General features: G+C 66.4%; 91 protein-coding genes and 1 pseudogene. 44 read left to right on the top strand and 48 right to left on the bottom strand.

The features are described from left to right. Window positions 1-184: 184 nt before the first annotated feature. The 4 genes from RTW82_RS28775 (at window position 185) to RTW82_RS28760 (ending at window position 8,534) form a co-directional block, all read left to right on the top strand. A complete protein-coding gene (locus RTW82_RS28775) occupies window positions 185-1,912 on the top strand; it encodes a putative bifunctional diguanylate cyclase/phosphodiesterase (RefSeq protein WP_316927229.1) in 1,728 nt (575 codons plus the stop codon). Continuing rightward, window positions 1,909-6,807 carry a PAS domain S-box protein gene (locus RTW82_RS28770; RefSeq protein ID WP_316927228.1) on the top strand — a complete coding sequence of 1,633 codons (4,899 nt, stop codon included), beginning with the start codon at window positions 1,909-1,911 and terminating at the stop codon, window positions 6,805-6,807. The genes RTW82_RS28775 and RTW82_RS28770 overlap by 4 nt, the downstream gene beginning before the upstream one ends. Window positions 6,808-6,887: 80 nt before the next feature. After that, window positions 6,888-7,466: a periplasmic-like protein gene (locus RTW82_RS28765; protein WP_043246738.1), complete on the top strand. Its 579-nt coding sequence runs from the start codon at window positions 6,888-6,890 to the stop codon at window positions 7,464-7,466. A gap of 93 nt (window positions 7,467-7,559) precedes the next feature. Then, a complete protein-coding gene (locus RTW82_RS28760; RefSeq protein ID WP_021218088.1) occupies window positions 7,560-8,534 on the top strand; it encodes a sensor domain-containing diguanylate cyclase in 975 nt (324 codons plus the stop codon). A gap of 379 nt (window positions 8,535-8,913) precedes the next feature. On the opposite strand, the gene nirD is transcribed toward RTW82_RS28760, so the two are convergent. The 3 genes from nirD to RTW82_RS28745 all read right to left on the bottom strand — a co-directional run bounded on the left by nirD (window position 8,914) and on the right by RTW82_RS28745 (window position 12,554). Further along, window positions 8,914-9,294 carry a nitrite reductase small subunit NirD gene (nirD, locus tag RTW82_RS28755; RefSeq protein ID WP_316927227.1) on the bottom strand — a complete coding sequence of 127 codons (381 nt, stop codon included), beginning with the start codon at window positions 9,292-9,294 and terminating at the stop codon, window positions 8,914-8,916. Then, window positions 9,294-11,852, bottom strand: coding sequence for a nitrite reductase large subunit NirB (gene nirB, locus RTW82_RS28750; RefSeq protein WP_316927226.1), 2,559 nt, complete (start codon window positions 11,850-11,852; stop codon window positions 9,294-9,296). The genes nirD and nirB overlap by 1 nt, the downstream gene beginning before the upstream one ends. Before the next feature lie 414 nt (window positions 11,853-12,266). Next, window positions 12,267-12,554 carry a hypothetical protein gene (locus RTW82_RS28745; RefSeq protein ID WP_316927225.1) on the bottom strand — a complete coding sequence of 96 codons (288 nt, stop codon included), beginning with the start codon at window positions 12,552-12,554 and terminating at the stop codon, window positions 12,267-12,269. Window positions 12,555-12,794: 240 nt separating this feature from the next. Between RTW82_RS28745 and RTW82_RS28740 the strand changes: the two genes are divergently transcribed. After that, a complete protein-coding gene (locus RTW82_RS28740; RefSeq protein ID WP_410478872.1) occupies window positions 12,795-12,989 on the top strand; it encodes a DUF6021 family protein in 195 nt (64 codons plus the stop codon). A 258-nt stretch (window positions 12,990-13,247) separates the two neighbouring features. Here the strand turns inward: RTW82_RS28740 and treS are convergent, their stop codons facing one another. The 3 genes from treS to RTW82_RS28725 form a co-directional block, all read right to left on the bottom strand. Then, window positions 13,248-15,317: a maltose alpha-D-glucosyltransferase gene (gene treS / locus RTW82_RS28735; protein WP_316927223.1), complete on the bottom strand. Its 2,070-nt coding sequence runs from the start codon at window positions 15,315-15,317 to the stop codon at window positions 13,248-13,250. A 90-nt stretch (window positions 15,318-15,407) separates the two neighbouring features. After that, entirely contained in the window at window positions 15,408-16,076 is a 669-nt protein-coding gene (locus RTW82_RS28730) for an HAD family phosphatase (protein ID WP_316927222.1), read from the bottom strand. A gap of 602 nt (window positions 16,077-16,678) precedes the next feature. Next, window positions 16,679-17,461 carry a helix-turn-helix transcriptional regulator gene (locus RTW82_RS28725; RefSeq protein WP_316927221.1) on the bottom strand — a complete coding sequence of 261 codons (783 nt, stop codon included), beginning with the start codon at window positions 17,459-17,461 and terminating at the stop codon, window positions 16,679-16,681. Between the two features lie 102 nt (window positions 17,462-17,563). Here RTW82_RS28725 and RTW82_RS28720 point away from each other — a divergent pair, with 102 nt between their 5' ends. Then, on the top strand, window positions 17,564-18,751 hold the full coding sequence (locus RTW82_RS28720; RefSeq protein WP_316927220.1) for an MFS transporter: 1,188 nt from the start codon (window positions 17,564-17,566) through the stop codon (window positions 18,749-18,751). Between the two features lie 18 nt (window positions 18,752-18,769). Here RTW82_RS28720 and RTW82_RS28715 read toward each other — a convergent pair whose 3' ends face one another. The 5 genes from RTW82_RS28715 to RTW82_RS28695 all read right to left on the bottom strand — a co-directional run bounded on the left by RTW82_RS28715 (window position 18,770) and on the right by RTW82_RS28695 (window position 25,837). Further along, window positions 18,770-20,380, bottom strand: a complete 1,611-nt coding sequence (locus RTW82_RS28715) for a GMC family oxidoreductase (RefSeq protein ID WP_316927219.1) — start codon at window positions 20,378-20,380, stop codon at window positions 18,770-18,772. A gap of 54 nt (window positions 20,381-20,434) precedes the next feature. Next, window positions 20,435-21,652, bottom strand: a complete 1,218-nt coding sequence (locus tag RTW82_RS28710) for a mandelate racemase/muconate lactonizing enzyme family protein (RefSeq protein ID WP_316927218.1) — start codon at window positions 21,650-21,652, stop codon at window positions 20,435-20,437. Then, window positions 21,649-22,950 carry an MFS transporter gene (locus tag RTW82_RS28705; RefSeq protein WP_316927217.1) on the bottom strand — a complete coding sequence of 434 codons (1,302 nt, stop codon included), beginning with the start codon at window positions 22,948-22,950 and terminating at the stop codon, window positions 21,649-21,651. The genes RTW82_RS28710 and RTW82_RS28705 overlap by 4 nt, the downstream gene beginning before the upstream one ends. Window positions 22,951-23,046: 96 nt before the next feature. Then, complete coding sequence (gene aldA / locus RTW82_RS28700; RefSeq protein ID WP_316927216.1) at window positions 23,047-24,471, bottom strand: aldehyde dehydrogenase; 1,425 nt, start codon at window positions 24,469-24,471, stop codon at window positions 23,047-23,049. 55 nt (window positions 24,472-24,526) lie between these two features. Beyond that, window positions 24,527-25,837, bottom strand: coding sequence for an OprD family porin (locus tag RTW82_RS28695; RefSeq protein WP_316927251.1), 1,311 nt, complete (start codon window positions 25,835-25,837; stop codon window positions 24,527-24,529). 446 nt (window positions 25,838-26,283) lie between these two features. On the opposite strand from RTW82_RS28695, the gene fae reads away from it, so the two are divergent. The 4 genes from fae to RTW82_RS28675 all read left to right on the top strand — a co-directional run bounded on the left by fae (window position 26,284) and on the right by RTW82_RS28675 (window position 30,709). Then, complete coding sequence (gene fae / locus RTW82_RS28690; protein ID WP_316927215.1) at window positions 26,284-26,796, top strand: formaldehyde-activating enzyme; 513 nt, start codon at window positions 26,284-26,286, stop codon at window positions 26,794-26,796. Window positions 26,797-26,806: 10 nt separating this feature from the next. Beyond that, window positions 26,807-27,841, top strand: coding sequence for an aldo/keto reductase (locus RTW82_RS28685; protein WP_316927214.1), 1,035 nt, complete (start codon window positions 26,807-26,809; stop codon window positions 27,839-27,841). Beyond that, window positions 27,838-29,280 carry an NAD-dependent succinate-semialdehyde dehydrogenase gene (locus RTW82_RS28680; protein WP_316927213.1) on the top strand — a complete coding sequence of 481 codons (1,443 nt, stop codon included), beginning with the start codon at window positions 27,838-27,840 and terminating at the stop codon, window positions 29,278-29,280. Before RTW82_RS28685 ends, RTW82_RS28680 begins: the two co-directional genes overlap by 4 nt. A gap of 76 nt (window positions 29,281-29,356) precedes the next feature. Then, window positions 29,357-30,709 carry an MFS transporter gene (locus RTW82_RS28675; RefSeq protein WP_184491338.1) on the top strand — a complete coding sequence of 451 codons (1,353 nt, stop codon included), beginning with the start codon at window positions 29,357-29,359 and terminating at the stop codon, window positions 30,707-30,709. Between the two features lie 60 nt (window positions 30,710-30,769). On the opposite strand, the gene RTW82_RS28670 is transcribed toward RTW82_RS28675, so the two are convergent. Both RTW82_RS28670 and RTW82_RS28665 read right to left on the bottom strand, forming a co-directional pair. Next, a complete protein-coding gene (locus tag RTW82_RS28670; RefSeq protein ID WP_316927212.1) occupies window positions 30,770-31,645 on the bottom strand; it encodes a LysR substrate-binding domain-containing protein in 876 nt (291 codons plus the stop codon). Continuing rightward, window positions 31,638-32,585, bottom strand: coding sequence for a LysR substrate-binding domain-containing protein (locus RTW82_RS28665; RefSeq protein ID WP_271660826.1), 948 nt, complete (start codon window positions 32,583-32,585; stop codon window positions 31,638-31,640). The genes RTW82_RS28670 and RTW82_RS28665 overlap by 8 nt, the downstream gene beginning before the upstream one ends. Before the next feature lie 195 nt (window positions 32,586-32,780). On the opposite strand from RTW82_RS28665, the gene RTW82_RS28660 reads away from it, so the two are divergent. Further along, on the top strand, window positions 32,781-33,248 hold the full coding sequence (locus RTW82_RS28660) for a hypothetical protein (protein WP_316927211.1): 468 nt from the start codon (window positions 32,781-32,783) through the stop codon (window positions 33,246-33,248). A 12-nt stretch (window positions 33,249-33,260) separates the two neighbouring features. Here the strand turns inward: RTW82_RS28660 and pobA are convergent, their stop codons facing one another. After that, window positions 33,261-34,445: a 4-hydroxybenzoate 3-monooxygenase gene (gene pobA, locus RTW82_RS28655; RefSeq protein ID WP_316927210.1), complete on the bottom strand. Its 1,185-nt coding sequence runs from the start codon at window positions 34,443-34,445 to the stop codon at window positions 33,261-33,263. A gap of 135 nt (window positions 34,446-34,580) precedes the next feature. On the opposite strand from pobA, the gene RTW82_RS28650 reads away from it, so the two are divergent. Continuing rightward, a complete protein-coding gene (locus RTW82_RS28650; RefSeq protein ID WP_316927209.1) occupies window positions 34,581-35,444 on the top strand; it encodes a helix-turn-helix domain-containing protein in 864 nt (287 codons plus the stop codon). Between the two features lie 211 nt (window positions 35,445-35,655). Here RTW82_RS28650 and RTW82_RS28645 read toward each other — a convergent pair whose 3' ends face one another. From RTW82_RS28645 to RTW82_RS28600, 10 genes are all read right to left on the bottom strand, one after another. Then, window positions 35,656-36,225 (bottom strand): ATP phosphoribosyltransferase regulatory subunit, encoded by a 570-nt coding sequence (locus tag RTW82_RS28645; RefSeq protein ID WP_316927250.1) that lies wholly within the window; start codon window positions 36,223-36,225, stop codon window positions 35,656-35,658. Window positions 36,226-36,720: 495 nt separating this feature from the next. Beyond that, window positions 36,721-39,183 (bottom strand): TonB-dependent siderophore receptor, encoded by a 2,463-nt coding sequence (locus RTW82_RS28640; RefSeq protein WP_316927208.1) that lies wholly within the window; start codon window positions 39,181-39,183, stop codon window positions 36,721-36,723. Between the two features lie 501 nt (window positions 39,184-39,684). Further along, window positions 39,685-40,665 (bottom strand): FecR domain-containing protein, encoded by a 981-nt coding sequence (locus RTW82_RS28635; protein WP_316927207.1) that lies wholly within the window; start codon window positions 40,663-40,665, stop codon window positions 39,685-39,687. 5 nt (window positions 40,666-40,670) lie between these two features. Continuing rightward, the gene (locus RTW82_RS28630) at window positions 40,671-41,192 is read right to left on the bottom strand and encodes a sigma-70 family RNA polymerase sigma factor (protein WP_021220946.1); all 522 of its coding nucleotides are present in this window, start codon (window positions 41,190-41,192) and stop codon (window positions 40,671-40,673) included. Between the two features lie 184 nt (window positions 41,193-41,376). Beyond that, window positions 41,377-41,700: a hypothetical protein gene (locus RTW82_RS28625; protein ID WP_043245918.1), complete on the bottom strand. Its 324-nt coding sequence runs from the start codon at window positions 41,698-41,700 to the stop codon at window positions 41,377-41,379. Window positions 41,701-41,880: 180 nt separating this feature from the next. Beyond that, window positions 41,881-43,530 (bottom strand): hypothetical protein, encoded by a 1,650-nt coding sequence (locus RTW82_RS28620; RefSeq protein WP_316927206.1) that lies wholly within the window; start codon window positions 43,528-43,530, stop codon window positions 41,881-41,883. Between the two features lie 96 nt (window positions 43,531-43,626). Next, on the bottom strand, window positions 43,627-45,744 hold the full coding sequence (locus tag RTW82_RS28615) for an ATP-binding protein (RefSeq protein WP_316927205.1): 2,118 nt from the start codon (window positions 45,742-45,744) through the stop codon (window positions 43,627-43,629). 10 nt (window positions 45,745-45,754) lie between these two features. Next, window positions 45,755-46,396 carry a response regulator gene (locus RTW82_RS28610; protein WP_021220942.1) on the bottom strand — a complete coding sequence of 214 codons (642 nt, stop codon included), beginning with the start codon at window positions 46,394-46,396 and terminating at the stop codon, window positions 45,755-45,757. Window positions 46,397-46,595: 199 nt separating this feature from the next. After that, window positions 46,596-47,708, bottom strand: a complete 1,113-nt coding sequence (locus tag RTW82_RS28605; RefSeq protein WP_316927204.1) for a hypothetical protein — start codon at window positions 47,706-47,708, stop codon at window positions 46,596-46,598. Window positions 47,709-48,092: 384 nt separating this feature from the next. Then, a complete protein-coding gene (locus RTW82_RS28600) occupies window positions 48,093-48,731 on the bottom strand; it encodes a hypothetical protein (RefSeq protein ID WP_316927203.1) in 639 nt (212 codons plus the stop codon). 205 nt (window positions 48,732-48,936) lie between these two features. On the opposite strand from RTW82_RS28600, the gene zapE reads away from it, so the two are divergent. From zapE to RTW82_RS28570, 6 genes and pseudogenes are all read left to right on the top strand, one after another. Next, window positions 48,937-50,055 carry a cell division protein ZapE gene (gene zapE, locus RTW82_RS28595; protein ID WP_316927202.1) on the top strand — a complete coding sequence of 373 codons (1,119 nt, stop codon included), beginning with the start codon at window positions 48,937-48,939 and terminating at the stop codon, window positions 50,053-50,055. 60 nt (window positions 50,056-50,115) lie between these two features. Beyond that, a pseudogene (locus tag RTW82_RS28590) lies at window positions 50,116-54,478 on the top strand (DEAD/DEAH box helicase). Between the two features lie 711 nt (window positions 54,479-55,189). Beyond that, entirely contained in the window at window positions 55,190-56,650 is a 1,461-nt protein-coding gene (locus RTW82_RS28585; protein ID WP_271660838.1) for a DUF3369 domain-containing protein, read from the top strand. Continuing rightward, a complete protein-coding gene (locus tag RTW82_RS28580; protein WP_316927201.1) occupies window positions 56,647-58,305 on the top strand; it encodes an ATP-binding protein in 1,659 nt (552 codons plus the stop codon). Before RTW82_RS28585 ends, RTW82_RS28580 begins: the two co-directional genes overlap by 4 nt. Beyond that, a complete protein-coding gene (locus RTW82_RS28575; protein WP_316927200.1) occupies window positions 58,302-59,051 on the top strand; it encodes a substrate-binding periplasmic protein in 750 nt (249 codons plus the stop codon). The genes RTW82_RS28580 and RTW82_RS28575 overlap by 4 nt, the downstream gene beginning before the upstream one ends. Window positions 59,052-59,799: 748 nt before the next feature. Continuing rightward, window positions 59,800-60,411: a LysE family translocator gene (locus RTW82_RS28570; protein WP_184491283.1), complete on the top strand. Its 612-nt coding sequence runs from the start codon at window positions 59,800-59,802 to the stop codon at window positions 60,409-60,411. Window positions 60,412-60,414: 3 nt separating this feature from the next. On the opposite strand, the gene RTW82_RS28565 is transcribed toward RTW82_RS28570, so the two are convergent. Continuing rightward, on the bottom strand, window positions 60,415-62,502 hold the full coding sequence (locus RTW82_RS28565; protein ID WP_316927199.1) for a PAS domain-containing sensor histidine kinase: 2,088 nt from the start codon (window positions 62,500-62,502) through the stop codon (window positions 60,415-60,417). A gap of 186 nt (window positions 62,503-62,688) precedes the next feature. On the opposite strand from RTW82_RS28565, the gene RTW82_RS28560 reads away from it, so the two are divergent. Next, a complete protein-coding gene (locus RTW82_RS28560) occupies window positions 62,689-63,444 on the top strand; it encodes an NAD-dependent deacylase (RefSeq protein ID WP_316927198.1) in 756 nt (251 codons plus the stop codon). Between the two features lie 28 nt (window positions 63,445-63,472). On the opposite strand, the gene RTW82_RS28555 is transcribed toward RTW82_RS28560, so the two are convergent. Continuing rightward, entirely contained in the window at window positions 63,473-63,988 is a 516-nt protein-coding gene (locus RTW82_RS28555) for a thioredoxin family protein (protein WP_316927197.1), read from the bottom strand. A gap of 456 nt (window positions 63,989-64,444) precedes the next feature. Between RTW82_RS28555 and RTW82_RS28550 the strand changes: the two genes are divergently transcribed. The 3 genes from RTW82_RS28550 to RTW82_RS28540 all read left to right on the top strand — a co-directional run bounded on the left by RTW82_RS28550 (window position 64,445) and on the right by RTW82_RS28540 (window position 66,265). Further along, window positions 64,445-65,002 (top strand): helix-turn-helix transcriptional regulator, encoded by a 558-nt coding sequence (locus RTW82_RS28550; protein WP_316927196.1) that lies wholly within the window; start codon window positions 64,445-64,447, stop codon window positions 65,000-65,002. Window positions 65,003-65,115: 113 nt separating this feature from the next. Next, window positions 65,116-65,694 (top strand): HD domain-containing protein, encoded by a 579-nt coding sequence (locus RTW82_RS28545; RefSeq protein WP_316927195.1) that lies wholly within the window; start codon window positions 65,116-65,118, stop codon window positions 65,692-65,694. A gap of 187 nt (window positions 65,695-65,881) precedes the next feature. Further along, complete coding sequence (locus tag RTW82_RS28540) at window positions 65,882-66,265, top strand: c-type cytochrome (RefSeq protein ID WP_316927194.1); 384 nt, start codon at window positions 65,882-65,884, stop codon at window positions 66,263-66,265. A 37-nt stretch (window positions 66,266-66,302) separates the two neighbouring features. Here the strand turns inward: RTW82_RS28540 and RTW82_RS28535 are convergent, their stop codons facing one another. The 5 genes from RTW82_RS28535 to RTW82_RS28515 are packed head-to-tail and all read right to left on the bottom strand — an operon-like array spanning window position 66,303 to window position 69,413. Further along, window positions 66,303-66,443, bottom strand: a complete 141-nt coding sequence (locus RTW82_RS28535; protein WP_184491268.1) for a DUF2256 domain-containing protein — start codon at window positions 66,441-66,443, stop codon at window positions 66,303-66,305. Then, complete coding sequence (locus RTW82_RS28530) at window positions 66,440-67,984, bottom strand: cryptochrome/photolyase family protein (RefSeq protein ID WP_410478869.1); 1,545 nt, start codon at window positions 67,982-67,984, stop codon at window positions 66,440-66,442. Before RTW82_RS28530 ends, RTW82_RS28535 begins: the two co-directional genes overlap by 4 nt. After that, window positions 67,978-68,283, bottom strand: coding sequence for a DUF6482 family protein (locus RTW82_RS28525; protein WP_021220926.1), 306 nt, complete (start codon window positions 68,281-68,283; stop codon window positions 67,978-67,980). The genes RTW82_RS28530 and RTW82_RS28525 overlap by 7 nt, the downstream gene beginning before the upstream one ends. Window positions 68,284-68,313: 30 nt before the next feature. Beyond that, a complete protein-coding gene (locus tag RTW82_RS28520; protein ID WP_316927192.1) occupies window positions 68,314-68,850 on the bottom strand; it encodes a DUF3833 domain-containing protein in 537 nt (178 codons plus the stop codon). Window positions 68,851-68,861: 11 nt separating this feature from the next. Next, window positions 68,862-69,413, bottom strand: a complete 552-nt coding sequence (locus tag RTW82_RS28515) for a chalcone isomerase family protein (RefSeq protein WP_316927191.1) — start codon at window positions 69,411-69,413, stop codon at window positions 68,862-68,864. A 745-nt stretch (window positions 69,414-70,158) separates the two neighbouring features. On the opposite strand from RTW82_RS28515, the gene RTW82_RS28510 reads away from it, so the two are divergent. Next, window positions 70,159-70,821, top strand: coding sequence for a hypothetical protein (locus RTW82_RS28510; protein ID WP_316927190.1), 663 nt, complete (start codon window positions 70,159-70,161; stop codon window positions 70,819-70,821). Between the two features lie 118 nt (window positions 70,822-70,939). Here RTW82_RS28510 and RTW82_RS28505 read toward each other — a convergent pair whose 3' ends face one another. Further along, window positions 70,940-72,082: a hypothetical protein gene (locus tag RTW82_RS28505; RefSeq protein ID WP_316927189.1), complete on the bottom strand. Its 1,143-nt coding sequence runs from the start codon at window positions 72,080-72,082 to the stop codon at window positions 70,940-70,942. 365 nt (window positions 72,083-72,447) lie between these two features. On the opposite strand from RTW82_RS28505, the gene RTW82_RS28500 reads away from it, so the two are divergent. Together RTW82_RS28500 and RTW82_RS28495 are read left to right on the top strand one after the other, a co-directional pair. Next, entirely contained in the window at window positions 72,448-72,897 is a 450-nt protein-coding gene (locus RTW82_RS28500) for a hypothetical protein (protein ID WP_316927188.1), read from the top strand. Between the two features lie 420 nt (window positions 72,898-73,317). Continuing rightward, window positions 73,318-74,739: a restriction endonuclease gene (locus RTW82_RS28495; RefSeq protein ID WP_316927187.1), complete on the top strand. Its 1,422-nt coding sequence runs from the start codon at window positions 73,318-73,320 to the stop codon at window positions 74,737-74,739. A 362-nt stretch (window positions 74,740-75,101) separates the two neighbouring features. Here RTW82_RS28495 and RTW82_RS28490 read toward each other — a convergent pair whose 3' ends face one another. The 6 genes from RTW82_RS28490 to RTW82_RS28465 all read right to left on the bottom strand — a co-directional run bounded on the left by RTW82_RS28490 (window position 75,102) and on the right by RTW82_RS28465 (window position 81,842). Further along, the gene (locus RTW82_RS28490; RefSeq protein ID WP_316927186.1) at window positions 75,102-76,769 is read right to left on the bottom strand and encodes a GMC family oxidoreductase; all 1,668 of its coding nucleotides are present in this window, start codon (window positions 76,767-76,769) and stop codon (window positions 75,102-75,104) included. Window positions 76,770-76,786: 17 nt separating this feature from the next. Further along, the gene (locus RTW82_RS28485; protein ID WP_316927185.1) at window positions 76,787-78,088 is read right to left on the bottom strand and encodes a carbohydrate porin; all 1,302 of its coding nucleotides are present in this window, start codon (window positions 78,086-78,088) and stop codon (window positions 76,787-76,789) included. A 109-nt stretch (window positions 78,089-78,197) separates the two neighbouring features. Beyond that, a complete protein-coding gene (locus RTW82_RS28480) occupies window positions 78,198-78,932 on the bottom strand; it encodes an SDR family NAD(P)-dependent oxidoreductase (protein ID WP_316927184.1) in 735 nt (244 codons plus the stop codon). 2 nt (window positions 78,933-78,934) lie between these two features. Beyond that, complete coding sequence (locus tag RTW82_RS28475) at window positions 78,935-79,993, bottom strand: 2,3-butanediol dehydrogenase (protein WP_316927183.1); 1,059 nt, start codon at window positions 79,991-79,993, stop codon at window positions 78,935-78,937. Continuing rightward, complete coding sequence (locus tag RTW82_RS28470; RefSeq protein WP_316927182.1) at window positions 79,993-81,264, bottom strand: MFS transporter; 1,272 nt, start codon at window positions 81,262-81,264, stop codon at window positions 79,993-79,995. Before RTW82_RS28470 ends, RTW82_RS28475 begins: the two co-directional genes overlap by 1 nt. Window positions 81,265-81,308: 44 nt before the next feature. After that, window positions 81,309-81,842, bottom strand: coding sequence for a 2,4'-dihydroxyacetophenone dioxygenase family protein (locus RTW82_RS28465; protein ID WP_316927181.1), 534 nt, complete (start codon window positions 81,840-81,842; stop codon window positions 81,309-81,311). A gap of 262 nt (window positions 81,843-82,104) precedes the next feature. Here RTW82_RS28465 and RTW82_RS28460 point away from each other — a divergent pair, with 262 nt between their 5' ends. The 12 genes from RTW82_RS28460 (at window position 82,105) to RTW82_RS28405 (ending at window position 99,004) form a co-directional block, all read left to right on the top strand. Continuing rightward, the gene (locus RTW82_RS28460) at window positions 82,105-83,076 is read left to right on the top strand and encodes a helix-turn-helix domain-containing protein (RefSeq protein WP_316927180.1); all 972 of its coding nucleotides are present in this window, start codon (window positions 82,105-82,107) and stop codon (window positions 83,074-83,076) included. A gap of 364 nt (window positions 83,077-83,440) precedes the next feature. Further along, the gene (locus RTW82_RS28455; RefSeq protein WP_316927179.1) at window positions 83,441-84,805 is read left to right on the top strand and encodes a metallophosphoesterase; all 1,365 of its coding nucleotides are present in this window, start codon (window positions 83,441-83,443) and stop codon (window positions 84,803-84,805) included. After that, entirely contained in the window at window positions 84,805-85,833 is a 1,029-nt protein-coding gene (locus RTW82_RS28450) for a GTPase-associated system all-helical protein GASH (protein ID WP_316927178.1), read from the top strand. The genes RTW82_RS28455 and RTW82_RS28450 overlap by 1 nt, the downstream gene beginning before the upstream one ends. Before the next feature lie 44 nt (window positions 85,834-85,877). Beyond that, window positions 85,878-86,861 (top strand): TRAFAC clade GTPase domain-containing protein, encoded by a 984-nt coding sequence (locus RTW82_RS28445; RefSeq protein ID WP_316927177.1) that lies wholly within the window; start codon window positions 85,878-85,880, stop codon window positions 86,859-86,861. Beyond that, window positions 86,858-87,700, top strand: coding sequence for a hypothetical protein (locus tag RTW82_RS28440; protein ID WP_316927176.1), 843 nt, complete (start codon window positions 86,858-86,860; stop codon window positions 87,698-87,700). The genes RTW82_RS28445 and RTW82_RS28440 overlap by 4 nt, the downstream gene beginning before the upstream one ends. Continuing rightward, window positions 87,642-90,320, top strand: coding sequence for a hypothetical protein (locus RTW82_RS28435; protein ID WP_316927175.1), 2,679 nt, complete (start codon window positions 87,642-87,644; stop codon window positions 90,318-90,320). Before RTW82_RS28440 ends, RTW82_RS28435 begins: the two co-directional genes overlap by 59 nt. A gap of 1,033 nt (window positions 90,321-91,353) precedes the next feature. Next, window positions 91,354-92,202, top strand: a complete 849-nt coding sequence (locus RTW82_RS28430) for a CAP domain-containing protein (protein ID WP_316927174.1) — start codon at window positions 91,354-91,356, stop codon at window positions 92,200-92,202. 836 nt (window positions 92,203-93,038) lie between these two features. Then, window positions 93,039-94,271 (top strand): 5-aminolevulinate synthase, encoded by a 1,233-nt coding sequence (gene hemA, locus RTW82_RS28425; protein WP_316927173.1) that lies wholly within the window; start codon window positions 93,039-93,041, stop codon window positions 94,269-94,271. Window position 94,272: 1 nt separating this feature from the next. Continuing rightward, window positions 94,273-94,776, top strand: coding sequence for a GNAT family N-acetyltransferase (locus RTW82_RS28420; RefSeq protein WP_316927172.1), 504 nt, complete (start codon window positions 94,273-94,275; stop codon window positions 94,774-94,776). Then, complete coding sequence (locus RTW82_RS28415) at window positions 94,773-95,843, top strand: Gfo/Idh/MocA family oxidoreductase (RefSeq protein WP_316927171.1); 1,071 nt, start codon at window positions 94,773-94,775, stop codon at window positions 95,841-95,843. The genes RTW82_RS28420 and RTW82_RS28415 overlap by 4 nt, the downstream gene beginning before the upstream one ends. 22 nt (window positions 95,844-95,865) lie before the next feature. After that, window positions 95,866-97,719 carry an asparagine synthase (glutamine-hydrolyzing) gene (asnB, locus tag RTW82_RS28410; protein ID WP_316927170.1) on the top strand — a complete coding sequence of 618 codons (1,854 nt, stop codon included), beginning with the start codon at window positions 95,866-95,868 and terminating at the stop codon, window positions 97,717-97,719. An 85-nt stretch (window positions 97,720-97,804) separates the two neighbouring features. Then, on the top strand, window positions 97,805-99,004 hold the full coding sequence (locus tag RTW82_RS28405) for an MFS transporter (RefSeq protein WP_316927169.1): 1,200 nt from the start codon (window positions 97,805-97,807) through the stop codon (window positions 99,002-99,004). Between the two features lie 219 nt (window positions 99,005-99,223). Here RTW82_RS28405 and RTW82_RS28400 read toward each other — a convergent pair whose 3' ends face one another. Further along, window positions 99,224-99,832: a TetR/AcrR family transcriptional regulator gene (locus RTW82_RS28400; RefSeq protein ID WP_184491187.1), complete on the bottom strand. Its 609-nt coding sequence runs from the start codon at window positions 99,830-99,832 to the stop codon at window positions 99,224-99,226. Window positions 99,833-99,916: 84 nt separating this feature from the next. Between RTW82_RS28400 and RTW82_RS28395 the strand changes: the two genes are divergently transcribed. The 4 genes from RTW82_RS28395 (at window position 99,917) to RTW82_RS28380 (ending at window position 104,505) form a co-directional block, all read left to right on the top strand. Further along, window positions 99,917-100,807, top strand: coding sequence for an oxygenase MpaB family protein (locus RTW82_RS28395; protein WP_316927168.1), 891 nt, complete (start codon window positions 99,917-99,919; stop codon window positions 100,805-100,807). A gap of 384 nt (window positions 100,808-101,191) precedes the next feature. After that, on the top strand, window positions 101,192-101,818 hold the full coding sequence (locus RTW82_RS28390) for a hypothetical protein (protein ID WP_316927167.1): 627 nt from the start codon (window positions 101,192-101,194) through the stop codon (window positions 101,816-101,818). A gap of 11 nt (window positions 101,819-101,829) precedes the next feature. Further along, window positions 101,830-103,074, top strand: coding sequence for an AAA family ATPase (locus tag RTW82_RS28385; protein ID WP_316927166.1), 1,245 nt, complete (start codon window positions 101,830-101,832; stop codon window positions 103,072-103,074). Window positions 103,075-103,077: 3 nt separating this feature from the next. Next, window positions 103,078-104,505, top strand: coding sequence for a hypothetical protein (locus RTW82_RS28380; RefSeq protein ID WP_316927165.1), 1,428 nt, complete (start codon window positions 103,078-103,080; stop codon window positions 104,503-104,505). A 304-nt stretch (window positions 104,506-104,809) separates the two neighbouring features. Here RTW82_RS28380 and RTW82_RS28375 read toward each other — a convergent pair whose 3' ends face one another. Then, window positions 104,810-106,813, bottom strand: coding sequence for a U32 family peptidase (locus RTW82_RS28375; protein WP_316927164.1), 2,004 nt, complete (start codon window positions 106,811-106,813; stop codon window positions 104,810-104,812). A gap of 227 nt (window positions 106,814-107,040) precedes the next feature. Between RTW82_RS28375 and RTW82_RS28370 the strand changes: the two genes are divergently transcribed. Beyond that, on the top strand, window positions 107,041-107,859 hold the full coding sequence (locus RTW82_RS28370; RefSeq protein ID WP_316927163.1) for a hypothetical protein: 819 nt from the start codon (window positions 107,041-107,043) through the stop codon (window positions 107,857-107,859). Here the strand turns inward: RTW82_RS28370 and RTW82_RS28365 are convergent. Both RTW82_RS28365 and RTW82_RS28360 read right to left on the bottom strand, forming a co-directional pair. Then, window positions 107,816-108,292: a DUF488 domain-containing protein gene (locus tag RTW82_RS28365; RefSeq protein WP_316927162.1), complete on the bottom strand. Its 477-nt coding sequence runs from the start codon at window positions 108,290-108,292 to the stop codon at window positions 107,816-107,818. The genes RTW82_RS28370 and RTW82_RS28365 overlap by 44 nt on opposite strands. A 122-nt stretch (window positions 108,293-108,414) precedes the next feature. After that, window positions 108,415-108,696, bottom strand: coding sequence for a hypothetical protein (locus RTW82_RS28360; RefSeq protein WP_271660877.1), 282 nt, complete (start codon window positions 108,694-108,696; stop codon window positions 108,415-108,417). A 216-nt stretch (window positions 108,697-108,912) separates the two neighbouring features. Between RTW82_RS28360 and RTW82_RS28355 the strand changes: the two genes are divergently transcribed. Beyond that, a complete protein-coding gene (locus tag RTW82_RS28355; protein WP_316927161.1) occupies window positions 108,913-109,380 on the top strand; it encodes a GNAT family N-acetyltransferase in 468 nt (155 codons plus the stop codon). A gap of 99 nt (window positions 109,381-109,479) precedes the next feature. Continuing rightward, complete coding sequence (locus RTW82_RS28350; protein WP_316927160.1) at window positions 109,480-109,968, top strand: hypothetical protein; 489 nt, start codon at window positions 109,480-109,482, stop codon at window positions 109,966-109,968. Between the two features lie 40 nt (window positions 109,969-110,008). Here RTW82_RS28350 and RTW82_RS28345 read toward each other — a convergent pair whose 3' ends face one another. From RTW82_RS28345 to RTW82_RS28320, 6 genes are all read right to left on the bottom strand, one after another. Beyond that, window positions 110,009-111,622: an FMN-binding glutamate synthase family protein gene (locus RTW82_RS28345; RefSeq protein WP_236209165.1), complete on the bottom strand. Its 1,614-nt coding sequence runs from the start codon at window positions 111,620-111,622 to the stop codon at window positions 110,009-110,011. A 115-nt stretch (window positions 111,623-111,737) separates the two neighbouring features. After that, a complete protein-coding gene (locus RTW82_RS28340) occupies window positions 111,738-112,505 on the bottom strand; it encodes a substrate-binding periplasmic protein (RefSeq protein ID WP_316927159.1) in 768 nt (255 codons plus the stop codon). Between the two features lie 94 nt (window positions 112,506-112,599). Then, complete coding sequence (locus tag RTW82_RS28335) at window positions 112,600-113,037, bottom strand: periplasmic heavy metal sensor (protein ID WP_316927158.1); 438 nt, start codon at window positions 113,035-113,037, stop codon at window positions 112,600-112,602. Next, window positions 113,034-113,333: a hypothetical protein gene (locus tag RTW82_RS28330; protein ID WP_316927157.1), complete on the bottom strand. Its 300-nt coding sequence runs from the start codon at window positions 113,331-113,333 to the stop codon at window positions 113,034-113,036. The genes RTW82_RS28335 and RTW82_RS28330 overlap by 4 nt, the downstream gene beginning before the upstream one ends. Further along, a complete protein-coding gene (locus RTW82_RS28325) occupies window positions 113,323-113,895 on the bottom strand; it encodes a sigma-70 family RNA polymerase sigma factor (protein ID WP_316927156.1) in 573 nt (190 codons plus the stop codon). The genes RTW82_RS28330 and RTW82_RS28325 overlap by 11 nt, the downstream gene beginning before the upstream one ends. A 78-nt stretch (window positions 113,896-113,973) precedes the next feature. After that, window positions 113,974-114,528, bottom strand: coding sequence for a hypothetical protein (locus tag RTW82_RS28320; RefSeq protein WP_316927155.1), 555 nt, complete (start codon window positions 114,526-114,528; stop codon window positions 113,974-113,976). Window positions 114,529-114,823: the final 295 nt, after the last annotated feature.

Below are 114,823 nucleotides of genomic sequence, written 5' to 3'. Positions count from 1 at the left end.
ATCCGGCACCACTCCGTAGGGTGGGTGAACCCCGCATGTTCCAGGGTTGCTCCGGCAACCCCCGTCACAACGGCTACCCTGTTGGAGTCTTTCTCCATACGGCAAGGTGGAACCTGAGCGTCGGATAACTTCGTCTAGGCTGTCAGTTACTCAGCACCATAGTGTCAATCGGGGTAGCCAGGGAATGCACGACCTCTTCAGCCACGACCCAGTGATCCTCATCGTCGACGACCAGGCGACCCATATCCGCGTGCTCAGCGAAGCGGTGCGCGACCTGGCTGCCGTGCACATCGCCAACGGTGGGCCGGGCACCCTGGAGATCGCCCGTTCCTGCCGCCCGGACGTGGTGCTGCTGGATATCGAGATGCCGCAGATGAACGGCTTCGAGATCTGCCGTGCATTCAAGGCCGACCCCAAGCTGTGCGATGCCTCGATCATCTTCGTTACCTCCCACAGCGAGCCGGAAAACGAGCTGAGAGCCCTGGAATCCGGCGCCTTGGGCTTTATTCAGAAGCCGCTCAACCTGCCTGTGGTGCGCGCCCATGTGAAGGCTCACCTGAGCCTGCGCGAACAGGCCAAGCGGGTGGCCTACGTCGATGCGCTCACCGGCCTGCCCAACCGCTCGCTGCTCAAGGACCGTGCCGCCCAGGCGCTGCAGAAGGCGCGGCGCGGCGAAGGCAAGGTGGCGATGCTGATGCTCGACCTGGACAACTTCAAGTTCATCAACGACTCCATCGGCCACACCACCGGGGACCAGGTGCTGCGCGAGGTGGCGCTGCGCCTCTCGGGCACGGCACGCGCCGTCGACACCGTCAGCCGCCAGGGCGGCGACGAGTTCGTGGTGCTGCTGCCGGATATCCAGGGCTTCGAAGCGGTGAGCGACTTCGCCGAGCGCCTGCTGACGACCATCGCCCTGCCGCTGACCATCAACGGCGCCCGCTACGACCTCTCGGCCAGCATCGGCATCAGCGTCTACCCGGACGATTGCGACAACCTGGAATCCCTCTACCGCTACGCCGACTCGGCCATGTACCAGGCCAAGGTCGAGGGGCGGAATCGCTTCCGCTTCTTCTCCGAGAAGATCGAAGCCAGCACCCGCGCCCGCCACATGCTTGAGCGCCACATGCGCCGGGCCCTGGAGCAGCGGGTGTTCGAGGTGTTCTACCAGGCCAAGATCGACGCCGCCGACGGCCGCCCCATGGGTATCGAGGCGCTGATCCGCTGGCGCACCGCCGACGGCTCGCTGGTGTCGCCGGCCGACTTCATCCCCCTGGCCGAGGAAACCGGGCTGATCATCCCCATCGGCAAGTACGTGATGTTGCAGGCCTGCAACGACGCCAAGCGCCTGCTGGAAATGGGCTACCCGCTGTGCCTCAGCGTGAACATCTCCGCCGTGCAGTTCCGTGAGGAAAGCTTCCTCGGCATGGTCAAGGACATCCTCCAGGAATCGGGCCTGCCGCCCAGCCACCTGGAGCTGGAAATCACCGAAGGGGTGCTGGCCCACGACATCGACAAGACCCGCAAGACCCTGTTGGAACTCAAGGATGTGGGTGTGCGCATCGCCATCGACGACTTCGGCACCGGCTACTCCAGCCTCGCCTACCTCAAGCGCCTGCCCATCGACGTGCTGAAGATCGACCAGAGCTTCGTCCGCGAGATGCTCACCGACCGCAGCGACGCGGCGATCATCGAAGCGGTGATCCGCCTGGCCCAGGCCCTGGGGCTGGACCTGGTGGCCGAAGGCGTCGAGCACCGCGAGCAGGCGCGGCTGCTGCTCGGGCTGGGCTGCCGGATCATGCAGGGTTACCTGTTCGGCCGGCCGGTGCCCTTTCCCGAGGCCAGCCGCTTTCTCGCCGAGAACACCACCCACCCGCAACGCTGGCTCGACACCGACGACGGAGCCGGCCAATGAGCCGGCGCCTGTCCGGGCCGGTCTACAGCATGCTGGCCGTGGTCCTGGTCGGCGTGCTGGCCACCGCGCTGGTGGCCGGCCAGTTGCAGCAGCACAACCAGCAGCGCATCCACGAGGCGCTGGGGCGGGCCACCGACGCCATGGCCGATGCCGTGGTGCGTCGCCTGGGTCTCTACCAATACGGCCTGCGCGGCGCCCGTGGCGCCCTGGTGACCGTTGGCGAGGCAGGCATCAGCCGCGAGCTGTTCAATCGCTACGCGCGCTCCCGCGACATCGCCGTCGAATTCCCCGGGGCGCGGGGGTTCGGCCTGGTCCGCAAGGTCGCGCCAGCCGATGAAGCCGACTTCCTTCGCCGCGCCCGCGCCGATGGCAAGCCGGATTTCACCATCCGCCAGATCAGCCAGCACGAGGGCGATCGCTTCGTCATCCAGTACCTGGAGCCGGTGACCAACAATTCGGCGGCCATCGGCCTGGACATCGCCTCGGAAAGCAATCGGCGCGAGGCCGCGCTGGCCGCCATGCGCAGCGGCGAGGTGCGCCTCACCGCGCCCATCACCCTGGTGCAGGAGGTCGGCAAGCCGCTGCAGTCCTTCCTCATGCTGATGCCCATCTACCAAGGCGTGACCGTCCCCGAGAGCGTCGAGGCGCGTGAACGGTTGCTCGTTGGCTGGAGCTACGCGCCGCTGCTCACCGAGGAGGTGCTAGACGGCCTGCAGGTGGATGTCCACTCCCTGCAGCTGCGCCTGCGTGACATCACCGCGCCGGGTTCCGCAGAGGTGTTCTACGAAAGTGCCGCCGCCCCCGACGGCAGTGCCGAGGTGATGAGCCTGCGGGTCGAACGCAGCCTCTACGGGCGCCATTGGGAGGTGGAGTTGGCCGCTTACCCGGCCTTCACCGCCCAGCTCAACCTGCTCTCGCCCCGCCTGGCCTGGGGCGGCGGCCTGGCGCTGACCTGCCTGCTGGCCGCGCTGGTGGGGGCCAACGCCGTCAGCGGCTGGCGCAAGCAGCAGGTGTTCGAGCAGCGCTCGCGCCTGGCGGCCATCGTCGAAAGCTCGCCCGACGGCATCGTCGGCCAGGCCCTGGATGGCACGGTGACGGCCTGGAACCCGGGCGCCGAGACGATTTTCGGCTATGGCGCCGAGGAAGCCATCGGCCGGTTGCTCAAGGAACTGATCGTTCCCGAGCAGCGCTTCGACGAGGAGCGCGACATCCTCCGCCGGGTCGGCCAGGGCGAGCGCATCGCCCTGTTCGACACCCAGCGCCGCCGCAAGGACGGCAGCCTGGTGAACGTCTCCCTGTCCATCGCGCCCATCCATGACCGCCTGCACCAGGTGGTGGGCATCTCCAAGACGGTGCGCGACATCTCCGCGCAGAAGCACGCCGAGGCGCGCATCCTCGAGCTCAATGCCGGGCTGGAAGAGCAGGTGGCGGAGCGCACCAAGGAGCTGCTGGCCACCAACGTGCTGCTCGACAGCGTGCTCAGCTCGGCGTCGGAGGTGTCCATCATCGCCACCGACACCGACGGCCTGATCCGCGTGTTCAACCGGGGCGCCGAGCGCCTGCTGGGCTACTCGGCGGCGGAGCTGGTGGGGCGCCAGTCGCCGGCGCTGTTCCACGACACCGCCGAAGTGGTGTCCCGCAGCGAAGAGCTGAGCGAGCGCTACCACCAGCCGATCCGCGGCTTCCGCGTCTTCGTCCATGTGCCCGAGCACGAGGGCGTCGAGGCCCGCGAGTGGACCTACGTGCGCAAGGATGGCACGCGCTTCCCCGTGACCCTGGTGATCACCGCCATCCGCGACGCCGGCGGCAAGGTCACCGGCTACCTGGGCATCGCCCTGGACATCACCGAGCGCAAGGCCGCCGAGCACCAGTTGGAGGAAAGCTTCGCCACCACCCGCGCCGTGCTCGACACGGCGGTCAACCCGGTCATCACCTTCGGCACCGACGGCCGCATCCACACCTTCAACCCCGCCGGCGGCGTGGTCTTCGGCTGCGACCCCGAGACCATGCCCGGGCGTCGTCTGGAAGAGCTGGTGGACCCAGCCTCGCGCGGGGCCTTCGCCAAACTGCTGGCCAGCTACACCGACCAGGCCACCGCCGGCGGGCCCAGCGGCCAGGAACTCTGGGGCCTGCGCGGCGACGGCAGCAGCTTCCCCATGCAACTGACCCTGGCCGCCATGGGCAGCAATGGCGAGCGGCGGCTGGTGTGCGTCATCACCGACCTCACCCAGCAGCACCAGCAGCGCAAGAGCCTCCTGGCCGCCCGTGACCAGTTGCTGCTGGCCGCCGAGGTGGCCGAGCTGGGCATCTGGTCGTGGAACCTGGCGGACGACTCGTTGCAGTGGAACGAGCGCATGTACGAGATCTACGGCATGCCGCCCGAGCAGAACGAGCAGGGCCTGCTGCTCCAGCACTGGCAAGCGCGTGTTCACCCGGAAGACATCGACCGGGTGGCCAAGCAACTGCTCGCCGCCATCGACGGCAGCGCGCGCTACGAGCCGATCTTCCGCATCGTCCGTCCCAACGGCCAGGTGCTGTTCATCCAGGCGGCGGCGCAGATCGAGCGCGACGCCCAGGGCGCGCCGACCAAGGTCACCGGCATCAATCGTGACATCACCGCCCAGCGCGAACTGGAAGCACGTCTGCTGGAGGCCCGCGACAAGGCCGATGCCGCCAGCGCCGCGAAGAGCTTCTTCCTGGCCAACATGAGCCACGAGATCCGCACGCCAATGAACGCCGTGCTGGGCATGCTGCAGCTGGTCCAGGGCACCGACCTCAACAGTCGCCAGCTGGACTACGTGGTCAAGGCGCAGACCGCCGCGCGCTCGCTGCTGGGGCTGCTCAACGACATCCTCGACTACTCCAAGATCGAAGCCGGCAAGTTGCAGCTCGACCCCCACGAGTTCGAACTGGAAGCGCTCATGCGCGACCTCGCCGTGGTGCTCGCCGGCAACCAGGGCGACAAGGACGTGGAAGTGATGTTCGACCTCGACGCACGCCTGCCACGGCGCCTGGTGGGCGACAGCTTCCGCCTGCAGCAGGTGCTCATCAACCTCGCCGGCAACGCCCTCAAGTTCACCAGCGTCGGCCAGGTGGTGGTGGGCTTCCGCCTGCTGGGCCTGTTCGAGGGTTCGACCCTGCTGCGGGTCTCGGTCAGCGACACCGGCATCGGCATCAGCCCCGAGCAGCTGGAGCGCATCTTCGACGGCTTCACCCAGGCCGAAGCCTCCACCTCGCGGCGCTTCGGCGGCACCGGGCTGGGGCTGGTGATCTGCAAACGCCTGATCGAGCTGATGGGCGGCCACCTGCAAGTGGAAAGCCAGCCGGGCAAGGGCAGCCGCTTCTGGTTCGACGTGTCCATGGAGCTGGCCGAGCCCGGCGCGTTGCGCGCCGCCTGCCCCGGCGTGGACGCACCGCTGCGCCTGCTGGTGGTGGACGACAACCCGGCGGCCGGTGAAGTGCTGCTGCGCACCTTGCTGTCCCTTGGCTGGCAGGCCGAGTACGCCTCCACGGGCGAAGCTGCCGTCGGCCATGTGCGCGAAGCGGCGGGGCGCCTGGAGCCCTTCGACCTGGTGCTGATGGACTGGCGCATGCCCGGCCTCGACGGCCTCGCCACCAGCCAGGCGATCCAGGCCCTGGCCGGCGAGCTGGAGGTGCCGCGCATCCTCATGATCACCGCCCACGGCAGCGAGGTCCTGGCCGATCGGCAGCAACAGGGCGGTGCGCCATTCGCCGGCTTCCTCACCAAGCCGGTCACCCCCATGCAGCTGGCCAGTGCCGTGCAGCGCGCCCTCGGCCAGCTGGAAGCGCCGCGACCGGTGGCGCTGGAGGGGCCGAAGAAACGCCTGCAGGGGCTGCGCCTGCTGGTGGTGGAAGACAACCCGCTCAACCGCCAGGTGGCCTCCGAGCTGCTGGAGGGCGAGGGTGCCCGCGTGTGCCTGGCCGAAGGCGGCCTGGAAGGCGTGCAGGCCGTACTCGATGACGCCCAGGGTTTCGACGCGGTGCTGATGGACATCCAGATGCCTGATATCGACGGCCTGGAAGCCACCCGGCGCATCCGTGCCGACGGGCGCCACCCGACCCTGCCGATCATCGCCATGACCGCCAACGCCGCCGCCCAGGACCGCCAGAACTGCCTCGACGCCGGCATGGACGACCACGTCGGCAAACCCATCGACATCCACCAGTTGGTGGCCACCTTGCTGCGCTGGACCGAGCCCGGCGCGGTGGCACGGCCTGAGCCGGAACCTGTCGAGCGCACGGGCGATGCCACGGTGGTGGAATCCCGGGATTCGATCCTGGCGCGCTTCGGCGGCAACCTGAAGCTGTTGCTCTCGGTGCTCGCCAGCTTCGACACCGAGATGCAGAAGCAACTGGTGCGCCTGCGCGAATCCGTCGCCGCCGGTGACCTGCGCAGCGTGGTCGGCGCCTTGCACGGCCTCAAGGGCAGCTCCGGCACCATGGGCGCCAGCGCACTGTGCGCGCGCACCGGGGAGCTGGAGCAGCAGGGCATACATGTCGCCCCGGAAGGCGCCGCCGCGTTCCTCCACGAGCCGCCCTGGCTCGACGAACTGCAGGGCCTGCTCGACCGCAGCAGCGCCGCGCTGCTCGTGCACTTCCCGGAAATCGGTGCCGCGCCCGCGCCGCGCGGGGTGCCCGCCGAGCAGGCCGGCGCCCTGGCCATGGCGGACTGGCAGACCATTCTGGACAAGGTGCTGGAGCTGCTGGAAACCGGCAGCCTGGCAGCCCTGGACCACACCGAGCCACTGCTGCACAAGGCGCCGCCGCCCCTGCGCGATGCCTGCCTCACCTTCGTCCGCCTGGTGGAGGAGCTGGACTTCGACGGCGCCCGCGAATGCGGCTGGCGCCTGCAGCAGGGCGGCGGCCAGGGCTGAGTGGCGGGGGAGCTGTCCTGCGCTCTTCGCAGCAGGTATCGTGCGCACTTTCCCCAGGTGTTCGTCAGGGTTTTCGCTCCATGATCAGCTCGTCGTTTCGGCTCGCCGTCCTCGGCATCGCCACCCTCTGCTCGGCCGCCGCCTTCGCCCGGGTCGAGGTGGAGGCCGTGCAGCACAAGAGCGGCCCCATGCTGGTGGCCAAGGTTTCCGAAGACATCGCCCCCGGCGACTACGACGCACTGATGAAGGGGGTGCTCGGCCACCCCGGCAAATTCGCGCGCAAGATCGTCATCCTCGACAGCATCGGCGGCAGCGTGCCGGAGGCCATCCGCATGGGTCGCCTGCTGCGCGAAACCGGCTTCGACGCGCTGGTGCCGTCCACCGGCCTGTGCCAGGGCACCTGCGTCTACCTGCTGGCCGCCGGGCGCGGCAAGATGGTGCGCGGCTCGGTGGGCCTGCACCGCCCCTACTACGCCCACGGCGACTCCTCCCGCGACCAGGCGCTGTACAAGGGCGTGCGCTACAACTCCGCCGCCTACTTCAAGGAAATGAACATCCCGCCCAGCCTGCTGGAAGACATGCAACGCATCGACCCCCGGCAGATGCGCGTGCTCTCGGCGTCCGACCTGGCGCGCTACCGCCTCGCCGCCGGCAAATAGGCCGATCAAAACCGACCAAACGCCCTGTTGGCGGGCTTTGCACGCCTGTATAAGAGGCGATAGGCCATCACGCAGTCGCCGAGATCAACCGTCATGAGAGAAGAAGTCGAAACCACCAACGCGGTCTACAAGACGTTGCTGGAATCCACCAAGGCGATCCCTTGGAAAATCGATTGGAAGACCATGACCTTCGCCTACATCGGCCCGCAGATCGAAACCCTGCTGGGCTGGAGCCCGGCGAGCTGGGTCGGGGTCAACGACTGGGCCGAGCGCATGCACCCCGAGGACCGCGACGCGGTGGTCGCCTTCTGCGTCTCCCAATCCCAGGCCGGCACCGACCATGAAGCCGACTACCGCGCCCTGACCGCCGCCGGCGACTACGTGTGGATACGCGACGTGGTGCACGTGATGCGCGACGAGGCGGGCGAGGTGGAAGCGCTGATCGGCTTCATGTTCGACATCAGCGAGCGCAAGCACGCCGAGCAGAAGCTGGTGGAGTTGCAGAAGCAGCTGGAGGAGTACTCCTACAAGGACGGCCTCACCGGCGTCGCCAACCGGCGCATGGTCGACTCGACCCTGGACGTGGAATGGGCCAACGCCCAGCGCACCCTGCAGCCGCTGTCGCTGATCCTCCTCGATATCGACTACTTCAAGCAGTACAACGACCACTACGGCCATATCCAGGGTGACGACTGCCTGAAGAGCGTCGGCCAGGCGCTCACCGCCGCCGCCAACCGCCCCCGGGACCTGGTGGGGCGCTTCGGTGGTGAGGAATTCGTGCTCATCCTCCCGGAAACCGACGCCGACGCCGCCCGCCAGGTGGCCGAACGCTGCCGCCGCCTGCTGCGCGAGCGCTGCATCCCCCACGAGAAGTCCGGCGTCGCCTCGCTGCTCACCATCAGCCTCGGCGTCGGCACCATCATCCCCACCCGCCACGACCGCGCCCTGACCTTCGTCGAAGCCGTCGACCGCCTGCTCTACCGCGCCAAGCAGGGCGGCCGCAACCGCTTCGAAGCCGGCCAGTGGCTGGACGCCGACGCCCGGCAGGAGCAGGGCGGAACCGCCTGAACGGCTGCGCTCCCGCCCGTAGGTTGGCGCCGAGCGCAGCGAGGCCCAACGCATCGGCGCTCGCCTATTTCGCGAATGAATTCGCTCCCACGTCGAGGCAAGGAGTGGCCCCGTAGGGCGGGTGCAACCCGCGTATGGCGCGGTGCCGTGATTGCTGGGTTTTACCCGACCTACGTGCTCCGCTCCATTCCCGGGCTGAAGCCCGGGCTACATCTGGGCGAATGCGCCCCCGCCCGTAGGTTGGCGCCGAGCGCAGCGAGGCCCAACGCAGCGGCCTTCACCTTTTTCGCGAATGAATTCGCTCCCACGAAGGTGGATGGCAACGCGCCGTGGTTGCCGGGTTTCACCCGACCTACGCCCTGGGCGAATGAACTTGCCCCTACAGCGTGCCTATCGCCACTTCCACCGCATCGCCGTTGACCCGTACCGGCCAGGTGCGCAGGCGTTGTTCGGGGTATTCCAGGCAGCTGCCGTCTTCCAGGCGGAAGTGCTGCTTGTACAGCGGCGAGGCGATCACCAGGTCGCCCTTGAGCTGGCCGACGATGCCGCGGCCGATGACGTTGGCGCCGGATTTCGGGTCGCGGTTGTCGAGGGCGAAGACGCGCTCGCCGTCCGCCTGGGGCAGGTGGAAGAGGGCGACCTGCTCGCCGTCGAGCCAGGCGACCACGCCGGAGTTGGCCACCAGGTCGTGGCGGCTGCACAGCGGGCGCCATTGGGTGGTGGTGGAGGTGTCGAGTTGCAGGGCGTTGGATGGGCTCATCAGAGTGCCTCCTCGGTGACGGGGATCAGGTGGAGTTCGCGTGCGCTGATCGGCCGGCGCTGGCCGCGTTCCTGCACGAAGTGGATGTCCGGGTCGCCGCGCCGGTCGTTGACGAAGGTGCGGAAGCGCTTGAGCTTCTCGGGGGCCTTCAGGGCGTTGGCCCATTCGCATTCGTAGCGGTCCACCACCAGCTGCATCTGCGCTTCCAGCTCGGCGCCCAGGCCGAGGCTGTCGTCGAGGATCACTGCCTTGAGGTAGTCCAGCCCGCCTTCCAGGCTTTCGCGCCACACCGAGGTGCGCTGCAGCTTGTCGGCGGTGCGCACGTAGAACATCAGCACGCGGTCGATGGCGCGCACCAGGCCCTCGTCATCGAGGTCGGTGGCGAACAGCTCGGCGTGGCGCGGGCGCATGCCGCCGTTGCCGCAGATGTAGAGGTTCCAGCCTTTCTCGGTGGCGATCACGCCGATGTCCTTGCTCTGCGCCTCGGCGCATTCGCGGGTGCAGCCGGAGACGGCGAACTTGATCTTGTGCGGCGAGCGCAGGCCCTTGTAGCGGTTCTCCAGGCGCAGGGCCATGGCCACGCTGTCCTGCACGCCGTAGCGACACCAGGTGCTGCCGACGCAGGACTTCACCGTGCGCAGGGACTTGCCGTAGGCGTGGCCGGTCTCGAAGCCGGCGGCGATCAGCTCGCCCCAGATAGCCGGCAGCTCGTGCAGCTGGGCGCCGAACAGGTCGATGCGCTGGCCGCCGGTGATCTTGGTGTAGAGGTCGTACTTCTTCGCCACCTGGCCGAGGACGATGAGCTTGTCCGGGGTGATCTCGCCCCCGGCGATGCGCGGCACGATGGAGTAGGTGCCGTTCTTCTGCATGTTGGCCATGAAGGTGTCGTTGGTGTCCTGCAGCGGCACCAGCGACGGGTCGGTGATGGACTGGTTCCAGCAGGAGGCGAGGATCGAGCCCACCGCCGGCTTGCAGGTGTCGCAGCCGGTGTGGCCACGGCCGTGGCGGGCCAGCAGCTCCTCGAAGGTTTGGATGCCCTCCACCCGCACCAGTGCGTAGAGCTCCTGGCGGGTGTGGGCGAAGTGTTCGCACAGGCTCTTGTCCACGGCCACGCCCCGGGCGCTCAGCTCGTGCTCGAACACCTGCTTGAGCAGGGCGCTGCAACCGCCGCAGCCGGTGGCCGCCTTGGTCTGCGCCTTGAGTTCGCCGAGGTCGGTGCAGCCGGCGTCCACCGCGCAGCACACCGCGCCCTTGCTGACGTTGTGGCACGAGCAGATGGTGGCGCTGGCGGGCAGGGCGTCGGCGCCCAGGGTCGGCGCGGCGTCGCCGAGGGGCAGGATGAGGCCCGAGGGCTCCGCCGGCAGCTTGATGCCGTTCTGGGCGTATTGCAGCAGGGTGTCGTAGTAGCTGTTGTCCCCCACCAGCACCGCGCCCAGCACGTGCTGGCCGTCGGCGGAGACCACCAGGCGCCGGTAGCTGGCGCTGGCTTCGTCGATGAAGCGGTAGCTGCGTGCGCCGGGAGTGGCGGCATGGGCATCGCCGATGGAGCCCACGTCCACCCCCAGCAGCTTGAGCTTGGTGGACATGTCGGCGCCGGTGAAGGGCTCGTGGGGCTGGCCGGCCAGCAGCGCGGCGAGGTTGCGCGCCATGCTGTAGCCGGGGGCGACCAGGCCGAAGACGCTGCCGTTCCAGGAGGCGCACTCGCCGATGGCGAAGATCGCCGGGTCGCTGGTGCGGCAGTCGTTGTCGATCACCACGCCGCCGCGCGGCGCCACCTCCAGGCCGGCGGCGCGGCCGAGGGCATCCTGCGGGCGAATGCCGGCGGAGAAGACGATCAGGTCGGTTTCGAGGAATTCGCCGTCATTGAACTGCATGCGGTAGGCGTATTCCTCGCCGACGACGATCTCCTGGGTGGCGCGCGACAGGTGCACGCCCACGCCCAGGGCTTCGATGCGGGCGCGCAGGGCGGCGCCGCCGTCGGCATCCAGCTGCACGGGCATCAGCCGGGGGGCGAACTCCACCACGTGGGCCTCCAGGCCCAGGGATTTCAGCGCGTTGGCGGCCTCCAGGCCCAGCAGGCCACCGCCCACCACCACGCCCCGGCGGGCGCTGGCGGCGGCCTCGCGGATGCCGTCCAGGTCGTCCAGGGTGCGGTAGACCAGGCGCGAGCGGCCCTCGGCGCCGGGGATCGGCGGCACGAAGGGGTAGGAGCCGGTGGCCAGCACCAGGCGGTCGTAGGGCTGGCGGCCCGTTGCGGTGACCACCTCGCGGCGCTCGCGGTCGATCTCCAGCACCGCCTCGCCCAGGTGCAGGTGCACGCCGTGGCGGGCATAAAGGCCGGCGTCGCCCAGGGCCAGGGCTTCGGCATCCTTGCCGGCGAAGTATTCGGAGAGGTGCACGCGGTCGTAGGCGCGTTGGCGCTCCTCGCCGTAGACGTGCACCTGGTAGCGCGCCAGGGCACCGCGTTCGATCAACTGCTCCACGCAGTGGTGACCGACCATGCCGTTGCCGATGACGACCAGGATCTCGCTTTTGATCGGGGTGACGATGGCGTTCATGTGCCTTCCTCTGTCGAAGCCGCTGCCGGGGCGTGCGGAAAAAAACGCAAAAAAAAGCGCCTGGAACCGTCTAGCGGCTCCAGGCGCCTTTGCCTGGTGTTCGTGTGGTGTGCGGAAGGGCCGCGCGGGCGTCGTTGCCCTGGCCCTCCGTCCCGGTGGGTGGGTCATCGGCGACCGCCCGGGAGGCTGCTGCGGGGTTGCCCGTCAGTGCCGAGGTAGCAAAAGCAGGTTGCATGCCAGGTGCCGGGGCGGCGGGTGCGCGAGGGGGATGCAGCCCTTGCGGGGCAAGGAATGCAGCGTTGCGAGGGGCGTTGGCGATGGCGTGGATTCAGCCTGCTGCAGTGGCGCCTGGCTGAACCATAACGGGGCGGGTCGGCGCGCTCGTCCCTTTTTTGGAGCAGCGCGCCGGGGCGGTCACTTGAGCATTTCGGGGTCGAGCATGTCGCATTCGAAGCTCAGCCAGCCGCCTTCGGCATTGGCGTCGCCACCGGTGATCGGGCCGTAGTAGGACAGGCCGTTGTCCAGGGTGATGCACACATGGGTGGGCTCGTCCGGGGCGGCCAGCTGGCCGTTGAAGTGCACCTTCATCACGCCGGAGGTGACGGTCTCCAGGCCGACATCCACGGCGGCGTTGTCCACCGCCTCGTTCTCGCGGCCGTGGTGTTCGGCGCTGACGGTCAGGGTGACGGTGTCCTGGTACATGGGGGATCTCCAACAGGGGAAGGGCGCGAGGCCGGAAGGCCGCTAGGTTATGTCAGCGCCGGGTGCGCGGCCATGGATGGCGGCGAAAAAAACGCGCCCCGCACGTCAGCCAGGTCGAACCCGGTCCGGCATCGCCCCTCGAACCATCTACAGCCCTAGAGGAGAGACGTCATGACCCAACAGGCGAAAACCGAACCGCGAAACGCGCCCCGACGAGACTCGCAGGGGGACACGCGTGGCCTGCCCGGCTACCCGAACGCCACCGACAAGGCCAAGGGGCAGCCCTCGGGCGGCGATGAGCCGGGCTTCGACCCGGACTCCCCGGACCTGGCCGACCCGCAGATCGACCCACCCACGCCGCCGCGCATCCCCACCGACAGCGCCCGTCCCGCCAAGCCCCGCGCGCCCGGCAAGCAATACCCGCCCTACGATTGAGCCGCGCATGCCCGGTAGCCCGGGCTTCAGCCCGGGAGCGGTGGGGGATGAGGGCTTCGCGAGCAGAGCTCGCTCCTACGTCCGTGCCTCGGGAGGGCATTGGGTGGCGTAGGTCGGGTGCAACCCGACGATCCCGCGCGCAGCGATTCGCAGGTCGCCCCGTAGCCCGGGCTTCAGCCCGGGAATGGTGATGGTTGAGCGCTTCGCGAGCAGAGCTCGCTCCTACGTCAGAGCCCCGGGCTGTTGCCGTGCCCCGTCCTACACGCCCAGCGGCCCATGGGTCACCACGCGCAGGGCCAGCCCTTCGTAGCCATCCAGCTCCAGGCGCAGCTCGCCCTGTTCGGTGAGGTCGCCCTCCAGGCGCTCGTTGATCATGTCCACCACCGGGCCCGGCGGGACGTTGGGCAGGACGATGACCTCGCTCAGCGGCTCGGCGCCGAAGTTCAGCGCGGTGACCTGGATGCCGCGGCCGGCCGGCAGCTCGTGGACCATCACCAGCAGCGCCGGGTGCTGCGTCTCGGGGATGAGGATCTGCCGGCTCGACGCCACCCCGTAGGCGCGGCGCACCGCCAGCATGCGCCGGGCCTGGGCGGCGAAGGAGTCCGGGTCCTGCAACTGCTCCACCAGGCTGCCGTAGAGGCTGCGGGCCTTGGGCAGGCCCTCGCTGGAGCGTTCGGCGCTGGGGTCGAGGTCGGCCAGGTCGTAGGCGCCGCGGTGGATCCAGCGGGTGTCGCCGTCGGCGAGCAATGCCTCCACCTGTTCGGGCGCCAGGGGCAGGGCGCCCACCAGGTCCCAGCCGGAGAGGGCGACGATGCCCGGCTGCATGGCGTTGAACATCAGCAGCAACAGGTGCACCTGGCGGATGCGCGCGATGTCCGCCGGGCCGATGGCGTCGAGGTCGGCGATACCCAGGGCGGCGGTGATGATGCTCACCGTGGTGCAGGCCACGCCGTTGGTGACGAACTTCAGGTTGTAGGGCGCGTCCTTGCCGGCCAGGCGTTCGTACATCTCGCTGCGGATGTGCTCGCGGAGGATGGACCCCGGCAGGCTCTGGCCCTTGAACACATAGGTGTCGTTGGCGTGCAGGGTCCAGAAGTGCACCAGCTCCAGGGTCAGCTCGTCGTGGTTCTGCAGGGCGTGGATCAGCGAGGCCGGGTCGATGCCGAAGGCGTGCATCTGGTTGAGCATCAGGCGCAGGAACTCGGTGTCGCCGGTAAGCAGCGCGTGCTGGTAGGCCGGCCGGGTGATGAAGTCGTAGGAGAGGTCGGCGCCGCCCTGGGACATGGCGGCGATGTCGTCGAGGGTCAGGTTCAGCTCCTGGAAGCTGAAGCCGCCGGCCTTGCGGATCATGCCGCCGAGCAACTGGTTGCCGGTGACCGACAGCGGGTGGCTCTCCGACCAGGCGTTTCCCTGGGCACGCCGCTCGACGCCGAGGAAGCCGTTGGCGTCCAGGCGCAGCACGCGGGCGCCGAGTACGTCGATGGAGTGCAGGGCGTCGCCGATGATCAACTGCTGCGCGGCGAAGGTCGGGTCCAGCCAGTTCAGCGACGGCTGGCCCTCCTTGAAGTAGTGCAGGTACACCCAGCGCCGCAACTTGCCGTCCACGCCCTGCACCGGCAGCGTGGCGCTCCAGTCGGTCTCCTTGACCCCGGGCTCGAAGAAGATCACCCGCTGCAACTGGCCCACCAGGTAGTTGCGGTCGCGCAGGGCGTCCACCGTCTCCGGCGACAGGTTCACCGCGTCGCGCCCTTCGGGCACCTCCGGCAGCAGCGGCCAGTCGGCTTCCTGGATCTCCACCATGTGGTAGATGCCGGGGTAGTCGCCGTAGGCCATCTCCGCCAGGCGGAAGTCGGCGCCCTTGCCGGTGTGGGCGGGGATGGTGTCGTCGATGGTCACCGCGTTGTGGGCGGCGGCCACGCGGCTGAGGTGCACCTGCTGCTCGTCGGTGCCGAAGCTGGGGTCGATATCCAGGCCGATGCGGTCGAAGTTGCCGTCCACTGTGGGGGTGTAGTCACGCCCGCGCAGCCCGCCGGAGCGCTTCAGCGGCCCGGTGTGGATGCCCTGGATGCCCAGGTCGGAGAAGGCCGCCCAAAGGCGTTCGTCCCCCAGGGCCTGGAGCACCGAGCCGCCCTCGGCGGTGATGATCGAGGCGGGGTAGACGGTCACCCAGACCGAGGCCACGGCTGTGACGCTGCGCGGGCGCGTCTGCGCATAGGGGTGCTGCCACAGGCGCGGCTGACCGGCGTAGAGGCGCGCACGCTGGCGCGCGGTTTCGAGCATGGAATGTTCGACCAGCCAGGTGACCTGGTCGCTGTCGTGGGTAGGCATCGCTCGCTCCCGGGTGGGTGGCCACCGGGAACCGGCCGGCGGCACTTCCCTTGTTGAGAGCGGCGTAGCGCGGGCTTTGTTCAGGTGATCTCAGACCACGCCCTGGCGCCTGAGCAATTCCAGCACCTGCACCAGGCTCGGCAGCACGTCCAGGCACAGGGCGCGGGTCGCCTCGGGCGGCTGGCGCAGGTCCGGCACCATCAGCGTCGGCACGCCGGCGGCGTGGGCAGCGGCGACGCCGGGGATGGAGTCCTCGATGGCCAGGCAACGGCCGGGGCGGCGGTCGATATGCCGGGCGGCGAGCAGGTACAGGGCCGGGTCGGGCTTGCCCAGGGGCACGTCGTCACGGGTGGCGACGGCGTCGAAGTAGTGGGCGATGCCGCCCAGCTCCAGATGCTCCTCGGCGGTCTCGCGGCCGGAGGAGGTGGCGATGGCCATGGGCCGGCCGCTGGCGCGCATGGCCTCCAGCAGCGGCACCACACCGGCCTTGAGCGGCAGGCCGTTCTCCATGATCTTCGCCTTGTGGGCGAAGTAGGCGGCGCCGAAATCCTTGAGCGGGAAGTCATCGCCGTAATGGTCGAACAGGCGCTGGCGGTAGGCCGGCCAGTCGATGCCCACCAGCGCCTCGCACAGCTCGGCGGCGCCCACCAGGCCCAGGGCCTCGATGGCGGCCACGGTGCTCGCCAGGTTGATGCTCTCGGTATCCACCAGGGTGCCGTCCAGATCCAGCAGGAAACCTTCGATGCGTGCCGCGTCCATTGCCTCTCCCCCGATGGCTGCTGCAGGACGGGCGACAGAATCGCATTCGCGGGCGGGCTGCGCCAAGGGGGACGGGCAGGGGCGGCGCTGATCTTGACCCCCGGACCGATGCCCGGCGTCGGCCTGCTTTTCGCGAATGAATTCGCTCCTACGATCGGGGGCTGGGGCCGGGCTTGGGTGCCACGCCTGGCCTCGCTTGGTGGACCGGTGGAGCGTGGTCCACGGACGGTATGGCTTCCGGGCGCGTGCATATCCGGCGCGGGTAGGGTGGATGACGCTCTTTTCATCCACCGATCGGAGCCGATYTTGACCCCGGACCGATGCCCGGGCGCGGGGCTGCTTTTCGCGAATGAATTCGCTCCCACGATCGGGGGCTGGGGCCGGGCTTGGGTGCCACGCCTGGCCGCGCTTGGTGGACCGGTGGAACGTGGTCCACGGACGGTACGGCTTCCGGGCGCGTGCATATCCGGCGCGGGTAGGGTGGATGACGCTCTTTTCATCCACCAGGCGGGGTCGATTGAAACCCCGGGATGAAGCCCGGGCTACGGGCTATCCACCGGAACGAATCGGCTGTAGGTCGGGTGCAACCCGACAGTGGCTTTCTAGCCCTCCAGCGCGGCGAAATAGCGGGCTGGCGGCATGCCCAGGGCCTTCTTGAACATGGTGATGAAGGCGCTCACCGATTCGTAGCCCAGCTCCCCCGAGACCCATTGCACCGTGGCGCCGCCGGCCAGCAGGCGCAGGGCGATCAGCAGGTGCAGTTGCTGGCGCCAGCGGCCGAAGCTGAGGCCGGTTTCCTTCAGCACCAGGCGCGCCAGGCTGCGTTCGCTCATGGCCACCCGCGCGGCCCATTGCGCCAGGGTGCTGCGGTCGGCCGGGTCGTCGGCCAGGGCCTGGGCGATCAGGCGGATGCGCGGGTCGTCGGAAATCGGCAGCAGGTGCCGCTCGCGGGGCATGCGCGCCAGTTCGGCGAGGAGGAAGCGCACCAGGTGGTCGGTGGCGCTGCCGGGCGGGTAGTCCCAGGGCAGCTCGGCCAGGTGGCGGATGCCTTCGCGCAGCAGCGGGGTGATGCTCAGGGTGCAGCACTCGTCCGGCAGCTCGGCGCAGCCGGGTTCGACGAAGAGGAACCAGATGTGCGCGTTGGCCGTGGCGCGGTTGCTGTGGGGCGTGCCGCCGGGCAGCCAGATGGCGCATTGCGGCGGCACCATCAGCAGGGCATTGGGCACCTCGCAGGTGAGGCCGCCGCGCAGGGCGATGATCAGCTGGCCCTTGCGGTGGCTGTGCATGGGCGCTTCGCTGCGGCTTTCGGAGGTGTCCACCTTCATCGCCACGGCGGGGCTTTGGGAAAGGTCCGGGTCGATGCGCAGGGCGCGTTCCAGTGACATGGCGAATTCTGGCCGGATTTGAAAATAGATCGGCAATATATCCAGATTCAGCCGGCGGGAGTAGGCCGTAACGTAGCGGCTTTCCCACCGCTGGCCCTGTCCATGAACACCCGCACCCTCACCGCTTCGGTCGCGCGCCCTGCGCTGCTGATCCTCGGCATCCTGTTGATCGCCGCCAACCTGCGTGCCCCCGTCACCGGCGTAGCGCCGCTGCTGGGGCTGATCCAGCCGGAGTTCGGCCTGTCCAACGCCGAGGCCGGCATCCTCACCACCCTGCCGCTGCTGGCCTTCGCCCTGATCTCGCCGTTCTCCGCCATGCTGGCGCGGGAATACGGCCTGGAGCCCACCCTGTTCGGCGCACTGCTGCTCATCGCCGGCGGCATCGTGCTGCGCTCGCTGGGCTCGGTCTGGTGCCTGTACCTGGGCACCTGGGTGATCGGCTCGGGCATCGCCGTGGGCAACGTCCTGCTGCCGAGCCTGCTCAAGCGCGACTTCCCCAACAACATCGCCAGCCTCACCGGCGCCTACGCGGTGACCATGGGCGTCGCCGCGGCCCTGGCCTCCATGGTCGCGGTGCCCCTGGCCGGGGGCGCCGAGCATGGCTGGCGCCTGGCGCTGGGCGCGGTGATCGTCCTGCCGCTGCTGGCGATGGTGGCCTGGAGCCCGCAGCTCGCCCAGCACAGCGCGCCGGCCCAGGGCACGCCCGGGCCGCTGCATGGCGGGCCCATCTGGCGCTCGGCGCTGGCCTGGCAGATCACCCTGTTCATGGGCATCAACTCCTTCCTCTACTACGTGCTGGTGGGCTGGCTGCCGTCGATCATGGCCAACGCCGGCTATTCCCCGGCCGAGGCAGGCACCGCCCATGGCCTGCTGCAACTGGCCTCGGCGCTGCCGGGGCTGGTGCTGGCGCCGCTGGTCAACCGCATGAAGGACCAGCGCCTCATCGCCCTGGCCATGGCCCTGCTGGCCGCCATCGGGCTGCTCGGCCTGATGCTGGCACCGGGCTGGTCGATCCTCTGGGCCATGCTCTTCGGCGCCGGAGCGGGCGCGGTGATCATCCTCGGCCTGACCTTCATCAGCCTGCGCGCCGGCAACCCCCAGCAGGCCGCCGCGCTCTCCGGCATGGTGCAGTGCGTGGGCTACCTGCTGGCCGCCTTCGGCCCACCGCTGATGGGCCGCCTGCACGACGACGCCGGCGGCTGGGGCCTGGCGCTGGCCCTGTGCCTGGCGCTGTCCCTGGCCATGGCGGTGGCCGGGCTGCTGGCGGGCCGGGCGCGGCAGATCGGCTAGTTCCGCGCCCTCCCTCCGCTAGGCGTCGGCGAGGATCAGGTCGGCGCCTTTCTCCGCCACCATCATCACCGCAGCGTTGGTATTGCCCGAGGTGACGTTGGGGAAGATCGAGGCATCGACGATCCGCAGCCCTTCGACGCCATGCACCCGCAGCCGCGCGTCCACCACCGAGGTGCGCGGGTCGGCGCCCATCGCGCAGGAGCCGCACAGGTGGTAGATGGAGCCGGAGTTCTCGCGGAAGTACTGCAGCATGGCCTCGTCGTCGTCCACTGCAGGGCCGGGCAGCACTTCTTCCACCGTGATCGCCTTGAGCGCCGGGGCGGCCATGATCGTGCGGATCAGCCGGCTGCCCTGGATGGCTTCGTCGATGTCCTTCTGCGTGCTCAGGTAGTTGGGGCGGATCAGCGCCGCGTCGGCCGGGTCCTTCGAGGCGATCTCGATGCTGCCTCGGCTGGTGGGGCGGCATGGGTTGAAGCACAGCAGGAAGCCTGAATAGGGCTCGGGCTTGAGGCTGGCCTTGTTGTTCTTGGGGATCTGGTACGACAGCGGGTTGAAGTAGAGCTGCAGGTTCGGGTGCGCCTGCTGCGCGTCGCTGCGGAAGAAGCCGCCGGCCTGGTTCACGCTCATCGACAGCGCGCCCTTGCGCGTCAGCAGGTACTGGATGCCCAGCTTCACCTGGCCCAGCAGCGAGCTCAGCTCGTCGTTGAGGGTGGGCACGTTGGCCTTGTAGTAGTAGCTGACGCAGAGGTGGTCCTGCAGGTTGCGGCCCACGGCCGGCAGGTCGTGCACCAGGGGGATGCCGTGGCGGGCCAGCAGCTCTCGGTCGGCGATGCCGGAGAGCTGCAGCAGCTTGGGCGTGTCCACCGCGCCGGCCGCCAGGATCACCTCCTTGCCCGCGCTGAAGCTGCGCTCCACGCCGTGCTGGCTGACCACCACGCCGGTGACCCGGCCCTCGGCGTCGAACAGCAGGCGCTGGGCCAGGGCGTGGTGCTCGATGGCCAGGTTCGGCCGGCCCAACACCGGGTGCAGGTAGGCGAAGCTGCTGGAGCAGCGCTGGCCGTTGCGGGTATTGACGTCGTAGAGCCCGGCGCCTTCGAAGTCCTTGCCGTTGAAGTCCTCGCTGCGCCCGTAGCCCAGTTGCCGGCAGCCTTCGATGAAGGTGTCGCAGATGGGGTGGGTGTGGCCCTTCATGGGGCTGATGTGGATGGGGCCGTCGGCGCCGTGGTACGCGGTATCGCCCAGGGGGTGGCTTTCCAGCTTGCGGAAGTAGGGCAGCACCTCCTTGAACGACCAGCCGTCGTTGCCGCCCGCCGCCCAGTCGTCGAAGTCGTGGGGCTGGCCGCGCACGTAGATCATCGCGTTGATCGAGCCGGAGCCGCCCTGCACCTTGCCGCGCGGGGCGTAGATGCGGCGGCCGGCCAGCTGCTTCTCGGGCTCGCTGTAGTACATCCAGTTGTAGGTGGGGTTGTAGTACATCTTGGCGAAGCCCACCGGCACCTTGAACCAGGGGGAACTGTCCTTGCCGCCGGCTTCCAGCAGCAGCACCGAGTGCTCGCCGGAGGCGCTGAGGCGGTTGGCGAGGATGCAGCCGGCGGAGCCGGCGCCGACGATGATGTAGTCGTACTTCATGGATCGATTACCGCGTTGTCCGTTGGGTGCCCCGCTGGGGGCGTGAATGCGTGATCAGCCCCTGGCCGGCGCGGTGTCGCGCACGTCCACCGGGTCCGGGGCCATCTGCAGGTGCAGGCGCTGGCCGCGATAGGGCGAATGGGCGCGCACCACGTCCATGTTCAGCTCGACGCCCAGGCCGGGCTCGCGGGACGGGATGATGTAGCCGTCCTCCAGCTGCAGCGGCCGCTGCAGCACCTCGGCGTGGAAGCCGCCCCAGGTCTCGATGCTTTCCTGGATCAGGAAGTTCGGCGTGCAGGCGGCCAGCTGGAAGCTGGCGGCGGCGCCGATGGGGCCGTTGTAGAGGTGCGGGGCGATCTGCGCGTAGTAGGCCTCGGCCAGGCTGGCGATCTTCTTCGCCTCCAGCAGGCCGCCGCAGCGGCCGACGTTCATCTGCAGGATGGAGGCGCCACCGGCGGCCAGCAGCTTGTGGAACTCGTACTTGGTGGTCAGCCGCTCGCCGGCAGCAATGGGGATGGAGGTCTTCGCCGCCACCTGGGCCATGGCTGCTTCCTGGCCCGGCGGGATGGGCTCCTCGAACCACAGCGGGTCGTACTTCTCCAGGCGCTGGGCGAGGCGGATGGCCGAGGAGGGCACCATCTGCCCATGGGTGCCGAACAGCAGGTCGCAGCGGTTGCCCACCGCTTCGCGGATCGTCCGGCAGAAGGTCTCGCAGCGTTCCAGCACTTCGAGGGAGAGCTGGTGGCCGGAGAAGGCGGTGTAGGGGCCGGCGGGGTCGAACTTCACGGCGGTGAAGCCCAGCTCCATGTTCTTCACCGCGCACTCGGCGGCGAGGTCCGGGTCGTCGTAGTCGTACTCGCCCTTGGCGTTCACCGGGTAGAGGTAGGTGTAGGCGCGCAGGCGCTCGTTCACCAGGCCGCCGAGGAGTTCGTACACCGGCTTGTTGGCAGCCTTGCCGATGATGTCCCAGCAGGCCATTTCCAGGCCCGACACCACGCCCATCATGGTCAGGTCCGGGCGCTGGGTGAAGCCGCTGGAGTAGGCGCGGCGGAAGAAGCGTTCGATGTGGTGCGGGTCCTGCTCCAGCAGGTAGCGGGCGAACACATCCTCGATGACCGGCACCATGGCTTCGGGGCCGAAGGTGGCGGCGTAGATCTCGCCGACGCCCTCGATGCCGCAGTCGGTCTTGAGCTTCACGAACAGCCAGTACATGCCGCCGATATGGGGCGGGGGAACGGCGACGACGTGGGTTTCCAGGGAGATGATCTTCATGGGCGGTTGCCTGCCTTGTGGCTGATGCGTTTCTTCAGGGTGAGGGCGGCGAGTACGCCGAGGGTGCCGATGGCGGCGATGTAGCCGAAGTAGATCTGGTAGCCGAGGAAGCCGGGGAAGGCGTCGGCGATCCAGCCGTTGATCAGGGGGATGAACACGTCCGGGGAATAGCCCACCACCGAGATGATGCCGATGGCCAGGCCGGTGATGCGCAGGGGGATGTGGCAGCTGTCGAGGATGGCCCAGTAGAGGCCGCGTATGGCGTAGGTCAGCAGGCCGATGAAAATCACCAGTACCACCAGCACGGCGAGGTTGTGCAAGGCGGGCAGGAGGATCAGGCCGAGCATGCCCAGGGTGGCCAGGGCGAGGGCGACGATCAGCACCGAGATGTTGGAGAAGCGGTCGCCCAGGTAGCCGCCGCCGATGCCGCCGATGGGGCGCATCCACAGCTTGATGGTGGTGATGGTGCCGGCCATCACGGCGCTGAGGCCGAAGCCGCCTTCCTGCAGGTAGGCGGAGAAGCTGTAGGTGGCCCAGAAGATGTGGTAGCCGCAGAAGACGATGGCAGCCACCAGCCACAGCTCGGGGATGCGTGCCAGGGTGCGCAGGTCCTGCAGCAGGTTGTTGGCCTGGCGGTCAGCCGCGTCGCGGTCGGCGCGTTTCGGGTCCTTCACCCCCAGCATCAGCACGCCGAGCAGGATGCAGGTGAAGGCGTAGAGGTAGATGACGTGGGTGAAGCCGACCTTGGTCGATTGCCCCTGGGTCTCGGTGGCGTAGGCGAACAGGGCGATGGCCACCGTGGCCAGCAGCGCTTCCACCAGCCCGCGCCCGCCGTCGAGGATGCCGAAGAAGCGGCCCTGCTCGTCGGTGCGGGCGATCATCTTCACCCGCTTGAGCACCGAGGCCCAGAAGGTCAGCCCGGTGCTGATGCCCCAGCCGGCGTAGATCACCAGCAGGCTGTCGAAACCGGGGGCGGTGGAGTACCAGAGCGCCAGCAGGCCGGTGGCCACCAGGGAGAAGCTGATCAACAGGCGCGGGGCGAGGCGATCGGCGAGCCAGCCGCTGGGCAGGTAGCTGACCAGGAACAGGGTGCCGAGCATGGAGTAGAGGTAGCCCAGCTCGGTGTTGCTGATGACGAACACCTCCAACATGGTGCTCTGGTAAACCTGGCGCAGGTAGAGGACGGGGTAGATGGCGCCGGCGGCGAGCACCAGCAGGAGCAGCTGGACGTAGCGTTGGGCCTTGCCGTTCTCCCCGGTACCGGGGGCGGCGTCGATCTGGGCAGCGGTTCTGGACATCGAGGCATCCTCGGGCACGCGCCGGGCGCGCACCTCAATCATTGTTCTTGTTGGTATGCCCTGCACGGCCGCGCCGCGCAGGGGTGCAGCCGTGGATCAGTACTTCATCACCACCAGGCGGGTCTGGGTGAACTCGAGCATGCCGTGCTTGCCGTCGTCGCCGCCGAGGCCGGAACGCTTCCAGCCGGCGTGGTAGCCCTGGTAGGGGTCGGCCGGCGTGCGGTTGATGTAGAGCTCGCCGGCTTCGATGGCGTTGGCCACCTTCATGGCGCTGCGGTAGTCCTCGGTGTAGAGCACCGAGGACAGGCCGAACTGGTGGTCGTTGGCCAGTGCGATGGCGTCGTCCAGGTCCTGGTAGGCGAGCACCGGGAGGATGGGGCCGAAGCTTTCCTCGCGGACGATCTCCATGTCCTGGCGGCAGCCACTGAGCAGGGTGGCGGGGTAGAAGTGGCCAGGCCCTTGCGGCAGCACGCCGCCGGTCTCCAGCAGCGCGCCTTCGGCCTGGGCGCGCTGCACCAGGGCATGGATGTGCTCGCGGGCGGCGGCGTTGGCCAGCGGGCCCATCAACCCGGCATCGGTGGCGCGATCACCGCTGCGCACGGCGGCCATCTTCTCCTTCAGCAGGGCGAGGAAGCGGTCGTGCACGCTGGCCTGCACATAGATCCGTTCGATGGCGGTGCACAGCTGCCCGCAATGGGTGGTCTTGGAGCGCACCAGGTCGGTGGCGGCTTTCTCCAGGTCGGCGTCGGCGGCGATGATCGCCGGCGTCTTGCCGCCCAGCTCCAGGGAGGGCTTGGCGATATTGGCCTTGCAGTATTCCAGCACCATGCGCCCGGCGTTGACGCTGCCGGTGAGGGTGATCATGCCCACCGCCGGGTGGGTGCACAGGGCGCCGGCGGTGGCATGGTCCATGGTCAGCAGGTTGAACACACCGTCCGGCAGCCCGGCACGCTGGGCGGCGCGGGCAATGGCGAAGGCCGACAGCGGCGTGTTGTTGCTCGGGCGCACCACCACCGTGTTGCCGGCGATCAGCGCCGGCGCCACTTTGCGCAGCAGGGTGTAGACCGGGTAGTTGAAGGGGATCAGGCAGGCCACCACGCCGATGGGCTCGCGCTGCAGCAGCAGGGTCTCGTCCGGGGTGTCGCTGGGGATCACCTCGCCCTCGATGCGCCGCGCCCATTCGGCGTGGTAGCGGGTGATCTCGGCGGCATAGCGCGCCTCGTTGCTGGCGTCTTCCAGGCTCTTGCCGGATTCGGCCGCCAGCGCCGCGCCTATGGCTTCGGCATCGGCCACCAGGGCATCGGCGAAGCGCCGCAGGTGCTCGGCGCGCTCGATGGCGGTGAGGCGGCCCCAGCGCTTCTGCGCGGCGGCGGCCACGTCCACCGCGTGCAGCGCCTCGGCGGCGGTGGCGGCGGGCACCCGGCCGATCAACGCCTCGGTGGCGGGGTTGTGCACGGCGATGGTCGCATCGCTCCTGGGTTCGACGAACTGGCCGCCGACGAATATCTGCTCGTGTCGCATGGTTCTCTACCTTGTTGCGCGGTTGGCGCTCGGAACGGGGCCGGGCGCCGCTCTCTTAGAAAATATCCAGGGGGTACTGGGTGATGATCCGCACCTGGTCCACGTCGCCATCGGCCTGGGCGGCGTTGGCGCGGTGGATGGTCTGCTGCACGGCGACGGAGAGGTCCTTGGCCGGGCCGTTCTGCACCACGTACTTCACCTCGACGTCCCGTTCCCAGTGGCGGCCGCCGTCGCCCAGGCGCGCGTAGTAGGCATAGGCGCCGTTGGGGTCGACCTTGGAGTTGTCGATGCCGGCGCCGCGCAGGTAGCGGGTCATCAGGCTCAGGCCCGGCACGCCGAAGGCCGCCAGGTCGAGGTCGTAGCGCACCTGCCAGGAGCGCTCGTTGGGCGAGTTGAAGTCGGAATAGAGCACCGAGTTGGCCAGGTAGATGGAGTCGCCGTCGCCCAGGTAGTCGAAGGGCTGGTCACCGTCGATGCGCTGGTGGGCGAGCATGAAGCTGTGGGCGCCGATGCTCAGGCGCGCGTAGGCGCTCCAGCTGTCGGTGTCGATCTCGCCGGCGCGGGCGCTGCCCTGGTCGCGGGTGCGGTAGAGGTTGGCGCCCAGGGCCAGGGCGCTGTCGTCGTCGAGGGCGAAGCTGCGGGCCAGGCTCAGGTAGGTCTGGTTCCAGACGTCCTCGTAGCGCGCCTGGTAGAGGCTCAGCAGGGTGCCGTCGGGGGCGCTGTAGTCGCCGCCGAAGTAGCTGGCGGATTCATAGGCGGTGCCGCCGTACTCGGTGCTCATCTCGCCGTCGTGGTTGCTGCTGGCCTTGTTGCGTGCCGCGTGCAGATGGCCGCCCTGCAGGCTCAGGCCGTCGATGCTCTGGTTCTCCAGCGAGACGCCGCGGAAGCTCTGCGGCAGCAGGCGGCCGTCGCCGCGCTGGAACACCGGGGTGACGGGGAACAGGTCGCCCAGCTTCAGCTCGGTGTCGAAGGCGCGCAGCTTGAGCGCGGCGCCGGCGGCGGAGTAGTCGTCCTCGGCATGGTTGCGGCTGTCCAGCGGCAGCAGGTTGGTGCCGGCGGTGCCGCCGCCGCTGTCGAGCTTCACCCCCAGCAGGGCGTGGGCATCGAGGCCGACGCCGACCGTGCCCGCGGTGTAGCCGGAGCTGTAGAAGCCCTGGAAGCCCTGGGCCCATTCCTCGCGATAGCTCTGCTGGCGGCCGTTGAACAGGCCGTCCCCCCGGCTGCGGAAATCGCGGTTGAAGTAGAAGTTGCGGTTGATCAGCTTCAGCGAGCTGCCTTCGATGAAGCCCTCGGGAGCCTTCTCCTCGGCCGTGGCGAGCAGGGGCAGGCCGCAGAGCAGAAGGGTGAGGGTGGGGAGCCTGGGCAGTAAGCGGGCAGGGTGGGGCACGTTGACGTCCTCGATTGTTGTTGTGTGTGAGGTCGCGCCATGTTCGTCGCCGCCACTTTGTCGGACAAACGATTAAATTCGTGGCTGATCATTCGAAAAACGCATGTTAGTGGTCATGAGATTTAGTCATGGCCCCTTGAGTTTTCCTGGCTACTGGCCGCCGCCCGGGCGGTGCTAAAAATCGCCGCAGCTGGTTCGACCGGCACCGCTCCTCCAACAACAACAACGAGCACCGCACCCATGTATGCCCCTCCATCCCTGGAGTCGCTTCTGCATCGGGTCGTCACTGCCCCACGTTGGCGCTGGTGGATGACGCCCGGCCCCGTCCCCCCGACGACGTGCCCCCAACCGCCCCGGCGCAAGCCGGCCATAGCGGTGGGCCACGGCAGCTACCCGACTTTTATGCAAGCTCTGAGGATGACCCCATGAAGCAGCTCGACCTCTACATCGGCGAAGGTTTCGAAGGCCCCGGCGTCAACGCCGCCCACATCAACATCCTGATCGGCCCGCGCAACGGCCCGGCCGGCCAGGCCTTCGCCAACAGTCTGGCGTCCCCCAGCCAGGGCCATTGCCCCTTCATGGTCATCGCCCAGCCCAACTTGCCGGTCAAACCCATGACCCTCTACGTGAACAAGGCGCAGATCGGCGGCGACCTGCACGCCAACGCCACCTGGGGCGCCTCCCAGGCCGGCATCGCCAAGGCGGTGACCGAGGCGCTGCTGGACGGCACCCTGCCGGCGGAGGCCGAGGACGAGTGGGCCATCGTCACCGCCAACTGGGTCAACCCCGCCTGCGACGACCTCGATGCCGTCTACCTGAACAACTACAACGCCTGCCGCACCGCCATCCGCGCGGCGCTCGCCGGGCTGCCCTCGCGCGCCCAGCTGGCCGACGTGGCGGGCGCCATCGCCAACCCCTTCTACACCCCGAAAGCCTGAGGAGGCCGCCATGCAGTACGTACGTCTCGGCCATTCCGGCCTGCAGGTGTCCAAGCTCTGCCTCGGCACCATGAACATGGGCACGCCGCAGTGGAAGCCGTGGATCTTCGACGAGCGCAAGAGCGAGCCGATCGTCCGCCATGCCCTGGACAAGGGGGTGAACTTCATCGACCTGGCGGACTTCTATTCCGCCGGCGTGGGCGAGGAGGTGGTGGGGCGCATCCTCAAGCGCCTGGCGCGCCGCGAGGATGTTGTGGTCGCCACCAAGGTGGGCTACGGCACCCGTGAGGGCATCAACGCCAGCGGCCATTCGCGCAAGCACATCATGGACAGCATCGACGCCTCCCTGGGCCGCCTCGGCATGGACCACGTCGACCTCTACATGCTGCATTTCTTCGACGTGAACACCCCCGTGGAAGAGACGATGGAAGCCATGCACGACATCGTCAAAGCCGGCAAGGCGCGCTACATCGGCGTCTCCACCATGCTCACCGGCCAGTTGGCGAAGATCCTCATGGCCTGCGAGCGCCATGGCTGGGTCAAGCCGATCAACATGCAGCTGCAGTTGAACTGCGCCTACCGCGAGGAAGAGCGGGAAATGATCCCCTTCTGCCGCGACCAGGGCCTGGGCGTTTCGGTGTTCAGCCCGCTGGCGCGGGGCCTGCTCACCGGCGACGTGCAGTCCACCCGCAACCAGACCGACTTCTTCACCCAGCAGATGTACGCCGACGAGGCCTCCTTCGAGATCGCCCGTTCGGTGCAGCGCGTGGCGCGGCGCCGTGGCGTTTCCAACGCGCAGGTGGCCCAGGCCTGGGTGCTTGGCCACCCGGGGGTGGACTGCATGCTGGTGGGCGCGGATTCCACCGAGCAGTTCGACAGCGCCCTGGCGGCCCTGGACACCCGCCTGGAGGCGGACGAACTGCACGAGCTGGAGCGCAACTACACGCCCTGCGACCTGATCAACGACTACACCGCCGGCAAGCGCATCCTGCGTGTCGCACGCCCGGCCGGCGAAACCTTCACCCTCAAGGAGGCCATCGCATGAGCCGGTTGCTGCGCAAGGGGCACTACATCGACGGTCGCTGGCTGGAGGAGGGCGCCCGCTACACCGTGCGCAACCCGGCCGACGGCACGCTGGTCGCCGAGGTGGCGCGCGGCGGGGCCGAGCAGACCGATCTGGCCATCGCCGCCGCCCAGCGTGCGCTGCCGGCCTGGCGCGGGCTCACCGCCAAGGAACGCAGCCGGCCGCTGCGCCGCTGGGCCGAGCTGATGCTGGCCCACCAGCGCGAGCTGGCGGAGCTGCTCAGCCGCGAGCAGGGCAAGCCCCTGGCCGAAGCGATGGGCGAGGTGGTCTATGCCGCCAGCTTCCTCGAATGGTTCGCCGAGGAGGCCAAGCGCGTGTACGGCGACGTGATCCCTAGCCACAAGGGCGACGCGCGCATCGTCGTCACCAAGGAGCCCATCGGCGTGGTCGCCGCCATCACGCCCTGGAACTTCCCCCTGGCCATGGTCACCCGCAAGGTCGGCCCGGCCCTGGCGGCCGGCTGCACGATGATCCTCAAGCCCTCCGAGGAAACCCCGCTCTCGGCCTTCGCCCTGGCGGTGCTGGCGGAGGAGGCGGGCATCCCCGCCGGGGTGTTCAACATCGTCTCCGGCGACGCCCCGGCCATCGGCGGCGCCCTGCAGGCCTCCAGCGCGGTGCGCAAGCTGTCCTTCACCGGCTCCACCCGCACCGGCAAGCTGCTGATGCGCCAGGCGGCGGAGACCCTGAAGAAGGTTTCCCTGGAGCTGGGTGGCAACGCGCCCTTCATCGTCTTCGACGACGCCGACCTGGATGCGGCGGTGCGCGGGGCCATGGCCTCCAAGTTCCGCAACACCGGGCAGACCTGCGTCTGCGTCAACCGCTTCTTCATCCAGGAGGGCGTGTACGAGGCCTTCACCGCCAAGCTGGCTGATGCCGTGCGCGCCCTGCGCGTGGGCGCCGCGCTGGAGGGCGAGAGCGACCAGGGCCCGCTGATCAACGAGGCGGCCCTGGCCAAGGTCGAGCAGCACGTGGGCGACGCCCTGGAGAAGGGCGCAAGCCTGATCTGCGGCGGCCGTCGCCACCTGCTGGGCGGCACCTTCTTCGAGCCCACGCTGCTGGGCGATGCCACGGCGGACATGCTGATCGCCGGCGAGGAGACCTTCGGCCCGGTGGCGGCGTGCTTCCGCTTCAAGGACGAGGCCGAGGTGCTGGCCCGTGCCAACGACACCCCCTACGGCCTTTCCGCCTACTTCTACAGCCGCGATATCGGCCGCGTCTGGCGCATGGCCGAGGGCCTGGAAGCGGGGATGGTGGGCATCAACGAAGGGATCATCTCCACCGAGGTGGCGCCCTTCGGCGGCATCAAGGAATCCGGCCTGGGCCGCGAAGGCTCGAAGTACGGCATCGAGGACTACCTGGAGATCAAGTACCTCCTGATGGGAGGGCTCTCGATCAACTGAGCCTCGCTTGATCGAGGGCATCTTTCCGGGCCGCTGGCGGCCCCTCTCTACCAACAAAAACAAAAGGGAGCTGGACATGTCACACACCATCAAGCTGGACGACGCGCCCCTCGGGCGCTTCCACATCCGTATCGCCGGCCTCACCTTCGGCGCGCACTTCACCGATGGCTACATCCTCGGCCTGATCGGCATCGCCTTCACGCTGATCGGCCCGCAGATGCAGCTCGACCCGCTCTGGCAAGGCCTGATCGGTGCCTCGGCGCTGATCGGCCTGTTCCTCGGCAGCCTGTTCTTCGGCTGGATCTCCGACTACGTCGGGCGGCAGAAGATCTTCGTCATCAGCTTCGTGCTGATCACCCTGGCTTCGGTGCTGCAGTTCCACGCCGAGACGGCGCTGCAGCTGTTCCTCCTGCGGGTGCTGATCGGCATCGGCCTGGGCGGCGACTACAGCGTCGGCCACACCCTGCTGGCGGAGTTCGCGCCGAGGAAACATCGCGGCGTACTGCTGGGTTCCTTCAGCGTGATCTGGACCTTCGGCTACGTCGCCGCCACCTTCGTCGGCACCGCCATGCTCGGCCTGGGCGACGACGCCTGGCGCTGGATGCTGGCGTCCTCGGCGATCCCCGCGGCCATCATCCTCATCGCCCGCATCGGCACTCCCGAGTCGCCGCGCTGGCTGGTGAACCAGGGCCGGGTGGAGGAGGCGCGGGCCATCGTGCACAAGCACATCGGCGCCAACGTCGAGCTCGACGACGAGCGTCCGCAGCGCAACCGCAGTGGCTACGCCGTGCTGTTCAGCCGCGAGTACCGCAAGCGCACCGCCTTCAACTGCCTGTTCTTCATCTGCATCGTGATGCCGTACTTCGCCATCTACACCTTCCTGCCCACCATCCTGGCGAAGATGGGCCTGGCCGAGGGCATGGGCACCGAGATGATGCTCAACGCCCTGCTGGTGCTGGGGGCGCTGGCGGGCATCTGGTGCACGGTGAAGTTCTCCCGGCGCGGCTTCCTCATCGGCTCCTTCTGGATCCTCGCCGCAGCGCTGTTCCTCCTGGCGGCGCTGCCGGGCAGCATGGCCTGGGCCCTGGTGGCGCTGTTCGGCCTGTTCACCCTGGTGCTGTCGGCGGTGAGCAACCTGGTGGGCGTGTTCCCGGCGGAGAGCTTCCCCACCGAGGTGCGCGCCAGCGGCGTCGGCCTTGCCACCGCCGCCAGCCGCCTGGGCTCGGCCATCAGCACCTTCCTGCTGCCGGTGAGCGTGGCCGGCATCGGCCTCAACCCGACCATGGCGATACTGGCCGGCGTGCTGGTGTTCGGCGCCCTGGTGTCCATGGCCTGGGCGCCGGAGACCAAGGCACTGTCCCTGACGGAGGCGTGCAAGGCGAAGGAGGGCGAGGAGGGTACGCGGGCGGCGGTGGCACGCACCGCCTGACCCGGCTTCGAGGGCGTGGGGCGGCAGCGGATACCCGCTGCCGCCCTTTTTGCGTTGTGGCTATTCCCCGCTCTGGGACTCCAGCCACTGGCAGAACAGCTCCACCTTCGACAGGCCATGGCTGCCGTTGGGCACGTCCAGCCAGTAGCCGTAAGGGCCTTCCACTTCCACCGGGCTGATGGGCAGCAACTGCCCGGTGGCCAGTTCGTACTCGATCATGCGCCGGTCGATCACCGCCAGGCCGCCGCCGGCCAGGGCGGTGTGGATCACCTGGTCGAGGGTGCTGAATTCCAGGCCCTGGCTGGGGTCGATGTCGCTGCGGTCGGTGGCCTCCAGCCAGTTCTCCCACACCTGCAGGTGGCGGCCCTCATGGAGGATGTGCAGCAGCGGGTGGGCCGCCAGCACCGGCGGCCGGCCTGCTTCGAACAGCTCCGGCGCGGCCACGGCCAGGTGCCGCTCCAACAGCAGCAGGCGGCTATGCCAGCCCTGGGCCGGCGCCTTGCCGAAGCGGATGCGGCAGTCGATTTCGCTGGGGCTTTCCGGCCCGGCGTCGTTGCGCACGTTCAGGGCGATGTCCGGGTAGCGCTTGTGGAAGCCCTTGAGCCGGGGCGACAGCCAGCGCGTGGCGTAGGTAGGCGGGGCGAGGATGCGCAGGCGCTGGCGCAGATTGGGCACCCGCACCTCGCGCAGGGCCTGCTGCATGCGGTCGAAGGCATCGGTTAGGCCGGGCACCAGGGCGCTGCCGGCCGGGGTCAGCCCCAGCCCTTGGGGCGTGCGCACGAACAGCGCCACGCCGAGGTAGTCCTCCAGCTGCTTGATCTGCCGGCTCACCGCACCCTGGGTCACGTTCAGCGCCAGGGCCGCGCGGCTGAAGCTGCTGTGGCGGGCCACTTCCTCGAACACCCGCAGGGCGTTGAGCGACGGCAGTTCACGCATCCTCTTCACCCGCGGCGGTGGAGGGCGCCAGGTTGCGCGTGGACAGCCACACCTCCTGCTGCAACCAGGCCTGGAAGGTGCGCAGCGCCGCCGATTCGGCCTGCTCCGGGCGGGTCACCAGCCAGTACGACTGGTGGCCTTCGACGTGCACGTTGAGCACTTGGGTGAGCTGGCCCGCCGCGAGTTCGCGGGTGACCATGTGCCAGTCGGCGATGGTGATGCCGAGGCCGTCCAGGGCCGCGCGTATGGCCAGGTCCAGCAGGTCGAATTCGTAGCCGCCGCGGGTGTCCACGCCGCGGATCCCGGCAGCGTCCAGCCAGTGCTGCCAGGTCTGGTAGCGGCGGTCCTCGCTGGCCAGCACGTGCAGCAGCGTCATGCGCTCCAGGTCCGGCGCCTCGCCGTTGCCCTGCACGCTGGCCAGCAGCCCCGGCGAGCACACGGCGATATGGCGCTCCTGCATCAGCAGGGTGGCGTCCAGCTGTTCCCACTCGCCGTTGCCGAAGCGGATGGCGCAATCCAGGGTGCCGGTCTCGGCCAGGCTGTCCTGCAGCCGGGTGGTGATGCTCAGCTCCAGCTCCGGGTGTTGTTCGCGCAGGCGTCCCAGGCGCGGCAGCAGCCAGCGGCTGGTGAAGGTCGGCGGTGCGTTGACGCGCAGGCGGTTGAGGTGGCTCTTCTGCTGGATGGCGCGCACCGCCAGCTCGATGCGGTCGAAGGACTGGTTCAGCGCGTCCAGCAGCTTGCGCCCCGCGCGGGTGAGTTCCAGGTGGTGGTGGCGACGTATCAGCAGCTCTTCGCCAATCTGTTCTTCCAGCTGGCGCACCTGGCGGCTGACCGCACTCTGGGTGACGTTGAGCTGCTCGGCGGCGCGGGTGAAGCTGCCGGTGCTGCCGGCGATCTCGAAGGCCTTGAGGGCGTTGAGGGCAGGGATCTTGCGTTTCATTCTTGTACTTGTCGTGACGACCGCATCGGTGGCGGCCGGGGTGGCGCCATCCTGCCGCCGGCCCCTCGGCAACGTCAACCGGGGCCGGAGGCCTGCGAGAACATCGCAGGGTTTTCCCCACCGCCGGACGGCGAGCCGGTGCGGCGCCGGGCTTCGCGCGCTAGGATGACGCTCCCCGAGAGACGGACCTTTCCCATGCGCTTCAAGACATTCATCGGCACCTGCCTGGCACTCCTCATCAGCGGCCCGGTGGCGGCGGCCCAGACGGTCGACCCCAACAGCGTGCGCCTCAACGACCGCGTGCACGAGCAACTGCCGGCGCCACTGCTGGCGCGCATCCGTGCGGTGACGCAGGTGTTCGAGCCCATCGACGGCATCAGCTACGAGCGGGCGGTGGACCTCTACAAGCGCGACGCCGACCCCGAGGCCAACCTGGTCATCTTCGAGGAGATGGCGCGGGTCTACCGCCAGTTCTGCGCCAGCCGCTGCAGCACGCCGGAGGAACGCATGGACGTCTATCGGCTGGTGCTGCTGCGCTCGATGTACAGCTCCGAGGAGACCCTGCGCCAGGCGCAGCTCGATGTGCTGTCGAAGGCGGAAGCGAAGGCCATAGTCGACGCCTATCGGCTCCGCGCTATCCCTATAAAGGTGGAAAAACGTTAACCAGCTCGCTGCTCACTCCACCGGCTCATAGGGCAACCCCACGTAGTTCTCGGCAATGCTGGTGCGCCCGGCCTCGGAGCCGACGAAGTAGTCCAGCTCGGCCTGCTGCATGCGCCGGCTGAAAGCGTCGGTGTCGGGGAAGCGGTGCAGCATCGAGGTCATCCACCAGGAGAAGCGTTCGGCCTTCCAGATGCGTTTCAGGCAGATCTCCGAGTAGCGCGCGGTGAGTTCGCGGCGGCCTTCGCGGTACACGGCCAGGAGGATGCGGTGGAGGGTGCTGACGTCGCTGGCGGCGAGGTTCAGGCCCTTGGCGCCGGTGGGTGGGACGATGTGCGCGGCATCGCCCACCAGGAACAGCCGGCCGTGCTGCATGGGCTCGACCACGAAGCTGCGCAGGGGCGCGATGCTCTTCTCGATGGACGGCCCGGTGACCAGGCTCGCGGCCGTCTCGGCAGGCAGGCGGCGCTTGAGCTCCTCCCAGAAACGCACGTCGGGCCAGTCTTCCACCCGTTCATCCATGCCCACCTGCACGTAGTAACGGGTGCGGGTCGGCGAACGCATGCTGCACAGGGCGAAGCCGCGTTCGTGGGCGGCGTAGATCAGCTCCTCGGCCACCGGCGGGGTGTCGGCCAGCACGCCGAGCCAGCCGAAGGGGTAGACCCGTTCGAACACCTTGAGCACCCCGGCGGGAATGGATTGGCGCCCCACGCCGTGGAAGCCGTCGCAGCCGGCGATGTAGTCGCAGTCCAGGCGGTGCACCTCGCCTCCGTGGGTGAAGGTGACGTGGGGGCTGTCGCCTTGCAGGCCGTGCAGGGCGACGTCGGTGGCGCTGTAGAAGGTCGGCGCGCCGCAGGCCTGGCGGGCCTCCATCAGGTCACGGGTGACTTCGGTCTGACCGTAGATCATCACCGTGCGGCCGCCGGTGAGGCCCTTGAGGTCGATGCGTTCGCGGCGGCCGTCGAAGGCCAGTTCGAAACCGTCGTGGACCAGCCCCTCGCGGTCCATGCGCGCGCTGACGCCGGCTTCGCGCAGCAACTCGACCATGCCCTGCTCAAGCACGCCGGCACGGATGCGGCCGAGCACGTGGTCGGCGGACTGGCGTTCGAGGATGACGGTGTCGATACCGGCCTTGTGCAGCAGTTGGCCGAGCAGGAGGCCGGAGGGGCCGGCGCCGATGATGGCGATTCGAGTCTTCATTGTTGTTGTCCTCATGGGGCCTCGGTCGACACGCCGCCGGGCCCGCTTGTTGTTGTGTGCCCCTGTATTTTTGGTGGATGGCGGGTGCCTTTGAAGGCACTATCCAGTTGGTTTCATGGACTTTTCGAGGGTGTCATGCCGCAGCATTCTCCGGTCCCGGTGTTCCGTCTCTACGGCGAGACCGATGCCTGGCCGACGCCGGACCTGATCCATTGCGAGTCGATTCCCGCGCGTAGCGCCCTGCATGACTGGGACATCCGCCCCCATCGCCATGGCGAGTTGGTGCAGTTGCTCTACGTGCAGGGCGGCACCGCGGAGCTGGAGGTGGAGGGCGTGGTGAACCGCGTGGACGTGGCCGCGTTGCAGGTGGTGCCGGCGCTCTGTGTGCACGGTTTCCGCTTCTCGGAAGACATCCGTGGCTACGTGCTGAGCCTGGCGCTGCCGCTGGTGGAGCAGCTCGGCGCGGCCCTCGACGAGCCGCCGCTGGCCCGCGCCGCCTGCTACCCGGTGGCGGGGCAGAAGCGCTACCTGGATGCGCTGTTCGAATCCCTGGCCCAGGAATACGCCGAGCAGGCACCAGGGCGCGAACTGATGCTGCAATCGCTGATCAGCGCGCTGCTGGTGTGGGTGGGGCGCCGCTCCCTGGCGCTGTCCCGCGCCGAGGCGCCGGTGCAGGACCGTGGCCGCGAGCACCTGCAGGGCTTCACCCGCCTGCTCGAAGCCCATTACCGCGAGCACCGCCCCATCGACTGGTACGCCGCCACCCTCGGCATCAGCGCCGCCCACCTCAACGCCCTGTGCCGGCGCCTGGCCGGGCAATCGGCCTTGCAGATGATCAGCGCCCGCCTGCTGCTGGAGGCCAAGCGCTGCCTGGTCTACACGGCCATGACCATCAACCAGGTCTCCGACAGCCTGGGCTTCTCCGAACCGGCCTACTTCTCGCGCTTCTTCAAGCGCGGCACCGGGCAATCGCCCAAGGCATTCCGCATACGGCGGTAGGGGCGACTTCAGTCGCCAAGCAGGCCGCAGGACTGCCCTGGCTCCGCGCCCCCGGTGGCACCGCTTGGTGGACGAAAAGAGCGTCGTCCACCCGCATGGGGCGGCGCGGTGGTTTGGGTCGGCACAGCACCGTAGGTTGGCGCCGAGCGCAGCGAGGCCCAACGCAGCGATGTTCGGCCGTGTCGCGTTGGGCTTCGTGCCTCAGCCCAACCTACGAAGAGGTGGGTGTTTCCCGGGCTCGCTGCAGGGCCAGTGCCATGGCCAGGCGTTCGAGCCCGATGCCGAAGCCGGCGCCTTCGGCATAGGCGCCGCCGCCCACCACCTGGCGCTGGTTCTCGAGCACCGGGCAGCGCACTTCGAAGCCCTGGCCATCCAGGTAGTAGGTCAGCCCGCGGCTGGCACGCAGGTCCAGTTCATACGCGAGCCCGAGCGAGTCGAGGAAGCCGATGCAAAGCGCCTGGCTGCGGGCCAGGCCGCGCTCGGGGTCGCCGAGCACCTCGACGCCCAGTTGGGTGAATTCGCGGTAGCGCAGGGCCTGGGGACGCTCGTAACGGTAGCAGCGGGCGGCGTAGAAGAAGGTGGCTTCCCGGCGCCCGGCCAGCAGGAGGGCGCTGCGCTCCTGGAACAGCGCGGTGGCTTCGGGGATCAGGCAGCAGGGGCGCCCGGCCTTGTCATCGAAGGCCCACATCTGGCCCATGATCTCGCTGCCGCCGGTCTTCTCGATGAAGGTGTCCTGGCCCCACAGCGCGGGGACTATCGCTTCCTCAGCCCCGGCGTCGATGAAGCCAGCTCCGGAAGCGGCCCTCGATTTCGCGCATGGTTTTGGCTTCTTCGCCGGTGATGATCCGGGTTCCTCGTAGCATGGTCATTTCTGGTTCCTCTCTGGTTTTCTACAGGCATGAAAAAAGGCGCCCTTGGGCGCCTTTGCGTGTCCATCGCAGCCGGTCAGTCGGCTTGCAACGGGCATGAGCAATCACGGCGCCCAGAAGGGGAGCCGTGATGATGGATGCGATTGCTCGGGAAGCTGTTCATGGCGCGAATCCTGGCATGGGCCATCGTTCGCCGGCAAGGGGGTGGCTTGGAATTGATCGCCGGATTGCACCCGACCTACAGGCCCCGCGCTTCCATGTGGCAGCCATGTGTAGGGGCGACTTCAGTCGCCAAGCAGTCCGCAGGGCTGCCCTGGCTCCGCGCTCCCCCGGCAGCACCGATTGGTGGACGAAAAGAGCGTCGTCCACCCTCCGCATCGGTCGGCGCAGTGGCTTGGGTGGGCCGCTTACCAGTGGAAGGAGACCGAGCCCAGCAGGCTGCGTTCTTCGCCCCAGTAGCAACGCCCGGCGTTGTTGCAGCCGGCGACGTATTCCTTGTCGAGGAGGTTCTTGGCGTTCACCTCGGCGGACCAGTTGTCGTTGATGGTGTAGCCGACGGCGGCGTCCAGCAGGGTCACGTCGCCGGTGTCCAGGCGGCCGTAGAGCGAGGCGGCGGTGTAGGCGAAGGTGCTGTCGAAGTGGCGCACGCCACCGCCGATGCGCAGGCCCTTGAGGGCGCCGTCGAGGAAGCGGTAGCTGGCCCAGGCCGAGGCCTGGTTGCGCGGTACGCCGGTCATCTGGTGGTCTTCGAGCAGCGAGCCCTGGGCGTCCTTGGTGATGCGCGAGTCGGTGTAGGTGTAGGCGGCGGTGAGGTTGATGTTCTCGGTGACGTCGCTGTTGAGTTCCAGCTCCACGCCCTTGGCGCGGCTCTCGCCCACCTGGCGGTAGTCGTTGGCGGCGCTGTCGAAGATCACGTCATCGGTCTTGCGCAGGTCGTAGACGGAGGCGGTGAAGGAGGTGTTCCAGCCCTTGGGCTCGTACTTGATGCCGGCCTCGTACTGCTCGGCGGTGGTCGGGTCCAGGGGGCCGGAGCGGCTGGAGGTCTGCTGGGTCGGGGCGAAGGCCGTGGAGTAGCTGACGTAGGGCGAGAGGCCGTTGTCGAACTGGAACATCAGGCCGGCCTGCCAGGTGAAGTCGGTGTCCCAGTAGTCGAGGTCGGCGGCGGCGTTGGTGGTGCCGGGCTTGTTGCGGTACTGGCTGTTGACCCGGTCGAGGCGGCCACCGAGCAGCAGCACCCAGTTGTCGTAGCGGGTCTGCAGCTGGCTGTAGGCAGCGTACATCGACTGGTCGAGCTGGGCGTTCTGGATGTGCACCGGGGTGGTCGGGGTGCTGGTCCAGACCGGGTTGAAGACGTTGATCAGGCCACCGGCGCCGGCGTCCCAGTTCTGGTTGAACGAGGTGCGGTCGAGGCTGGCGCCGAGCAGCACCGTGTGCTCGAAGTCGCCGCTGGCGAAGTGGCCTTCGAACTGGTTGTCCAGGGAGTAGGCGATGGACTTGTTGGTGCGGTCGTAGGCGGTGTAGGCGAGGGTGGTGCCGAAGCCGCCGGCGTTGAGGCTGCCGGGCCACATCTCGTGGCGGTCGATGCGCGACTGCATGTAGCGCGAGTTCTGGCGGAACTGCCAGGTGTCGTTGAGCTGGTGGGAGAACTCGTAGCCCAGGGTCCAGGTTTCGCGCTCGAACTTGTCCCAGTCGGGGTGGCCGAGCAGGGTGTCCTTGTCGATCTTGCCGTTTGGGTTGTGCAGCAGGGTGCCGGCGGCGGGGTAGCCCAGCTCCATCAGGGTGCGGTCGCGCTGGTAGGTCGACAGCAGCGTCAGCGAGGTGGCGTCGCTGAGGTTGAGGGTCATGGACGGGGCGATGTAGAGGCGATCATCCGGCTGGCCGTCGACCTGGCTGTCGGCGTTGCGGCCCAGCATCACCAGGCGGCCGAGGACGTTGTCGCCTTCGCTCAGCGGGCCGGAGACGTCGATGCCCAACTGGCGGCGGTTGTTGCTGCCGTAGGTGAATTCGACCTCGCCGTGCGGGTTGGCGGTGGGGCGCTTGCTGACCATGTTGACCACGCCACCCGGGGCGTTCTCGCCGTAGAGGATCGAGGTCGGGCCGCGGAACACTTCGACGCGCTCCAGGCCGTAGGGCTCGCTGCTGGTGTCGTAGCGGTTGCCCTGCACGCGCAGGCCGTCGCGGAGCAGGCCGTAGCCCCAGTCGGTGGCGTTGAAGCCACGGACGAAGAACAGGTCGCCGGCCTGGCCGTCACCGGCGGCGAAGGGCGGCGCGAAGATGCCGGGCACATAGCCGAGCACTTCGGTGAGGGTCTGGGACTTCTGGTCTTCCATGCGCTGGCGGGTGACCACGGACACCGAGCGCGGCGTGTCGGCCAGGGCGGTGGCGGTCTTGCCGGCGGTGCTGCTGACTTCGGCGCGGTAGCCACGGTCGGCCTGGCCCGGGCCGCTGGCGAGGCCGGCGCCGACGATGGAGGTCGGGTCCAGTTGCATCACGCCGTCCTGGAGGGCCGGCTGCAGGACGTAGCCGCCGTTGCCCTGGTCGATGGCGCGCAGGCCGCTGTCCTGCAGCAGCAGGGCGAGGCCCTGGGCGACGCTGTAGCGGCCGTGCAGGCCGGCGCTGGTCTTGCCGGCGGCCAGGCTGTTGTGGCCGGCGAGGTAGATGCCGGCCTGGCTGCTGAATTCGTTGAGCGAGGCGACCAGGGGGCCCGGGGCGATGTCGTACTGACGCTCGGCGACACCCTGTTGCGCGGTTTCGGCCTGGGCCAGCGAGGCGGGCAGGGCCAGTTGCGCGGCGCCGAGCAGGGTGACCGGGATGGCGAGCGCGAGCGGCCGCAGGGCGAAACGGAGGGTCGGGTTGGCGAGCAAGTGCATGGTGTCCCCTGGAAATGTTCGGTGGCGGATGGCGTTGTTGTCTGGTTGAACCGAACGAGAAATGGAAAAGGGAACCGCTCGCTGAAAAATATTTGTGGCTATGTCTGGGTCAGGTGTTGCCAGGGGATTCGAGTTCAGCTGACTTCCGAGTTCTGCTGATGCTTCTGGTTTCGCCCACCCGGGCGAGTCCCTTTTCCAATCGTTGAAAAGGAACCAAAAAACTCGCCCCCGACATACGGGTCTGGCTGGCGCCAGACTTCCCTCTCTCCATCGTCGCTCCGGGGGCCGGCGCGAAGGGCCATCCATGGCCAGTCGCGCCTCTCGTGGCATCCATGCCACTCGTCCCCCTGCGCAACGACTGCGTTCGGCCTTCTGAAAGGGGGCATTTGGCGCCTGCTCCAACATGGGTACTTAGCCCACCATTGATGTGCGCATCACCATCAGGTGCATACGGCTTTTCGTAGGGTGGGTAGAGCTCGGCGAAACCCACGCGGGTAAGCATCAGGCGGGCTCGACGCTGAGCCACCAGTCGGTGAGGCGTTGCACGCGGATGGGCAGGGCGGCGCTGAGCAGTTCCAGCGCCTGCTCGGTGTCGCCCAGGGGGAAGGCGCCCATCACCGGTAGCTGGGCGACCGCCGGGTGGCAGCCGAGGTGGCCGTGGCGGTAGCGGGCGAGGGCGGTTATCAGCTCGCCCAGGGGCATGTCGTCGGCCACCAGCACCTGGCGGGTCCAGGATTCGCCGGCGAGTTGCACCGGGGCCGGGGTGCCGAGGGACAGGCCGTCGAAGTCGACCCGCTGGCCGGCCTCGATGACGCTGAGCTGGCCGCTGTCGGCGGTGCGCACTTCCACCGCGCCCTGGTAGACGCTGAGGCGGGTGATGCCGTCGTCCTGGCGCACCCCGAAGCGCGTGCCGAGAGCGCGCAGGCGGCCGTGCTGGTTTTCCAGCAGGAAGGGCCGCGTCGCATCCTTGGCGGTGTCGATCAGCACCTCGCCGAAACGCAGCCGCAGCAGGCGCTGTTCGGTGTCGAAGGCGGCGTCCACGGCGCTCTGCGCGCGCAGCCACAGGTGGCTGCCGTCGGCCAGCAGGGTTTCGCGGGTTTCGCCGGTGCCGGTGACGAAGTCCGCCGACCAGCCGGCCACCAGGCGCGGCAGCGGCGTGGTACGCCAGGTGCCCCAGCCGAGCAGTGAACCGGCGCCCACCACCAGCAGGGTCTTGAGGCCCTGGCGGCGGCTGATGCGGCGCGGGTCGTCACGGAGCATGCGGCTGGCCAGCTCGCGCTCGCCGCCGGCTTGCAGCGGGGCGAAGCGCTGGCCCACCCGCTCGACGTAGCGCCAGGCATCGCGGTGTTCGGGTTGCTGGTCGAGCCAGGCCTGCCACTGCGCCCGCAGCTGGGCGCTGGGGGCGTCGTCGTGGAGCAGCACGTACCAGTTGGCGGCCTGTTGCAGGCTGGCGTGGCTGAGGGTGCGTTCCGGGCTGGCCATACCGCTCATTCCACCAGCAGACCGTCGAGCTCTGCCTCCAGCACCGCGCAGTGGAGGAAGGCCTGGGCCAGGTACTTCTTCACCATGCGTTCGGAGACGCCGATCGCCAGGGCGATCTCGCGGTAGGGCATGTCGTCCAGCTGGGCCATGAGGAAGGCGCGGCGCACCTTGTGCGGCAGGCGCAGGAGCATGGCGTCGACTTCGTGCAGGGTCTCGATGATCAGCGCCTGCTGCTCGGGGGACGCTTGCAGCGGTTCCGGGCGGGCGGCCATGGCCTCGAGCCAGTCCTGCTCCAGCTGCCGGCGCCGCCAGTGGTCGATGCACAGGCCGCGGGCGATGGTGGCCAGGTAGGAGCGCTCGCCCGTGGCGCCGTCGAAGGTGCGGGGCCGCAGCAGTACGCGCAGGAAGGTGTCCTGCATCAGGTCGGCGGCATCGAAGCCGCTGCCCAGGCGACGGCGGAGAAAACCCAGCAGCCAGGCGGAATGGCTGAGGTAGAAATCGTGGAAGGGGGCGTTGGTCGACGGCATCGAGAGCGGGGTGTCCGGCGCGGGATGCGCTCGTTCGCGAATGAGAATTAGTGGCAACTATACGGATCGGCTTTACACCCCGCAATCCGTCTTCGTCGTTGCCCTGATCTCCGGGTTCGCTACCCCATACCCTGGCGTCGGGCCCTTGCGGGCCCCGCCTGGGTGCCGCCGCTGGTGCTGGCGGTCAGCGCGACAGCCCGCGCCGTTCCATGCCGCGTGCGGCGTTGCCCAGTTGCAGCGGCGAGCCGATGAAGCCGGGCAGCTCGCCCAGCTTGCGCTGCTTGCACATGGCATCCACGCAGGCCACCAGGAGCATCTCCTCGGCCACCTCGCGGATCAGGCAGCGGATGCGCCGCTGGCTGAAGGCCGCCTCGCCATCGAACTCGCGGCTCAGCTCCTGCACGCCGCCCTTGCTCAGGGTCAGCAGCCACTTGCCGTCGCTGCGCGGGGTGATGGCGACGGCGTGGTCGGGAAAGGCTTCGTAGATTTCCTTGATGGCGGTGAACATGGGCTGTGCCTCCATTGTTTTAGTCAGCGGAGCAGCCTGTTGCAGCGGCCGTGCCAACCGGACACGGGCCGCCAGCCCAGTAGAATCAGGCCATTGGCTATAAGCGTAGCGCCGGCACCCGTGCAAAGTGCATGAGCGGCCCCTTCGGGCCTTGGCAATTTGCAAGGTGCGGGGAGGGCGTCAGTCGGCGTCGCGGGGCGGCGCTTCCACCAATTGCGGCTGCAGCAGCTCGGCGATGCGGTCGCGCACGCTTTGCTCCGGTTCGCGGTCGAGGGTGCGCCGCAGCAGTTGCAGGGCGTCCGCCGGCCATTGGTTGCGGCCCCAGGCGGCGAGGGCCTTGAGCGCCATGTGGCGGTTGCGCACCACTGGGCTGGCGAGGCCGGTGGCGACCAGGTCCCAGCCCTGCACGGGGAAGCGGCCGAGGTCCTGGAGGATGAAGTCCAGGGCGCTGTGCTGGCGGTACTCGGGGCCCAGGCCGAGGGCGTTGCTCGGGCCGCTGGCGATGTGTTCGAGGTCCAGCTGCTGGCGCGCCAGGTCGATGACCCGGGCGATACGCTGCGGGTCACTGGTCTGCATCAGTTGGTACCAGGCCGAGGAACGTTCGCTGCGCTGGCGTTCGTACCAGGCGTCCCAGGGGTCGATGTCCAGGCGCTTGCCGGCGTGGGCGGCGAGCCAGAAGGCGCGTTCCTCCTCCTGCTCCAGGCCGGCGTGCACCAGCGCCGACCAGTGCGGGTCGTTGCGGATGGCCTCGGCGCGGCGGGCGATGTCGTCGCGGCTGGCCTGGGTCCAGCCGTGGCCGGCGAGGCCGTCCCAGTCCTGGTTGGGGTCGCGGACGAAATCGAGGATGCCTTCCACCGCGAGGAAGTGCCCCAGGTGGCGCGGCGGCCGCCGGGCCAGGTGGTCGAGCAGGTGCAGCACCGCTTCGGTGCCGTCGGCGTAGTCGTTGATGTCCCGCGCGGGGCCGCCGTTGATCAGCGCCTCGATCATTTCCACGGCGCCGTCGAGCAGGGCGTCGTCCACGTCCTGGCCGCTGAGGGCCGCCAGCAGGTTGCCGCCCACGGCGCAGGGGTAGGCGAGGTACTCCACCATCACCGAGTTCTGGTAGCCCTCGCGCAGCAGCCAGTCCTGCACGGCGGGCGAGGGGTTCTCGGCGAGGCGCTCCACCAGGTGGATGCGCCCCCAGCCCCGCACCTTGCGCGCCAGCGCCCACCAGGCGCGTTCGCGTTCCGGCGGTGCCAGGGTGTGGCCGAGGGCGATGGTGGCGAAGAGGGTGAATTCCTCGTGCTGGCCGAAGGTGAGGAACAGCTCGCGCTGGCTGCCGCTGTCGAGCACGCCGAGCAGGGCCAGGGCGAACTTCACCGCGCCACGGTCGGGGCTGCTGCGCGCCAGCCACAGGGCCAGGGCGTGGAGCCGTGCGCGGGGCAGGCCGGGGCGCTGCTGCAGGCGCTCGACGAGCTGGTCGATGAAGCCGAGCACGCTGCCGTCGGCCACCAGTTGGTAGAGGCGGGCCATGTGGCGGGTGGGGTCGTCGAGGGTGGCGAGCAGGGCGGCCATCACCTCGTCGGCGGTGTCCACGTCATCGGCCGAGGCATGGTGGCCGAGCACGCCGTCGAGGGCGCCCGGGGCCCAGCGCAGTTCGCTGCCGGTACCGGGCGGCGCCTCGTCGGGCAGGGTGAGCTCGCTGTCCGGCAGGCCCTCGGGGCTGTCGGCATAGGCGGCGAGGAAGGCGTACAGGCTGGGGCGCTCGATGGCCCAGGGAATGGGGTAGCCCTGCGTCTGGCCCTTGTCGTCCCTGACGATGCGGAAGAAGGTGGCGATCCAGTTTTTCATCGTGTGTGACGGCGACTGCGAAAAGAGCACCTCTTACCGCAACCACCGGCTCGCGGCAATCGCGGCGCGTCAGGAGCACGACGCAGTCGACGCGGTTCAGGCGGCGTTGCGTTCACGCACCTCGCCGAGCATGCGCTGCAGTTCGGCCACCAGCAGCGCCTGGCAGCGCAGCAGGCGCGGGGCGTCGTCGCCGGCCTGGCGCAGCGCGTTGCAGGCGCGCAGCAGCCCCGTTGCATCGACGGTGCAGGCGAGCCCGGAGAGGCGGTGCACGCATTGGCCGATAAGGTCCTGGCGCTCTGGAGACAGGGGCGTGGCCAGGCGCTGCAGCTCGTCTTCGAGGTTGCGTGCCAGCTCGCCGAGCAGGCGTTTGGCGAGCGTGGGGTCGAGGCCCTCCAGGTGGCCGAGGTCGAAGGCCGGGGCAGGGGGCTGTGCCTTGATGGCAGCCGGATCGCCTCCGGCCAGGGCGGCTTCCAGGCGCGCCAGGGTCACGGGCTTGACCAGCAGTTCGTCCATGCCGGCCTCGCGGCAGCGCTCGGCCTCGCCGGCCAGGGCGCTGGCGCTGTAGCCGATGATCCGCTGGCGCGCGCGGCCGATCTCACGTTCACGCTCGCGCACGGCGCGGGTCAGTTGGTAGCCGTCCATGTCGGGCATGTTGCAGTCGGTGATCAGCAGGTCGAAGTCGTCTGCGGCCCAGGTGGCCAGGGCCTCGCGCGCGTCGGTCAGCACCTGGGCGCTGTGGCCGAGGCTGTGCAATTGCTGTTGCAGCACCAGGGCATTGATGGAGAGGTCGTCCACCACCAGCACCCGCAGCCGTGGGCTGTGCTCACCGGCTGGTCGGGACGCCGGGCGATGCTGCCCGGAGGGAGCGGGGCGCCAGTCAAGAGGCAGTTCGAGGGTGATGCGGCAGCCCTGGCCCGGTTCGCTGTCGAGGCCGATGCGGCCGCCCATCAGTTGCACCAGCTGGCGGCAGATGTGCAGGCCGAGCCCCGAGCCGCCATGCAGCTGGGTGACTTCGGCGCAGCCCTGGCGGTAGGGCTCGAAGATCCGCGCCTGCACGCTGTGGGGAATGCCGATGCCGTCGTCCACCACATAAAGGGTGAGCAGGCTGCTGCCCGGGGTGGTGTCCCGCAGGTGTCCTTGCAGACGCACGCTGCCGGCGCCGGTGAACTTGATGGCGTTGGCCAGGAGGTTATGCAGCACCTGGCGCAGGCGCAGCGGGTCGACGCGGTATAGACGGTGGGCCGGCAAGGGGCAGTCCAGTTGCAGCGCCAGGCCCTTTTCCTGGGCGCGGGCGGCGAACAGCTCCAGGCATTCCTGCAGCAGCGCGGCCAGCTCCACCGGGCGCGGCGCCAGTTGCATGCGGCCGTTCTCGATGCGGTCGAGGTCGAGGATGTCGCCCACCAGGTCGATCATCGCGTCGGCGGACTGGCGGGCGATGCGCAGGTTGCTCGACTCCGGGCGGGCGCGGCTTTCCAGCTCCAGCAGGCCCACCAGGGCGTTGAGCGGGGTGCGCAGCTCGTGGCTCATGGTGGCGAGGAAGCGGCCCTTGGCGGCGCTGGCGTCCAGGGCCTGGCGCTGGGCGTCGCGCAGGCGGGTTTCCAGTTCCTTGCGGTCGCTGATGTCGATCCAGCCGCCGAGCACGCCGAGCAACTTGCCCCGGGCGCTGTAGAAGGGCACCTGCCACTGGTACAGGTGGCGCGGCTCGCCGGCCTCCTCGGTGCAGCTGTCGAAGAAGCGCGGCTGGCGGCTTTCCAGCACCTCCAGCATGCCGCCTTCGAGGGCATCCGCCAGGGCGCGGCACATGCCCTGCTGGCGCGGCGTGGTGCCGTGCATTTCCTCCTGGGAGCTGGCGAAGAACTGCTCGTAGGCGCGATTGCAACTGCTCAGGCGGCCTTGCAGGTCACGCACGTAGAGGGGCGTAGGCTGGCCGTTGAGCAGGGAGAACTGGAAGGCCAGCTGGTCGCTGAGCTGGGTCTGGGCCGCCTGGCGCTGGCGCACCTGGCGTTGCAGGCGCCAGTTCCACAGCAGCGAGAGGATGATCACCACCAGTACCAGCACCAGCAGGTGGCCGAGGTTCTCCGGCATCTCGTGGCGCAGGGGCGGTGAGGGCTCGGGGGTGTCCAGGGGCCAGGTGACCGAGTAGGCCCAGGCGTTGGACAGGGCGGTGAGGCACAGGCCGAGCAGGGCCATGGCGCGCAGGGGGAGCGTGGGCATGTCGTGGTCCTCAGGCCAGGCCGTTTTCCTGGATGTAGAGGAACAGCGCGGCGTTGGTGTCCAGGCCGAGCTTGCGCATGGCGCTGGTCTTCTGCGCGCTGATGGTCTGCTTGCTGCGGCACAGGCGCTGGGCGATTTCGCCGATGGCCAGGCCGCTGCCGTACAGGCGCAGCACTTCCGCCTCGCGGGGGGAGAGTTCGTCGAAGCGCGCCAGGGGCTTGCCGTGGGCGGCTTCGCCTATCTGCAACAGGCGGCGCAGGGAGGCGGAAACGAAGGGGCGCGTGGCGCTGGCGGCCAGGGCGCGGGGCAGGTCGGCGAGCAGCCCGCGCTTGCTCACCAGGCCCTGGATGCCGAGCTTGAGCAGGGAGGCGGCCAGGGCCGGGTTGTCGAGCATGGTGACGACGATGATCGCCAGCTGCGGGTAGCGCCGGCGCAGTTGCTCGATCAGGCGCAGGCCGTCCGCCTGGTGGCTGTCCGGCATCATCAGGTCGGTGACCAGCAGCTCGCAGGGGTGGCTGGCGAGCTGGTCCAGCAGGCCGTCGGCGCTATGGGCTTCGCCGACGATCTGCAACGAGCTTTCGCGGCTCAGCAGGGCGCGCAGGCCGATCAGGGTGATGGGGTGGTCGTCGACTATCAGGGTTCGTCTATGCATCTGCTACCAGGGTTCGCGGTTGGGGGCGGCGCCTATGGTAGGGATGGCGGGGGCGCGGGAAACGGACCCCGGCTGCAGTTGGGTAGGAATCGGAGCAATCCGACATTTGTCGTCGGGCGCTTCCCACCGGGGTGCTGAAGTCTTACGGAAAAGTGATGGGCGTCGGGAATGGGATGACGCCCGTCAGGGAGGGCAGCGCTTACTGGACCTGCTGCTGGGGCGGCTGGATGGCGTTGTCCAGCGCAGCGATCATCGAGCCCACCAGGCCCGGCTGCTGCTGTTCGGCGTTCTGCAGGATGGGCGCCAGGCCGGCGATGCGCTCGGCGGCGGCGCCACTGCCGCGGTTGGCGGCCACGGCGAACCAGGTGTAGGACTCCAGCTCCGGCTGGGTCGAGGGGTATTCGCCGCTGAGCAGCTTCTCGGCGTAGAGGACCATGGCGTCGAGGTCGCCGGAGAGGGCGGCGAGCTTGGTGGCTTCGGCGGCGGCTTCGTTTTCGGCGGGCTCGGCATTCAGGGCGATGGCGGTGGCGTCGCGCTCGGCCGGCGCGGCGATGCTCGGTGCCAGGCACGGCAGCGGTTCGTGGGCCTGGGCCACCGAGGCTTCGATGGGCTGGCCTTCCTGCTGGCGCAGGGCGAGCTGGTAGAGCGGGCCGGAGATGCTGTCACCGGCGTCGCTGGCCACCTTGAGCAGGGCCAGGCCGCGCTCGGGGTTGTTGAGGAAGGGCTCGCAGGTGTTGAGGTAGAGCAGGCTGACTTCACGCAGGGCGCGGTCGCTGCTGCGGGCGGCCTTCTCCATCAGGCGCGTGCCGTATTCCACGTCCTGCTGCACGCCGGTGCCGCGCAGGTAGTTCCAGGCCAGCACGCGGCTGGCCTCGGCGCTGCCCAGGGCATCGGCCTGGCTGAGGTGGTCGAGGGCGGCGGCCTGGTCGGTGGGCACGCCTTCACCACTGAGGTAGTGGCGGGCCAGCTCGTAGTGGGCGCGGGCGTTGCCGGCGTCGGCGGCTTCCTGCAGGCGCGCCAGCATGGTTTCGGTGTCGCCGATCTGCTCGGCGACCATGGCCTGGGCGAGGATTTCCCGGGCCGGTTCCGGGCGCGGCTCGATGTTGCGCGTGCTGCCTTGCACCTCGTCCGGGTCTTCGGCGACCCACACCATCGGCGCTTCATAGCTGGGCACGCCGTACACCGGGTTCTCCGGCGGCAGCGGGCGGTTGCGCGTGGCGACGACGGGCTTGGCCTTGAGTGGCTGGAAGCCGGAGCTGCAGCCGGCACAGAGCGCGGCGGCGAGCAGGAGGAGGGCGAAACGCATCTTCATGGGAACGTAGGGAGCCTTGAAACCATTGCGGGAGACGGGTCGGAGGCTGCATAGCATTCCAGAGTGCGGCGCCCGATCCAAGCTGCAGAACGGAATTGAGGGTGCCGTACGTCAGGCTGGCGAGGCGGGGTGGGGGATTTGCGCATGGGGGGGCCAGTTGGTGGGCTGAAGCCCACCCTACAACTGCGGGTGCGCCCTTGTGGGAGCGGCTTCAGCCGCGAAAGACCTGTAGCCGGCACTGGGCGGTGAGTGGGCGGGTGCTCCATCGCGAATGAATTCGCTCCCACCGGAGCGGGCACGGCGGTGCCTGGCGGGGGCGCGATGGTGGGTTTCGCTGCGCTCTACGCCACCCTACGGGGTTGGGATGGGGCGGGTTGCTCGGCGTCAGGCGCCGAGCATGCCCGCGCGGGTGGAGGGGTTGAGCATGGCCCGCAGGCGCGGGTCTTCGGTGTTGAGGGAGACCAGGTCGACGCCGCGTTTGCGCAGCTCTTCTTCCTGCTGGATGGCGGTGAGCTCGGTCATGCGCTGGGCGATCTGCTTCTCGATCTGCTCCTGCTGCTCCGGCGGCATGGCGTCGATGTCTTCTTCGGTCAGGCCCAGTTCCTTGAGGATCTTGTCGCGCATCTTCTCGCCGGCGGACTTGCTCATGTAGTCATGGAATTCCTGAGCGGCGGCGCTTTGGGCGGGTGTTTCCACGCTGGCGGCGGCGCTTTCGGCATCGGCGTAGACGTCGTTGGTGAGCGTGTCGGCGCCGCTGGCCGAGGTGCTGCCATCCACGCTGCCGCTCTGCATGCTCACGCGCAGGCGGGCGAAGGCTTCGTCGTAGGCGGCGTCGCGCTGGGCGGCGGCCTGGTCGACCTTGGGTGTGGGCTTGGCCTGGGTCGGCTGCGGGGTGGCGGTGGGTTGTGTGGTTTGCGGGGGGACCGGACGACCGTCGCCATAACGCACGAGTTTGAGCGTGTGCGTCATGTCCTGCAGTTTGGAGCGATCGAGGCCGGAGAGGCCGGTGCCGAAGAGGCTCATGCTGAATCCATCCCTAGGAAGTCCTTGTGGGCGGCTGTGCAGCAAGGCCTGTGCCAAGGGCTGGAACGCCCGTTCCAGAGCCTTCTGCCGTCGGCGTCGTGGTCGCCGGGCGGCAAGGAATTGCCGCTCGCGCCCCTCTCTTTGCCGCCCCCTTGCCGCAACCTTGTAGACTGCCGCCCGATTCGCAACCGGAGCGGGAGAGGGAATGGAAGGCTTATCGCCACTGGCGGCCTATCGGCACGCGGTGGATGACCTGGGGTTCGCGCCCGATGCCGCGCAGCTGCACGCGGCCACCTTGCTGGAGGCCTGCCAGCGGGCCCTGCACCAGGGCGAGGACGGCATCGCCGGCGTCTATCTATGGGGCCCGGTGGGGCGCGGCAAGACCTGGCTGCTGGACCGTTTCCACCAGAGCCTGCAGGTGCCCGCCCGGCGCCTGCACTTCCACCACTTCATGCGCTGGGTGCACCAGCGCCTGTTCGCCCTGACCGGCACCGCCGACCCGTTGCGCGCCCTGGCCCGCGAGCTGGCGGGGGAGGTGCGGGTGCTGTGCTTCGACGAGCTGTTCGTCAGCGATATCGGCGACGCCATCATCCTTGGCGGCCTGCTGCAGGTGATGTTCGAGGAAGGCGTGGTGCTGGTGGCCACCTCCAACCAGCCACCGACCCAGCTCTACGCCGACGGCTTCAACCGCCAGCGCTTCGTCCCGGCCATCGAGGCCATCGAGCGGCACATGCAGGTGGTCGGGGTGGATGGCGGCCAGGACCACCGCCTGCACCCCGGCAAGGCGCAGCAGCGCTACTGGGTGAGCGAGCCGGGCCAGCCGAGCGTGCTGGCGAGGCTGTTCGTCGAGCTGGAGGGCGCTGCCGCGAGCCATGCCGCGCCGCTGCACCTGGGCCACCGCGACATCCCCGTGCACCGCCAGGGCCCGCAGGTGCTCTGGTGCGATTACGCCGCCCTGTGCGAGTCGCCCCTGGCCGCGCTGGATTTCATCGCCCTGTGCGACCGCTTCAGCACCATCCTCCTCGGCGCGGTGCCGCGCCTGGGGGCTGCACGCCGTGAGGGGCGCATCGCCCGGGGCACCGAGGATGGCGCCGAGCGCGTGGCGGCCGGTGACCGCCAGTTGCCGCAGCTGTCGCCCCTGGACGATGGCGTGCGCCGCTTCATCGCCCTGGTGGACGAGTGCTACGACCGTCGCGTGCCCCTCTATATCGAGGCCGAGGTGCCGCTGGAGCAGCTCTATACCGAAGGCTGGCTGGAGTTCCCCTTCCGCCGCACCCTCAGCCGCCTGCGCGAGATGCAGCTGGCGCGCTTCGGCCAGGGCTGAGCCCAGGCCTGCGATGGGCGGCCCTTGAGGGGCTGCCCGGCCGGCCGCATATTGGCCGGCATGAAGCCGACTTCCCCCACCGCCGCCAGCGCCCTGGCCGACTTCCATCCGGCCGTGCGGGCCTGGTTCGCCGGGCGTTTCGCCGCGCCCACCCCGGCCCAGGCCCAAGCCTGGCCGGCCATCCGCGCCGGACGCTCGACCCTGGTGGCCGCGCCCACGGGGTCCGGCAAGACCCTCACGGCCTTCCTCGCCGCCATCGACGAACTGGTGGAGCAGGGCCTGGCCGAGGGCGGGCTGCCGGACGCCTGCTTCGTGGTCTATGTGTCGCCGCTCAAGGCGCTGTCCAACGACATCCGCATCAACCTCGACGAGCCCCTGGCCGGCATCCGCGAGGAATTGCAGCGCCAGGGCCTGGGCGATGTGGAGATCCGCACGGCGGTGCGCACCGGCGACACGCCCCAGGGCGAGCGCCAGGCCATGCGCAAGCGCGCGCCGCACATCCTGGTGACCACGCCCGAGTCCCTCTATGTATTGCTCGGTTCCGCCTCCGGGCGGGCCATGCTCGCCAGCTGCCGCAGCCTGATCGTCGACGAGATCCACGCCATCGCCGGGAGCAAGCGCGGCAGCCACCTGGCGTTGAGCCTGGAGCGCCTGGAAAGCCTCTGCGGCCGGCCGTTGCAGCGCATCGGCCTGTCGGCCACGCAAAAGCCCATCGAGGCGGTGGCGCGTTTCCTCGGCGGCAACCCCGCCAGCGGCGAGGCCCTGGCGCCGTCCCGTGATTGCCTGATCGTCGATGTCGGCTACAGCCGCGAGCGCGACCTGGCCATCGAGGTGCCGCCGCTGCCGCTGGAAGCGGTGATGAGCAACGACGCCTGGGAAACGGTCTACGACCGCCTGGCGCTGCTGGTGGCCGAGCACCGCACCACGCTGGTGTTCGTCAACACCCGGCGCCTGGCCGAGCGTGCCGCGCGGCACCTTTCCGAGCGCCTGGGCAATGCCGCCGTCGCTGCCCACCACGGCAGCCTGGCCCGCGAGCTGCGCCTGGACGCCGAGCAACGCCTGAAGCGCGGCGAGCTGCGGGTGCTGGTGGCCACCGCCTCCCTGGAGCTGGGCATCGATATCGGCGATGTCGAGCTGGTCTGCCAGCTGGGTTCGCCGCGCAGCATCGCCGCCTTCCTGCAGCGTGTCGGGCGCTCCGGCCACAGCGTCGGCGGCACGCCCAAGGGGCGCCTGTTCCCGCAGTCGCGGGATGACCTGATCGAATGCGCGGCGCTGCTCGATTGCGTGCGCCGGGGCGAGCTGGACAGCCTGGTGATCCCCCGGCAGCCGCTGGATGTGCTGGCGCAGCAGATCGTCGCCGAGGTGGCCAGCCAGGAGTGGGACGAGGATGCGCTGTTCGCCCTGATGACCCGCGCCGCGCCCTACGCGCAACTGAGCCGGGCCAGCTACGAGGCGGTGCTGGGCATGCTCGCCGAGGGCTACAACGGCCGCGCCGGCGTGCGTGCGGCTTACCTGCACCGTGATGCGGTCAACCGCCGCCTGCGGGGGCGGCGCTCGGCGCGGCTGGTGGCGCTGACCTCCGGCGGCACCATTCCCGATGCCGGCGACTACAACGTGCTGCTGGAGCCCCAGGGCATGCAGGTGGGCACGGTGCACGAGGACTTCGCCGTGGAGAGCATCGCCGGCGATGTGTTCCAGCTGGGTAACCAGTCCTACCGCATCCTGCGGATCGAGGCCGGGCGGGTGCGGGTGGAGGACGCCGCCGGGCAGCCGCCGAGCATCCCCTTCTGGCTGGGCGAGGCGCCGGGGCGCAGCGACGAGCTGTCCGCCGGGGTCGCGCGCCTGCGCGGCGAGATCGAGCAGAAGCTGGTGGCGAGTGACGGCGAGCTGCAGCCGGTCATCGACTGGCTGGTGGCCGAGCATGGCCTGAGCCCGGCGGCGGCCCGGCAGATGGTGGAATACCTGGCCCGCGCCCGTGCCGCCCTGGGCCGTTTGCCGACCCGCGATTGCCTGGTGATGGAGCGCTTCTTCGACGAATCCGGCGGCATGCAACTGATCATCCATTCGCCCCTCGGCAGCCGGGTCAACCGCGCCTGGGGGCTGGCGCTGCGCAAGCGCTTCTGCCGCAGCTTCAACTTCGAGCTGCAGGCCGCCGCCACCGAAGATGCCCTGGTGCTGTCGCTCTCCACCAGCCACAGCTTCCCGCTGGACGAGGTGTGGCGCTACCTGCACTCCAACAGCGCCGAGCACCTGCTGATCCAGGCACTGCTGGACGCGCCGCTGTTCGGCGTGCGCTGGCGCTGGAACGCCACCTGCGCCCTGGGCCTGCCCCGTGCCGCCGGGGGGCGCAAGGTGTCGCCGCAGCTGCAGCGCATGCGCAGCGAAGACCTGCTGGCCAGCGTCTTCCCCGACCAGGTGGCCTGCCAGGAGAACCTGGTGGGCGAGCGCGAGGTGCCCGATCACCCGCTGGTGGCGCAGACCCTCGACGACTGCCTGCACGAGGCCATGGACGCCGAAGCCTGGCTGGCCCTGCTGCGGCGCATGGAAAGCGGCGCCGTCGAACTGGTGGCCCGCGACCTGCCGGCGCCCTCGGCGCTGGCGGCGGAAATCCTCGGTGCGCGGCCCTACGCCTTTCTCGACGATGCGCCACTGGAAGAGCGTCGTACCCAGGCAGTACAGAACCGCCGCTGGAGCGACCCGGAATCCGCCGACGACCTCGGCGCCCTGGATGCCGAGGCCATCGTCGCCGTCGCCGAGGAAGCCTGGCCCCGGGTGCGCGATGCCGACGAGATGCACGAGGCGCTGCTGGCGCTGGGTTGTGTCACTCCTGAGGAAGTCGCGGCCAACGACAGTTGGGCGGGCTGGCTGGCGCAACTGGCCAAGGCCCGTCGAGCCGCTTGCCTGCACCTGGAAGATCGCCCGGCGTTCTGGCTCGCCGCCGAGCGCCTGCCACAGCTATTGGCCCTGCACCCGCTGGGCTCGTTGAAGCCCGCCATCGTCGCCCCGGCGGGCCATGACCGGCCCTGGGAGGCCGATGGTGGAACTGGTGCGTTCGCGCCTGGGCGGTTTCGGCCCGTTGACCCTGGCGCGCCTGGCTACCGACTTGCGCCAGGCGCCGGGGGATATCGCCTTCGCCCTGGCCGCGCTGGAGCGCGAAGGGCATGTGCTGCGCGGCCGCTTCAGCCCGGGTGTGACGGCGGACGAGTGGTGCGAGCGGCACCTGCTGGCGCGCATCCATCGCTACACGGTCAAGCGCCTGCGGCGGGAGATCGAACCGGTGGAACCGGCCGATTTCATGCGTTTTCTCTGCGATTGGCAGCACCTCTCGGCGGGCACCCGCCTGCGTGGGGCCGAGGCCCTGGGCGGGGTGCTCGGCTTGCTGGAGGGCTACCAGGCCGCTGCGGCGGCTTGGGAGGCCGAGCTGTTGCCGACGCGGGTGGCCGACTACGGCATCAACTGGCTGGATGACCTGTGCCGCTCTGGGCGCATCGCCTGGAGCCGCCTGGCCGCGCCGGCGCGTGCTTCCAGCGGGCCCTTGCGCAGCACGCCGATCCTGCTGCTGCCACGCAAGAGCCAGGGCACCTGGCGGGCCTGTGCCGGCGCCGGGCCGGTGGCCGAGCCGTCGCCCCGCGCGGCCCGTGTGCGGGAGGTGCTGGCCGAGCAGGGCGCGCTGTTCTTCGACGAACTGCTGGACGAAACCCGCCTGCTGCGCAGCGAACTGGAGGACTGCCTCGGCGAGCTGGTGGCCCTGGGGCTGGCCAGCGCCGACAGCTTCGCCGGCCTGCGTTCGCTGCTGCTGCCCGCCGCACGGCGCAGCCGCAACGACCGCCGTGCGCGCCTGGCGCTGGCGAACATGCAGGACGCCGGGCGCTGGTCGCTGCTGCGGGGGCGGGGCGAGGAGGGCGGTGCACCGCCCGCCGAGGCCTTGGAGCATGTCGCCCGCACCCTGTTGCGCCGCTATGGCGTGGTCTGCTGGCGCCTTCTGGAACGCGAGGCGGACTGGCTGCCCAGCTGGCGCGAGCTGCTGCGCGTCTATCAGCGCCTGGAGGCGCGGGGGGAGGTCCGCGGCGGGCGCTTCGTCGCCGGCGTGGCAGGCGAGCAGTTCGCCCTGCCCGATGCCGTCGGCCTGCTGCGCGAGGTGCGCAAGCGGCCGCTGACGGGCGAGCTTGTGGGGTTCTCCGCCTGCGACCCGCTCAACCTGCTGGGCACGCTCCTGCCGGGCGCCAAGGTGCCCGCCGTGGTGGGCAACCGCCTGCTGCTGCGCGACGGCGTGCCGGTGGCGACCCTGGTGGCCGGCAAGGTCAACCTGCTGCAGGCGGCCGATGGCTTCAGCGCCGCCGAATGGCAGGCCGCGCTCATCCGCCAACCCACCGCCAGCGCCCTCCAGGGCCATGGCGCCAGGCGCATGACGCTGCGGCCGTGAAACCGTCGGGTTGCACCCGACCTACACCGGCACGGCACCCGTGATGCCTGTAGGGGCGACTTCAGTCGCCCAGCAGCCCGCAGGGGTGCCCTGGCTCCGCGTCTGCCTGGGGCACCGCCGGTGGATGAAAAGAGCGCCATCCACCCTACGCAGCGGTCATGCCCGCGCGGTGGTGCAGCTCCGTAGGGCGGGTGAAACCCGCGTGGTGGGGGTGCCGGGGTGTCGGGTTTCACCCGACCTACATGGGGCTCGGTGCCGTAGGTTGGCGCCGAGCGTAGCGAGGCCCAACGCAGCGATGTGTGGCCTCGCGGCGGGCGCTCCCTGTGGGAGCGGCTTCAGCCGCGAAAGGCCTGCAGCCGGCACTGGGCGGCGAGTTGCCGGGTATTCCATCGCGAATGAATTCGCTCCCACGAGGCGGGCGACGGTGCTGGCTGCGAGATCGCTTGGTGGATGAAAAGAGCGCCATCCACCCTACGCAGCGGTCGGCTTCGTGTTCTGGGCCTGGTTTTTGCGCGGGGATGGGATCTATTCAGCCTTTTCATCGAACATTTTCAGACGTTACCGCTTGATAGGGCCTTGGTACTTTTCGGCGGCAGCTATGCTCTTTTTGGGCTCGTTCGAGGAGTAAGAGCAATGGATTTTTTCGCCACCCCCGCTTCGCCACCTTCCCCTTCACCCGCTAGCCGGTCATTGGCCCCCTGGTGCGTGCTGGTGATCGACGACGACCCGGAGGTCCACGCGGTAACCCGGCTGGCTCTGCGCGGCTTCGAATTCCAGCAGCGGCCGCTGGAGCTGCTGTCGGCCTACTCGGCGGCGGAGGCGCGGGAGACCTTCCGCCAGCGCGGCGACATCGCCCTGGCCCTGGTGGACGTGGTGATGGAAACCGAGCACGCCGGGCTGGACCTGGTGCGCTACCTGCGCGAGGAGTGCGACAACCGCATGACGCGCCTGGTGCTGCGCACCGGGCAGGCCGGCCAGGCGCCAGAGGACCAGGTCATCCGCGAATACGAGGTGGACGATTACAAGGAGAAAACCGAGCTCACCACCCAGAAGCTGCGCACCCTGCTGTATTCCATGCTTCGCGCCTACCGCGACCTGGGGGTGATCGACGCCCAGCGCAAGGGCCTGAGCAATGTGCTGGAGGCCTGCGCCCAGGTGCAGAACGCCGCCACCCTCAAGCTGTTCTCGTCCACGGTGCTGGAGCAGCTCACCTCGCTGCTGTGCCTGGGCGACTCGGCGCTCTATTGCCTGATCCGCACCGTCGACCACGAGCCGCAGACCCGCACCCTGGCGGCCACCGGAGAGTTCGTCCACTACGAGCCGGACTCGGCGCTGGAGACGCTGCCGCCCATGGTGGTCCAGCGTTTCGACCAGGTGCTGCAACTGGGCGCTTCGCAGCACTTCGACGATGCCTACGTGCTGTTCCGCCGCAACGACCGGGGCGGGGCGAGCCTGCTCTACGTCACCCATGTGGAGCCGCTCAGCGACCTGGACCGGCAACTGCTGGAAATCTACGTGCGCAGCGTGGCCATCACCTTCGAGAACATCCACCTGATGGAGGACCTGCAAGCCACCTCCAAGGAGCTGGTCTACACCCTGGCCAACGCGGTGGAGGTGCGCAGCAAGGAGACCGGCGCCCACGTGCAGCGGGTGGCGCTGTTCAGCGAGCTGCTGGCGCGCCTGCATGGCCTGCCCGAGCGCGAGGTGCAGCTGATCCAGCACGCGTCTCCCCTGCACGACATCGGCAAGGTGGCGATCCCCGACGCCATCCTGCACAAGCCCGGCAAGCTCGACGAGGCCGAATGGGCGCTGATGAAGAAGCACGTCGACTTCGGCGTCGACATCCTCCAGCGTTCGCGCCGCGAGCTGATGCGCGTGGGGGCGGTGATCGCCGGCAGCCACCACGAGCGCTGGGACGGCCGCGGCTACCCGCGCGGGCTGGAGGGGGAGGACATTCCCCTGAGCGGGCGCATCGTCGCCCTGGCCGATGTGTTCGATGCCCTGGGGTCGCGGCGCAGCTACAAGGAACCCTGGACCCCCGAGCAGGTGCTGGAGCTGATCCGTGCCGAGCGCGGCGCCCACTTCGACCCACACCTGGTGGACCTGCTGCTGGCCAATCATGAGGAGTTCCTGGCCATCCGCGAGCGCTACCCGGACGAGCCCCATTCATGAACCCGGCCTTCCAGCGACCCGCGCCGTCGCGGATCGGCCGCAGCCTGTCTTCCAGCCTGGTGCGCATCAACCTGCTGTGCGCCTGCCTGCTCGGCCTGGCCATCAGCGTGGTGCAGGTGGGCCTGGACTACTACCGCGCCCGCGCGCAGCCCGAAGACGACATGCAGGCCCTCTTCGACATGGTGCGCGAGCCGGTCACGGCGGTGGTCTTCAGCCTCGACCCACGCACCGCCAGCGACCTGCTCAGCGGCATGCTCAAGCAACCGGCCCTGGCCTCGGCGCGCATCCTGCTGCCCGAGGGCAAGGTGTTCGCCGAGCACCACCGCGAGCTAGGGGCGCAGGAGGGGCGACGCCTCAACGACCTGCTGTTCGGCGCCACCCTGCATTTCCAGTGGCCCCTGCAGGCGGACCTGCCCGGTGCCGGCCAGCGCGAGGAGCTGGGCAGCCTGCAGGTGGAGGTGGACACCTACCGCTACGGACGGGACTTTCTCGAGCGTGCGCTGATCACCCTGCTGGGCAGCCTGTTCTACGCCCTGGCCATCTCCGCCATCCTGCTGCTGGTGTTCTACCTGTGGGTGACGCGGCCGCTGCGCAGCCTGATCCTGTCCATCGCCCGGGTGGACATCGACGCGCCGGAAACCACCCGCCTGCAGGAGCCCCCCGGCCACGCCGACAACGAGATCGGCGTGCTGGTGCGCTCCACCAACCAGCACCTGCAGGCCATCGGCGACAACCTGCGCCAGGTGCGCGAGGCCGAGGGCAAGCTGAAGTTCTATTCCGACCAGCTCGAATCCACCGTCGCCGAACGCACCCGCGAGCTGTCCCAGAGCGTGCGCCAGTTGCAGGCGGCGCAGCGGCAGCTGATCGAGTCGGAGAAGCTGGCGGCCCTGGGCGGCCTGGTGGCGGGCGTGGCCCACGAGGTGAACACGCCGCTGGGCATCGCGGTGACCGCGTCCTCGGTGCTCTCCGAGGCGCTGTCGGACCTGCGCACCCAGTTCCAGGCACAGACCCTCACCAGCGAAAGCTTCCAGGCACTGCTGGAGCTGGCCCATGACAGCAACGGCATGCTGGCCAACAACATCGGCCGCGCCGCCAAGCTGATCAGCGACTTCAAGCAGACGGCGGTGGACCAGGTGTCCGAGGCCCGCTGCGAGTTCGAGGTGCGCCAGGTGCTGGAGGCGCTGATCGCCAGCCTGCACCCGGAGACGCGCAAGGTGCCGGTGGCGGTGCAGCTGGACTGCGAGGCGGGCCTGCACATGCGCAGCCTGCCGGGGGTGCTGACCCAGGTGGTGGCCAACCTGATTCTCAACAGCGTGCGCCATGCCTTCGCCGAAACGCCCGAGGCGCACATCGAACTGCGGGTGCGCAGCGAGGGGGAGGGCATCGAGCTGGACTACCGCGACAACGGCTGCGGGGTGCCGGCGGAGCTGCACGAGCGCATCTTCGAGCCCTTCTTCACCACCCGGCGCGGCACCGGCGGCACCGGGCTGGGGCTGAACATCGTCTACAACCTGGTCACCCGCAAGCTGCAGGGGCGCCTGGAGTTCCACTCCGAAGAGGGCGCCGGAGTGCGCTTCCTGCTGTGGCTGCCGCGCCGCCTGGCGATGGCCGATGAAGCCACGACGTCCATCGACTCCGTGGAGGGTGAAGCATGAGAACCCTGGTGATCGCGCTGCTGTGCAGCCTGCTGTCCGTGCCGGCCTGGGCCGAGCGCGTGACCATCGCCGCCGAGGACGATTGGGCGCCGTACTCCTCCATCGGCACCGATGGTTCCTCGGCCCAGGGCTTCGCCGTGGACCTGGTGCGCGCGGCCCTTGGCACCCAGGACATCGAGGTGGATTTCCTCACCGTGCCCTTCTCCCGCTGCCTGTTCTACGCCCAGGGCACGCGCGCGGTGGCCTGTTTCGATGTGACCATCACCGAAGCCAACCGCGATCAGTACATCTGGCACCCGACGCCGTTGTTCGAAGAGGGGCTGGCGATCTTCGGCCCCGCCGCCGACCCGCGCACCGACATGGGCGCCAAGGACCTGGCCGGCAAGGTGGTGGGCATCACCAATGGCTACACCTACCCGACCTCCTTCATGGAGGACCCGGCCATCCACCGCTACAACGCCAACTCCGACAGCCAGCTGCTGCAGATGCTGGTGGCCGGGCGGGTGGACTACATCCTGCTCAACACCATGCCGGGCTACATGCGCATCAACCAGGACCCGCACCTGCGCGGCAAGGTGAAGCTCACCGGCGTGCTGCAGACCGACGGCTTCTGGCTGGCCTTCTCCAAGGCCCACCCGGACGGCGCGCGCATCGCCAAGGCCTTCGAAACAGGCCTCCAGGCCCTGCACAAGAGCGGGCGCTACGCGAGCATGGAGGCGGACTTCCGCAAGCGTTACCAGCAGTGATGGGGTGCCCGTCGGGTTGCCCCCGACCCACAGATGCACGGTGCCACAGGTGCCTCCCGTGGGAGCGGCTTCAGCCGCGAAAGACTTGCAGCCGGCATGTGGCTGCGAGTGGTCGGCTAATCCATCGCGAATGAATTCGCTCCCACGAGGCGGGCATGCGTGTGGGCTGGAAGGTCGCTTGGTGGATGAAAAGAGCGCCATCCACACAACGATCAGCTCCGTAGGGCGGGTGAAACCCGCGTGGTTCTGTGCAGGAGCCCTGTCGGGTTGCACCCGACCTACAACGGCACGGCGCCGCAGGTGCCTCCCGTGGGAGCGGCTTCAGTCGCGAAAGACTTGCAGCCGGCACATGGCTGCGTGTGGCCGGCTATTCCATCGCGAATGAATTCGCTCCCACGAGGCGTGGCATGCGTGTGGGCTGGAAGGTCGCTTGGTGGATGAAAAGAGCGCCATCCACCCTACACACCGGTCAGCGCCGTAGGGCGGGTGAAACCCGCGTGGTTCTGTGCAGGAGCCCCGTCGGGTTGCACCCGACCTACAACGGCACGGCGCCGCAGGTGCCTCCCGTGGGAGCGGCTTCAGCCGCGAAAGACTTGCAGTCGGCACGAGTCTGCAAGTGGCCGGCTATTCCATCGCGAATGAGTTCGCTCCTACAGGGGAGGGCGGGGCATGACGGGGAAGGGGGATTTCAAGGGGATTGCCGGCTCGTTAGACTGGCTGCTCCTTCCCGCTTCGATGGCCGATCCCCATGGCACTGCACACCTGGCTGATCTACCTGCTGGCCGTTCTCGGCCTTTCCCTCACGCCTGGGCCGAATGCGTTGTTGGCGCTGTCCCACGGGGCGTTGCATGGTCACCGCCGGGCGCTGTTCACCATTGCCGGCGGGGCGCTGGGCTTCGTGCTGATCATGGCCTTGTCGATGTTCGGCATCGGCGCGCTGCTCAAGGCCTCGGCCGATGCGCTGACGGTGCTCAAGGTGGCCGGCGGGCTGTACCTGATCTGGCTCGGCGTGCAGCTCTGGCGGGCGCCGCCGGTGCAGGTTTCCACCGGTGGCGAGGGCCAGCGCCGCAGCGGCATCAGCCTGTTCCGCCAGGGCCTGTTCTCGGCGGTTTCCAACCCCAAGGTGATCCTGTTCTTCGGCGCCTTCCTTTCGCAGTTCCTCGACCCGGCGCAGCCGCTGTGGCTGCAGTTCCTGGTGATGACCCTGACCTTCGTGCTGATCGAGGCGCTGGTGGAGTACCTGCTGGCGCGCCTGGCCCACCGCGTGCGGCCCTGGCTGGCGCGCAGTGGCAAGGGCTTCAACCGCTGCTGCGGGGCGCTGTTCGCTGCCGCCGGGCTGGCGCTGCCGCTGACCCGCTAGGGGTCAGCCGGTACGTGCCGAGGGGCCCTGTCGCTCGCTGCGCTGGCGTGGCTGCACGCTTTTCTGCAGCAATCCCTTGACCCGTGAGGCGAGGGATTCGATGGCGAAGGGCTTGGCCAGCACCTCCATGCCCGACTCCAGCTGCTCGTTGTCGAACAGGCTGTTCTGCGCATAGCCGGTGATGAACAGCACCCGCAGCTCCGGACGCAGGCGCCGGGCGAGCCGGGCCATTTCCTTGCCGTTCATGCCGCCGGGCAGGCCGACATCGGCCAGCAGCAGGTCGATGCGCTGTTCGCTGTCCAGCAGGGCCAGGCCCGAGGCGCCATCCACCGCTTCCAGCACCTGGTAGCCCAGGTCGCGCAGCACCTCGCCGATGAGCATGCGCAGGGGCGACTCGTCGTCCACCACCAGCACCGTGGCCTGGCGCTCGGCCCGGGGTGCGAATTCCGACCCGGTGTTGTGCTCGATGCGTTCCTCGCCGTGGTGGCGGGGCAGGTGGATATAAAGGCTGGTGCCTTCGCCCGGCTGCGAGGCGATCTGCACCGCGCCGCCAGACTGGCGGGCGAAACCGTAGACCATCGACAGGCCGAGGCCGGTGCCCTGGCCCACCGGCTTGGTGGTGAAGAAGGGGTCGAAGACGCGGGCGATCACCTCTTCCGCCATGCCGGTGCCGGTGTCGGTCACGCACAGCGAGAGGTATTCACCCACTGCCAGGCCCAGCTCCCCCGCGCGGGGTTCCACCAGGCGGTGGTTGCAGGTGCCGATGCTGAGGCGGCCGCCGCCGGGCATGGCGTCGCGGGCGTTGATGCAGATGTTGAGCAGGGCGCTTTCCAGCTGGTTGGGGTCCACCAGCACGGTCCACAGCTCGGGGCCGCTGAGCACTTCCACCTCGATCATCGGCCCCATGGTGCGGCTGATCAGCTCCTGCATGCCGGCCACCAGGCGGTTGACGTTGGTGGGCTTGGGGTCCAGGGCCTGGCGGCGGGAGAAGGCCAGCAGGCGATGGGTCAGGGTGGCGGCACGCTCGGCGGCGGTGCGTGCGGTGGAGATGTAGCGGTCCAGCTCGCCGGTGCGGCCCTGGGACACCCGCAGCTTGAGCAGCTCCAGGCTGCCGCTGATGCCGGCCAGGAGGTTGTTGAAGTCGTGGGCGAGGCCGCCGGTGAGCTGGCCGACCGCTTCCATCTTCTGGCTCTGGCGCAGCAGCTCTTCGGTCTGGCGCAGGGTTTCGGCGCGTTCGCGCTCCTGGGTGATATCGCGGCCGATGGCGCTGATATGGCCTTCGCCGGGGCTGGATGACCAGCTGATCCAGCGGTAGCTGCCGTCCTTGTGGCGCATGCGGCAGTCGAAGTCGCGCAGGGTTTCGCCTTGCATCAGGCTGTGGCTGGCGCCCCAGGCGAGGGACAGGTCATCGCCGTGCACCAGGTCCAGGGAGCTGGTGCCCACCAGTTCCTTTTCGCTCCAGCCCAGCACCGGCCCCAGCGCCGGGTTGGCGGCGGTGATGGTCATGTCCAGGCGGGTGATCAGCATCACGTCCGGCGACAGGTTCCACAGGCGGTTGCGATCGCGGGTGCGGTCGGCCACCTGGCGCTCCAGGGTCTGGGTGAGCTGGCGCAGCTGCTGCTCGGCCACCCGCTGCGCCGTGGTCTCGATCACGGTGTCGAGCACGCCCACCACCTCGCCGCGCTCGTCGCGCACCGGGCTGTAGCAGAAGGTGAAGTAGCAGCGCTCCAGGCGCCCGTTGCGGTCGATCTCCAGCGGGAAGTCTTCGATGAAGGTGGCCTCGCCGGTGAAGGCGCGGTCGGCGATGGGGCCGATGCTGTACCAGGCCTCCCGCCATACATCGTCGAAGGGCCGGCCGAGGGCTTCGGGCTTGGCCCCGAGAATCGGCTTGAAGGCGTCGTTGTACAGGGTGATGCGCTCGGGGCCCCAGAACAGGCAGCTGGGAAAGTGCGAGGCGAGCATCATTTCCACGGCCACCCGCAGGCTGGCGGGCCAGGCGGCGATGGGACCGAGGGGCGTCCGTGCCCAGTCGAGTTCGCGTACCCGCCGGCTCATCGGGCCGGGTGCAACGGGGAAGGATGTGGCGTCCATGGCGTTATCCGTTGGAACAGGCAAGCAATATCGGTCAAGACGGCCGCCTTGGCCACCTTCCTGGCGATAAAAAACGCTGACTGGCGCACACCCAGGCGGTTCGTTCGTCGCTTGCCCGCCGGGGCGTTGAACGCTCGTACCAATGCTGGCAGGGTGGTTGCCCCGCTTCGTTACCGGACCCTGTCGATGAGCTTCGATCCCTCCCTGCTGGCCAAGGCCCGTCACCTCGTGGTGTTCACCGGCGCCGGCATCTCCGCCGAGAGCGGCATCCCCACCTTCCGTGACCGCCTGACCGGGCTCTGGGAGCGCTACGAGGCGAGCGAGCTGGCCAGCGCCGAGGGCTTCCGCCGTGACCCGGCCCTGGTCTGGGGCTGGTACGAGTGGCGCCGCACCCTGGTGCACCGCGCCCAACCCAATGCCGGGCACCTGGCCATCGCCCGCCTGGCGACCCTGGTGCCGAAACTCACCCTCATCACCCAGAACGTCGACGACCTCCACGAGCGCGCCGGCAGCCGCGAGGCGCTGCACCTGCATGGCCGCCTCGATGCGCTGCGCTGCTTCGCCTGCACGCGGCCGGCGCTGGAGATACCCAAGCCCGACGAGCCGAACGAGGGGCGCCGGGTGGAGCCGCCGCGCTGCACCCGTTGCAACGGCAAGCTGCGGCCGGGCGTGGTGTGGTTCGGCGAGCAGTTGCCGGGGGACGTGTTGCGTGCCGCCTTCACGGCGGCCGAGGAATGCGACCTGCTGCTGTCCATCGGCACCTCGGGCGTGGTCGAGCCGGCCGCGAGCATTCCGCGCCTGGCGCTGAGGGCGGGCGCCACCGTGCTGCACCTCAACACCCAGCCGGTGGCGGTGCAGGGCGAGCGCGAGTTCGCCCTGGCGGGCCCGGCCGGCGAGTTGCTGCCGGCGCTGTTGCAACAGGCCTTCGGCGCTGACGCCTAGGCATCATCTCAACGGGGGGGCCAGCGGCTCAGGCGCTGCGCTGTTCGGCCTGTTCGAGCAGCGCCAGCAGGTCGTCGACCGTGGCTTCCAGGTAGAGGCCGGCCTTGTAGTCGCGCAGCACCTCGTCACCGGCGCCGATCACCGCCTGTGGGCGCTCGACGAACAGCCCCACCGGCTCGAACGCGGCGTCGAGCACCACCACCAGCGGGATGGAAACCCTGTCGAGGTTCAGGCGCGCCTTGAGGTCGTCCTCGGCGCGGCCCTTGGTGATCACCGCCAGGTCGATCAGCGGCTGGCTGCGGCAGATGAAGTCGAGCACCGAGACGTTGATCTGGCAGTCCGGGCACCACATCTCGCCCACCACCAGCAGGTGGTAGCGGCGCTCGATGCGTTGCAGCCGGGTGAGCGCCGCCGGGGCGATGCAGCCGGGCGTCGCGAGCTTCTGCACCACTGCATTGGCGGCATCCCGCTCGGTGGGCAGGCCGCTGCGGAGGAAGTCGGCGAAGCCCTGGCCGATGTCGAACAGCTGCTGGTAAGACGCCATGGAAGGCCTCCTGGGAACGATGGGAAGAGGCGGGCATCCCAGCAGAAAAGTGGCGTTCGCATCAAGTGTTGCTGCCGCTTTGGCCAGGTAGACGGGGCACCTTTGATCCAGCTTGCGGGGCTGGGTATCGCTCTGTTGGGCCTCGCTGCGCTCGGCGCCAACCTACGGCACTGAGCGCAACCCAAACCACGGTGCCGACCGGTGTGTAGGGTGGACGACGCTCTTTTCGTCCACCGGGGAGGCCGCCGGGAGGCACGATGTTCCGTAGGTTGGGTTGAGGCACGAAGCCCAACGTAGCGGGGGCCGGGCATCGTTGCGTTGGGCCTCGCTGCGCTCGGCGCCAACCTACGGCACCTTGCGCAACCCATCGTCGGGAATCACAGGATTATCTGGCCGCGTTCCGCATGAGCCTGCAAAATCCGCTCTCTTTCCACGGATTTCCCCTGGGCCCGCACCATGAACGACAGCCTTCTGAAACCGGCCGTGCTCGGCGTCGCGCTGCGGCGTTGGCGCCTGCTGCATCGGGTCAAGCAGGCCCATGCGGCGCAGCTGTTCGGCGTGGCGCAATCGACCATCTCGCGCTGGGAAAGCGGCGTGCAGGAGATGGAGCCCGCCGAGCGGGCGCGGGTGGAGCAGATGCTGGCCGCCCGGCTGGAGGCCGCAGCTGACCAGGCCCTGGCGCGGCTGGTGAGCGACAGCCCGCGCGCCGTGCACCTGGTCTGCGATCTCAGCCACCGCCTGCTGGCCTGTTCCACCGCTCGCGCTGCCGAATTCTCCGTGCCCCTGGCCGAGCTGATGGGGCGCTCGCTGTGGCGCTACGCAACGCCGGAGATCGCGCGCAAGGAAGCGGCCCTGGATGCCCTGGGCTGGCGCGACCTGCTGATGCCGCCGGCGCTGGAGTTCGGCAGCGGCGCCAATGACTCCGCCATCGTGCCCATCCGCCAGGGCCTGTGCCGCTGGACGCGCATGACCCTCTCCGATGGCACCGCCGCGCGCCTTGTGGAAACCCTCTGAGCCCCAGCCGCCCACGCATAATCCATGCGTGGACGCGGCATCGCCCCCGCGCCTAGGCTGTGCGTTTGCAAGGGCGCCCCCTGCGCCCCAATGGCCATATTCGCGGGTGAACCATGAACATCGACAGGATCAAGGGACGGCTCGACTTCCTCCGCGAGGCGGAGCGCCTCAAGGACGTGCTGCGCAGCGCCCACACCTCCGGCGGGCGCGCGGAAAGCACCGCCGAACACAGCTGGCGCCTGTGCCTGATGGCCATCACCTTCGCCGATGAACTGGCCGGGCTCGACCTGCTGCGGGTGCTGAAGATGTGCGTGGTCCACGACCTGGGCGAAGCCATCCACGGCGACATCCCCGCCATCGAGCAGGGCGGCCATCCCGACAAGGGCGCCCAGGAGCGCGAGGACCTGCTGACCCTGACCCGCACCCTCGATGCCGGGCTGCGCGACGAGATTCTCGCGCTGTGGGATGACTACGAGAGCGCCGCCTCCCCCGAGGCGCTGGCGGTCAAGGCGCTGGACAAGCTGGAGACCCTGCTGCAGCACAACCAGGGCGCCAACCCGGCGGACTTCGACTACGCCTTCAACCTCGACTACGGGCGCCGCTACACCAGCGGCGAGCCGCTGTTCGCGGCCATTCGCGAGCAGCTGGACGCAGGCACGCGGCAGCGCATGGAAGCCCAGGCGGGCGAGTAGGGCGCTCCCTGGCACCCCGCTCGAACCCCATCACCTCTGCGCCCGGCATGACACGAAAACCCTGACGCTAGAGCGGCTGCCTGTGGGACCATGGCGGCGTGCCGGTCGACCTTTCTGGACGACGCGCGTGTTGCAGGAGCAACGCCGAGGCACACCCTCGATCCCTGTCTGGTTCGTACAAGGCCGTATGAAAATCAAACCGTCGCTTATCGCGCTGCTGGGCGCGCTGTCACTCACCCAGCCCCTGTCCTGTCTTGCGGGTATCGCCAACGGCAAGACGCTCTACCAGCAGCGATGCGCCGTGTGCCTCGGGGCGGATATCAAGGGCACCGGGCCCCTGGCCCACAAGAGCGACCCGCCCACCCCCGACCTGACCACGGCTGCGTTCAAGCAGCGGCTGGCGGACTACCCGGGCGTCATCGTCTCGTCGGTGATTCTCCGCCCCAACGGCAACCTGATTCCCCGCACCCTGCAGGAGAACGGCGTGAAGATCCCGCCTCACGCCTGGAGCGTTCAGGATTTTCGCGACCTCAACCAGTACATGAGCGGCGTGATCCTCAAGACGCACTGAAGAGCGGCGCAGAGGCGAGCGGGGCGGCTGCCCACCTTCACTGAGCCGCGTGGCGCTGGCGACGGCAGCGCTCGGAGCAGTAACGCACCTCGTCCCAGCAGTGCGCCCAGCGGCGGCGCCAGGCGAAGGGTCGGCCGCACACCGCGCAGGTCTTTTGCGGCAGGTGCGCCTTCTTCACAGCGCCTCGCCGGCATCCAGCCGTGCCAGCAGCCATTCGCCGCGCTCCCAGAGCGCATCGACCCGGGCCTGGTCCATGCGCTGCAGGTTGCGATAGGGCATGGCCAGGCGCGGGTTGCGGCTCAGGCGCTCGCTGTGGCGCATCAGGAAGTGCCAGTAGAGCGCGTTGAACGGGCAGGCGTCCTCCTCGGTGGCACGGTCCACGCGGTAGCGGCACGACGCGCAATGGTCGGACATGCGCTGGATGTAGCGGCCGCTGGCGCAATAGGGCTTGGAGCCGAGGTAGCCGCCGTCGGCGTGCATCACCATGCCCAGGGTGTTGGGCAGCTCCACCCACTCGAAGGCGTCCAGGTAGACCGCCAGGTACCACTCGCAGATGGCCGCGGGGGCGATGCCGGCGAGCAGGGCGAAGTTGCCGGTCACCATCAGCCGCTGGATGTGGTGCGCATAGCCCAGCTCCAGGGTCTGGCCGATGGCCTGGGCCATGCAGCGCATCTCGGTGCGGCCGGTCCAGTAGAACGCCGGCAACGGCCGGCTGTTGCCGAAGACGTTGAGCGTGGCGTAGTCCGGCATGCGTAGCCAGTAGATGCCGCGCACGTACTCGCGCCAGCCGATCAACTGGCGGATGAAACCTTCCGCCGCGTTGAGCGGCACCTGGCCCTGGCGGTGGGCGCTCTCCACGTCGGCGCAGAGCTGGCGCAGGTCCAGCAGGCCGATGTTCAGGGCGGCGCTGATGCGTGCGTGGAAGAGGTAGGGCTCGCCTTCGGCCATGGCGTCCTGGTAGTCGCCGAAGGCGGGCAGGGCGAACGCCAGGAAGTGCTGCCAGAGCGCCTGGGCCTCGGCGTGGGTCACCGGGTAGTCGAAGCCCTCCAGGTGCCCGTAATGGTGGGCGAAGCGCTCGCCCACCAGGGCCACCACCTCGCGGGTGATGGCGTCCTGGCCGAAGCGCGCGGGAAAGGGGCCGCGCACGCCCTTGGGCAGCGCCTTGCGATTGTCGGCGTCGAAGTTCCAGCTGCCCCCCAGCGGCTGGCCGTCCGGCTCCAGCAGCAGGCCGCTGCGCTTGCGCATCTCGCGGTAGAACAACTCCATGCGCAGTTGCTTGCGCTCACCCGCCCAGCGCGCGAACGCCTCGCGGGAGCAGAGGAAGCGGCTGTCGGCGTGCCAGTTCAGCGGCAACCCGGTGGCGCGCAGTGCGTCCTCCACGCGCCATTCGCCGCACTCGGTCAGGTGCAGCTCCGGCTCGCCCAGGGCGGCGTGCCAGCGGCGCAGCTCGCCCGCCAGGCTGCCGCTGTTGTCGGGTGCGTCGAGCCGGGTGTAGATCACCCGCCAGCCACGCTGCTCCAGTGCAGCCGCGAAGTGGCGCATGGCGCTGAAGACCAGCACGATCTTGTGCGGGTGGTGCGGCACGTAGCTCGCCTCTTCGTTGACCTCCGCCATCAGCACCGCGTCGCGGGCCGGGTCGAGGGCCGCGAACAGCGAAAGGTCGAAGCTGAGCTGGTCGCCCAGCACCAGGCCGAGCCGGCGAACGTGGCCGTTCACCATTGCGAGTCCAGCGACAGGGGCAGGCGCAGCGGTTCCAGCGGGCCTTCGCGGGCGCCGCACATCTCGTCGTGGACGCAATGTTGCACCAGCTCGCAAGGCAGCCGTGGCAAACCCTGCAGCAGGTCGCGGAGCTGGGTCGTCGAACGCAGGCGCAAGACCTTGCCCTGCTCGTCCAGCACCCCTTCGAGGCCCGAAGCGAGGCGCGCCTGGAGGATGTAGAAGCCGCCCTCCAGGGATACCACGTCGAGCCCTTCGATACGGCCCGCCAGCGCGGCTTCGCCAAGTTGTTGGAGATTCATCGCCCAGTCCTCCGGCTCACGCTTGGTCAGTCAGTTGTGCAACGCGGCATCGCGGCGGAAGAACAGGGTCACCTGGCCCAGTTCGACGCCGAGCTTGCTCATGCTCGAGCGGTTGATCAGGGTGTCCTCGTCCATCAGGTACATCCAGTCGTCGAAATCCACTTCCCAGGTCGAGCCGTCCACTTCCAGGTTCAGCGTGTAGCGCCAGCGCAGGGCGTTGCCTGCCACCTCGCCATCGGCCTCGCCTATGACGTCCGCCGCGCGGCCGCGCCAGCGTCCATCACCCAGCGGTTGCAGGGTCCACACCCGCTGCTGGCGGGTGCCGTCGCTGTAGAGGAAGCGTTCGTCAAGAATCAGCCGCTCGCCCTCGCGGTGGCTGGTGATGTCCACCTTGAAGCGCTTGACCACCTCGCCCGAGCGGTTCTGGAAGATGCCCCAGGCCTGCACCGGCCGGGAGAAGAACCCCGGCAGGTCCAGCTGCGGGCGCTCCTTGGCGTAGTGATCGACCTCCACACCGCCACACCCGGCGAGCAGCAGGCAGCACAGCAACCCTATTACGGCACGCATCATCGGCCTCCTCATTGGCTTGTCTCATTGAGCCCGAGCAGCTCGCGGCGCAGCTCGGGATTACGGGTACGGGCATCCAGCCAGATGGCGAAGAACGCCTGGGCGAAATCGGCATCGGCCACCGCGTGGCGGAACTGGCCGTCGACGTAGAAGCGGCTGCCTTCGCCCGGCAGGTAGAGGCCGGTGATGCGCTGGCCCGGCTGCACATCGACGAAGGCCTGGCGCATCTCGCCGTCCCAGGCCGCCAGGCGCGCCTCGTCCAGCGAGGAACCGCCCAGGCGGCGCATCTCGTCCAGGCTGGCCTGCACCAGGGTATCTCGCGACAGCTCGCGGCTGTAGATGAGCTCCAGGGCGAAGGGCTGCTCCCAGTCGATGGGCGCCGCCGGGCTCCATAGGCGGGCCTGGTACACCCGCAGGCCGAACCAGGTGAAATCGCCCTGGCCGACCAGCTCGGCCTTGGGAAGCTCGCCCCGCCAGTCGGCCCAGCACGGCGCGGCTATCAGAAGCAGGCATAGCAGGACGGCACGGCGTAGCGCCGAAGCGGGGGATATCGCCAGGCCCATGGTGGTCTCTCCCGGTCTGTGGGTGGGTGATAAAATTATACAAATATTAGCTTTGTATAAGTATTTGTATAGATTTATCGAGCGGCGACGCTGCAACAGCCTGCACGGAGTAGGCCCGTGTGTGGGGGACATCGCTCTACATGCCCACCAGGCGGTGCCAATCGTGAGCCCGATGGTGGATGAAAGAGCGCCATCCACCCGACGAAGAGCCGCCTGTAGGTCGGGTGCAACCCGACAGCTGTGGGGCAGGAACTCGCGGGTTTCACCCGCCCTACGAAGTGCCGTAACAGCCAGCACGGAGCGGGTCCGTGCGTAGGGTGGCCATCGCTCTTCATGTCCACAGTGCGGTGCTGGACGGGACTCCGATGGTGGATGAAAAAAGCGCCATCCACCCTACGAAGGGCAGCCTGTAGGTCGGGTGCAACCCGACAGCTGTGGGGCAGGGGACTCGCGGGTTTCACCCGCCCTACGAAGTGCCGTAACAGCCAGCACGGAGTGGTTCCGTGTGTAGGGTGGACATCGCTCTTCATGTCCACCAGGCGGTGCCGGATGGGACTCCGATGGTGGATGAAAAGAGCGCCATCCACCCTACGAAGAGCGGCAACGGTTCGAAGTGATCACCGGATCACGCTTAGTACAGATGTACGAGTTGACCCTCGCGGGCGCACGTCGCTAGATTCCCGCTCCCTCTTCGCCGCCGGGCCTGTCGCCCCGCAGCGGTCACAGTGGCAAGGACCGGCCCTTCATGCACAAGATCACTCCCTTTCTTCTCACCAGCGCCTTGGCGCTGATCTGCCTGCCCAGCCACGCAGAGGACATCGAGCCCTTCAGCTGCCGAAATGGCTATTTCCCCTCCGAGGGCAAGTTCAGCCAGCTGTACAAGGTCGTGAACAAGCACCAGACGCACTTCTTCAAGGACGACGAGCGCTGCCCCGAATCCGAGGGCTGCCAGCAGAAGGCGTACCTCATCGAGGGCGATGAGGTGCTGGTCAACAAGATCGAAGGCGGTTGGGCCTGTGCCTGGTACCAGGGCAAGAAGCGCGAAACCGTGGGCTGGATCGAGTTGGTGAACCTCGCGCCAGCCGCTGACCCCTTGCCGGAAACCAGCGATTGGCTGGGCACCTGGAAGGCCTGGGCCAGCACCCTCACCATCGAGCAGCAAGAGCAGGGGCCGGGCCTGCACGTGACCGGCGATTCGACCTGGGGCAGCGGCGCCAGTACCCACATCGGGCAGATCGACGGCACCTTCAAGCCCAAAGGCCGCTACGCCATGACGAAGGACGGCGACGGCAAGTACGACTGCGCTGTCGAGTACACCCGTATCGGCCGCTTCCTGATCGTCGATGACAACAACAACTGCGGTGGCATGAACGTGAGCTTCGACGGGGTTTACGTCCGGGCGCAGTGAACCCGGCGACAAGGCCTGCAGGATGAGTTCGGTGCCGTAGGGTGTGCCGTGTGTTTAGCCGCACTGTGCTTCCGGCGAGCCCCAGGTGCGCGCAGTGCACCCTACGTCCGGAGTGATCTCAGGCCAATGAGTGTGTGCAGTAGCGCTCGATCACTTCACACAGTTGATCGACCTCGCCCAACGGCACGAATCGGCTGATCGACCAGCCATTTTCACCGCGCTTCTGGCTGAAAACGCGATAGCCGACCACGGCGCCGCCAAATCGATAGCGGGAGACGAGCAGCGTGTCTTCGCCATAGATGAAGTCGGGTCTGTGGGAGATGTGGAGGTATTGGAAGGGGTTGCTCGGGTCGAAGTGAATCGATTCGAACAGGCCCTTTGCGTCCAGCCGTTCGAATGCTTCCTTGAGGTCATCCTCGAAGCAGGTGTGACCCTTGCCAGCCCGCTCTCGGATAGTCGTGACGGGTACGGTGTTCACGGGCCAGCCGCTGAGTTCCGGCACCAGGTGATCCCAGCCCTTGGCCAGTGCAATCTCGCGGGGCGTCTCGCCATGGGCATTGGCCCGGAAGACATTCGCCATGCCCTGGAGCCCTTCGAGAATCTCGATGCGACGGGTCGCGCCCCAGCTGCCGGGCTTCTCGGCGAACGGTGCCTTGATCAAGGCGGTGATCAGGGTCTCTCCGTCCCGGGTGAACCCTTCCACCACGTCGTACGGAATGCTGTCCCAGTTGATGGAGTAAACATCGCCGATCTGGATCAACGTGGCCAGGGCATCGGTGCTTTGCGTGCTGAGCAGTTCGTTGTTCACCCGCTTGAATGCCTTCAAGGGTAAATACACCGCCTCGATGCTTTCCGCTTCCGACGTGAAGAGAAAGGTGCCGGGAAGCTTTTTCTTGCAGTGCTTGTGCAGCGCATCGAGAAAGCTCTGATCGATGTAGGTGCCTCCCTCGTGGGTGAACTTCAGCGAGTGGGTTTCCTGCTGCTGGGTGAAGGTCAGGGTGAGCTTGCCGGTGCGGCTGGCTTTGATCTGCACGTCCTCCGGTGCCAGGCCGCCATTGCTGATGGCCGCCAGGCGAGCGAGTAGCACTTCGTAGTCTTGCGGCTCATCGATCACGTCGGGGTCCAGCGAGGCAACGTTCGCCGGAATCAGCTCGCGGAATATCTCCACGATAGTGGCCTTGTCCTTTGCGCTGTTGGGCACCCGGCCGGAGAAGGCCTTGGTTTTTCGCAGGATGTCGGTAAGCAGGGCGAGGGTGTTCATGAGATGTCCTTATCTCGGCAACCGAGCGGGTCAGGTGAACGTGAGCGCGTGGGATATCGGGTAGAGCGCCTCGGCAGGCGAGCGCGCATGGCGACATCCATTTCCATGCAGCTGGCCGATAGTGCCACTGCCAATGCAGGTTGGAAATCGAGGCGGCACGGATCTGTGAAAGGGTGCTGGGATACGCCGAGGGTGACCGTAGGTGAGCCGTGCGCCTCCCCTCTGCGAACCCATCGACAGGAACTCATCCCGGGGATTGAACTGGAGTGCGCGCCGTCGATGATGGCGCCCTGGGTACGCCCAACCGCAGGCAGGGAAGCCGCCTCGTCGGGCGTCGAGGATGATCCACACAAGGAGGTTGGCACATGCACGGCATGGCATTGATCGGGATGTTGCTGGTGGGCACGCTGCCCGCGCTGCTCCCTGGATGGCGAGCATTCCTGGCGGCCCTGGCTGGGGTGGCGGTGCTCTACTGGGCGCAGGTCGCCTGGTTCTTCTGGGCCGTGGAGCGGGAGGCGTCCGAAGGGCCCACCTTCATGGCAGGCATCGCCATCCTGGGCGTCGAGCAGGTGCTCGTCGTTGCCTCGGTCATCGGGCGGTTCATCGTCCACGCCCTGGCCCGCAGCCTGGGCAGGCGCGTGCGTGCCGGCCTGCTCTGGGGGCTTGCTGTGTTGGCAGCCAGCATCTGCGCCTTCTCGCTCAGCGGTTACGCGTCGACCCTGCTCATGGGGGCGGCGGTGCCGTTCGCCTGGTTGTGGCTGGCCTTGCTGCTGGCGCCTCGTCCGGCCCGGCCCCTGTCATACGCCTCGACATAACGGCCCTTGTCACCGGTCGCATCGAGCTGGAGCAGATCGTCGAAAGAGCTTCGAAGAGCTGGTGCACAACGAGGAGCGCAACGTGAAATCATCGTCTTTCCGCGTGCGGCCTGACCCCGGCGCCAGGCCAGGTTTTTTATGGGGGAGGGAAGGGCGGGGTGGGGGCGTTTGAAGGGTGAGTATCGGCCAGAAGCGGTCATCCATGCACGGCTCACCAGCCGTAGGGTGCAGAATGTGCCATTGCTGTCACCTAAAATGCACGCAATAAGCTTGCAAATAATCTAGGCAGACGACGGTCTACAGCCAACGCGCGATGCCAAGTAAATAGGGAGTCAATTGGACTATGATTGAAGACGGGTTTGGTAGATATGGGCGAAGAAGTCCACACGCATAAATGGCATTAACTATGGAGATTTAGAAGTGCTGGATTTCACTGAGCTTTCGGCGGACGGTCAAGACCTAGAACTGCTGGTGCGAGAGCTACTTTTTCGTCAGGGCTTCTCCGTTTACTGGAGCGGCAAAGGTGCAGATGGGGGGCGCGACTTAATTTGTATTGAAAGACGAGGCAGTTTTTTTCAGCAAGATGAGCGCTCATGGCTAATTCAGTGCAAGCACAACGCTAACAGTGGGAAGGCCGTTGGTATCGCAGATTTAGATGATATTTCAGATAGCTGTGCACATCATAATTGTCAGGGCTATCTGCTTGTTTGCTCTACCTACCCATCATCTGCCGTAGTAAACAGACTGGAGGGAATTTCGAAAAACCCTCAAAAGTCGGTTGTTGCCAGCTATTGGGATTCCGTTAAGATTGAGCAACTTCTCTCCACGCCCCAGAATTGGTCTTTGGCACAACGTTTCTTCCCTGTGTCAGCAATTGCAGAAGACTGGCAAATTTATGCAACGGACATGCCGAATCAATGGGTGGTCATATACAAGGGATACTACTTCCACCTAAAGAATCGTATAGGATCGCGTCACAGCCATCACTTGGAATCAATTAAGCAAAGAGTCGCAGATATTGAAGGAATCACGCTTCCCGAAAAGCATTTTCTGAGGCCAAGATCAGTCTACTACGATGACAAGAACGGCGGGTACGAATGGTATGTCGATTATATGTATCCAAACACTCAGCGCGCAATTACTGGATCCGCACAAGTCGCGGATGCATTAGGTGACGGATACGCACTGGAGGATGGGCAACTCTATACCTTTCATGTAAAGCTACGCAGCTATCTTGAACATAGCGATCACTATGATCCGGATCATTATGACTATTATGACTCCGGTTCTATACCAAGGAGCGGAGGCGCGCGCGGGTATGAGAGCTATGAAGATTATGCAGAGGCGGACGATTCCAAAAGAAGGTTGACTGAGGACTCAGAAAGAGAAAAAAATCGAGGCTTTGAGAAACTGTGCAAAGAGCTTGAGCAGATTTCATTTATTAAGGTATTACGAAAATGCAACTCAAGCATAGAATATTTAGATAAATTTTATATTCAGAAAAACTGGTCCGAAATCATTGAGGATCTAGAGCTCGAGGATGATAGATTTTTCTCGGCTTGGTTCTTTATTAGAGTAGCTGATGATGATGCGTTCCATGACATGATTACGAATTTCTCTCAAGGTATTGATAAGCATTTTCGCCTAACAAGGGCGCACATATATTTGCCAGCAGACGAACCGAAACGTAGTGTCCGCAGCGACGACAGCATATTATATTATGACTTGACACTATCAATCCACCCATCGACTATCGGAAACAAAGTCATGGGCCGGAGTTTGCTAAATGAATACTTCGAAGAATTAGCTAACGCAATTACTGCTTTCCGAGGAGAAAACTAGCGGCTTTAATTGATGACCCTCGCCATTGGCAGCTTATGGCCGATAGCCGCCATTCCCATCAGTAACGCCGCCCCCCATGCGGCGTTTTTCATTTCTGCACCTTTAGAAAAACCGCTTCCAACTCGGCCCATCTCTTAGCAACGGATCACCGCGCGCGGCCATACAACGTGGCAGGTCATGCCGGGCGATCCAGGTTTCGCTTTGCGAGCGTGGCATAGGGGGCGCGAAGGAGACCGGCTAAACGACGGGGCGGTGTAGGGGCGACTTCAGTCGCCAAGGGATGCGCAGCATCCCCCTGCGATACCGAGTGGCAGACCTGCGGTCTGCTTGGCGACTGAAGTCGCCCCTACATGCCGAGCACCCTAAGAGGTCAGCACGGGCTGGGCGGTGGCATTGGATTCCGGGTGAGTCGCAGCGCGCTGCGTACCCAGAATCATCTCCGCCGCCTTCTCCGCGATCATCATCGCCGGGGCGTTGGTGTTGCCGGTGATGAGGGTGGGCATGATCGAGGCGTCCACCACGCGCAGGCCGTCTATGCCGTGGACGCGTAGCTGGTCGTCGACCACGGCGAGCGGGTCGTGGCCCATCTTGCAGGTGCCGACGGGGTGGAACACGGTGCCGAGGTTGTGGCGTATCCATTGCTCGATCTGCGCCTGGCTGTCGATGGCTTTGCCGGGCACCAGCTCGCCGCGCAGGTGCTGGCGGAAGGCGGCGGTGCCGGCCAGGCGGCGTACCAGGCGCACGCCTTCCACCAGTTTGCGCAGGTCTTCGGGGTGGCTGAGGAAGTTGGCGGCCAGGTGCGGTTTGTCGCGCGGGTCCGGTGAGTTCAGGCGCACTTCGCCGCGGCTTTGCGGGTGCATCACCGCCACGTGCAGGCTGATGCCGTGGCCGAAGGGCACCGGCCGTTGCGGCTGGTTCTTCAGTGCCGGGGCGACGATCAGGCCCAGTTCCGGTGTCGGTGCGGCCGGGTCGAGCCGCAGGAAGCCGCCGGCTTCCACGGTGTTGGAGGTGAGTGGGCCGCGCCGGCCGGCCAGGTACTGCCAGGGCGAGCGCAGCAGCGGCCAGAGCCCGCGCAGGGAGAGGCCGTAGCCCAGGGCGGCGTCGCTGCGGTACATGAGCACCACGTCCTGGTGGTCCTGCAGGTTCTGGCCCACGCCGGGCAGCTCGTGGCGCAGGGCGATGCCGTGGCGGGCCAGCTCCACCGCCGGGCCGATGCCCGAGAGCATCAACAGCTGCGGCGAGTTGATGCTGCCGGCGCTGAGAATCACCTCGCGCTCGGCGAGCAGCTGCAGCAATTCCTCGCCCTGGCTCACTTCCACGCCCACCGCGCGGTCGCCCTGCAGCAGCACGCGGTGGGTGAGGGCGCCGCTGAGCACCTGCAGGTTGGGGCGCGCCAGCACCGGGTGGAGAAAGGCCCGCGCGGCGCTGCAGCGTTCGCCGTTGATCTGGGTGACGTGGAAGGGGCCGATGCCTTCCTGATCACTGCCGTTGAAGTCGGCGTTGTAGCGCCAGCCGAGTTCTTCGCCGGCCTGGTAGAACACCGCATTCACCGCACTGGGGCTGCGCAGCTCGGCGACGTTGAGTTCGCCGCCCTGGCCGTGCCAGGCCGAGGCGCCGGGCTCGAAGTGTTCCGAGCGGCGGAAGTAGGGCAGCACCTCGTCGTAGCTCCAGCCGCGGTTGCCCTGGGCGGCCCACTGGTCGTAGTCGTGGCGGTGGCCACGGATGTAGATCATCCCATTGATGGCGCTGGAGCCGCCCCACACGCGGCCGCGCGGGCAGGGCACTTCCACTTCGCCGTTGCCGGTGGCGTGGCTGAAGCGGTGCATCCAGTTCCATTTCGGGTTGGCGATGAGGCGGATGATGCCCGCCGGCGTGCGGATGTAGCTGCCGGGGAACAGGCTGCGGTCGCTGGGGCCGGCCTCGATCAGGCAGACCGAGAGGCCCGGGTCGGCGGAGAGCCGGTTGGCCAGCACGCAGCCGGCCGAGCCGGCACCGACGATGATGTAGTCGAAGCGACGGGGTGAGGTCATGGCGGATTCCTTGCGGTTCACAGGCCCAGCAGCGAGCCGAGGTCGAGGGTCAGCTGCAGGGCGACGACGAAGCCGTCGCCACTGATCTCGGTGGCGCCGGGGTTGTAGTAGTTGTCCGGGTTGAAGAGGTACTGGACGCTGGGTTCCAGGGCGAGGTGGCGGGTGAGGGCGAAGTGGCCGTTGCCTTCCAGCGCGTAGACATCCCGCGAGCCCTGGCTCGGGTCGCCACCGGCGGCGATGCGGCTTTGGCGCTGGAACTCCAACTGGTGCGGGTTGAGGCGCAGGTAGCTGGCCTTGAGGTTGAGTGTGTCGCCGGGGCGCTCGAAGGGGGCCAGCCAGCTGATGCCGGCCTCGGCGAAGTGGCGGAAGGGCTGCTTGTCATCAGCGGCGGCCGACAGCGAGCCAAACAGTTGCGCTGCCTGGGGCGCATCACCCTGGCCGCCGTCGGCGCGCCACACCGTTTGCTGGAACTTGAAGAAGGCGCCGCTGCTGCCGTGCTCGCTGGCGCCGGTGAGCGGGTCGTTCTGTTTTGAGGTGTTGTGGTAGCCGTTGAGCTCGTAGTGGGAGCTGTAGGGGTTGCGCTCGGCGCCTTCGCGACGGCCGATGCCGTAGAGCAGGCTGGTGCCGCTGGCGTCGGTGGTGCTGAAGTCCAGCCCGTGGCGCTTTTTCAGGTAGTCCACGGGGTTGGATTCGAAGGCCCCGGCGTGCAGGTACAGCTCCGGCGTCAGGCTGTATTTCAGGTAGCCGCCCCAGGCGCCGTAGGGCGGCGGCAGCACGCCGGTGGAGGCGTCGATCACCGGGTCGTTGCAGGTGACCTGGCTCTCGCAGTTGTAGATGAAGAAGTAGCGGCGCGCGTTGGTGCGGCCCAGGTGGGTTTCCAGGTTGCCGTCGAGCCATTGCTGCTCCCAGGTCAGCAGGCTCAGCTGGCTGGCGCCGATGTCGTTGTGGATCGGCGCACCGCCGAAGTAGCTGCCGACGGCCCCTTGCCAGGCGCCCGAGGTGGGCTGGCCGGTGTTGCGGTCGAGGATGAACTGGGTCTGCTCGATGTGCAGGGCGGCGCCGTCCAGGCCGGCCATTTTGCCCAGGTCCAGGTCGGCGCCGAGGAACAGGTCGCCGCTGTTGCCGAAGCTGTGCGGGCGCGGGCCGGTGTCGAGGTTCTTCACGGCCAGGCTGAGGAATACCGCGTGGGTCTTGATGCCGTTTTCGGCGAGCTGGCTGCCCAGCTCCGCCAGCGGGCCGGGGGCCTCGTCGGCGAGGCCGGGCAGCGGCAGCAGGGGCAGGCTCAGGAGCAGGGCGTTGCGGGCCAGGGTGCGGGTCATGGTTGGGCGGTCCTTTCTTGTTGTTGTTAAGGCGCGGTTGTTTTGGGCAGCAGGGCCTCGCCCCGGGGCGTGGGCTCCGGGGTGGGCGTTTTCGGGTTGGGTCAGGGCTTCAGGTGCAGAGGTAGCCGCCATCCACGGCGAGCACGGCGCCGGTGATGAAGCTGGCCGCCGGGCTGCAGAGGAAGGCCACGGCGGCTGCTACTTCGGCCGGTTCGCCCCAGCGTTCCAGGGGCGTGCGCTGCATGATCCGCCGGGTGGCTTGCGCATCGGCCTTGAGGCCGGCGCCCAGGGGCGTGTCGATCCAGCCGGGGGCGATGGCGTTGACGCGGATGCCGAGGGCCGCGTACTCGATGGCCAGCGACTTGCTCAGCTGCACGATGGCGCCCTTGCTGGCGCTGTAGGCCGGGCGGTCGGCCGAGCCGAAGGTGCTGAACATCGAGGCGATGTTGACGACGCTGCCGCCCTGGCGGGCCAGCAGCTCGCGGGCGCACTGGCTGGCGCCCATCGCGGCGACGAGGTTGATCTGCAGCACGCGCTCGAAGCTCGCCGGCTGGTATTCCTCGCGGTCGCGGCTGATGCCGGCGCAGTTGACCAGCACATCCAGCCGGGGCAGGGCCTGGATGGCTGCTTCCAGCGCGGCGGAATCGCTCACGTCCAGCTCCTGCGGGCGCACCAGCGGGTGGCGCGGGGTGAGCGCGCCATCGGCGTCGAGCCCGAGGGCCAGCACCGAGGCGCCCAGCTCGGCGAACTGCAGGGCGATGGCGGCGCCGATGCCGGAGGTGGCGCCTGTGACCAGCACCTGGCGATCACGGAACAGCCCGGGGTTGAAGGTCGATGCGTGCATGTTCAGGCCTCCGCCAGTTCGGGGTTGGGATTGACCAGCACCTTGATCTGCGCCTTGTCGGCCAGCAGGGCTGCGAAGCCATCGCTGACGGCGCGCTCCAGCGGCACGCAGCGGGTCACCGCGCGGCCCAGGTCGAGGCGGCCGCTGTCGAGCAGGGCGATCAGCTCCGGGTAGACGTCGCGGTAACCGACGCTGCTGGTGATGCGCAGCTCGTTATTGACCAGGTGGAAGGCGTCGAAGCGCGCCTCGCCCATCAGGCCCACCAGCACCGCTTCGCCGCCCTTGCGCAGGCCGTGCAGGGCCGCGTCCAGTGTGGCCTGGGTGCCGGCGGCCTCGAAGGCGCAATCCACGCCACCGTTGGCCTGCAACTGCTGCACCACGTCCACCTGGCGGGCGTCGAGCACGCGCTCGGCGCCGAACTCCAGGGCCCGCGCCAGGCGCTCGGGGGCCACGTCCACCGCGACTATGTGCTCCACGCCGCGCAGCCGGGCGAGGGCGATCAGCAGCAGGCCGATGGGCCCGAGGCCGAACACCGCGCAGCGGTCGCCGGGCTGCAGGCTGCTCTGGCGCAGGGCGTGCAGGGCCACGGCGGCCGGCTCCAGCACGGCGGCCTGGCGCAGGCTCACGCCGGCCGGCAGGCGGTGCAGCATGTAGGCCGGCACCCGGGCGCGCTCGGCGAAACCGCCATCGCCCATCAGGCCGATGAAGCCCATGGAGCTGCACAGGTTGTACTGGCCCGCGCGGCAGTAGCGGCAATCACCGCAGCGGTAGATGGGCTCCACCGCCACCCGGTCGCCGACCGTGAAGCCCTGCACCCCGGCGCCCAGCGCGGTGACCACGCCGCTGAACTCGTGGCCCAGGGTCAGCGGCGCGCGGCAGCCGGACAGCGGATGGGGCTGCTGCTGGGGGATGGAGTGCGGGCCGTCCTGGTACTCGTGCAGGTCGCTGCCGCAGATGCCGCAATAGGCCACCTTGAGTTCCACCTCGCCGGGGCCGGGCGGGGGGATGTCGAGGGCGTCCAGGCGTAGGTCCCGGGCGCCATGCCAGCGCAATGCGTTCATCAGGGTTGTCCTTGCAGGTTGGCGGCGTCGGCGAGGGGGCGGCCGGCCTGGCGGGCCAGCACCGTGGGCGCGGTTTCCTTGAGGAACAGCGAGAGCAGGGCGGCCAGCAGGGCACCGCCGCAGCTCATCCACATGACGATGGAGAGGCCGTAGCGGTCGGCGGCGAAGCCGGCGATGGTCGGCGCGATGAAGCCGCCCACCAGCTCGCCGATGCCCATGATCAGCCCCAGGGCGGTGGCGATGACGCCGCGCGGCACCGTTTCCGCCGGGATGGTGGCCATGAACAGGGTGAAGCAGCCCAGGCCGGTGTAGGTCAGCAGCATCAGCGCGCCGAGGCTGAAGGGCGTGGGCGCATAGAGCAGGGCCAGCGGGCAGCAGGCGGCCACCAGGGAGAACAGCACCAGGGTCGGGCGCCGGCCGATGCGGTCGGAGATCGCCGCCACGGCGAAGCCCCAGAACACCCAGGCCACGCCCAGGCAACTCATGATCCCGCCCATGCTCGCCGGGCTGTAGCCGCGCTGGCTGACCAGGAAGGTGGGGGTGAAGGAAATCAGCACGATGAACCAGGTGAGGAACACGCAGCTGATCAGGGTGCACAGCAGGATGTTGCGGCTCTTCAGCAGGGCCAGGCGGCCGCCGAGCCCAACGCCGTGGCCGGCCGTGCTGGCGTCTGGCTTGCGTGCCCTGTCGTCGGGGCGCACGTAGCGCCAGATCAGCCAGGCGATCAGCAGCCCCGGTACCAGGGAGATGACGAAGGCATGCCGCCAGCCGAAGGCCTCGGCCAGGCCGATCAGCACCGGCGGGCCGATCACCGCGCCCAGCAGGCCGGCGGCCGAGCCCTGCAGCAGGCCCATGTTGAGGCCGCGGCGGTGGGGCGACGAGGCCTCCACCATCAGCGATTGCGACAGCGGCAGGATCGGCCCTTCGGCCAGCCCCATCACGCCTCGGAACAGCAGCAGGCTGAGGAAGCCGCCCACCAGCCCGGACAGCGCCGAGCACAGCGAGAAGAGGATCACTGCGGCGATCAGCAGCGGCTTGCGCACGCCGTTACGGTCGGACCACAGGCCCACCAGGGCCCCGGACACCGCCCAGGCCAGGGCCAGCACCGACGACAGCATGCCCAGGTGGCGGTTGCCGAGCTGCAGCTCCTCGGCCATGAAGGGAAACAGGAAGGACAGTGCCAGGCGGTCGAAGAATACGAAACCGAAGGTGAGGAAGAGCACGCCGAGCAGTACGTTTTCATACCGGGCGTTGGAAGTCGTGGGCGCCATGTCGTTCTCCTCCGGGGCGCCGCGCAGGCGCCCCGGGCAAGGGGTCAGCGGAACAGGGAGTCGATGTAGGCGGCGCCGAGGCCGATCTTCTCGTAGTGCTCGCGGCACATGGCGATGTAGGAGTGCACATCGAAGTAGCCGTCCGGCTCGCCGCGCTCGTCGAGCCAGATCAGCGGGCCCTTGACGATGAAGAAGGCGCGCATGGGCTCCTCGTGCTCATAGGCCACCAGGGTGTGGCCCTCGCCGGGCGTCTCGTAGACGAAATCGCCGGCGGTGGCGGTCCAGTCGTGCTCCAGGTAGCCCCACTTGCCGGAGAGGGTGTAGGCGAACACTTCGTGGGGGTGGTAGTGGCGGTTCACCAGGCCGGCGCTGCGGGCCATGAGGATGTCGCACCAGCGGTTCTCGCTCGGCGAGATCCAAAGCGGGCGCGAGGACACCGTCTCGGTGAAGGGCACGTACAGGCTCAGGTCGTCGCTCGCCGCGTTGGGCAGGTACACCTCGGGCTTGGCGTCGGGCTTGAAGCAGTTGGGGATGGCTTGCAGGTCTTTCCAGAATTCGTTGCGGGCAGGCTCGGCCATGTTCCAGTCTCGTTGTTGTTATGGACTGGGGCCGACTCTAGAGGGCGCGGCGGCAGGGGGTTTGATCGCCTCGGCCCTGTTGTTTGCGCTTTTCGGACAGGGCCCGGACAGCGGGCGGGGGGCGATTGACGGCGGGCAGCGTTCAGATGTTAATGACCGGGCGTCGCCCACACCCACAGAGGATGCGCGACGCCCGGTCCCCGGGAGCTGCCGATGTTTGGCCCGGGGGTTCGATCCGCGGCGACACACGAGAACAATAAGAATGACGACACCCGCCTTGCTCGAGACCCGGCGAGCCAGTACCTGCGACATCCCGGTCGAACAGCGCCTGAGGTTCTGGGAGCAGTACAACGCCTCCATCCTCGTCGGCCTCAAATGCTCTTCCTACGCCGACGGCGGTCTCGCCGCCTCGCAATCCAACCTCGAACTGGGCGCCATGAGCCTGGCCCTGGTGCGCGGCAACCAGCACGTGGTGGAGCGGGACTGTTCGATGATCCGCTCGGTGCCCAAGGAATCGGTGTTCGTCTCCCTGGTGCAGGAGAGCCGCTCGTTCTTCTACCAGGGCGAAGGCTGCACCCTGCTGGAGCCGGGGGAGATGATCATCTACCGCACCGACAAGCCCTACCTGTTCGGCTTCTCCGGCGCCATGCGCCAGTTCATCTTCGACATCCCCCAGGACCTGTTCGGCGAACGCTGCCTCGGCCGCCTCGACGGCCCGCTCAAGGTGGGCGCGGAAACCCGCCTGCAACGCCTGCTCACCCGTACCCTCTGCGAGCGCACCCAGGGCTTCTTCCAGCGCCCCGCCAACCGCGAGGCCGAGCACTTCGAGGACGACGCCCTGGAGCTGCTCTCCAGCATCATCGCCGGCAGCACCGGCGAACACCGCGTCAGCGCCCAGGGCGCCTCCTATCTACTGGCCGCCAAACGCCTGATCGCCGAACAACTGGGCGACTCGGCCCTCAGCTGCGAGCGCGTCGCCCAGGGCATCGGCATCTCGGTGCGCCACCTCACCCGCCTGTTCGCCCAGGAAGGCGGCTCACCCAGCCGCTACATCGCCGAACGCCGCCTCGAACTCGCCCACCGCCTGCTCAGCAGCCCGCAAGCCAATGGCCTGGATATCAGCGAGGTGGCCTACCGGCACGGCTATTCGAGCCAGGCGCATTTCGCGCGGAGCTTCAAGGCGAGGTATGGGAGAACGCCGAGTGAGGTGAGGGGGGAGGTGGGGGAGGGGTAGATGTTGCTTATTTGCGGCTGCTTTTGGCCAAAAGAAGACGTTCAACTCCAAGCGAATCAGCATGATCGCCTGGATCAATTCAGCGACCTTTCGCTGCTTGCACCAATCGTGCACGGGGTTGAAGTAGAAGGCTTTGCAGGCATTCTCCATGAGTTTTGCAGACATATTGACAGAGGCTTATATGACAGTAGAACGTTGGGCCATGAGGTGGGATGTCTAACGAGGCGGAAGAGCGCACAGCCACCGTAGGCATGGGGGGATACGGTAGCGAATAATGACATTTAGCTTTTAAGTCATCGCAAGGCTTAGCTGAAAAATGTTAGAAGTGCAGATGTCCAAGTAGGCCGCAGAGTAGGGAGAGCGAATGTCTGCAGTCTTTGTTCATGTGTCCGACATCCACTTCGGCCAAGAAAAGGATGACCGGGTACAGATTCATGGCGATGTAAAACAGCAGCTGATCCTAGATGCCCAAGAGATAGTCTCGACGATCCACGGTGGGATCGCTCATGGGATTTTGGTAACTGGTGACATTGCTCAGTCTGGTGTGAAGGCCGAGTACGATCAAGCCGCCAAATGGCTGGATGAGCTGGCGGCCAGCATAGGGATAGGCATCGACTGCGTGCAGATGGTGCCGGGCAACCATGATCTCGACAGGTCAAAGCTCACCGCGGGCGTCAAATTAATTCTCGACCGAATAAGGGATGGGGGGGCTGCGGAGTTCGGCGTGTTCCTGAATGACGCGTCGATTCGGGAAGCGCTCTTTGCCCGATTCAAGGATTACGGGAATTTTAGCTTCGGTTACAACTGCCCCCTCAATATCGAGGGGACTTATGCTTCTGAGATGGTGGTTACTTTGGCTCCTGGGCGAGCGATACGCTTCATCAGGCTCAACTCGTCTCTGCTATGTCATGGTAATGAACATGATGAGCATCCTGAGCTGATGATAGGCGCTCGGCAGTTCACCATTCCTCCCGTAGCTGGCGAAGAGAACATCATCCTCGTTCACCACCCACTGAGCTGGTACAAAGACGAAGATCAAGTTCGAACATACGTACGAAATCGAGCGCGCGTCTTCATTTCAGGCCATGAGCACAATCCGAAGGTATCTGTCGACAATGTTGAGCCAGGCTGTGATCTGATGATGCTAGCTGCTGGCGCTACTGTCCCTTTCAAATCTGATGCGGAATACACCTTCACCTATAACATTATTGAGTTTGATTGGGATGCAGAAACAGATGGCCTATCGGTGACCATTCATCCTAGGGCATGGAACCCAGAGCGAACGCGGTTTGAGGCGGATGAGCAACGTCTAGGCGGGGCAAATCCTAACTATAGGTTGGGATGCCCTTCTTTCCGCAAAGCAAAGCGACCTGATGTGCCCACGACGGATCAGCCCAATAGTAAAGCCTCTGTAGAGGTAACTTCATTCTCAGCAGAGCCGACTATTGAAATGGTTCCAGTAGCATCGTCGGACGAGGAATCAAAGCTCATGCCACCGTCGGTAGAAGGCTATGAGGTTATCCGTCTCAGGTTCTTCCGCGATCTGCTGGAGGGGGAGCGTTTACGTATTCTCGTTGAGCTGGATGCGATACCGGAAGATCTTGATGAGCCAATGTCCCAGGGGTTAGAGCGAAAATTACTGGAGTGGCTTGTACGAGAGGGCAAGCTGGAACAGATTGAGCACATGATTGATCAGTTGATTCGCGAGCGAAAGGATGGAGTGCAGTAATGGAGAATTTTGCGGTTCACATGCGAATTTGCAGCGTCAGCGTAACTGACGATGATGTGAACTCCCGGCGCTTGGCCACGACCAATCTTGCAGGCAGTTGGGGGAAAGAAAAATTTGTAGAAAAAATCATTTCCAAGGCATCAGATATTGCCGAGGCACTCGGTGGTGATGGGGTTCCTTCCGAGGCGCTGGGGAATGAGGTTCAGGCGGCAATTCAGAAGAAGTCCTCTTCGTACTTGTACACGGAGCGGCCGCTGGACGTCAGTGTTTGCGCAGGCATGGCGATGATCTCCATGTTCGGCCCAAGTGTCGGGTCGGGCGGGTGGGGGGTTGCGGATGTGTATGCTGCTGCGCTCTGGTCTTCGCTGGCATTTCAGCCGACCTTGGACGCGGCTCGGCGAGAAAGCCTACGCCTTGAAGTTCTTAATGCAGCTGCTGCTTGGAGTTCGACGTCTGCTGAGGTAGCGAGAGAGCGAGAGACTGTTCCTGAGCCTTCCATCGCTAAGATCAACATCTCTGCTGAAGGCGTGGTTACTCATAACATCCCCGATTCAATGGCCAAGACAGTTGAGGCTTTACGCCGTAATGCTGCCCTGGATCGAGAGGAGCTAGATTTCTTGTGGTGGGCGCAGGCTGGTCGTAGTCGCATACTCAAAAGGCAGCCCTCCGAGATCAACGAGCCAACGCGGGTCGTCACTGCCGGTATCGAGGGCTCGAAAATGCTACGTCGCCTTCCTTGCGAGGTGCACCGTGAGATCATTCTCCGAACATTAGAAAATGACCCTGAACTTGATCTGGCAGAGTTGCTGACGGCGCTGGGGGATGACAGGGAGAGGCTCAGTGATGTGGTCGGTGAAAGCTGGGTTGCCGACCGTCCCTCTGTTTTCCCTCTTCTGTACGCGCTGGTAACAGGCTCAGTGGATGTCCGCGGCTCAACTGTTAAACGGCGTGCATCGGAGTGGGGGGAGCGCGCTCTGCTAGAGGCAGGCTTCCTCAAGCTGATACTGAATGGTCCAGCCAAGCTATGAGCGGATCGTGCAGATTTGAGGGGTGCACAGTCGACGAGACAGGGATGTGCGCGCTCGAACGCGATTCGGCAACTTGCTCCAACCGAGCTCCAAACCAGCTCGGTGGCGAGTCAGCCGAAGATGTTCAAAACAACTCCGAAGTCTCATCGCCACTCGCTGATCGGCTTGGCGCAGCTGTACTTGATCAGCCTGCCAAAACCCGCTCATTCCCCTCCAGTCGCCCGCTTGGGCTGGAGGAGCTAAACGTGATGATGGGGAAGAGATACGTTAACGTGGTTGGCATTCTCGGCGATCCAGAGTCCGGCAAAACTGCATGTCTGGCTAGTCTGTACCTGCTGATCTCGCACGCTAAGCTGGACGGTTGGTCATTTGCTGACAGCAGGAGTCTCGCAGGTTTCGAGGATATTGCACGCGGTGCAAGGGACTGGAATAAAGGTCGGGTGCCCGAGCAAATGACGATGCATACCGAAATGGCGGATGATCGTCGCCCTGGCTTTTTGCACCTTCGCCTTATTAAGAACGAGGATGGGAGGCGGGTCGATCTAGCCCTCCCCGATATACCTGGGGAGTGGACTCAGGAGTTTGTCAGTGCAGCAAGGGCGGATCGACTGGACTTCTTGAAGTCGGCTGAGGTCATTTGGGTCGTCCTTGATGGGCGTTCGCTTGCGGATATCGAAAAGCGAAATGGGCTTATTGCTCGTGTAGGGCAACTCGCCGCGCGTTTGAAAACCATGCTGGAAGGCCGCCGACCTCGATTGATGGTCGTAGTAACTCATCACGACGTGCATGTTCTCGATGATCAGGTGGCTCAGCGACTAAGAGCCGAACTCAGCCGACGCGATGCAGAGGTCGAGATTGTAGGTGTGGCCCCGTTTTCTGATAAACCAAAAAGTGTGCCTGCAGGATTTGGTCTAGCGGAGCTAATCAATTTAACCGTTGGCGCTTTGCCTGATCGGCCAACCTTCTGGCGCTCGACCGAACCTCCTGAGGGTAATCGTGCGTATCTAAACTACAGGAGGAGCCAATGAGCCGTTCAATCGTGTTGCTGGGTGGCCCTGACTCTGGGAAGACCAACTACATCGGCCCCCTATGGCAAGCGCTCGATGCTGAGAGTGGCGCACTGCATGCTGCGGAGCAGCCAGACGATATTAACTTCGTACTCGACATCACCGCGCACATTTTTGCGGGAGACTTTGCCCCGCGCTCTGAGCATAGCGATGTACGCCGAGATTTTGAGGTGGCTGTCGCTGCGACGAAAGGAGGGCCACAAGCAAGGATCATTGTGCCGGACATATCCGGCGAGCTTTGGCGCAACGCCGTCATCAACAGCGAGATCGACTCTGACTGGATGGAAGAGTTGGAACGGTCAGATGGCGCTTTGCTCTTCGTGAGGGTTGGCTCGGATCAAGATGTCCGACCACTCGATTGGGTAACGTCGCGTACGCTCCTAGAACGATTAGGAGATGACGAAGAGCCTGGCCTCCCTACGCAAATCTTGCTGTGCGAATTGATCCGTTTTCTGGAGCTTTCACTTGCCTGTCGCGACGACGGTAGCCTGCCGCGGTTGTCTGTGGTCGTCACCGCCTGGGATCTGGTTGACCCTGAAAAATTCCAACATGGCCCCCTTGTATACCTAGAGCATGAATACCCCCTGGTTGCAGGCAAGCTGATGGATCTAGAGGGACTTGATGTCCAAATATTTGGTCTCAGTAGCGTTGGTGGCGATCTGAAGCATGATGCTGCTTACCGAAGAGAGTTTCTTGAGGCAGGCCCAGATGGTAAGGGTTGGGTTGCTGTGAGGGATCAGGATGGGTGGAGGAGAGATTCTGATATCACTCTTCCCATTGCCTGGGCTGTGGGGCTTTGAACTGGTGATTACTGCGGAAATTCAAATCCATGGCTATCGCAAGGGGCACCAACTAATTGCTTCTTCGATCGTACTGTCCAAAGAGGATCAGGCAGTTATTGACCGCCTCTCGGATATCGCGGGGCCGCTGCGCCCTAAGGAGCAGTTCGCGCCATACCTATCGGCTTATCCGTTACCGAGTGGCAGCCACTACGTGATCGCCAGAACATGGCAGGATCACACTGTTGCCCGGGCGGGGTGTGTTCGGACAATGAGTGTCCTGATTGATGCTCACGTGTGGGCTATTAAGGCGCCACTTGTACCGCTGCTTAACCTACTCGAGTTGTCTGGGCTTCCGAGCGAGCAGCATGCGGTTCGAATTGATCTGAATGAGTGTGCTGAGGAGAGATTGCCTCCCACTCCATCCTTCAGTGCCAGCGAGCTGCTCGAGGCACTGTTCCTTGAAGATTCTAAGCCGGTGGTGGTCTTTGACGCCCCCGCCCCCGAGCTTATTGCCTTACGCATACTAACCGCGTTATGGCCAGATATACGGAGGCGTTTTGCTATTTCGACGTTTGCACTGTCACCGAGAAAGATCAGTGGGCGCGACCTCGACCTTGTCTTCGCTCCGATGAGCGCTAAGGCAAAATTTAGTGATTGGCCAGGTCGACGTGTAGATGGTCGATCGTTGCAACACGATCGGCATAGATGGACTGAGGCGATTGTGCAGCGCGTCTTTGCAGAACCTCTGCCGAGGCTGCTGTCAGAGCGAGAAATTAATCTGCTAGGAGAGCGTGACGCGAATAGTGCCACTGCTCTCCGTATCGCATTGTTGTGGGACGAGTTACTGGACAAGCTGCAGCAGGCGCCCACCGCAGCTCTAGGGCTGTTGGATATTGCCAACTCAGGCATGGTTAGCAATACCGTAGCCCTCAAGTATCTTGAGCCCCTACTGGCGGAGGCCATTAGTCGGGCGACTAGTACTCTACCTGACAGAGACGCCTGGGACTTCGTAGGTGCGCTCACAAGAAAAATGTATGGCCAGAGTATGCCTGCAGGTAAGGCAGCAGCAGCGCACCTCGCTGGGCAGCTCGCAGAGCGAACACCTTTTGGTGCGATCAGTTTTCTGGTTCAGCCGGACTCTAAGGGAGCTATTGTCGATTTAATCCCAAGTATCGCAGCTGGGCTCGCCAAAGGAGCGGAGCCAATCGTCGAACAGGCGCTTTTCGATGCGCCTAAGGACATTGTCGCGAATCTTGTGGCGCATGATGCTGATCTCAGCCGTCGGGTTGTCGATGATGATGCGCTCATTGAACGTATGGGGCAGATCTTGAGCGATGTTGACCAAGATCTAGCAGATAGGGCAGGAAAGATGCTGCTTCCATATCTCATTGATGATCGGCAACTGCCTGTTGCTAAGCCGATAGTCAATAGAATGGACTCGGCGGAGCTAGCTGAGGAGCTCAGTTGGCTAGGAAAGGTCAACGAATTTAAAGCTAAGCGCCTGAGTTCGATGCTTATAGAGCGAGCACATAAGGTAGGAGGCACACCTGCTATTCGAGAAGTGCTTGTATTGTCAGGTGCCTCCGCGCAACGTGACTCGTTGATTGCTCTATCAATCGAGCCTACCAAGGCTGACGTGCACTGGTTGCTGGGCGAGAAACGCCTAGCCAAGGCTACATTCTCAAAACTTCTTGTGGGGGTGCTTGAGCAGGCCAGCGATGATCAGCTTACGGCGCTTCTTTCCGACAGCGAAATCAGTGAGTGCATTCTGAAGCGTCTGCCAAAAGACGCTGTTGAGATGTTGGTGCGGATTGCTATGCAGGATAGCCTTCCAATCAACGTTCAGATCAGTGTTGTTGGCTCCTTGATTCCCAGAGTCAGTGATTCCCAGAGAGTTGAGATCGCTAGTCGAGCAATAATGCGGTGCTTGCGTAGCCGGTTCGAAGGTGAGGAAACCGAACTTCTGCTCATGCTGCTCGAGGCTATTGGCGCAAAGCTCAATGGCGTAGGGGCTGTCAACGCAGGACTGGGAAGAGGTGTCGATTCAGATGTTGCTAGTCGAAATCTAATTGTTTTCGATATGGCTCCCTTGCCAGCTAGGGAGCGCATTGTTGGGGCAGTAGATGAAATTGCACTTGCCTTGCATTCACGTCATGCAATCGATTTCGATCAAATGGCAGCTGACGCATGTGCATCGATCATGTTTGATGCTGAAAAAAAGTCGCGGAAATCTCTACTGATAGCAGCTGGAATGCTGATGCCGTCGTTGCTTCGAGCTCGGCGCTTCCCTGTATCTCCGATAATTGTGGTCTTATTTCCTCCACTCTATAGGGAGTTGGCGCGCTCGAATGATGTACCTGATTTCTTGAATTTCGTTCCTTTCTTCGATTGGGATCGCTGTAAAACAGCTCGCCGCGAACTGGTTGATGCCTTTATATCTTCGTCTTGGAAGCCAGGTGACCTAGCTTTGATCGCCTACCATTGCAACGATGTAGTTAAAATTCTTGAGCATGTAAGTAAGTCATATAAAGGAGGGGAATATCTTTCTCTGATTGAAAATGACCTTAGTCGTCTAAATGCAAATGGCCAAGAGATGGTTGCGCGCACTATTTCAGGCATTCGGTTGGGCAAGTTCTGAGGCTGGTGTCAGCGCGCTCATCAGCTAATTAGATAGTTTCTTGGTTGAATGGACTTCCCTGAAGTATGACTCTTCGACTGCCTATGCAGCGGTTGATTTGATCGTGCCCATCATAAGGTTCTTTTTCGAGAGAAGGAGAACCGGGAACCGACAAGTCTTGGTGGTTAACCACTCCGTTGTCATGAGTGAAGCGAGTCTTCCATTGGCTGTTAGCTGCTTGCCCTCCCGCCCCCTCATCCCTATCCTGCACCCGCCACGGTAAGTCCCGTGGCCGGGTTTGACAGCCCGCAGCAAAGGCGCGATTGCGCCACCAAGGTGCATGCGAAAAACGGCGGACGTTTTTTGCAGGCCTTTGTACGCATGCAGTTTTCATAACTGCTCTGCTTTATGGCAGATCGCGTGGGGAGACCCTTGCGGTCTGCCGGCTCCTTTGCCCGGTCTGTCAACCCTGCGCGATCTGCCGCCCTTTGAATGACAGCGGATGGCGGCAGCTGATGAACCTCAGCAAAGGACTATTCGCCATGCACGACGCATTCACGCCCCTCATTCTCTACCGCTCAGCCCTGCACCCCATCCTTCCCACCCACGGGGAGGTTTCGGCATAAGCGATATCACTCACGAACAACGCCGCCTCCAGAAACTGGTCCAGGGCCTGGATGCACGACTGCATACCACCCTGGTGATTGCCGAGGTGATTCTGGAAAACGTGTCTCTACACGATGGCGTGCCGGGGCCGTTTCTCGATGGGTACCGGGAGGGTGCGTTGATGGATGCAGTGATCCACCTGTCGCGCAGCAACTATGAGGATTACCTGCGGCTGGTGGAGATGGTCGGGTTGCCCTTGGGGCGCCAGGTGCCCTGATAGACGGAGGGGCAGGGTGGTGGCGGGCGAAGGCTGTGCCACCCCCTTCGGGCGCCGCTGAACTCGGCGGCGCCGTTGCGGTTCCAACCTTCACGGGCTTGCGAACCCCGGTGCCGTGGCACTCGGGATGGCGCCGTGGTTGCCCGACTTCCTTTATATGAGGTTCGAACCATGCGCCCACTTGCTGCCTTGCCTATCCGTCCCTTTGCTTTCCTGCTCGGCCTGTTGCTCGCCACCGGTGCTTCCGCCGCCGAGGAGGCGGTGCTGGTCGATGCCATCAATGCCTACCGCGCCCAGCCGCAGAACTGCGGCAACCAGCCCACCGTTGCGCTTACGCCTTTGGCCAGTGACCCGCGCCTGGCGCTGCCCACCGGCAATGGTGAAACCTGGCGCGCGGCGCTGGAGCAGTCCGGCTACCGACCGGGGGATGTGCGCACCATCCGTCTCACCGGCCCGGCCGATGCACAGGCGGCGTTCAAGGCGCTGCTGGGGTATTGCGATGTGCTGCTGAATCCGCAGTTCGTCGATGTGGGCGTGAGCCAGGCGGGGCCGGTGTGGCGGGTGACCTTTGCGCGGCCGCTGCGCAGCGCGGCCCTGGCCGCCGGGCCCTTGCAGGGGCCGATGCTGCTGGAGCAGGTGAACGCAGCGCGGGCGCAACCACGCCTGTGCGGCAACGAGCCCTTCGCGTCGGCGCCGCCGCTGCGCTGGAGCGAGGCCCTAGGGGCGGCGGCGACCAACCACAGCCAGTCGATGGCGCTCAACGGCTTCTTCGCCCACCAGGGCACCGACGGCAGCGCGCCGGCGGACCGGGCGCGCAATGCGGGCTATATGGGCACGCGGGTGGCGGAAAGCATCGCCGCCGGCATGGGCTCGGCGGCCAGTGCGGTGCAGGGCTGGCTGGCCAGCCCGGAGGAATGCTCGCGGTTGATGAGCCCGCTGTTCACCGACCTGGGCGGTGCCCAGTCGCCGGCGGCGAAGGCGGGTGGGGTGTACTGGACGCTGCTGCTGGGCGCTCCGTAGAAACCTGCCTGCGTTGCCATCGCGGTGTTGAAAGCCGGCTCGTGCGCGAGTCCGATCAAAATGCTCATTTACGGCTCGTAAACTCCGCTTTTTCGCCTGCTTTCGCCTTGCGCTGGCGGCCTCGCCAACGGTTTTCAGCCGCTTATCAGGGCGTGGCCCGGGGGAGGCTCGTGCCCATCGGTTCCCGGGCTGAAGCTCGGGCTACGTCGGGATGAAGGCCTATCGGCCTTACTTTGCCTTTGCCAGGCTGGCCATATAGGCCGCGAACATGTCGCTCAAGGCGCCGGTCAGTTCGCTGCGCGTGCTCAAGTGCTGGCTGGCTCCGACTCGCCGGGCGTTGGGCGACGAAATGATGAAGCCTTCATCAGGAGCGCGGCAGGTGTTCAGTTCTGTCTCTTTCCCTTTGTATACCGACTGACAACGCTATCAGCGGCACTCCACTTTTTTGTCATCCCCAAGCCCTTACATCAACCCTGCGCTCTCCTGGTCGGAGCCTGGCCAATCGTTCGGCAAGGATTCCAGAGGCACGATGCTAGAGCGCCGTAGATGGGTAGTTCGCTTCTGCTGGCACCGAATTCTCGCTGAATTTTCCCGTAGGACTGGATCTCGACTGAGCGGTCGACCCTGTACTCATTGTCCTTGGGGGTCTGTACCTACCCCCTCATTCCAACACGCATGATTACGACCGAAGCCCGTGCTGATCGGGTGGCGGCTGCTCTGCTCCAGGCGTTTCCTTTCAAGGCCAAATGCGCTGCGGCCGCAATTACCCGTTAGGGCTCTCATCTGTTGAGGAACTACACAGAGACGTGTCATCTACTCGCTAAGGAGATAAACGGATGTATCAAGCACTTCTTCGAGAACAACTGGAGACATTGAAGTCCTCCAACCAGTACCGCACTTTCACCACTCTCAGCCGCATTTGTGGCCAGTACCCCCTGGCCAAACTGGGCGGTCGCGAGCAGGAGCCCGTGGTGGTGTGGTGCAGCAACGACTACCTCGGCATGTCGCAACATCCGGCAGTGCGCGAACAGATGCACGATGCGCTGGAAACCTACGGTGCGGGATCCGGTGGATCACGCAATATTGGCGGTTCGCACGAGGTGTATACCTGCCTGGAGACGAGCCTGGCCGACTGGCACGGCAAGGAAGCGGCGCTGGTCTTCCCCACCGGCTTCGGCTCCAACGATGCAACCCTGCAGTGTCTTCTGCGGCGTATTCCCGATTGCGTGGTAATTAGTGACGAGCTGAACCACGCCTCCATCGTCAATGGCATTCGATCGACACCCAACGAGCGCAAGATCTTCCGCCATAACGACGTCGAGCATCTGGAGCAAATTCTCGCCAGTTACCCGCTGAGTCAGCCAAAGATCGTGGTGTTCGAGTCGGTCTACTCGATGGATGGCGATATCGCCCCTATTTCCGGAATCGTCGCGGCCGCCAAGCGCTACAACGCCCTTACCTACCTCGACGAGGTACATGCGGTGGGCATGTACGGTCCACGCGGTGCCGGTATCGCTGCGGAACTGGGCGTCTCGGGCCAGGTGGATATCATCCAGGGGACCATGGCAAAGGCCATAGGTGTGATCGGCGGCTATATCACCTCGACTCGGGTGATTGTCGATGCGGTTCGCTCTTTCGCTACCGGCTTCATCTTCACGACCTCGCTGCCACCAGCAATCACCGCAGGCTGCTTGGCCAGCGTCGAGCACCTCAAGGCGGATAGCAGCGAGCGTGATGCCCTGCACCATCAGACGGCCAAGCTGCGCGACCGCTTGAGGCACTATGACGTACCAGTTATGCCCTGCTCACAAACCCATGTGCTGCCGGTGCTGGTAGGTGAGGCCAAGCGCTGCAAGGCGGCTGCAGAACGCCTGCTGCATAGCCATGGCGTGTATCTGCAGCCTATCAACTACCCCTCGGTGCCGGTGGGCACCGAGCGCTTCCGCGTCAACGCTACGCCTAATCACAACGACGAGCAGATCGAGCACCTGGCGGTGTCGCTGCGCGAGACCTTCGACCATTTCAGTATCCCGCTGGCATCCCAGGTTTTCGCTGCGGAGGTGGTCTGAGATGGGGCAGTCTTTCCTTAACGTGCGGCCTGCGACCCAGGCCGACCTGGCTAGTTTGGTGGAGTTGCGCGCGTATTTGCTGGACGGTACCGATGCCAGCTATTCGAGCAAGACGCCGGAGGACGCAGCACGCTGGCGGGCGGCCTACCGTACCTGGCTGATAAGTCGCCTAAGCGAAAGCGATTGCGTGCAGATTTTCGCCGCCGAGGATAAGGAGTCCGGTCGGGTGCTGGGCTGCGCGACGGCAATCATCGACCAGCGTGCGCCGGCACCTGGCTGCCTCAATGGCCTGTCCGGCTGGGTGCAGTCGGTGGTGGTGGAGCCGCAGTGGCGCGGTCGTGGTATCGCCCGGCAGCTGATGCAAAACTTGCTGCGCTGGTTTGCCAACCGCGGCGTCGGCTGCGTGGTACTGCAGAGCACTGCGACTGCCGGCACGCTCTACAAGACCTTGGGCTTCTCCGTTAGCGACGAGCGACTGCTGCTTCGTCAGGAGGCCTGGGCATGAAGATACTGATCATCGGTCTCGGCTATGCCGGCAATCGCTTCCGTCGCGCATTCGAGCATATCGCCAGGAGCTCTGGCCTGCCGCTTTCGCTGGCCTACGTCGGACGCCATCAGAAAACCACCGAGTTGCCTTACTTCGAGAGCGTCGGTCAAGCGCTGCGGGTGTTTGCGCCGGATATCGTGGTGGTCAGCGTCAATGACCACAGCCATGCACCGGTGCTTAAACAGCTGACCGGCTACCGCGGCTTCGTGCTCTGCGAGAAGCCATTGGTCACCCCGGGCGACAACCTGGACGAGCTGTTAGGCGCCCTGGAGCAGGTCAGCGGTTTTGCCCTTGATCTGGTGGAGCGCTATTCGGATGCGACCCAGCAGTTGCGCGAATGGATCGAACGTCACAACTGGCAATTGGTGCGCGCCAGCTTTCACTGGGGCAAGGATCGCATCAACGACTATCGCCCGACCTGCGGCGTGACCAGTGAGGTGATCCACGCCTTGGACTTGGTCGGCTGGCTTTGCCCGCGTGCCGGACAGTTGCAGCTCAATGGCGTGCTCGGTGTGCGCTCGGACTTCTCCATTTCTGGCCCTGAGGTGCTCGATACCGTTCAGCTCACGGCCAGCCTGGGTGAGGCGCGAGTAACCGGCTATGCCAGCTTCGTCAACATCGTGCGCCAGCGTACCGTGGATCTCAGCTTCGTCGACCGCGACGCCCGAATGATCCATGCGCGGCTGGTGTTCGACACCCCGCGCTGGGATCACGACCAGTTGCGTATCTGGACGCGTGGCGCTAACGGCGCCGATGAGCTGCTGCACGAGTTTGCAACAGCACCCGACGAGCCAGGCCTGGACACCTTGCACAAGCTCTCGCGGCTCTGCCAGCAAGTGGTGCGGGCCGTGGAGTTCAATGAACCACCATCTCAACCCTTTGCTGGCTTCGACACCGCCTTGGCGCTGCAGCGCCTGCTCAACGAGCTCGATAGCGATGCACAAACCCCACCACCGGCGCGCTACGTCCATGGCGAGACGCGCGTGCTGATGGCCGAGGACAGCGATCTGGAAAGCCTCGGATAACTTGATCACAAGGAGAATGATTATGTGTGGAATTGCTGGATGGCTGTCCTACAGCCAGAACCTGGAAGCGCAACGCAACATTCTGCAGCGCATGACCGACACCATGGCACTGCGCGGGCCGGATGCCGGCGGCTTATGGATCGACGGCCCGGTTGGCCTGGGTCATCGGCGTCTATCGATCATCGATCTGGAGGGTGGTCGCCAGCCGATGACGGCCATGCACGGCGGCCAGCGTCAGGCCGCTGCGATTACCTACAGCGGTGAGGTCTATAACTTCCGCGAACTGTGCACCGAACTGCAGCGACTAGGCCATTCGTTCAGAACCCGCAGTGACACCGAGGTGGTGCTGCGCGCCTATATTGAGTGGGGCGAATCCTTCGTCGAGCGCCTCAATGGCATGTATGCCTTCGCCATCTGGGACCTTCGCTCGCAAGAATTGCTGTTGATCCGCGACCGCATGGGCGTCAAGCCGCTGTATTACTTCCCTACTGGGGACGGCGTGGTATTCGGCTCAGAGCCCAAGGCACTGCTGACCAATCCGCTGGTACCGCGCAAGGTACGTGCTGATGGACTACGCGAGATTCTGGAGATGGTCAAGACGCCGGGCCATGCCGTGTTTGACGGCATGCGCGAGGTTATGCCAGGCGAGATTGTGCGTATCAGTCGACAGGGAGTAGGCCGTCGCCACTACTGGAAACTGGAAGCGCGTGAGCACGAACATTCGCTGGAGGAAACCATCCGGCATACCCGCGATCTGCTGGAGGATATCGTCGACCGCCAGATCGTCGCTGATGTGCCGCTGTGCAGCCTGCTCTCCGGTGGGTTGGACTCTTCGATCATCACGGCGCTTGCGTCGAAGAAGCTGCTAGCAGCCGGCAAGGAGAACATCCACTCCTTCTCGGTGGATTTCGTCGACCACGGTAGTGGCTTCACCGGCGACGCCGTGCGCGGTACGCCGGATGCCCCCTTCGTGCGTGACTTGGTGGAGAAGATCCGCTCCAGCCACCAGGAGATTGTCCTCGATAGCCGCGAGCTGGCCGATCCGGCGTTGCGGGCGCAGATCGTCCGCGCCCTCGACCTGCCGCCGGCGTTCTGGGGCGACATGTGGCCGTCGCTTTACCGGCTGTTCCAGGAGGTGCGCAAGCACTCGACTGTGGCGCTGTCAGGTGAGAGCGCGGACGAGGTATTCGGCGGCTACCGCTGGTTTCACGATCCGGAGGCGATCCGGGCCGAAACCTTCCCCTGGCTAACGTCGGTGACCGGCAAGTACTTCGACGGCAAGACCCTGTTCGACCCGGGCCTGCTGGCTCAACTCGACATGCACAACTTCCTGCGCGACAGCTACGCCCAGGCCCTCGCAGAGGCGCCAGTACTGCCCGGCGAAAGCGCGGTGGACCAGCGCATGAGGGAGATGAGCTACGTGAACCTGACCCGTTTCGTGCAGACCCTGCTTGACCGCAAGGATCGTATGAGCATGGCCGTCGGCCTCGAGGTGCGGGTGCCCTTCTGTGATCACCGCCTGGTCGAGTACGCCTTCAACATACCCTGGGCAATGAAGGCCTTCGACGGACGAGAGAAGAGCATCCTGCGCGCGGCGACCCGCGACCTGTTGCCGGAGTCGATCAGTGAGCGGGTCAAGAGCCCTTACCCATCGACTCAGGACCCAGCTTATGAGCAGGCGCTGCGTGACGCGTTGACCAAGATCCAAGCGGATCGCAACGCGCCAGTGACGCCTCTGCTCGACAGCGGTCGCATCCAGCAGGCCTTGGCCAAGCCACTCGGCAGTGTCTCGCCCATGTATGAACGCATGGGCATGGAGTTGGCGGTTGGCCTCAACACCTGGCTTGGCGAGTACGACGTCAGCCTCGAACTTTAGCCCCTCAAACGTATGCGGCCCTGATGCGGGCCGCATTCATTCGCCGAACCATTTACGCGTTCCTGCAACGTAAGGGAGTCTGAGCATGCGCACACTCAACCAGTCACCCATATACCTGATCGCGCTGGGGGCCTTTGCCCTCGGCATGGCCTCCTACGTCACAGCCGGGCTGATCCCGATGATCGAGGCCTCGTTCGCAGTCTCTGTCGCGGTGGCCGCACAGTTGGTCACCGCATTCACGCTGGCCTACGGCCTGGGCTCACCGATCTTCGTGGCCCTGACGCCAGCACACCATCAGCGCGCCGGCCTGCTACTGGCACTAGGCCTGTTCGTCATCGCCAACGCAGCCAGTGCGCTAGCCGAGAGCTTCACCGCGCTGATGGCCTGGCGTGCCATCGCCGGCATTGGGGCCGGCGTCTATCTCGCCATGGGTATCGGTGCCTCGACTGCCGTCTCCACCCCGGAACATCGCGGCAAGGCCATTGCAATCATCATGGGTGGCATGGCCAGTGGTGTAGTATTGGGCGTTCCACTCAGCCTGCTGATCGCAGAACAGCTGGGCTGGCAGGCTGCCCTGTGGCTGGTTTCCCTTCTCGGCCTGGTGGCCTTCTTCGGCCTGCTGCTGAAACTCCCGTCCTTACCAGTAGCCGCTGCCACCACACTGGGCCAGAAGCTGGCTATCCTCGGCGACGGTCATGTGCTGGTTATCCTGCTTGTGTCGCTGCTTGCTGCAGTCGCCAGTTTGGGCATGTACACCTTCATCGCTCCGCTGCTGGCTGATCCGTCCTATGGTGGGGTGCATTCGGTTACCCCCTATCTGTGGGTCTGGGGTATCGGCGGTGTGTTGGGCAGCTTCCTGATCGGCCCACTTGTGGACCGCATCAAGGGCCCGGTACTGACCTTCGTCATCATGCTGATTCTCGCCGTGTCGTTGTTCGTGCTTCCACTTGCGGCTGCCTTCAGCACCTGGCTGGTTATGCTGCCTATCGCACTGTGGGGCGCGGTTGGCTGGGCGCTGCAAGTACCGCAGAACAACGAGCTGATCCTGGCACGTCAGGCCCAGGGTGACGGCAACCTGGCCATCGCGTTGAACGAGTCGGCGCTCTATCTGGGCAGCGCCATCGGCGCGGCAGCTGGTGGCTTCGTGCTGCTGTTGCAGATGCCTATCTGGATCCTGACCGCCAGTGCGGGCGGTGTCGCAGCGCTGGGTGCCCTGCTGCAGATTATCAACCTGCGTCGCCAGCCAACCTGGAGCGGTGACGTGCCAATCGAGCCGTGTAACTAACGGAGGCAAAGGGGAGCCTGCCGAAAGCGCCGTGCGGAGGTGCGCGGCACACCCTACGGCTCGTGTTCGTCCTGCTCTTGATTCGCATCGTCACATGGCGTAGCCCGGGCTTCAGCCCGGGAGTTTTGTGCGCATCGATTCCTGGGCTGAAGCCCAGGCTACATGACCTTTCGACCTGGCAGCGCTGATGCTTTTTAGTGGCTTGTCGGGGCGCAGCCCTTACTTCGCCTTGGCCAGGCTGGCCATATAGGCCGCGAACATGTCGCTCAAGGCGCCAATCAGTTCGCTGCGGGTGAGCGGCGGATGGGGGTGGCTCATGAAGCGGATGATGGTCATCAGCGCGCTGTTGATGACGACGTAGAGCGTGGGCAGCGGGTTGTCGATGGGGATTTCCCGCAGGTGGCGCAGCAGGTAGAGGCGGCAGAAGTCGAACAGGTGCCGCTCCATCTCGTCGACCACCTTCAGCGTGCGCAAGTCCTGCCAGTGGCGCGCCAGTTCGAGGTGCAGGCTGGCGTTGCGGTCGATGAATGCGAATACCGCCTGCAGCAGGCGCTCCACGGCGGTGTGTACATCGTCCGCCAGCAAGGCCGTGGCGTTGTCGCGGACCACGCCGGCCAGCGCCTGGCTCATGCGGTCGAGCAGGGCCTCGACCAGGGCTTCCTTGCTGGCGAAGTATTGGTAGAGCGAACCGACACTGACCCCGGCCTCGGCGGCGATGAGGTTGGTGCTCAGGCGTGCCAGGCCGTCGCGGGCGATGACCCGGGCGCAGGCTTCCACCAGATCGGCGACCATCTGTTGCGAGCGTTGCTGGCGGGGCTGCTTGCGCATGACAGGCTCCGGACGCGAATTGAATGCGAGCGGATAGTCGCATTAGCGTGAGGGCGTTTCCAAGCCCTTGCCGGAGCCGCTTCCATGCACGCACCAGACCTCGCTCAGCCCGCCCATCAATCCGCCCCGCCGAGCCCACTGGGGCCGGACTCGCTGACCTGGCGCTACTTCGGCGACCTGCGTGGCCTGCTGCTGATCGGGCGCACCGGCATCCTGCAGAACATGCACCCGGGCCTGGCCGCCGGCGTGCTGCAGCACTCCGACCTGTTCGCCAACCCCTGGAACCGCCTGCTGCGCTCCATCCCGCCCATCCTCGGTGTGGTCTACGACGGCGGCCAGGCTGCTGGCACCGCCCGGCAGGTGCGCTCCTTCCATCGCGATATCAAGGGTCAGGACTGGCAGGGGCAGCCCTACCATGCCCTCAGCCCCGAGCTGTTCTACTGGGCCCACGCGACCTTCTTCGAGGCGCAGATCGCCCTGCAGCAGTGGCTCGGTGCGCCCCTGGACGAACAGCAATGCGAGCGCCTCTACCAGGAGTCTGTCCACTGGTATGCCCTCTATGGGTTGCCGATGGGGCAGGTGCCGGAAAGCTACGTTGCCTTCCAGGAGTATTGGCAGCGGATGCTGGAGCAGCGCCTCCAGCCGACGGAGATCACCGCCTGGTACTTCGGCTCGACCGGGCGCTTGCAGGCGCCCTATCCCTGGATGCGCGGCCCGCTGTGGTGGTGCCTGCAGCCCCTGCTGGTGGGCGGCGTGCGCTGGGTGGCGCGGGGCACCTTGCCGCCGGTGTTGCGGGAGCGGCTGGGGCTGCGGTGGACGGCGTCGGACCAGCGCCGGTTGCGCCTGCTCGCCGGGTTCCTGCGGCTGGCCTGGCGTGTGCTGCCTGGGGAGTGGGGCTATTTCCCCCGGGCGCGGCGGGCGATACGGCGTGCGCGCCTGGCTGCCCCTGCAGAGCAGCGGAGTCCCGGGGCTTGATGGGCTTGCCGTGGGTTGCAAGATACCGACGGAGCACCGTCATCCGTGTGGGGGGAAGTGATTGCATAGGACGTAGCCCGGACTTCAGTCCGGGGGCACCGTTACCGGGCTGAAGCCCGGATAAAGGGGGGCATCCCCATGAGCGGGGGGATGGGGTGGTCAGCGGATTTAATTCGGTGGGCAGTTGCAGATGCTTTCGGCCAGAGTCGGTCGCTTGTACACTCTGGCAGCGATTCTGGGGCATGGGGCGTTGCACCATTCGTGCTCAATCTAGTGACTGAGTTGTTGCTGACGTCTTACCTGTGCACTCCAAAAAGTGGCTGAATAAAGACAGCAAACAAACCCAGTCGCGGCGCCCCCAAATGCAGTCTTTTAACGGATTAAATGGCTTTCAACATGAATCATTTGGAGTTGCAACCCCAGCTCGGCAGTCAGCTGTCGAAAGGTATTCCACCCCGCAAGAAAAGCTCCAAAGGTTACTTGGCCATTGCCGCCCTGGCCCTGATCCTCGGGTCGGGTTATGCCATGACCGCCCTCTTTGACGCGACTTCCAGCGACCACGTTCCCGCAAGCACGAAATCACGTCTGGCCACCGAGTTCGCCCAAGCCAAGCCATTCGCGCTGACACCGGTGCCGGCGGGGGAGGTCGACATTGCCTTGGACTCGATGAAACTCAGCGCAGACCAGCGCCAGGCGCTGAAAAGCAGCCTGACATTCCGGCTAGGCGATGCCGATGCCACCAGCTCCCTGGCTTGGATCGAGTTATGGGATTTTGCTGCGCAGGACGGCGATATCGTGCACATCTCCTCAGCCGGGTATGAGGTCGACTATCCGATACTCAATGTACCCAACAAGCTCGCTATACCTGTGGACGCAACCCTCTCCGTGACGATACGGGGTGTGCATGATGGCGGCGGAGGTATCACCTTGGGCTTGCGTAGCGGTGCAGCCGGAATCTCGATGCCGGTCATCGAGCCGGGACAGACCCTGATCGTCCCCGTTACCTTCTGAGTGGAAAATGCATGCTGAGTCGCATTAGCCGGTACATGCCGCTGCTTTTCGCCATCATGGTCTTCACCATGCTTTACCAATTCATCGAGAACCATTGGCCACAACCGCAGGCAATTGCATCACTGATATCGAGCATTCACGCCATTGCCTGGTACCTGGCCAGCGCAGCATTGTTCGGGTGGTTGTTCCTGCTGCTGGGCTGGCTGCACTTCCATGAAAGATTGCCGGATTTTCTAAAAGCGAGACCCCTTATGGACATCCTGGACAGGCTCACTAACAAGCAGGTGATAGAGGAGGGGCTGGAGAAGCAGGAAACTGCCATCTTCATAGATGCGGAGAGCCTGGCAGAAGCGCTGAAGCAACGCGTCATCGGGCAGAATGCCGTTTGCGAGGATATCTCCGCGCAAATTCGTCGACGTCTAGCGCTGTCCCAACGCGGCAAGCCCGTGGGTGTTTTCCTGCTTGCAGGGCCACCTGGTACGGGGAAAACCCTACTCGCCAAGGTCCTGGCCAAAGAGCTGGAGCGCCCGTTGTTGCACCTGGATATGACCCAGTTCGCTGCCGGCAGCCACTCGCTTTCGCAACTGCTCGGCATGAACAAGGGCTACGTGGGCTCGGATACCTACGGAAAACTAACGTCCGGCCTGCAAGACAACCCGAACGCCGTGGTGCTGCTGGACGAAATAGAGAAGGCCCATCCCGACGTGCTCAAGGCGTTCCTGACGGCCTGGAACGATGGTTTCATCACCGAACGCTCCGATAGCAATCAGGTATCTACCACGTCGGCGATCTTCATTCTCACTAGCAATGCCGGGACCAAGCGCCTGGGGGAGATATCCACGCAGTACGCGGATGACCCTGATGCACTTCGCGAAGCTGCCGTGAACGCGCTACGTGAAGCCAGCTTTGCGCCCGAAGTCCTCAATCGACTGGACAGGATCTTCGTGTTCCAGCCGTTCAAGGGGCTCGATATCGCACGGGTAGCTGCACTTGAAATCGAAGAAATGATCCGCGGCTATGGCCTTGATGTGGCCGATCGGGGCATCGACCCCAATATCATTCTCCTGCTCATGAGGCGCTATCAGAAACTGGGCAAGCTCGGCTCATCGCGCGATCTGATCAGGGCGATTGAGGAGCAACTGGCCGACTCGCTGATAACCGCCAAGAAAGCGGGGCTTCCGAAGGTCGAACTGTTCCTCGATGCAGATCAACGCATTACCGCCAGAGCAATGCTGCCTCACGGTTCGCGGAGCTAGAACATGGGCCATGCAGATAGCCTGTGGAGCAACTCCTCGGCTTGGCGCTGGACGCTTTGCCTGACGCTCCTGGCATCGTCACTGTTCGTGTTGCTCGCTCCGTGGCGGCCACTTTCGTTAACAAGTACAGGGCAAGGGCAAGGGCAATACACCCCCAGCGTGGTGACTCCCCCCGGACAGCTGGCAGGCACCCTGGTGCTCCCCTCCGTTGTATTACACAACGCGCTGGACCCTGCCTTGGATACATCCGTGGTGCTGCCCACCGCGACATTTTCCTCCGACACCGAACTGCATGTCATCGGTGTGTACGAAGGTGCTCTCCCCGAGGGTGAGAAGGAAAAACCGTGGTGGAGTAATTGCACCGCCCTGTCTGACGAACCAGCGGCAATGATGGCGTGCCACTCGAAGTACGCTGGCCAAAGGACGACCAAGACCATCACCGTGTATGTGAATCGAACGTCTGCACCCATGGTCCTCGCGCTGATGGCATACGAGCCTGTTCGCTGGAAGATCGTGGCCCGTCCTGCAACTGACCTGCGCAAGGTCATTCTCAGTGGCAACCACGGCCAGGACATCGAAGGCGTATCAGATAGCACCCCCGTCGAGGTGTATAGCGACAAACCCTCTTCCTGTATGAATTGCACCAGGCAGTCCGGGAGTTTCTACGCCTACAAGCAGGACTCCCCGGAGTACGCGAAGGCTATGACGAAACTACAGGCGCTGACGGGATTGGCTCCCGCTTCCTTCCAGGGCGCATACAAGAGCGACCGCTTTACCATCGTCGGTGGCACGGCCCCCATGACAGGCTCCAAGCAGGCGGATCCCTATACCGGTAAGGTCTACAGCAACTATGTGGATGTTTCCCAGAAGAGACTGCTTCTACCCGATGGGGACTGGCAGGCTCTCGCTTACGTGGAAACCCCATCGAGCCGTGGCGCCGATCACGTCTTGGTTTTAACGCAAAGCGATAACGGCCGACTCTCGGAGCTGATGGTCATTCGGCTGCAAACGGCCAGGGACAACCAGGGGTTCAGCCAGTACCAGGCGTGCGATCAAGCTGCGGACTATGTCAAGAAAGTCAGCCAGAATGAGGCGCTCGGCCCCCAACTCTGCTACTGGGCCAACCATATCGTCACACCATGGCAACAGCCCATCTACAGGCTGGCCGCGCAGCGCCTTGCAGCGCAGGGCCTGACACTTCCCGACACTGCACTTGGCATGGGTTTCCACAGGGCCGACGCCGGTAGTTCGTTGACCACGCTGTACTACTCCTTCCCTGTACCGCAAACCCAATCCTCTTCGGGCACGGATTGGAGCAAAAGCTCATGGAATCCCACGCTGATTGGTAACTACCCGGAGAACTCGAAGTTTCTCAAGCAGCGGCTGGAGTGGGCAGAGGGCTGGTATCAGATTTTCAGTGTCACCGATTGAGTGCCGCTTCCCGCCCAAGGGGATGTTCCGGCATAAGCGAATCACTCGTGAGTAACGTCGTCTCCAGAAGCGCTTCAGCGCCTAGAGGCGCGGCTGCACATCGCACCGATGATTTCCGAGATGATTCTGGAACGTTGCCCTCCACGATGGCGTGACGGGCTCGTTTCTCGATGTCCGGGAGGGCCTCTGGTGGAGGGGGGTAATCCTCCTACCAATTGCCGGATAGGGCGTAGCCCGGACTTCAGTCCAGGGGCTTTGCGTGCGTTCCGTCCCGGGCTGAAGCCCGGGCTACAGGGGCTTTGCCTTAATGCGGGGCGCGATTGCGGATGGTTTTCATCAGGTCGTCGGGGCTGATGTGGCCGACCACCTGGGTCGCGGCGCTGCCGGGTTGCGGCAGGTCGAGGATGTGGCCCTTCATCTTGCCCACCACGTGCATTTCGCAGGGTTTGCAGTCGAACTTCAGGGTCAGCACTTCGTCGCCGTGCACCAGTTGCATCGGTGCCACCTTGGTGCGCACGCCGGTCACGCCCTTGGCCTGTTTGGGGCAGAGGTTGAAGGAGAAGCGCAGGCAGTGCTTGGTGATCATCACCGGCACTTCACCGGCTTCCTCGTGCGCCTCGTAGGCGGCGTCGATCAGCTGCACCCCATAGCGGTGGTAGAAGTCGCGCGCCTTCTGGTTGTAGACGTTGTAGAGGAACGACAGGTGCGCTTCCGGGTACACCGGCGGCGGCACGGCGACGGGTTTGCGGCCGCCGCGCGGGTGGGCGGCGACGCGGGCGGCGGTCAGCGCCTCGATGGCTTCGCGGCGCAGGGCCTTGAGCTGGGAGTTGGGGATGAAGAAGGCCTGGGGCGCGTCCAGCTCCACGGCGTCAGCGTGGTACTGGGTGGTGCCCAGCTGGCCGAGCAGGTCGTGCAGCTGTTCGAGGGCCTGCTCGGGCTTGTTGGCGGCGCCGAAGGGGCCTTCCAGGGCGACGCTGGCGGTGATGCCTTCCTCGCTGGTGGCGGTCAGCTCCAGGCGCTCTTCACGCAGCGTGGCGACCCAGGAGAGGCCAATGCGGCGCTCGGACGAGGTCTTCTGCAGGGCCTGCTGCCAGTTGTGGTCGAGGTTGCGCGAGAGCGGGTGGTTGGGGCGCAGGCGGAACAGGCCCTCGGGCATTTCGTTGGGCTCGACGCGGTAGCGGTAGCGCTTCTCGCCGTCTTCCTCGAACTCGCCCTTGGGCTCGGCGATGTTGGCGCGGAAGCCCACGACCTCGCGCTTGACCAGCACGTTGAGGCCGTCGCCGTTGGACAGGGGCTCCTGGGTCACCACCAGCAGGTCGCGCTTGTTCACCTTCTCGACGTTGCCCACCAGCAGGCCGGTGAAGGTGGGGGAGTCGAAGGCGCCGATGTCGATCTTGCGGTCGGTGACGAAGTAGTCGGTGCTGCCACGGTGGAAGGTCTTGTCCGGGTCGGGCACGAAGAAGTGGTCGGTGCGGCCGCTGGAGGCGCGGGCCAGGTCCGGGCGGTTTTCCAGGATGCCGTCCAGGCGCTGGCGGTAGTAGGCGGTGATGTTCTTCACGTAGCCCATGTCCTTGTAGCGCCCTTCGATCTTGAAGGAGCGCACGCCGGCGTCCACCAGGGCGCTGAGGTTGGCGCTCTGGTTGTTGTCCTTCATGGACAGCAGGTGTTTTTCGAAGGCGACGACGCGACCCTGGTCATCCTTCAGGGTGTAGGGCAGGCGGCAGGCCTGGGAGCAGTCGCCGCGGTTGGCGCTGCGGCCGGTCTGGGCGTGGGAGATGTTGCACTGGCCGGAGAAGGCCACGCACAGGGCGCCGTGGATGAAGAATTCGATGGCGGCGTCGGTGTGGTCGGCGATGGTGCGGATCTGCTTGAGGTCCAGCTCGCGGGCCAGCACCAGTTGGGAGAAGCCGGCCTGGTCGAGGAACTTGGCCCGCTCCAGGGTGCGGATGTCGGTCTGGGTGCTGGCGTGCAGCTCGATCGGCGGGATGTCCAGTTCCATCACGCCCATGTCCTGGACGATCAGCGCGTCGACGCCAGCGTCGTACAACTGGTGGATCAGCGCGCGCGCCGGCTCCAGCTCGTCATCGTGGAGGATGGTGTTGATGGTGACGAACACGCGAGCGTGGAAGCGCCGGGCGAACTCCACCAACTGGGCGATATCGGCCACCTCGTTGCAGGCGTTGTGCCGCGCGCCGAAGCTCGGCCCGCCGATGTAGACGGCGTCGGCCCCATGCAGGATGGCCTCGCGGGCGATGTGCACATCGCGGGCAGGGCTGAGCAGTTCGAGGTGGTGTTTGGGTAGGGACATGGCAAAAAGGCTTCCGGCACGGTGCAGGACGCGAATTGTACCGGTCCGGTGCCCGCTCGGCACCCGGTCCGGCGACGAATAGCGGATTGGCTGCAAACGCCTGCACGCTCGCGCCGTTGATCCTGCCCCTGTAATGGGAAAACGGAGCCTGGAGCGGCGGCGGTGTCGCCTGGTTCCGGCTAGGGGCGATGTCTAGAGTAGTCAGCTGGACAAAAGGAGTTGCCCCCATGAGACGAAAGGCCCGCATTCTCATTCTCTGCAAGACCTACCCCAGTCCTAGTGCCAAGTATGCCGAGACCTCCTGCGTAGCCGGCATGGATGAACAGGGCGCGTTGATCCGTTTGTTTCCCGTGCCGTTCCGCCTCATCGGCGAGGATCAGCAGTTCGCCAAGTGGCAATGGATCGAGGCTGTTATCGAGAAGAGCACCCAGGACCATCGCCCTGAGAGCCACAAGATCGGCGTGGACACTATCCAACCTAAAGAAACACTGCCCGCTGGTGATTGGCTGCAGCGCAGACGCGAGTTGGAGAAGTTACCGCTGTACGAGAGCTTCGAGGCGCTGGAGCAGGCGCGGTTGAGGGACGGTATCACCCTGGGGTTGTTGAGGCCTGCACGGATAACCGGCCTGCAGATTCGCAAGGCGGGCACCGAGCAGTGGACCGCCGAGGAGCTGGAAAAGCTGGAGCAGATGCAGCGCCAGGCCAGCCTATTTGATGAGGACGAGGTTGCCAGCATCAAGCGCCTGGAAAAGGTGCCGTTCGACTTTTACTACGACTACGAATGCCAGATCGGCGGGCAGGTGGTCAGCCATACCCACAAGATTTCGGATTGGGAGGCCTGCGCCTTGTATCGGAAGGTGCTTCGAAAACACGGTTCCGACTGGGAGACGCCTTTCAGGGAAAAATTCGAGAGGGTCCTGCCGAGTCGGGACCTTATGTTCCTGATGGGCAACATGCACCGTTTCCCGGGGCAGTGGCTGATCGTTAGCGTGATCTATCCGCCTAGGCTACAGCCGGGAACAGGTCTGCAATTGCAGTTGCTTTGAGAGGGAGATGAACGGCTTGCAGCGCTCCATCAAGGCTGCGGGCGCGCTGGGCGATCAGGTTGCGGTGGCAGAACCGGGCGTCCGCTTCGTAGCAGACCATGCAGATTCGCTGGCTGGGCACTTCGGCGAGCAGGTCATGGAGCCGCGCATCCTGGGTGTCGATATAGGCATTGAAGCCACGCTCATAGGCGGTCCAGTCACCATCTTCCTTGTAGCGCTTGCGTACGGGCTTGGGGCAGCCGAGGGCGGGCTCGTGCTCGTAGGCGATGCCCGCTTTCGCCAGGCATTCGGCAAAGGCTTTCTTGGAGAAGCCCGGCTTGCGCGAGAGGGGGTATTCACGAACGTCGAGGACCTTGTCGATCCCGGCTTCTTGCAGGCGCGCGATGAAGGCATCGATGGAGAGGCCTTCATAACCCGCTGTGTAGATATTCATGATGTCCTCCGCTTCCGTGCCGACCTGGCCGCAAAATCGCGGCGGACTATATCACCGCAACCTGGAAGCAGGGCTCGCCGACGATGGGCGGCCCTTAGGGCGCGACGATGTCCTACAGCCTCTCAGCAACTGGAGATGTCGCGAATCCAGTCGTGGATCAGCGGGCGTGGTTGCAGCAGGTCGGCGTCGGCGGCGTCCAGCAGCGGCAGGCCCTGGTGGCCGGCGCGGCGGAAGTGCAGGCGGGTGCGGGCCTGTTGTTCATCGAGGATTTCGCCGCTCAGGCGCAGGCGCGCCAGCAGGCGTTCGTCCACCTGGTAGCTGCCGCATTCGCGACAACGCAGGGCGAGGCCGGGGCCGCGCGATTCCAGGGGCTTGGCTTCGTGTTCGCAGATCAAGCACTTCACGTGGGGCAACTCCTTTGTCCGGTCGACGGCGGGCTTGAATCGGATCCTGGCCGTGGCGACTGTGGCTCGACGCCGCTGTGCGACGGACAGCATGATCGTTGGTAACCATAGACCGGAGTGATGTGGAGCGAGTTGCAGAATTATTTGAGCCTTGTGTCGGATGGCCCGGCACGCTTTCGCAAGCGGGTTTGCCGGGCAGGAATTAAGGAGTCGAACATGCAATACCAGATCAGAACGGCCACGGCCGACGACGCAGCGGCCATCAGCCAGGTGGTGCGCCTGGCGCTGGCCGAGAGCAACGCCCGCGACTACCCGGCGGCGGTGATCGCCTCGGTGCAGGCGAACTTCGGCCCCGAGCAGGTGCGGGGGCTGCTGGCGGCGCGCGAGGTGCTGGTGGCGGAGGAGGCGGGCTGCGTGATCGGCACCGCCAGCCTGGATGGCGATGTGGTGCGCACCGTCTTCGTCGCGCCGGGTGCCCAGGGGCTGGGCGTCGGCCGGCGGCTGATGGAACAGGTCGAGGCGCTGGCCCGGGAGCGCGGCGTCGCGGTGTTGAAGGTGCCGTCGTCGATCACCGCCGAAGGCTTCTATGCGGGGCTGGGCTTCCAGGCCGTGCAGCAGATCATCCGGGGCGAGGAGCGCACCATCGTGATGGAGCGCTCGTTGGAGCCTGCTCACCCCGGGTGAATGATGGGCGGTGGTCTATAAGAAGTCCTTGGCAGCGATCCTCTCGCAGATGGGCCAGGAGGCTGCCACTGACGACCCGGCCCAGCGATGGAGTGCCCCATGCCGCCCAAGAAGAAACCCGTGAATACCGCCGCCGTTGGCACCGTTCAACACGATTCGCTACCCAGGCCGGTCACCGATGAGGAGTGGGCGGACTACAGCGCGGCCTTCCCCGGCCTGACCCGCGCCAATGTCTACGTGACCTCCCCCGGCTGCTATGACGGCTACAACTGCATCGGCTGGACGGTGGGCGACACCACGCTCGAGTTCGATGTGGAGGCGGTCACTGGCATGGTGCAGTTCTACCTGAGCAAGGGGTTCGTCGAGGTGCCAGCGGGGCACGATGCCGCGGATGTGGACCTCATGGCCATTTCCAACGGCCATTTCGCCAGCCATGCCACCAAGAAGTACACCGGCCCCAAAGTCGACGGCATGCCTGACGACTTGTGGGAATCGAAGCTCTACCCCGGAGCACGGGTCACCCACGGGCGCCTGGAGCTTGCGGGGGAGACTTACGGTGTGCGCGTGAAGTCGTTCAGGAAAGCGTGAAGGGGACGTCCTTGTCCCCAAGGCGCAGCCAACAAGCGCGTCACCAGCCGCAGGCGGCCTCGAAGCTGTCGGCGCGGGCCATCTCCCACATGCGGCCGTAGAAGTCGGCTTCGATGGTGTCCTTGAGCAGGTCGCCCGGCTTGAGGAACACGTGAAGCTGGGAGAACAGGCGGATCTCGCTGTCGGAGACGCGGCGCACCAGGTGGCGCGGCTCCAGCTGCGCCGGGTGGTCGAGGCCGGCGGCGGCGAGCATCTCGGCCAGGGCCTTGAGGGTGTTGCGGTGGAAGCTGTGCACGCGCTGGGCCTTGTCGGGCACCACCAGGGCGCGCTGGCGCAGGGCGTCCTGGGTGGCGACGCCGGTGGGGCACTTGTTGGTGTGGCAGCTCTGCGACTGGATGCAGCCGATGGCGAACATGAAGCCCCGCGCGGAGTTGGCCCAGTCGGCGCCGATGGAGAGCACGCTGGCGATGTCGAAGGCGCTGACGATCTTGCCGCTGGCGCCGAGCTTGATCTTGTCCCGCAGGTTCAGCCCCACCAGCACGTTGTGCACGAACAGCAGGCCCTCGCGCAGCGGCACGCCGATGTGGTCGGTGAACTCCAGGGGCGCGGCGCCGGTGCCGCCTTCCTTGCCGTCGACGACGATGAAGTCGGGGTAGATGCCGGTGGCCAGCATGGCCTTGGCGATGCCCATGAATTCCCAGGGGTGGCCCAGGCAGAACTTGAAGCCCACCGGCTTGCCGCCGGACAGCTCACGCAGCTGGGCGATGAACTGCATCATCTCCACCGGGGTGGAGAAGGCGCTGTGGCGCGAGGGGGAGATGCAGTCCTCGCCCATCATCACGCCGCGGGTCTCGGAGATTTCCTGGGTCACCTTGTGCTTGGGCAGGATGCCGCCGTGGCCCGGCTTGGCGCCCTGGCTGAGCTTGATTTCGATCATCCGCACCTGCGGGTCCTGCGCCTGGGCGGCGAAGCGCTCCGGGTCGAACAGGCCGGCGGCGGTGCGGCAGCCGAAGTAGCCGCTGCCCAGTTCCCACACCAGGTCGCCGCCGTGCTCGCGGTGGTAGGGGCTGATGCTGCCTTCGCCGGTGTCGTGGTAGAAGCCGCCGAGCTTGGCGCCCTGGTTGAGGGCGCGGATGGCGTTGGCGCTGAGGGAGCCGAAGCTCATGGCCGAGATGTTGAAGATCGACGCCGAGTAGGGCTGCTTGCACTGCGGCCCGCCGATCTCGATGCGGAAGGCCGACGGGTCACTCAGCGGTGCCGGGCGCATGGAGTGGCCGATGAATTCGAAGCCCGCCTGGTAGACGTCCATCAGCGTGCCGAAGGGCTTGTCGGCGCCTTCGTTCTTGGCTCGCGCATACACCAGCGAGCGCTGGGCGCGGGAGAAGGGCAGCTTGTCGCCGTCGGCTTCCAGCAGGTACTGGCGGATTTCCGGGCGGATGCCTTCCACCAGGTAGCGGATGTTGCCCAGGATCGGGTAGTTGCGGCGCACCGCGTGGGGTTTCTGCAGCAGGTCGAGGATGCCGACCAGCGACAGCACGCCAGTGAGCAGGGTGAAGGGCCAGACCCATTCATGTTCGATGAAGGGCAGGGTGGCGAGGGTGAAGAGCACGCAGAAGGCGAAGAACGCGTAGCGGCTGAGAAGCGACAGGCTCATGCGGTTTCCTTGTGAGAGGGCACGGGTTCAGCGTAGCGGAGCGTCAAGGTTACGCCTTGTGGCGCGGCGAGGGGCACCCTGAAGCTCGTCGGGTGAGCCCGCCAGGCGCCGTAGGCTAGCGCGGCGCGGCGAAGAAACGCCGCCACAACTCGGCCTCGCGGCCGCTGGCGCGCAGGGCGGCCAGGCCCTTGTCGAAGGCCTCCACATAGCTGCGGTTGCCGGCGGGCTGCCCGGCGAAGAGCACGAAATACTCCCAGCTCTGCAGCGGCGCGGTGGTGGCCAGCTGCGCGGCTTCGTCCGCGTCCAGCTTCTGGTTCACCAGCCACTGCCCGGTGCCCTTGACCATGTCCACGGCGTCGATGCGCCCGGCGGCGAGCTTGCGCAGGTTGCTGGTTTCATCGCCGCCCACTTCGTATTTCAGCAGGCCGCGTTGTTCGGCTTCCTCCAGCAGCGGGGTCTTCGCCGAGCCCAGGGGCAGGCCGATGGTCAGGCCACGTAAGTCCTCGATGCCGGCCGGCGTGCCGTCCCATTGCACCGGGCGGGCGCGGTTGTAGAAGAGCACCACCTCGTCGCTGTAGACCCGCTCGGAGAACAGGCAGCAGGCCTCGCGCTCGGGGTTGCGGCCCCACACGGCCGAGGCTTGCCAGCGGCCCTGGCGCACTTCCTCGAAGGCGCGCTTCCAGGGGAAGAAACCGTATTCCACGGTGATGCCCTGGGTGGCGAAGGCTTCGCTGACCAGGGTGGGGATCACGCCGTTGCCGGGCTGCGAGGCACTGATAAGGGGCGGCCACTCGCCGATGGCGATGCGGATATGGCCCTCGGCGAAGAGCGGGCGGGCGCAGGCGAACAGGCAGATGAACAACAGGACCCGGAATCGGGACATCGAATTCTCCCGGCGATGCACGCCCGGCGGCGTGGCACCCGTTCAGCCAAGCACAGGGCGTGCCGGCCTGCCAGCGCCAGGTGGCTTGCGAGCCTTACGGGGCGCCGAACGCTTCCGGGCGGTCGAGGAAGCGGCGCCGCTGTTCCTGCGGCAGGCGCTCGGCGATCTCCAACAGCATTGCCTGGGCCGCCGTCTGCAGTGCCGCGGTGGCCTGGCGCTGGCGGGCGAAGCGCTGCTCCACGGCGGCGTGGTCCAGGGGCTCCTGGCCCAGTTGGTCCAGCAACTGTTGGCGGTTCTCGCGGTTGGCGGCGGCCAGCTCGCGCAGCTGCGGGGCGTGCTGGCGGATGACCGCGCGCACTTCACCGCGTTGCTCCGGCGGCAGCTCCTGCACCTTGGCGATGAGCTGGCGCAGGGGCTGGCCTTGCAGGCCGGCTTCGGCCGCTGCCGGGCGGGCGATCAGCCAGCCGCCGAGGAAGGCGTTGCCGGCGAGGGACAGCAGCAGGGCGCCGCCGAGCAGCCAGGTCTTGTTCATGGTTGGTCCGTCCATAGCAGCGGGCTCATGGCCTGGGCGGCGACGTCGAGGTCGTCGTCGGCCGGCGTGCTGACGTGCCCGACGAGCAGGCCAAGGAGGCCGCACAGGGCGACGCTGGCAAGCTTCACCTGCCAGCCGTAGCGCCATTGCTCCAGGGCGCGCTGCAGGCGGCGGCTCCAGGGTTGGCGCTGGGGTTGCGCGGTGGCGTGGGCGACGATGCGCGCGGCGAGGTCGGCCGGGGGCGTCGGTCTTGGCTGTGCGGCAAGGCGCCGGCGCAGGTCCTGTTCATCGTTCATCGGTGTTCTCCTCGTTCGGGCGGCCGGGCAGCCAGCGGCGCAGTTGCGCGCGGGCGCGGCCCAGCAGCCCCTCCAGGGCTTTGATATGCACGCCCATCAGCTCCGCCGCCTGGGGGTTGCTGTGCTCCTCGAAGTAGCAGAGCACCACGGCCATGCGTTGCTTGTCGGGCAGGCGCTGCACCACCCGCTGCACCTCGGCGGCCTCGCGGGCGCGCTGCACTTCGGCGGCGGTGTCGGCGTCGGGGTCGAGCAGCTCGTCCAGCAGGGCGTCGATGTCCTGCTCGGGGCGGCGTTTGCGGCGGCGCAGCTGGTCCAGGCACTGGTTGACCAGGATGCGCTGCAGCCAGGTGGTGAAGCGCGCCCGGCCCGGTTGCCAGTCGGCGGCGTGGGTCCAGATGCGGGTGAAGGCTTCCTGGGCGGCGTCCTCGGCATCGGCCTGCTCGGGCAGCACGCGCCGGGCGATGGCGTAGGCGCGGGGCAGGTGGCGCTGCACCAGGGTGGCGAAGGCGCGTTCGTCACCTTCGGCCACGGCGGCCATCAGGCGTTCGTCGTCGAGCTGCATCCGTCGTGGCTACCCGGGCATCGAGGGCGTTCGGGAATCGGGCAGCAGCGGGATGGGGCGCGTCATCGGGCCTCCGGTTCAGGGCGAGGGGGTGAGGGTGACGCTGCCGCTGCGGGTCTCGCCCTGGCTGCCGGTCACGCTGCGCGAAAGGGTGTTGCTGTCGCGGTCGAAACTGTAGCTGGCCGAACGCTGTGCCGTCTCGCCCGCTGCGTTGGTGACCTGGGTCTGGCGGGTGAGGCCGTCGTCGCCGCGCTGGGACTGCTGGCTGAAGGTTCCGCTGCGGCCGTCGGTGGTGGTCCAGGTGCCGCTGCTCTGGCCGTCGGCGTGGGTGCCTTCGAGGGTGACGCCACGGCCATCGGCACCGCTGCCGCTGCGGCTGAATTGGCCGCTGTCGCGGTCGTAGCGGGTGGTGCTGGTGCGACTCGTGCTGCGGCCGTCGTCGCCGGTGACGCTGCGCTGGCGGGTCAGCCCGTCGGCCAGGTTGCCGCTGCGCTGGGTCTGCCAGGTGCCGGCCTGGCCACGGCCGGTGACGAAGCCGCCTGCGTGTTGGCGTTCCCTGGCCTCGGCCAGGCCGGCGCACAGCAGGAGCAGGCAGAGCAGGTGGGGCAGGGCGTTGCGCAGGGTGGCGTTCATGGGAGCCTCGTTGCCGGGAAAAGGGCGGGTTCGAGGGTTGTACGACGGCGTTGGGGGCGCCCCTGCGTTTATTTTTTGAAGGCACCGGGATGGCGCGGGTGCCGGGTACAGCTCTGTGCGATCGGTTGTTCCGCTTGGTGGATGGGTGAAGCGTCATCCACCCTTGTATCTCGACTAACTACCCCTTCAGGGGTAATAGTTCCCGACTGATCATCGGGGGAGGGGCTGGAAGTCGTGTCCACCCTTAGGCCCTGAGCCTGCGACGTAGATAGTGCTCCGCCCCTCCACACTCACT

The sequence above is a fragment of the Pseudomonas sp. zfem005 genome (genome assembly GCF_032621735.1).
Taxonomy (GTDB): Bacteria; Pseudomonadota; Gammaproteobacteria; order Pseudomonadales; family Pseudomonadaceae; genus Metapseudomonas; species Metapseudomonas solani.
The sequence above is the reverse complement of the archived record's forward strand: the minus strand, read 5'-3'. Positions and strand labels throughout refer to the sequence as shown.

Excerpts from the sequence above, each read along its gene's own strand:
- RTW82_RS28435 (WP_316927175.1), top strand. The coding sequence starts at position 87,642 with ATGGGTGGAGGAGAGATTCTGATATCACTCTTCCCATTGCCTGGGCTG.
- RTW82_RS28350 (WP_316927160.1), top strand. The coding sequence starts at position 109,480 with ATGCCGCCCAAGAAGAAACCCGTGAATACCGCCGCCGTTGGCACCGTT.
- RTW82_RS28450 (WP_316927178.1), top strand. The coding sequence starts at position 84,805 with ATGGAGAATTTTGCGGTTCACATGCGAATTTGCAGCGTCAGCGTAACT.
- RTW82_RS28685 (WP_316927214.1), top strand. The coding sequence starts at position 26,807 with ATGCAGTACGTACGTCTCGGCCATTCCGGCCTGCAGGTGTCCAAGCTC.
- RTW82_RS28390 (WP_316927167.1), top strand. The coding sequence starts at position 101,192 with ATGGCTTTCAACATGAATCATTTGGAGTTGCAACCCCAGCTCGGCAGT.
- RTW82_RS28400 (WP_184491187.1), bottom strand. The coding sequence starts at position 99,832 with ATGCGCAAGCAGCCCCGCCAGCAACGCTCGCAACAGATGGTCGCCGAT.
- RTW82_RS28320 (WP_316927155.1), bottom strand. The coding sequence starts at position 114,528 with ATGAACGCCACCCTGCGCAACGCCCTGCCCCACCTGCTCTGCCTGCTC.
- RTW82_RS28365 (WP_316927162.1), bottom strand. The coding sequence starts at position 108,292 with ATGAATATCTACACAGCGGGTTATGAAGGCCTCTCCATCGATGCCTTC.
- RTW82_RS28725 (WP_316927221.1), bottom strand. The coding sequence starts at position 17,461 with ATGTCACTGGAACGCGCCCTGCGCATCGACCCGGACCTTTCCCAAAGC.
- nirB (WP_316927226.1), bottom strand. The coding sequence starts at position 11,852 with ATGAACGCCATCGTCACCCCGATCAAAAGCGAGATCCTGGTCGTCATC.
- RTW82_RS28515 (WP_316927191.1), bottom strand. The coding sequence starts at position 69,413 with ATGGGCCTGGCGATATCCCCCGCTTCGGCGCTACGCCGTGCCGTCCTG.
- RTW82_RS28380 (WP_316927165.1), top strand. The coding sequence starts at position 103,078 with ATGGGCCATGCAGATAGCCTGTGGAGCAACTCCTCGGCTTGGCGCTGG.
- RTW82_RS28510 (WP_316927190.1), top strand. The coding sequence starts at position 70,159 with ATGCACAAGATCACTCCCTTTCTTCTCACCAGCGCCTTGGCGCTGATC.
- RTW82_RS28420 (WP_316927172.1), top strand. The coding sequence starts at position 94,273 with ATGGGGCAGTCTTTCCTTAACGTGCGGCCTGCGACCCAGGCCGACCTG.
- RTW82_RS28325 (WP_316927156.1), bottom strand. The coding sequence starts at position 113,895 with ATGCAGCTCGACGACGAACGCCTGATGGCCGCCGTGGCCGAAGGTGAC.
- RTW82_RS28455 (WP_316927179.1), top strand. The coding sequence starts at position 83,441 with ATGTCTGCAGTCTTTGTTCATGTGTCCGACATCCACTTCGGCCAAGAA.
- RTW82_RS28620 (WP_316927206.1), bottom strand. The coding sequence starts at position 43,530 with ATGAAAAACTGGATCGCCACCTTCTTCCGCATCGTCAGGGACGACAAG.
- RTW82_RS28775 (WP_316927229.1), top strand. The coding sequence starts at position 185 with ATGCACGACCTCTTCAGCCACGACCCAGTGATCCTCATCGTCGACGAC.
- RTW82_RS28415 (WP_316927171.1), top strand. The coding sequence starts at position 94,773 with ATGAAGATACTGATCATCGGTCTCGGCTATGCCGGCAATCGCTTCCGT.
- RTW82_RS28705 (WP_316927217.1), bottom strand. The coding sequence starts at position 22,950 with ATGTCCAGAACCGCTGCCCAGATCGACGCCGCCCCCGGTACCGGGGAG.
- RTW82_RS28460 (WP_316927180.1), top strand. The coding sequence starts at position 82,105 with ATGACGACACCCGCCTTGCTCGAGACCCGGCGAGCCAGTACCTGCGAC.
- fae (WP_316927215.1), top strand. The coding sequence starts at position 26,284 with ATGAAGCAGCTCGACCTCTACATCGGCGAAGGTTTCGAAGGCCCCGGC.
- RTW82_RS28770 (WP_316927228.1), top strand. The coding sequence starts at position 1,909 with ATGAGCCGGCGCCTGTCCGGGCCGGTCTACAGCATGCTGGCCGTGGTC.
- RTW82_RS28550 (WP_316927196.1), top strand. The coding sequence starts at position 64,445 with ATGAACGACAGCCTTCTGAAACCGGCCGTGCTCGGCGTCGCGCTGCGG.
- RTW82_RS28625 (WP_043245918.1), bottom strand. The coding sequence starts at position 41,700 with ATGTTCACCGCCATCAAGGAAATCTACGAAGCCTTTCCCGACCACGCC.
- RTW82_RS28480 (WP_316927184.1), bottom strand. The coding sequence starts at position 78,932 with ATGCACGCATCGACCTTCAACCCCGGGCTGTTCCGTGATCGCCAGGTG.
- RTW82_RS28340 (WP_316927159.1), bottom strand. The coding sequence starts at position 112,505 with ATGTCCCGATTCCGGGTCCTGTTGTTCATCTGCCTGTTCGCCTGCGCC.
- RTW82_RS28615 (WP_316927205.1), bottom strand. The coding sequence starts at position 45,744 with ATGCCCACGCTCCCCCTGCGCGCCATGGCCCTGCTCGGCCTGTGCCTC.
- hemA (WP_316927173.1), top strand. The coding sequence starts at position 93,039 with ATGTATCAAGCACTTCTTCGAGAACAACTGGAGACATTGAAGTCCTCC.
- RTW82_RS28525 (WP_021220926.1), bottom strand. The coding sequence starts at position 68,283 with ATGAATCTCCAACAACTTGGCGAAGCCGCGCTGGCGGGCCGTATCGAA.
- RTW82_RS28555 (WP_316927197.1), bottom strand. The coding sequence starts at position 63,988 with ATGGCGTCTTACCAGCAGCTGTTCGACATCGGCCAGGGCTTCGCCGAC.
- RTW82_RS28385 (WP_316927166.1), top strand. The coding sequence starts at position 101,830 with ATGCTGAGTCGCATTAGCCGGTACATGCCGCTGCTTTTCGCCATCATG.
- RTW82_RS28520 (WP_316927192.1), bottom strand. The coding sequence starts at position 68,850 with ATGCGTGCCGTAATAGGGTTGCTGTGCTGCCTGCTGCTCGCCGGGTGT.
- RTW82_RS28470 (WP_316927182.1), bottom strand. The coding sequence starts at position 81,264 with ATGGCGCCCACGACTTCCAACGCCCGGTATGAAAACGTACTGCTCGGC.
- RTW82_RS28760 (WP_021218088.1), top strand. The coding sequence starts at position 7,560 with ATGAGAGAAGAAGTCGAAACCACCAACGCGGTCTACAAGACGTTGCTG.
- RTW82_RS28375 (WP_316927164.1), bottom strand. The coding sequence starts at position 106,813 with ATGTCCCTACCCAAACACCACCTCGAACTGCTCAGCCCTGCCCGCGAT.
- RTW82_RS28600 (WP_316927203.1), bottom strand. The coding sequence starts at position 48,731 with ATGAGCCTCTTCGGCACCGGCCTCTCCGGCCTCGATCGCTCCAAACTG.
- asnB (WP_316927170.1), top strand. The coding sequence starts at position 95,866 with ATGTGTGGAATTGCTGGATGGCTGTCCTACAGCCAGAACCTGGAAGCG.
- RTW82_RS28630 (WP_021220946.1), bottom strand. The coding sequence starts at position 41,192 with ATGCCGTCGACCAACGCCCCCTTCCACGATTTCTACCTCAGCCATTCC.
- RTW82_RS28680 (WP_316927213.1), top strand. The coding sequence starts at position 27,838 with ATGAGCCGGTTGCTGCGCAAGGGGCACTACATCGACGGTCGCTGGCTG.
- RTW82_RS28765 (WP_043246738.1), top strand. The coding sequence starts at position 6,888 with ATGATCAGCTCGTCGTTTCGGCTCGCCGTCCTCGGCATCGCCACCCTC.
- RTW82_RS28565 (WP_316927199.1), bottom strand. The coding sequence starts at position 62,502 with ATGGACGCCACATCCTTCCCCGTTGCACCCGGCCCGATGAGCCGGCGG.
- RTW82_RS28440 (WP_316927176.1), top strand. The coding sequence starts at position 86,858 with ATGAGCCGTTCAATCGTGTTGCTGGGTGGCCCTGACTCTGGGAAGACC.
- RTW82_RS28545 (WP_316927195.1), top strand. The coding sequence starts at position 65,116 with ATGAACATCGACAGGATCAAGGGACGGCTCGACTTCCTCCGCGAGGCG.
- RTW82_RS28500 (WP_316927188.1), top strand. The coding sequence starts at position 72,448 with ATGCACGGCATGGCATTGATCGGGATGTTGCTGGTGGGCACGCTGCCC.
- RTW82_RS28330 (WP_316927157.1), bottom strand. The coding sequence starts at position 113,333 with ATGAACGATGAACAGGACCTGCGCCGGCGCCTTGCCGCACAGCCAAGA.
- RTW82_RS28540 (WP_316927194.1), top strand. The coding sequence starts at position 65,882 with ATGAAAATCAAACCGTCGCTTATCGCGCTGCTGGGCGCGCTGTCACTC.
- RTW82_RS28635 (WP_316927207.1), bottom strand. The coding sequence starts at position 40,665 with ATGGCCAGCCCGGAACGCACCCTCAGCCACGCCAGCCTGCAACAGGCC.
- RTW82_RS28395 (WP_316927168.1), top strand. The coding sequence starts at position 99,917 with ATGCACGCACCAGACCTCGCTCAGCCCGCCCATCAATCCGCCCCGCCG.
- RTW82_RS28445 (WP_316927177.1), top strand. The coding sequence starts at position 85,878 with ATGTGCGCGCTCGAACGCGATTCGGCAACTTGCTCCAACCGAGCTCCA.
- RTW82_RS28745 (WP_316927225.1), bottom strand. The coding sequence starts at position 12,554 with ATGTACCAGGACACCGTCACCCTGACCGTCAGCGCCGAACACCACGGC.
- RTW82_RS28640 (WP_316927208.1), bottom strand. The coding sequence starts at position 39,183 with ATGCACTTGCTCGCCAACCCGACCCTCCGTTTCGCCCTGCGGCCGCTC.
- RTW82_RS28465 (WP_316927181.1), bottom strand. The coding sequence starts at position 81,842 with ATGGCCGAGCCTGCCCGCAACGAATTCTGGAAAGACCTGCAAGCCATC.
- RTW82_RS28720 (WP_316927220.1), top strand. The coding sequence starts at position 17,564 with ATGAACACCCGCACCCTCACCGCTTCGGTCGCGCGCCCTGCGCTGCTG.
- RTW82_RS28730 (WP_316927222.1), bottom strand. The coding sequence starts at position 16,076 with ATGGACGCGGCACGCATCGAAGGTTTCCTGCTGGATCTGGACGGCACC.
- RTW82_RS28570 (WP_184491283.1), top strand. The coding sequence starts at position 59,800 with ATGGCACTGCACACCTGGCTGATCTACCTGCTGGCCGTTCTCGGCCTT.
- RTW82_RS28530 (WP_410478869.1), bottom strand. The coding sequence starts at position 67,984 with ATGGTGAACGGCCACGTTCGCCGGCTCGGCCTGGTGCTGGGCGACCAG.
- RTW82_RS28650 (WP_316927209.1), top strand. The coding sequence starts at position 34,581 with ATGCCGCAGCATTCTCCGGTCCCGGTGTTCCGTCTCTACGGCGAGACC.
- RTW82_RS28345 (WP_236209165.1), bottom strand. The coding sequence starts at position 111,622 with ATGAGCCTGTCGCTTCTCAGCCGCTACGCGTTCTTCGCCTTCTGCGTG.
- RTW82_RS28715 (WP_316927219.1), bottom strand. The coding sequence starts at position 20,380 with ATGAAGTACGACTACATCATCGTCGGCGCCGGCTCCGCCGGCTGCATC.
- RTW82_RS28475 (WP_316927183.1), bottom strand. The coding sequence starts at position 79,993 with ATGAACGCATTGCGCTGGCATGGCGCCCGGGACCTACGCCTGGACGCC.
- RTW82_RS28660 (WP_316927211.1), top strand. The coding sequence starts at position 32,781 with ATGCGCTTCAAGACATTCATCGGCACCTGCCTGGCACTCCTCATCAGC.
- RTW82_RS28675 (WP_184491338.1), top strand. The coding sequence starts at position 29,357 with ATGTCACACACCATCAAGCTGGACGACGCGCCCCTCGGGCGCTTCCAC.
- RTW82_RS28405 (WP_316927169.1), top strand. The coding sequence starts at position 97,805 with ATGCGCACACTCAACCAGTCACCCATATACCTGATCGCGCTGGGGGCC.
- RTW82_RS28575 (WP_316927200.1), top strand. The coding sequence starts at position 58,302 with ATGAGAACCCTGGTGATCGCGCTGCTGTGCAGCCTGCTGTCCGTGCCG.
- RTW82_RS28490 (WP_316927186.1), bottom strand. The coding sequence starts at position 76,769 with ATGACCTCACCCCGTCGCTTCGACTACATCATCGTCGGTGCCGGCTCG.
- zapE (WP_316927202.1), top strand. The coding sequence starts at position 48,937 with ATGGAAGGCTTATCGCCACTGGCGGCCTATCGGCACGCGGTGGATGAC.
- RTW82_RS28505 (WP_316927189.1), bottom strand. The coding sequence starts at position 72,082 with ATGAACACCCTCGCCCTGCTTACCGACATCCTGCGAAAAACCAAGGCC.
- aldA (WP_316927216.1), bottom strand. The coding sequence starts at position 24,471 with ATGCGACACGAGCAGATATTCGTCGGCGGCCAGTTCGTCGAACCCAGG.
- RTW82_RS28605 (WP_316927204.1), bottom strand. The coding sequence starts at position 47,708 with ATGAAGATGCGTTTCGCCCTCCTCCTGCTCGCCGCCGCGCTCTGTGCC.
- treS (WP_316927223.1), bottom strand. The coding sequence starts at position 15,317 with ATGCCTACCCACGACAGCGACCAGGTCACCTGGCTGGTCGAACATTCC.
- RTW82_RS28430 (WP_316927174.1), top strand. The coding sequence starts at position 91,354 with ATGCGCCCACTTGCTGCCTTGCCTATCCGTCCCTTTGCTTTCCTGCTC.
- RTW82_RS28560 (WP_316927198.1), top strand. The coding sequence starts at position 62,689 with ATGAGCTTCGATCCCTCCCTGCTGGCCAAGGCCCGTCACCTCGTGGTG.
- RTW82_RS28665 (WP_271660826.1), bottom strand. The coding sequence starts at position 32,585 with ATGAAACGCAAGATCCCTGCCCTCAACGCCCTCAAGGCCTTCGAGATC.
- RTW82_RS28610 (WP_021220942.1), bottom strand. The coding sequence starts at position 46,396 with ATGCATAGACGAACCCTGATAGTCGACGACCACCCCATCACCCTGATC.
- RTW82_RS28335 (WP_316927158.1), bottom strand. The coding sequence starts at position 113,037 with ATGAACAAGACCTGGCTGCTCGGCGGCGCCCTGCTGCTGTCCCTCGCC.
- RTW82_RS28580 (WP_316927201.1), top strand. The coding sequence starts at position 56,647 with ATGAACCCGGCCTTCCAGCGACCCGCGCCGTCGCGGATCGGCCGCAGC.
- RTW82_RS28485 (WP_316927185.1), bottom strand. The coding sequence starts at position 78,088 with ATGACCCGCACCCTGGCCCGCAACGCCCTGCTCCTGAGCCTGCCCCTG.
- nirD (WP_316927227.1), bottom strand. The coding sequence starts at position 9,294 with ATGAGCCCATCCAACGCCCTGCAACTCGACACCTCCACCACCACCCAA.
- pobA (WP_316927210.1), bottom strand. The coding sequence starts at position 34,445 with ATGAAGACTCGAATCGCCATCATCGGCGCCGGCCCCTCCGGCCTCCTG.
- RTW82_RS28370 (WP_316927163.1), top strand. The coding sequence starts at position 107,041 with ATGAGACGAAAGGCCCGCATTCTCATTCTCTGCAAGACCTACCCCAGT.
- RTW82_RS28355 (WP_316927161.1), top strand. The coding sequence starts at position 108,913 with ATGCAATACCAGATCAGAACGGCCACGGCCGACGACGCAGCGGCCATC.
- RTW82_RS28710 (WP_316927218.1), bottom strand. The coding sequence starts at position 21,652 with ATGAAGATCATCTCCCTGGAAACCCACGTCGTCGCCGTTCCCCCGCCC.
- RTW82_RS28670 (WP_316927212.1), bottom strand. The coding sequence starts at position 31,645 with ATGCGTGAACTGCCGTCGCTCAACGCCCTGCGGGTGTTCGAGGAAGTG.